The sequence below is a fragment of the Pseudomonas sp. Mb7 genome (assembly GCF_054790525.1).
Window position 1 is genome coordinate 5,203,187 of record NZ_CP186501.1, and the last position, 113,080, is coordinate 5,316,266.

The 113,080-nt window shown below is 60.4% G+C and carries 109 protein-coding genes (2 of these 109 cut by a window edge); 50 read left to right on the forward strand and 59 right to left on the reverse strand.

All coding sequences use genetic code 11. The features are described from left to right. The 5 genes from ACOYXH_RS23500 to pilG form a co-directional block, all read right to left on the reverse strand. Positions 1-5,829, reverse strand: partial view of a hybrid sensor histidine kinase/response regulator gene (locus ACOYXH_RS23500; RefSeq protein ID WP_460409973.1) — the 5' portion only. 69 nt of this gene lie to the left of the window's left edge; 5,829 of the gene's 5,898 nt are visible here — the first part of the coding sequence; the start codon lies at positions 5,827-5,829; its stop codon lies beyond the left edge, outside the window. 11 nt (positions 5,830-5,840) lie between these two features. Then, positions 5,841-7,889, reverse strand: a complete 2,049-nt coding sequence (locus ACOYXH_RS23505; protein ID WP_007913676.1) for a methyl-accepting chemotaxis protein — start codon at positions 7,887-7,889, stop codon at positions 5,841-5,843. A 154-nt stretch (positions 7,890-8,043) separates the two neighbouring features. Beyond that, the gene (locus ACOYXH_RS23510) at positions 8,044-8,583 is read right to left on the reverse strand and encodes a chemotaxis protein CheW (RefSeq protein ID WP_007913675.1); all 540 of its coding nucleotides are present in this window, start codon (positions 8,581-8,583) and stop codon (positions 8,044-8,046) included. A gap of 10 nt (positions 8,584-8,593) precedes the next feature. Continuing rightward, complete coding sequence (pilH, locus tag ACOYXH_RS23515) at positions 8,594-8,959, reverse strand: twitching motility response regulator PilH (protein WP_095125845.1); 366 nt, start codon at positions 8,957-8,959, stop codon at positions 8,594-8,596. A gap of 59 nt (positions 8,960-9,018) precedes the next feature. Beyond that, entirely contained in the window at positions 9,019-9,423 is a 405-nt protein-coding gene (gene pilG / locus ACOYXH_RS23520; protein ID WP_007913673.1) for a twitching motility response regulator PilG, read from the reverse strand. 225 nt (positions 9,424-9,648) lie between these two features. Between pilG and gshB the strand changes: the two genes are divergently transcribed. The 7 genes from gshB to ACOYXH_RS23555 all read left to right on the forward strand — a co-directional run bounded on the left by gshB (position 9,649) and on the right by ACOYXH_RS23555 (position 15,695). Then, positions 9,649-10,620, forward strand: a complete 972-nt coding sequence (gene gshB / locus ACOYXH_RS23525; RefSeq protein ID WP_007913671.1) for a glutathione synthase — start codon at positions 9,649-9,651, stop codon at positions 10,618-10,620. Positions 10,621-10,727: 107 nt separating this feature from the next. Further along, a complete protein-coding gene (locus ACOYXH_RS23530) occupies positions 10,728-11,627 on the forward strand; it encodes an energy transducer TonB (protein ID WP_093429840.1) in 900 nt (299 codons plus the stop codon). A 171-nt stretch (positions 11,628-11,798) separates the two neighbouring features. After that, positions 11,799-12,371, forward strand: a complete 573-nt coding sequence (locus ACOYXH_RS23535; RefSeq protein ID WP_095049468.1) for a YqgE/AlgH family protein — start codon at positions 11,799-11,801, stop codon at positions 12,369-12,371. Then, positions 12,371-12,808: a Holliday junction resolvase RuvX gene (ruvX, locus tag ACOYXH_RS23540; RefSeq protein ID WP_064589634.1), complete on the forward strand. Its 438-nt coding sequence runs from the start codon at positions 12,371-12,373 to the stop codon at positions 12,806-12,808. Before ACOYXH_RS23535 ends, ruvX begins: the two co-directional genes overlap by 1 nt. A gap of 80 nt (positions 12,809-12,888) precedes the next feature. Beyond that, entirely contained in the window at positions 12,889-13,395 is a 507-nt protein-coding gene (pyrR, locus tag ACOYXH_RS23545) for a bifunctional pyr operon transcriptional regulator/uracil phosphoribosyltransferase PyrR (protein ID WP_034153653.1), read from the forward strand. 27 nt (positions 13,396-13,422) lie between these two features. Then, entirely contained in the window at positions 13,423-14,427 is a 1,005-nt protein-coding gene (locus tag ACOYXH_RS23550) for an aspartate carbamoyltransferase catalytic subunit (protein ID WP_007913665.1), read from the forward strand. Then, complete coding sequence (locus ACOYXH_RS23555) at positions 14,424-15,695, forward strand: dihydroorotase (RefSeq protein ID WP_116028402.1); 1,272 nt, start codon at positions 14,424-14,426, stop codon at positions 15,693-15,695. The genes ACOYXH_RS23550 and ACOYXH_RS23555 overlap by 4 nt, the downstream gene beginning before the upstream one ends. 102 nt (positions 15,696-15,797) lie before the next feature. Here ACOYXH_RS23555 and ACOYXH_RS23560 read toward each other — a convergent pair whose 3' ends face one another. Next, a complete protein-coding gene (locus ACOYXH_RS23560; RefSeq protein WP_007913651.1) occupies positions 15,798-16,229 on the reverse strand; it encodes an NINE protein in 432 nt (143 codons plus the stop codon). A 248-nt stretch (positions 16,230-16,477) separates the two neighbouring features. On the opposite strand from ACOYXH_RS23560, the gene ACOYXH_RS23565 reads away from it, so the two are divergent. Continuing rightward, positions 16,478-17,095 (forward strand): C40 family peptidase, encoded by a 618-nt coding sequence (locus ACOYXH_RS23565; protein WP_095049466.1) that lies wholly within the window; start codon positions 16,478-16,480, stop codon positions 17,093-17,095. A 125-nt stretch (positions 17,096-17,220) separates the two neighbouring features. Here the strand turns inward: ACOYXH_RS23565 and ACOYXH_RS23570 are convergent, their stop codons facing one another. Next, a complete protein-coding gene (locus ACOYXH_RS23570) occupies positions 17,221-18,255 on the reverse strand; it encodes a type IV pilus twitching motility protein PilT (RefSeq protein ID WP_095049465.1) in 1,035 nt (344 codons plus the stop codon). Positions 18,256-18,311: 56 nt separating this feature from the next. Here ACOYXH_RS23570 and ACOYXH_RS23575 point away from each other — a divergent pair, with 56 nt between their 5' ends. From ACOYXH_RS23575 to ACOYXH_RS23620, 10 genes are all read left to right on the forward strand, one after another. Then, entirely contained in the window at positions 18,312-18,998 is a 687-nt protein-coding gene (locus tag ACOYXH_RS23575; RefSeq protein ID WP_095125843.1) for a YggS family pyridoxal phosphate-dependent enzyme, read from the forward strand. Positions 18,999-19,021: 23 nt separating this feature from the next. Next, positions 19,022-19,840, forward strand: coding sequence for a pyrroline-5-carboxylate reductase (proC, locus tag ACOYXH_RS23580; RefSeq protein ID WP_095125842.1), 819 nt, complete (start codon positions 19,022-19,024; stop codon positions 19,838-19,840). 10 nt (positions 19,841-19,850) lie between these two features. Further along, entirely contained in the window at positions 19,851-20,441 is a 591-nt protein-coding gene (locus tag ACOYXH_RS23585; protein ID WP_095049462.1) for a YggT family protein, read from the forward strand. Beyond that, complete coding sequence (locus ACOYXH_RS23590; RefSeq protein WP_095049461.1) at positions 20,438-20,725, forward strand: DUF167 domain-containing protein; 288 nt, start codon at positions 20,438-20,440, stop codon at positions 20,723-20,725. Before ACOYXH_RS23585 ends, ACOYXH_RS23590 begins: the two co-directional genes overlap by 4 nt. Positions 20,726-20,904: 179 nt before the next feature. Beyond that, entirely contained in the window at positions 20,905-22,044 is a 1,140-nt protein-coding gene (gene metX, locus ACOYXH_RS23595) for a homoserine O-succinyltransferase MetX (RefSeq protein WP_095049460.1), read from the forward strand. Between the two features lie 7 nt (positions 22,045-22,051). Further along, a complete protein-coding gene (metW, locus tag ACOYXH_RS23600; protein WP_007913638.1) occupies positions 22,052-22,672 on the forward strand; it encodes a methionine biosynthesis protein MetW in 621 nt (206 codons plus the stop codon). Positions 22,673-22,698: 26 nt separating this feature from the next. Next, on the forward strand, positions 22,699-23,133 hold the full coding sequence (locus ACOYXH_RS23605) for a DUF4426 domain-containing protein (protein ID WP_095049459.1): 435 nt from the start codon (positions 22,699-22,701) through the stop codon (positions 23,131-23,133). Then, on the forward strand, positions 23,130-23,726 hold the full coding sequence (rdgB, locus tag ACOYXH_RS23610; protein WP_095125841.1) for an RdgB/HAM1 family non-canonical purine NTP pyrophosphatase: 597 nt from the start codon (positions 23,130-23,132) through the stop codon (positions 23,724-23,726). The genes ACOYXH_RS23605 and rdgB overlap by 4 nt, the downstream gene beginning before the upstream one ends. After that, positions 23,723-24,928 (forward strand): radical SAM family heme chaperone HemW, encoded by a 1,206-nt coding sequence (hemW, locus tag ACOYXH_RS23615; RefSeq protein WP_095049457.1) that lies wholly within the window; start codon positions 23,723-23,725, stop codon positions 24,926-24,928. The genes rdgB and hemW overlap by 4 nt, the downstream gene beginning before the upstream one ends. Before the next feature lie 22 nt (positions 24,929-24,950). Beyond that, complete coding sequence (locus ACOYXH_RS23620; protein ID WP_007913629.1) at positions 24,951-25,274, forward strand: DUF3392 domain-containing protein; 324 nt, start codon at positions 24,951-24,953, stop codon at positions 25,272-25,274. Between the two features lie 126 nt (positions 25,275-25,400). Here the strand turns inward: ACOYXH_RS23620 and ACOYXH_RS23625 are convergent, their stop codons facing one another. The 5 genes from ACOYXH_RS23625 to ACOYXH_RS23645 form a co-directional block, all read right to left on the reverse strand. Continuing rightward, a complete protein-coding gene (locus ACOYXH_RS23625) occupies positions 25,401-26,189 on the reverse strand; it encodes a hypothetical protein (RefSeq protein WP_095049456.1) in 789 nt (262 codons plus the stop codon). 168 nt (positions 26,190-26,357) lie between these two features. After that, positions 26,358-27,083, reverse strand: coding sequence for a tRNA (guanosine(46)-N7)-methyltransferase TrmB (trmB, locus tag ACOYXH_RS23630; RefSeq protein ID WP_095049455.1), 726 nt, complete (start codon positions 27,081-27,083; stop codon positions 26,358-26,360). A 9-nt stretch (positions 27,084-27,092) separates the two neighbouring features. After that, positions 27,093-27,887, reverse strand: a complete 795-nt coding sequence (locus ACOYXH_RS23635; protein WP_460409974.1) for a thiazole synthase — start codon at positions 27,885-27,887, stop codon at positions 27,093-27,095. 60 nt (positions 27,888-27,947) lie between these two features. Continuing rightward, entirely contained in the window at positions 27,948-28,148 is a 201-nt protein-coding gene (gene thiS, locus ACOYXH_RS23640) for a sulfur carrier protein ThiS (RefSeq protein WP_167359915.1), read from the reverse strand. A 71-nt stretch (positions 28,149-28,219) separates the two neighbouring features. Next, positions 28,220-28,600, reverse strand: a complete 381-nt coding sequence (locus ACOYXH_RS23645; protein WP_095049454.1) for a DUF423 domain-containing protein — start codon at positions 28,598-28,600, stop codon at positions 28,220-28,222. Positions 28,601-28,674: 74 nt separating this feature from the next. Here ACOYXH_RS23645 and mtgA point away from each other — a divergent pair, with 74 nt between their 5' ends. Further along, entirely contained in the window at positions 28,675-29,397 is a 723-nt protein-coding gene (gene mtgA, locus ACOYXH_RS23650) for a monofunctional biosynthetic peptidoglycan transglycosylase (RefSeq protein WP_095049453.1), read from the forward strand. A gap of 181 nt (positions 29,398-29,578) precedes the next feature. Here the strand turns inward: mtgA and rpoH are convergent, their stop codons facing one another. The 4 genes from rpoH to ftsY all read right to left on the reverse strand — a co-directional run bounded on the left by rpoH (position 29,579) and on the right by ftsY (position 33,737). After that, positions 29,579-30,433: an RNA polymerase sigma factor RpoH gene (gene rpoH, locus ACOYXH_RS23655; RefSeq protein ID WP_003229146.1), complete on the reverse strand. Its 855-nt coding sequence runs from the start codon at positions 30,431-30,433 to the stop codon at positions 29,579-29,581. 114 nt (positions 30,434-30,547) lie between these two features. Further along, positions 30,548-31,573, reverse strand: coding sequence for a permease-like cell division protein FtsX (gene ftsX, locus ACOYXH_RS23660; protein WP_460066342.1), 1,026 nt, complete (start codon positions 31,571-31,573; stop codon positions 30,548-30,550). Next, positions 31,570-32,241: a cell division ATP-binding protein FtsE gene (gene ftsE, locus ACOYXH_RS23665; protein ID WP_008065082.1), complete on the reverse strand. Its 672-nt coding sequence runs from the start codon at positions 32,239-32,241 to the stop codon at positions 31,570-31,572. The genes ftsX and ftsE overlap by 4 nt, the downstream gene beginning before the upstream one ends. Beyond that, positions 32,238-33,737, reverse strand: coding sequence for a signal recognition particle-docking protein FtsY (ftsY, locus tag ACOYXH_RS23670; protein WP_095049451.1), 1,500 nt, complete (start codon positions 33,735-33,737; stop codon positions 32,238-32,240). The genes ftsE and ftsY overlap by 4 nt, the downstream gene beginning before the upstream one ends. A gap of 344 nt (positions 33,738-34,081) precedes the next feature. On the opposite strand from ftsY, the gene ACOYXH_RS23675 reads away from it, so the two are divergent. The 5 genes from ACOYXH_RS23675 to ACOYXH_RS23695 all read left to right on the forward strand — a co-directional run bounded on the left by ACOYXH_RS23675 (position 34,082) and on the right by ACOYXH_RS23695 (position 39,417). Next, complete coding sequence (locus tag ACOYXH_RS23675; RefSeq protein WP_095049450.1) at positions 34,082-35,437, forward strand: M16 family metallopeptidase; 1,356 nt, start codon at positions 34,082-34,084, stop codon at positions 35,435-35,437. Beyond that, positions 35,430-36,917, forward strand: coding sequence for a M16 family metallopeptidase (locus ACOYXH_RS23680; protein ID WP_320413612.1), 1,488 nt, complete (start codon positions 35,430-35,432; stop codon positions 36,915-36,917). Before ACOYXH_RS23675 ends, ACOYXH_RS23680 begins: the two co-directional genes overlap by 8 nt. After that, positions 36,917-37,531: a 16S rRNA (guanine(966)-N(2))-methyltransferase RsmD gene (rsmD, locus tag ACOYXH_RS23685; protein WP_038358861.1), complete on the forward strand. Its 615-nt coding sequence runs from the start codon at positions 36,917-36,919 to the stop codon at positions 37,529-37,531. Before ACOYXH_RS23680 ends, rsmD begins: the two co-directional genes overlap by 1 nt. Before the next feature lie 63 nt (positions 37,532-37,594). Then, complete coding sequence (locus tag ACOYXH_RS23690; RefSeq protein ID WP_460409975.1) at positions 37,595-38,590, forward strand: hydrolase; 996 nt, start codon at positions 37,595-37,597, stop codon at positions 38,588-38,590. Further along, positions 38,587-39,417, forward strand: a complete 831-nt coding sequence (locus ACOYXH_RS23695) for an AraC family transcriptional regulator (protein WP_095049503.1) — start codon at positions 38,587-38,589, stop codon at positions 39,415-39,417. The genes ACOYXH_RS23690 and ACOYXH_RS23695 overlap by 4 nt, the downstream gene beginning before the upstream one ends. A gap of 78 nt (positions 39,418-39,495) precedes the next feature. Here the strand turns inward: ACOYXH_RS23695 and ACOYXH_RS23700 are convergent, their stop codons facing one another. Together ACOYXH_RS23700 and ACOYXH_RS23705 are read right to left on the reverse strand one after the other, a co-directional pair. Further along, positions 39,496-40,350: a sulfurtransferase gene (locus ACOYXH_RS23700; RefSeq protein ID WP_460409976.1), complete on the reverse strand. Its 855-nt coding sequence runs from the start codon at positions 40,348-40,350 to the stop codon at positions 39,496-39,498. A gap of 32 nt (positions 40,351-40,382) precedes the next feature. Continuing rightward, positions 40,383-41,054: a TetR/AcrR family transcriptional regulator gene (locus ACOYXH_RS23705; RefSeq protein WP_007913599.1), complete on the reverse strand. Its 672-nt coding sequence runs from the start codon at positions 41,052-41,054 to the stop codon at positions 40,383-40,385. Between the two features lie 146 nt (positions 41,055-41,200). Here ACOYXH_RS23705 and ACOYXH_RS23710 point away from each other — a divergent pair, with 146 nt between their 5' ends. The 5 genes from ACOYXH_RS23710 to ACOYXH_RS23730 all read left to right on the forward strand — a co-directional run bounded on the left by ACOYXH_RS23710 (position 41,201) and on the right by ACOYXH_RS23730 (position 45,886). Further along, positions 41,201-42,631 (forward strand): coniferyl aldehyde dehydrogenase, encoded by a 1,431-nt coding sequence (locus ACOYXH_RS23710; protein ID WP_095125837.1) that lies wholly within the window; start codon positions 41,201-41,203, stop codon positions 42,629-42,631. Between the two features lie 29 nt (positions 42,632-42,660). Then, on the forward strand, positions 42,661-43,206 hold the full coding sequence (locus ACOYXH_RS23715) for a twin-arginine translocation pathway signal protein (protein WP_460409977.1): 546 nt from the start codon (positions 42,661-42,663) through the stop codon (positions 43,204-43,206). A 90-nt stretch (positions 43,207-43,296) separates the two neighbouring features. Beyond that, positions 43,297-44,892: a GMC family oxidoreductase gene (locus ACOYXH_RS23720; protein ID WP_460409978.1), complete on the forward strand. Its 1,596-nt coding sequence runs from the start codon at positions 43,297-43,299 to the stop codon at positions 44,890-44,892. Positions 44,893-45,007: 115 nt separating this feature from the next. After that, positions 45,008-45,487: a pantetheine-phosphate adenylyltransferase gene (gene coaD, locus ACOYXH_RS23725; RefSeq protein WP_003229157.1), complete on the forward strand. Its 480-nt coding sequence runs from the start codon at positions 45,008-45,010 to the stop codon at positions 45,485-45,487. Between the two features lie 147 nt (positions 45,488-45,634). Continuing rightward, entirely contained in the window at positions 45,635-45,886 is a 252-nt protein-coding gene (locus ACOYXH_RS23730) for a YfhL family 4Fe-4S dicluster ferredoxin (protein WP_003195146.1), read from the forward strand. A gap of 135 nt (positions 45,887-46,021) precedes the next feature. On the opposite strand, the gene ACOYXH_RS23735 is transcribed toward ACOYXH_RS23730, so the two are convergent. The 3 genes from ACOYXH_RS23735 to ACOYXH_RS23745 all read right to left on the reverse strand — a co-directional run bounded on the left by ACOYXH_RS23735 (position 46,022) and on the right by ACOYXH_RS23745 (position 48,052). Continuing rightward, on the reverse strand, positions 46,022-46,345 hold the full coding sequence (locus ACOYXH_RS23735) for a multidrug transporter (protein ID WP_460409979.1): 324 nt from the start codon (positions 46,343-46,345) through the stop codon (positions 46,022-46,024). 69 nt (positions 46,346-46,414) lie between these two features. Beyond that, complete coding sequence (mutM, locus tag ACOYXH_RS23740; RefSeq protein WP_095125836.1) at positions 46,415-47,227, reverse strand: bifunctional DNA-formamidopyrimidine glycosylase/DNA-(apurinic or apyrimidinic site) lyase; 813 nt, start codon at positions 47,225-47,227, stop codon at positions 46,415-46,417. Positions 47,228-47,239: 12 nt separating this feature from the next. After that, entirely contained in the window at positions 47,240-48,052 is an 813-nt protein-coding gene (locus tag ACOYXH_RS23745) for an HDOD domain-containing protein (protein WP_220558898.1), read from the reverse strand. Positions 48,053-48,280: 228 nt separating this feature from the next. Between ACOYXH_RS23745 and ACOYXH_RS23750 the strand changes: the two genes are divergently transcribed. The 6 genes from ACOYXH_RS23750 (at position 48,281) to ilvD (ending at position 56,009) form a co-directional block, all read left to right on the forward strand. Further along, positions 48,281-48,820: a type 1 glutamine amidotransferase domain-containing protein gene (locus tag ACOYXH_RS23750; protein WP_095049442.1), complete on the forward strand. Its 540-nt coding sequence runs from the start codon at positions 48,281-48,283 to the stop codon at positions 48,818-48,820. A 180-nt stretch (positions 48,821-49,000) separates the two neighbouring features. After that, positions 49,001-50,197, forward strand: a complete 1,197-nt coding sequence (locus ACOYXH_RS23755; protein WP_093429813.1) for a class I SAM-dependent rRNA methyltransferase — start codon at positions 49,001-49,003, stop codon at positions 50,195-50,197. Positions 50,198-50,637: 440 nt separating this feature from the next. After that, positions 50,638-51,711, forward strand: a complete 1,074-nt coding sequence (locus tag ACOYXH_RS23760) for a SagB family peptide dehydrogenase (RefSeq protein WP_460067306.1) — start codon at positions 50,638-50,640, stop codon at positions 51,709-51,711. Next, positions 51,708-52,685 (forward strand): diiron oxygenase, encoded by a 978-nt coding sequence (locus ACOYXH_RS23765; protein ID WP_095049440.1) that lies wholly within the window; start codon positions 51,708-51,710, stop codon positions 52,683-52,685. The genes ACOYXH_RS23760 and ACOYXH_RS23765 overlap by 4 nt, the downstream gene beginning before the upstream one ends. Then, entirely contained in the window at positions 52,678-53,910 is a 1,233-nt protein-coding gene (locus ACOYXH_RS23770; RefSeq protein WP_093429810.1) for a multidrug effflux MFS transporter, read from the forward strand. The genes ACOYXH_RS23765 and ACOYXH_RS23770 overlap by 8 nt, the downstream gene beginning before the upstream one ends. Positions 53,911-54,167: 257 nt before the next feature. Then, positions 54,168-56,009, forward strand: coding sequence for a dihydroxy-acid dehydratase (gene ilvD / locus ACOYXH_RS23775; RefSeq protein WP_095049439.1), 1,842 nt, complete (start codon positions 54,168-54,170; stop codon positions 56,007-56,009). Between the two features lie 206 nt (positions 56,010-56,215). Here ilvD and ACOYXH_RS23780 read toward each other — a convergent pair whose 3' ends face one another. Then, positions 56,216-57,277 carry an HAD family hydrolase gene (locus tag ACOYXH_RS23780; protein WP_093429808.1) on the reverse strand — a complete coding sequence of 354 codons (1,062 nt, stop codon included), beginning with the start codon at positions 57,275-57,277 and terminating at the stop codon, positions 56,216-56,218. 242 nt (positions 57,278-57,519) lie between these two features. Between ACOYXH_RS23780 and ACOYXH_RS23785 the strand changes: the two genes are divergently transcribed. After that, positions 57,520-58,911: an L-cystine transporter gene (locus ACOYXH_RS23785; RefSeq protein ID WP_095049438.1), complete on the forward strand. Its 1,392-nt coding sequence runs from the start codon at positions 57,520-57,522 to the stop codon at positions 58,909-58,911. 114 nt (positions 58,912-59,025) lie between these two features. Here the strand turns inward: ACOYXH_RS23785 and ACOYXH_RS23790 are convergent, their stop codons facing one another. Continuing rightward, the gene (locus tag ACOYXH_RS23790; RefSeq protein ID WP_095049502.1) at positions 59,026-59,538 is read right to left on the reverse strand and encodes a dihydrofolate reductase; all 513 of its coding nucleotides are present in this window, start codon (positions 59,536-59,538) and stop codon (positions 59,026-59,028) included. 85 nt (positions 59,539-59,623) lie between these two features. Here ACOYXH_RS23790 and ACOYXH_RS23795 point away from each other — a divergent pair, with 85 nt between their 5' ends. Next, positions 59,624-61,003 carry a DUF2868 domain-containing protein gene (locus ACOYXH_RS23795; protein WP_258708948.1) on the forward strand — a complete coding sequence of 460 codons (1,380 nt, stop codon included), beginning with the start codon at positions 59,624-59,626 and terminating at the stop codon, positions 61,001-61,003. Beyond that, positions 60,996-62,381: a GTPase/DUF3482 domain-containing protein gene (locus ACOYXH_RS23800; protein WP_095049436.1), complete on the forward strand. Its 1,386-nt coding sequence runs from the start codon at positions 60,996-60,998 to the stop codon at positions 62,379-62,381. Before ACOYXH_RS23795 ends, ACOYXH_RS23800 begins: the two co-directional genes overlap by 8 nt. A gap of 160 nt (positions 62,382-62,541) precedes the next feature. Here the strand turns inward: ACOYXH_RS23800 and ACOYXH_RS23805 are convergent, their stop codons facing one another. The 7 genes from ACOYXH_RS23805 to ACOYXH_RS23835 form a co-directional block, all read right to left on the reverse strand. Then, a complete protein-coding gene (locus ACOYXH_RS23805; protein WP_095049435.1) occupies positions 62,542-63,102 on the reverse strand; it encodes a phosphonate degradation HD-domain oxygenase in 561 nt (186 codons plus the stop codon). Next, complete coding sequence (locus ACOYXH_RS23810; RefSeq protein ID WP_258708949.1) at positions 63,102-64,235, reverse strand: TIGR03364 family FAD-dependent oxidoreductase; 1,134 nt, start codon at positions 64,233-64,235, stop codon at positions 63,102-63,104. Before ACOYXH_RS23810 ends, ACOYXH_RS23805 begins: the two co-directional genes overlap by 1 nt. 126 nt (positions 64,236-64,361) lie before the next feature. After that, positions 64,362-65,387 (reverse strand): putative 2-aminoethylphosphonate ABC transporter substrate-binding protein, encoded by a 1,026-nt coding sequence (locus ACOYXH_RS23815; RefSeq protein ID WP_034153698.1) that lies wholly within the window; start codon positions 65,385-65,387, stop codon positions 64,362-64,364. A 26-nt stretch (positions 65,388-65,413) separates the two neighbouring features. Then, the gene (locus ACOYXH_RS23820) at positions 65,414-67,138 is read right to left on the reverse strand and encodes a putative 2-aminoethylphosphonate ABC transporter permease subunit (RefSeq protein ID WP_460409980.1); all 1,725 of its coding nucleotides are present in this window, start codon (positions 67,136-67,138) and stop codon (positions 65,414-65,416) included. Beyond that, positions 67,138-68,214 (reverse strand): putative 2-aminoethylphosphonate ABC transporter ATP-binding protein, encoded by a 1,077-nt coding sequence (locus ACOYXH_RS23825; protein WP_095049431.1) that lies wholly within the window; start codon positions 68,212-68,214, stop codon positions 67,138-67,140. The genes ACOYXH_RS23820 and ACOYXH_RS23825 overlap by 1 nt, the downstream gene beginning before the upstream one ends. Positions 68,215-68,435: 221 nt before the next feature. Next, positions 68,436-69,299, reverse strand: coding sequence for a LysR family transcriptional regulator (locus ACOYXH_RS23830; RefSeq protein ID WP_064116303.1), 864 nt, complete (start codon positions 69,297-69,299; stop codon positions 68,436-68,438). A 13-nt stretch (positions 69,300-69,312) separates the two neighbouring features. After that, positions 69,313-71,622 (reverse strand): heavy metal translocating P-type ATPase, encoded by a 2,310-nt coding sequence (locus ACOYXH_RS23835; RefSeq protein ID WP_460066374.1) that lies wholly within the window; start codon positions 71,620-71,622, stop codon positions 69,313-69,315. A gap of 84 nt (positions 71,623-71,706) precedes the next feature. Between ACOYXH_RS23835 and cadR the strand changes: the two genes are divergently transcribed. Then, positions 71,707-72,156, forward strand: a complete 450-nt coding sequence (cadR, locus tag ACOYXH_RS23840; RefSeq protein WP_007912999.1) for a Cd(II)/Pb(II)-responsive transcriptional regulator — start codon at positions 71,707-71,709, stop codon at positions 72,154-72,156. 118 nt (positions 72,157-72,274) lie between these two features. On the opposite strand, the gene ACOYXH_RS23845 is transcribed toward cadR, so the two are convergent. From ACOYXH_RS23845 to ACOYXH_RS23855, 3 genes are all read right to left on the reverse strand, one after another. Further along, a complete protein-coding gene (locus ACOYXH_RS23845) occupies positions 72,275-73,246 on the reverse strand; it encodes a thymidylate synthase (RefSeq protein WP_258708952.1) in 972 nt (323 codons plus the stop codon). A gap of 50 nt (positions 73,247-73,296) precedes the next feature. Next, positions 73,297-74,112, reverse strand: coding sequence for a prolipoprotein diacylglyceryl transferase (lgt, locus tag ACOYXH_RS23850; RefSeq protein ID WP_007913003.1), 816 nt, complete (start codon positions 74,110-74,112; stop codon positions 73,297-73,299). A 79-nt stretch (positions 74,113-74,191) separates the two neighbouring features. Next, the gene (locus ACOYXH_RS23855; protein WP_016983201.1) at positions 74,192-74,974 is read right to left on the reverse strand and encodes a sulfite exporter TauE/SafE family protein; all 783 of its coding nucleotides are present in this window, start codon (positions 74,972-74,974) and stop codon (positions 74,192-74,194) included. Positions 74,975-75,106: 132 nt separating this feature from the next. Between ACOYXH_RS23855 and ACOYXH_RS23860 the strand changes: the two genes are divergently transcribed. Further along, positions 75,107-75,853 (forward strand): NRDE family protein, encoded by a 747-nt coding sequence (locus tag ACOYXH_RS23860; protein WP_095049429.1) that lies wholly within the window; start codon positions 75,107-75,109, stop codon positions 75,851-75,853. A 315-nt stretch (positions 75,854-76,168) separates the two neighbouring features. Here ACOYXH_RS23860 and ptsP read toward each other — a convergent pair whose 3' ends face one another. Both ptsP and ACOYXH_RS23870 read right to left on the reverse strand, forming a co-directional pair. Next, positions 76,169-78,448: a phosphoenolpyruvate--protein phosphotransferase gene (gene ptsP, locus ACOYXH_RS23865; RefSeq protein WP_007913900.1), complete on the reverse strand. Its 2,280-nt coding sequence runs from the start codon at positions 78,446-78,448 to the stop codon at positions 76,169-76,171. 22 nt (positions 78,449-78,470) lie between these two features. Further along, complete coding sequence (locus ACOYXH_RS23870) at positions 78,471-78,950, reverse strand: RNA pyrophosphohydrolase (RefSeq protein ID WP_003229203.1); 480 nt, start codon at positions 78,948-78,950, stop codon at positions 78,471-78,473. A 143-nt stretch (positions 78,951-79,093) separates the two neighbouring features. On the opposite strand from ACOYXH_RS23870, the gene ACOYXH_RS23875 reads away from it, so the two are divergent. Continuing rightward, positions 79,094-79,750, forward strand: a complete 657-nt coding sequence (locus ACOYXH_RS23875; protein WP_095049428.1) for a histidinol-phosphatase — start codon at positions 79,094-79,096, stop codon at positions 79,748-79,750. 93 nt (positions 79,751-79,843) lie between these two features. On the opposite strand, the gene ACOYXH_RS23880 is transcribed toward ACOYXH_RS23875, so the two are convergent. After that, positions 79,844-80,257: a DUF2269 family protein gene (locus ACOYXH_RS23880; protein ID WP_220557138.1), complete on the reverse strand. Its 414-nt coding sequence runs from the start codon at positions 80,255-80,257 to the stop codon at positions 79,844-79,846. A 40-nt stretch (positions 80,258-80,297) separates the two neighbouring features. Next, a complete protein-coding gene (gene ilvA, locus ACOYXH_RS23885; protein WP_041072159.1) occupies positions 80,298-81,812 on the reverse strand; it encodes a threonine ammonia-lyase, biosynthetic in 1,515 nt (504 codons plus the stop codon). A gap of 146 nt (positions 81,813-81,958) precedes the next feature. Between ilvA and rpiA the strand changes: the two genes are divergently transcribed. Continuing rightward, on the forward strand, positions 81,959-82,633 hold the full coding sequence (rpiA, locus tag ACOYXH_RS23890; protein WP_007913886.1) for a ribose-5-phosphate isomerase RpiA: 675 nt from the start codon (positions 81,959-81,961) through the stop codon (positions 82,631-82,633). An 84-nt stretch (positions 82,634-82,717) separates the two neighbouring features. On the opposite strand, the gene ACOYXH_RS23895 is transcribed toward rpiA, so the two are convergent. The 4 genes from ACOYXH_RS23895 to ACOYXH_RS23910 all read right to left on the reverse strand — a co-directional run bounded on the left by ACOYXH_RS23895 (position 82,718) and on the right by ACOYXH_RS23910 (position 87,154). Then, positions 82,718-83,635: an SdiA-regulated domain-containing protein gene (locus ACOYXH_RS23895; RefSeq protein WP_460409981.1), complete on the reverse strand. Its 918-nt coding sequence runs from the start codon at positions 83,633-83,635 to the stop codon at positions 82,718-82,720. A 237-nt stretch (positions 83,636-83,872) separates the two neighbouring features. After that, a complete protein-coding gene (locus tag ACOYXH_RS23900) occupies positions 83,873-84,796 on the reverse strand; it encodes an SdiA-regulated domain-containing protein (protein WP_460409982.1) in 924 nt (307 codons plus the stop codon). Positions 84,797-85,054: 258 nt separating this feature from the next. Continuing rightward, the gene (locus ACOYXH_RS23905; RefSeq protein WP_093429791.1) at positions 85,055-85,720 is read right to left on the reverse strand and encodes a fumarylacetoacetate hydrolase family protein; all 666 of its coding nucleotides are present in this window, start codon (positions 85,718-85,720) and stop codon (positions 85,055-85,057) included. A 39-nt stretch (positions 85,721-85,759) separates the two neighbouring features. Further along, positions 85,760-87,154 carry an FAD-binding oxidoreductase gene (locus tag ACOYXH_RS23910; RefSeq protein ID WP_026000500.1) on the reverse strand — a complete coding sequence of 465 codons (1,395 nt, stop codon included), beginning with the start codon at positions 87,152-87,154 and terminating at the stop codon, positions 85,760-85,762. Between the two features lie 206 nt (positions 87,155-87,360). Between ACOYXH_RS23910 and serA the strand changes: the two genes are divergently transcribed. Then, a complete protein-coding gene (serA, locus tag ACOYXH_RS23915) occupies positions 87,361-88,590 on the forward strand; it encodes a phosphoglycerate dehydrogenase (RefSeq protein WP_008085296.1) in 1,230 nt (409 codons plus the stop codon). 62 nt (positions 88,591-88,652) lie between these two features. On the opposite strand, the gene ACOYXH_RS23920 is transcribed toward serA, so the two are convergent. Then, positions 88,653-89,078, reverse strand: a complete 426-nt coding sequence (locus ACOYXH_RS23920; RefSeq protein WP_095049424.1) for a DUF4399 domain-containing protein — start codon at positions 89,076-89,078, stop codon at positions 88,653-88,655. A 135-nt stretch (positions 89,079-89,213) separates the two neighbouring features. Between ACOYXH_RS23920 and ACOYXH_RS23925 the strand changes: the two genes are divergently transcribed. Next, entirely contained in the window at positions 89,214-89,777 is a 564-nt protein-coding gene (locus ACOYXH_RS23925) for a transporter substrate-binding domain-containing protein (protein ID WP_095049423.1), read from the forward strand. A gap of 256 nt (positions 89,778-90,033) precedes the next feature. Here the strand turns inward: ACOYXH_RS23925 and ACOYXH_RS23930 are convergent, their stop codons facing one another. Further along, a complete protein-coding gene (locus tag ACOYXH_RS23930; protein WP_095049422.1) occupies positions 90,034-90,519 on the reverse strand; it encodes a 2-thiouracil desulfurase family protein in 486 nt (161 codons plus the stop codon). Position 90,520: 1 nt separating this feature from the next. Beyond that, entirely contained in the window at positions 90,521-91,153 is a 633-nt protein-coding gene (locus ACOYXH_RS23935; RefSeq protein ID WP_095049421.1) for a 2OG-Fe(II) oxygenase, read from the reverse strand. 108 nt (positions 91,154-91,261) lie between these two features. On the opposite strand from ACOYXH_RS23935, the gene ACOYXH_RS23940 reads away from it, so the two are divergent. Beyond that, entirely contained in the window at positions 91,262-91,993 is a 732-nt protein-coding gene (locus tag ACOYXH_RS23940; protein ID WP_095049420.1) for a DUF2059 domain-containing protein, read from the forward strand. A 73-nt stretch (positions 91,994-92,066) separates the two neighbouring features. Here the strand turns inward: ACOYXH_RS23940 and bipL are convergent, their stop codons facing one another. Further along, complete coding sequence (bipL, locus tag ACOYXH_RS23945; protein WP_220557142.1) at positions 92,067-93,014, reverse strand: phospholipase BipL; 948 nt, start codon at positions 93,012-93,014, stop codon at positions 92,067-92,069. 99 nt (positions 93,015-93,113) lie between these two features. Here bipL and ACOYXH_RS23950 point away from each other — a divergent pair, with 99 nt between their 5' ends. Both ACOYXH_RS23950 and ACOYXH_RS23955 read left to right on the forward strand, forming a co-directional pair. Next, entirely contained in the window at positions 93,114-93,692 is a 579-nt protein-coding gene (locus ACOYXH_RS23950) for a DUF6436 domain-containing protein (protein WP_095049418.1), read from the forward strand. 102 nt (positions 93,693-93,794) lie between these two features. Beyond that, positions 93,795-96,203 carry a penicillin acylase family protein gene (locus ACOYXH_RS23955; RefSeq protein ID WP_460409983.1) on the forward strand — a complete coding sequence of 803 codons (2,409 nt, stop codon included), beginning with the start codon at positions 93,795-93,797 and terminating at the stop codon, positions 96,201-96,203. A 216-nt stretch (positions 96,204-96,419) separates the two neighbouring features. Here the strand turns inward: ACOYXH_RS23955 and ACOYXH_RS23960 are convergent, their stop codons facing one another. Next, on the reverse strand, positions 96,420-97,385 hold the full coding sequence (locus ACOYXH_RS23960) for a GlxA family transcriptional regulator (RefSeq protein ID WP_460409984.1): 966 nt from the start codon (positions 97,383-97,385) through the stop codon (positions 96,420-96,422). A gap of 158 nt (positions 97,386-97,543) precedes the next feature. On the opposite strand from ACOYXH_RS23960, the gene ACOYXH_RS23965 reads away from it, so the two are divergent. Continuing rightward, entirely contained in the window at positions 97,544-98,185 is a 642-nt protein-coding gene (locus ACOYXH_RS23965) for an HD domain-containing protein (RefSeq protein WP_460066387.1), read from the forward strand. Positions 98,186-98,326: 141 nt separating this feature from the next. On the opposite strand, the gene ACOYXH_RS23970 is transcribed toward ACOYXH_RS23965, so the two are convergent. The 8 genes from ACOYXH_RS23970 to ACOYXH_RS24005 form a co-directional block, all read right to left on the reverse strand. Next, complete coding sequence (locus ACOYXH_RS23970) at positions 98,327-99,217, reverse strand: ABC transporter permease subunit (protein ID WP_093429780.1); 891 nt, start codon at positions 99,215-99,217, stop codon at positions 98,327-98,329. Continuing rightward, positions 99,214-100,095 (reverse strand): ABC transporter permease subunit, encoded by an 882-nt coding sequence (locus tag ACOYXH_RS23975; protein WP_176471306.1) that lies wholly within the window; start codon positions 100,093-100,095, stop codon positions 99,214-99,216. Before ACOYXH_RS23975 ends, ACOYXH_RS23970 begins: the two co-directional genes overlap by 4 nt. Positions 100,096-100,130: 35 nt before the next feature. Next, on the reverse strand, positions 100,131-101,273 hold the full coding sequence (locus tag ACOYXH_RS23980; protein ID WP_095049413.1) for an ABC transporter ATP-binding protein: 1,143 nt from the start codon (positions 101,271-101,273) through the stop codon (positions 100,131-100,133). 66 nt (positions 101,274-101,339) lie between these two features. After that, positions 101,340-102,437, reverse strand: a complete 1,098-nt coding sequence (locus ACOYXH_RS23985) for a polyamine ABC transporter substrate-binding protein (protein ID WP_095125825.1) — start codon at positions 102,435-102,437, stop codon at positions 101,340-101,342. Between the two features lie 187 nt (positions 102,438-102,624). After that, positions 102,625-103,737 (reverse strand): polyamine ABC transporter substrate-binding protein, encoded by a 1,113-nt coding sequence (locus ACOYXH_RS23990; RefSeq protein ID WP_007913851.1) that lies wholly within the window; start codon positions 103,735-103,737, stop codon positions 102,625-102,627. Positions 103,738-103,909: 172 nt separating this feature from the next. Beyond that, positions 103,910-105,274, reverse strand: a complete 1,365-nt coding sequence (locus ACOYXH_RS23995) for an aspartate aminotransferase family protein (RefSeq protein ID WP_095049411.1) — start codon at positions 105,272-105,274, stop codon at positions 103,910-103,912. Positions 105,275-105,330: 56 nt separating this feature from the next. Further along, positions 105,331-106,689 (reverse strand): glutamine synthetase family protein, encoded by a 1,359-nt coding sequence (locus tag ACOYXH_RS24000; RefSeq protein WP_034151968.1) that lies wholly within the window; start codon positions 106,687-106,689, stop codon positions 105,331-105,333. Positions 106,690-106,784: 95 nt separating this feature from the next. Beyond that, positions 106,785-107,141 (reverse strand): gamma-glutamyl-gamma-aminobutyrate hydrolase family protein, encoded by a 357-nt coding sequence (locus ACOYXH_RS24005; RefSeq protein WP_460409985.1) that lies wholly within the window; start codon positions 107,139-107,141, stop codon positions 106,785-106,787. Between the two features lie 278 nt (positions 107,142-107,419). On the opposite strand from ACOYXH_RS24005, the gene ACOYXH_RS24010 reads away from it, so the two are divergent. Continuing rightward, positions 107,420-108,796, forward strand: coding sequence for a glutamine synthetase family protein (locus ACOYXH_RS24010; RefSeq protein ID WP_007913842.1), 1,377 nt, complete (start codon positions 107,420-107,422; stop codon positions 108,794-108,796). Between the two features lie 243 nt (positions 108,797-109,039). Next, positions 109,040-109,666 carry a TetR/AcrR family transcriptional regulator gene (locus ACOYXH_RS24015; RefSeq protein WP_034151970.1) on the forward strand — a complete coding sequence of 209 codons (627 nt, stop codon included), beginning with the start codon at positions 109,040-109,042 and terminating at the stop codon, positions 109,664-109,666. A 167-nt stretch (positions 109,667-109,833) separates the two neighbouring features. Here the strand turns inward: ACOYXH_RS24015 and ACOYXH_RS24020 are convergent, their stop codons facing one another. The 5 genes in view from ACOYXH_RS24020 to ACOYXH_RS24040 are tightly spaced (at most 27 nt apart) and all read right to left on the reverse strand, a layout consistent with a single transcriptional unit that may run on beyond the window. Next, positions 109,834-110,049: a TOBE domain-containing protein gene (locus tag ACOYXH_RS24020; RefSeq protein WP_003229256.1), complete on the reverse strand. Its 216-nt coding sequence runs from the start codon at positions 110,047-110,049 to the stop codon at positions 109,834-109,836. Positions 110,050-110,076: 27 nt separating this feature from the next. Beyond that, positions 110,077-110,883, reverse strand: a complete 807-nt coding sequence (gene ssuB / locus ACOYXH_RS24025; RefSeq protein WP_095049409.1) for an aliphatic sulfonates ABC transporter ATP-binding protein — start codon at positions 110,881-110,883, stop codon at positions 110,077-110,079. Then, the gene (gene ssuC, locus ACOYXH_RS24030) at positions 110,880-111,662 is read right to left on the reverse strand and encodes an aliphatic sulfonate ABC transporter permease SsuC (protein WP_095049408.1); all 783 of its coding nucleotides are present in this window, start codon (positions 111,660-111,662) and stop codon (positions 110,880-110,882) included. The genes ssuB and ssuC overlap by 4 nt, the downstream gene beginning before the upstream one ends. Before the next feature lie 8 nt (positions 111,663-111,670). After that, the gene (gene ssuD, locus ACOYXH_RS24035; RefSeq protein ID WP_007939251.1) at positions 111,671-112,819 is read right to left on the reverse strand and encodes an FMNH2-dependent alkanesulfonate monooxygenase; all 1,149 of its coding nucleotides are present in this window, start codon (positions 112,817-112,819) and stop codon (positions 111,671-111,673) included. A gap of 25 nt (positions 112,820-112,844) precedes the next feature. Next, on the reverse strand, positions 112,845-113,080 hold the 3' portion of the coding sequence (locus ACOYXH_RS24040; RefSeq protein ID WP_038358995.1) for a sulfonate ABC transporter substrate-binding protein. 730 nt of this gene lie beyond the right edge of the window; 236 of the gene's 966 nt are visible here — the last part of the coding sequence; its start codon lies off the right edge, out of view; its stop codon occupies positions 112,845-112,847.

Sequence of the window (113,080 nt, forward strand, 5' to 3'; positions counted from 1 at the left end):
GTAGTCGTTGACGCCAATCGCCATGGCGCGGTCGCGGTGTTTCTGCCCGGTACGTGAGGTGATCATGATGATCGGCAGGTGTTGCAGGCGTTCGTCGTTGCGCACTTGGGTGGCGACTTCGAAGCCGTCCATGCGCGGCATTTCGATGTCGAGCAGCATCAGGTCGGGCATGTGTTCTTCGAGCAGCAGCATGGCGTCGACACCGTCCTTGGCCGTGAGCACGTTCATGCCGTGACGTTCGAGCAAACGGCTGGTGACCTTGCGTACGGTGACCGAGTCGTCGACCACCATCACCAGCAGCGGTTTCTGCGGTTCGCTGTCGATCTCCGGCACCGTCGGTGTCTGCGCAACCCGCGCTTGCATCGCCCGAATCGGTGCGAGCAAATCGAGAATCAGCACCACCCGGCCATCGCCCAGAATCGTCGCCCCGGACACGCCCTGCACCGCCGCGAATTGCGCGCCAAGACTCTTGACCACAATCTCGCGGGTGCCGGCCATGGTATCGACCAGCACCGCGATGCGCCGGTCGTTGTAGTGCACCAGCAGCACCGGCAATGGCAGATTCTGGCCGAGCAGTTTCGGCCGTGGCGTGGTTTTCAGCAGTTCGCCGAGATAGCACAGTTCGTAGGTCTGGCCGCCGTACTGATAGCGCGGCGGATCAACCCGGAAGTGAGCTTCCAGATCATTCGGCAACACGCGGACGATGCCTTCGATGGTGTTCAGCGGAATCGCGTATTGATCCTCGCCACACTGCACCATCAACGCGCGGTTGACCGACACGGTGAACGGCAGCCGAATGCGGAAATGCACGCCCTGCCCCGGCACCGAGTCGATGCTCATGCTGCCGCCGAGTTGCCGCACTTCTTCATGCACCACGTCCATGCCGACGCCACGTCCGGAAATCTGCGTGATCTTTTCCGCTGTGGAAAACCCCGGCTGAAGGATGAACTGCAACACGTCGCGGTCGCTGATCTCGGCATCCGGCGCGAGCATGCCGCGCTTGATCGCCTTGCGCCGCACCGCTTCCAGTGGCACCCCGGCGCCGTCATCGCGAATGTCGAAAACGATGTCGCCGCCCTCGCGGGACAGGTCCAGGCTTATCGTGCCCTGCGCCGGTTTGCCCGCCGCCAGCCGCACCTCGGCGGACTCCAGACCATGATCGACGGCATTGCGCAGCATGTGTTCCAGCGGCGCAGCCATGCGCTCCAGCACATTGCGATCCATCTCGCCTTCGGCGTTGCCGACGACAAACGCGACGTCTTTGTTCAGCTCTTCAGCGACCTGGCGGACGATGCGTTTCAGGCGCGGCAACATGCGCTCGAACGGCACCATGCGCGTACGCATCAGGCCTTCCTGCAATTCGGTGTTGATGCGGCCCTGTTGCTGCAACAGGTTCTCGGCGTCGTGATTACGGCGGTCGAGGGTTTCCTTGAGGTCGAGCAAGTCAGAGGCGGATTCGAACAGCGCCCGCGACAGTTGCTGCAACTGCGAATGGCGGTCCATTTCCAGCGGATCGAATTCTTCATAGCCGAGACGTTCGGCATCGACTTGCTGGCGGCTGAGAATCCGCCCCTGAGTTTCAGTGTCGAGGCGGCGCAACTGATCGCGCATCCGTTCGATGGTGGTTTCCATCTCGTTCAGCGCGATCTGCGCGTCGTTGACCTGCTGTTCGATACGGCCACGGAAGATCGAGGTTTCCCCGGCCAGATTGACCAACTCATCGAGCAGTTCGGCGGAGACTTTGACCATGTCCGCGCCAGCGTCGGCAGCTGGCGGCGCAACGTCAGTCTTGACCGGCACAGGTAGCACTGGCGGCGTTTCTACCGTCACCGGATGGCTGAAATTCTGGATCGCATTGATCAGCCGATCAGCCGGCGGACACGGTTGCCCGGCGCGCACGCCATCGAGCATTTGCGCCAAGCGATCATGCCCGCGCTGCACCAGCGCAAACAGCTCCGCCGACGGCTGCAAAGCGCCGCTGGAAAGACTTTCGTAAAGGTATTCCAGCTCATGCGCGAGGTCGCCGATCGGGCCGATCTCGACCATCCGCGCGCCACCCTTGAGGGTGTGCAGATCGCGCAGCAGGGTTTCCACTTCCTGACGATTGCCCGGCTCGGCCTGCCAGCGCAGCAGCGCGGCGCCGGAGTTTTCGATGATGTCGAAACCTTCTTCGAGGAAGATTTCCAGCAACTCGGGATCGTGGCCAGCGCTGTCGTGCCCGGCTGTTGCTGGCGGAGTTTCGGCAACATTCTGGCCTTGGCGGACCTGACGGATAATGTCGATCAGATCCTGTGCCGGGGTCAGTGGCTGATGCTGTTGCAGTTGTTCAAGCAGCAGCGCCAAACGCTCATGACTCTTGAGCAACAAGCGCCCCAAGCTTTCGCTGTAGTGGTAGCGACGATCCACCAAGCCTTCGTAAAAGCTTTCCAGCTCCTGAGCCAGATCGCCAATGGCCTCGACTTCGGCCATCCGCGCGCCGCCCTTGAGGGTGTGCAAATCGCGCTGCAACGAGGACAGCGGCGCGGCATTGTCCGGGTCGCTCAACCAGCGCTGCAAGGCCTGGCCTGAGCTGTCGAGAATATCGACCGCTTCTTCAAGGAAGATCCCGACAATCTCGTCATCGTGTTCAAGCGCCGTTGCCTTTTGCTGCAACTCAGCGGTGGCGCTGCCCAGTTCACGGATGCTCAGGGTGCGGCTGCCATCGCTGCGAATCAGGCCCATGGAAGAAGGATCGAGGCTCTGATCGAGCAGATCATGCAACGCCCGAATCCGCTCTGGCTGCGGCGTGACTTCCTGCCCGGCGGCCAGTTCGTCGAGCATGTTGATCAGCGCTTCGTGGGCGTTCTGCGCTTCCTGGAAAAACTGCTCGCTGACCGCCAGGCTGCTTTCTTCCACGGCGCCGTAGAGATCGAGCAAGGCTTCGCACAACACATCCACCGGCAGCAAATCCGCCAAATGCGCGCCTTCGCCAAGGGTAGTCAGTTCATCCAGCAAGGCGCTGAGTTCCTGACGCTCGCCGGGGTGTTGCTGCCAGCGCTGTAGCAGGCTCTCAGCATCCAGCAGGATGTCCATGCCTTGAGCGAGGAAGTTATTGATCAGTTGCGGATCGCGCTTGATCCGCAGGCCGGTATTGGGCGCATCGAGGATCGAGGCCAGACGCTCGGCGAGCAGGGTTTCCGAGCGCTTGATCAGCGACTGCGCACCGACAATCGGCGCCAGCGGATCATGCTTGAGCTGACGCAGGCCGACACGGAACAGGCCCTCGGCTTCAAGTAGCAACTCCACTTCGTCGAGGTCCAGCGGCAACTGGTGCGCCTTGAACTCGCGGGCCAGTTGATCGAGCGGTGCAGCGAGTTCGGCAATCGGCAATACGCCGGCCATCGAGGCGCTGCCCTTGAGCGTGTGCAAAGCGCGCTGCAGTTCGTCGCTGGCCTGCAGCGGCACATGCTCGGCGGCCTGGTCGAGGAAACGGTTGAGGCTGGCAAGGTGCGTCTCGGCTTCTTTGCGGAAGATTTCCAGCAACAGCGGATCGAGCGCCGCGACATCGTCCACGTCTTCGGCGGCCAATGGCTCGTCACCTTTGGCCAAGGCGTGAGCACGGGCCGCGAGCTGATCGACATCGCCGCGCTGGCGCTGGTTACTAGTGGCGAATTCGCTGATCAACTCGGGCAGCAACAGCACGGTGTCGGTCAGCACTTGCTGCACCACTGAGCCCGGTTCGACACTTTGTTCGAGCACACGGTTGAGCAGGTTTTCCACCGCCCAGGCCAGTTCACCGAGGATCAGCGCGCGGACCATGCGCCCGCTGCCTTTCAAGGTGTGGAAGGCGCGGCGCAGTTCGGTCAGCGCATCACGATCCTGCGGATTGGCCGACCAGCGCGGCAGGTATTCGTGGAGAACTTCGAGGACCTCGTCGGTCTCTTCGAGGAACACCTCGCGCAGCTCATCGTCGACCGGTTCTTCATCGGCCGGCGGCGGCATCAGGCTGCCGGGGGTGATCAGCGCTGGCGGGTTGAGCGCCGAAACCGGGCTGGCCAGAACATCGGCCAGCGACTGCACGGTTTCCGGGTCATCGAGCGCTTGCATGTCCTGCATCAACAGCGCTTCGCTGGGGCTGAGCACGTCTTCGAGCACGGGCACATGCGGCTCATTTGGAATGAAACCCAGACTCGCAAGGGACTTCTGCGCGACATCCAGCAACTGCTCGCTCGATGCCTGCGGATCGTCGCTCAGACGTTCGAGGTAATACTCGAGGCTGCTGATGACATCGGCCAGATGATCCAGCTCTTCCCAACCCGGTTCGTGCGGATCAAGCAACAGATGCTCACGGATAAACCCGTTGCACGCCTCGACCAGACTTGCCGCGCGGTTCAACGGAATCATCGCCAGCGCACCGCGCACCTGAGTCAGCAGCGCCGGCAACGGTTGCAGGTGCTGGCGATCCCAATCGGCGTCGATGTAGTCGACGATCATGTCCTTGGCCTGTTGCAGGCAGATGCGCGCTTCCTTGATCACGATCTGATGGATCTGCGTCAGGTCGGTGGTCGGCAGGCGCGAATCTTCCGGGCTTTCCGGCTCGACGGTGCCGACCATCCCGGCCAGCGTCGCTTCGACGTAAAGCAGCGCACCGGCAACGTCCATGAGGATCGCGTCATTCGGTTCGCGCTGGCCCTGGGCGAGGCTGAGCACGACAGCTAATTGATCGATGATCACTTTGCGCGGCTGGCCGAAACCGAGCACCGCGAGGGTGTCGGCAATCTGTCGCAGCGGTGCGAGCAGGCTTTCCAGATCCGAGGTGTGCTGACGGTCGCTACGCACGAACAGGTCGAGGCGCTCCTTGACCCGCACCAGTTCTTCACACAACGCCGACAGCACCGAGCGCATCGCATCGCGGTCGGGGCCGGCCAGGCGCGCGCGTTCTTCGTCGACCATCGCGCTGTCGGGCAACGCGTCGTCCAGGGAGTAGCGATCTTTCATGGTCAGCATCTGCCCGGTGGGATGTTCGGCTTTGGCAATATAGAACAACAGGCTTTTCAGCAGCTCGGCAGGCGCCGGCTGATTGAGGCCAGCCATGCCCTGATCGAGCAGGCGTTTGAGTTCTTTGTCGGCGTCCTTGAACAGGCTGCGCAGCGCCGGGCTGTTGGCGATCACGCCCTCGCGCATGCCTTCGACCAGCGCCGAGGCGACTTGCCACAGCGGGCTCAGCGGCGAATCACCGCTCAGCGCTTCGAGGCGGGTGAAGACTTTGGCCAGATAACCGAGGTGGGTCTGGTCATCCTGTTCACGCAGCAAACCGACCAAAGCCATTTGCAGCATCTGGCGTAATTTGCGCAGTACGTTCGGCAGTTCTGCCGGCTCCAGCAGTGCCAACGCTTCTGCGTTTAGCGGTGCCAGTTCGGGCAATTGCGGGCTGAACAGGCTGGTTTCCGAGAGCAGGCTTTCGCCACGGGCGCTGCGCAGATCGTTGATCAGCGGCAGCACCACCAACGGCAAATCTCTCCGGGCGCTCTGCACGCGGTCGAGGTAAATCGGCAATTGCCCAAGGGCTTGCAGCAACAGGTGCAGGGCTTCGTCGCGATGGCTGACGCGCTCGTGCTGCAAGGCTTCGACCAGATGTTCCATTTCTTCGGCGAGCAAGGCTGCGCCGTAGAACTCGACCATCTGCAAACTGCCGTGGACCTGATGGATGTAATCCAGGCACTCGTCCAGCCCGGGAAAGGCTTGCGGGTCGTCGAGCACGGCTTCAATTGCTTGATGCGCCTGTTTCAGCGTTTCGGCAATTTCGCCTTTGACCCATTCGAGGGCCACATAGTCGTGCCGATCACCCATAACCACTCCACTCACGCTTTATCTGTCGCCGCCGGCAAGGTGAAACCGGACACCGAACGCCGTAGCTGACTGGCCATTTTCGTCAGGTTGCCGATGCTCTCGGCGGTGGCCGTGGAGCCGGACGAGGTCTGCGAGGTGATCTGCTGGATCACGTTCATCGTCAGCGAGATCTGCCCGGCCGAAGTCGTCTGCTGCTGCGCTGCGTTGGAGATGCTTTGAATCAGCGCCGCGAGGGTCTTCGACACGCCTTCGATTTCTTCCAGGGCCACACCGGCATCCTGCGCCAGTCGCGCGCCACGCACCACCTCGGTAGTGGTTTGTTCCATCGAGATGACCGCTTCGTTGGTGTCGGTCTGAATCGCCCGCACCAGGGTTTCGATCTGCCGTGTGGCGGCGGACGAGCGTTCGGCCAGCCGCTGCACTTCATCGGCGACCACGGCGAAACCGCGCCCGGCATCACCGGCCATCGACGCCTGAATCGCCGCGTTGAGGGCGAGGATGTTGGTCTGGTCGGCGATGTCGTCGATCAGGCTGACGATGTCACCGATTTCCTGCGACGACTCGCCGAGACGCTTGATCCGTTTGGCGGTGTCCTGAATCTGTTCGCGAATGTTGTCCATGCCGTGGATGGTGTTGTGCACCACCTCGTTGCCCTTGTTGGCGATTTCCACCGAACGCTCCGCTACCGCAGAAGACTCGGCGGCGTTGGCCGAGACCTGATCGATGGATTCGGCCATGTCGCTGATCGCGGTCGAGGCTTCGGAAATCTGCTGGGCCTGATGCTCCGAAGCCTGGGCCAGATGCATGGCGGTGGCCTGGGTTTCCTGCACCGCTGCGGCGACCTGGCCGGCGGTAAGGTTGATGGTGGCGACCAGATCGCGCAACTGATCGACGGAATAGTTGATCGAGTCGGCGATGGTGCCGGTGAAGTCTTCCGTCACCGAAGCGGTCACGGTGAGGTCGCCGTCGGCGAGGTCTTCGATTTCATCGAGCAGACGCATGATCGCGTTCTGGTTGCGCTCGTTCTTCTCGGCGGTTTCGCGCAACTGGCGATTTGTTTCGCGAACCATGACCAGACCGATGAGGATGATTGAGGCCAGCGCCAGCAAACCGAGGACGTAACCGCCGATGGTGTCAGTGTTGCGCCCACCGGCAAGGTTCTCGAAGCGAGTGGCCAAGTGCGAGGCTTCGTCGAGCAGGGTTTGCGAGAGGCTGAAGATATTGCTCGCCGATTCACGAACCTTGAACAGCTCCGGCGATGTTTCGAGGATTTCATCCACCGAGCCGGAAACGAATTGGAACAGCTCGGAGATTTCGCTCAAACGCGCACGGGCGTCGCGGTCTTCGACCTGGCTGATTTTCAACGCCGGGTTGCCTTGCAGCATGCCGTTGAGCACTTGGCCGAAACGGGTGGCGTCGCGGCCGAAGGCATCGGCGGCTTGCTGGGAGTTTTCGTCGCCGGCGAGCACGGTGTTGACCGCGCCGAGGATACGTTCGGCGAGCAGCGATTGACGCTGGGCCATCGCCACTTGCGCGGCCGGGGCACCGCGCTGGAGGAGGATTTCGACGACTTTTTCGTATTCGATCTGCAACTGCGGCACGGTTTCGGCCAGGGTCGCGGCGACCTGATGCAGCGACAGCACGGTCTGCTCGCTGGAAAGAATCGCGTCGGTGTTTTTCAGCAGGCGCTCCCAGTCGAGCTGCACGGCGCGCATTTCCGGGCGCACGGTGGCCGGGGCGGGAGGCAGGCCGGTGGCCGGGTCGCCCTTTTTCAGGTAACCCCAGCGCTGGGCGAAATCGTTGCGCGCATCGCTGAGCAACTTGAACGCGGCAGCCTTGCCAGCGGCGGCTTCGGTGGCGTTCTTGGCAATGCGTTGCGAGAGCACGCGCAGCTCACCGGCGTGGCCGATGTACTGTTTGTCGTAGTTCGCTTGGGTGTTGAGGTACGCGAAGTTGGCGAACAGCAGCATGATGAACACGATCAGTGCGATGAACAGCACGATGATCTGCGAGCGACTGCGCGATCCTTCCGCCGGCTTGCCTGTTTTTGCTTTTGTCATCGGTCCTCGCCCTTAACCCACACCTTTGAGGCCTGCTGCAATCCCTGTGGGAGCGAGCCTGCTCGCGAAAGCGCTGGGTCAGCCAATATTTATCTTGCCTGACACGCCCTCTTCGCGAGCAGGCTCGCTCCCACAGGGGACGGTGTTGAATCTGTTATATCGCAACGCTCATGAACACCGGGGATTTGGCCAGCGCAAACAGGCTGAACACCCGCCAGTTCTGTTCGCGGCGGAAATAGCCTTTGACGAACTCGGCCTTGGAGCCCTGGCGCTTGCTGATCGAGATCGGTTCGAAGCTGTCCTGTTCGAAATGCTGCAGACCAATCACCTCATCGACCATCAGCCCGGCAAACACATCGCCATGCTCGACCACCAATACCCGCCGCTGTTTACGCAACGGCGACAGTTCATGGCCGAAGAAACCGCACAGATCCATGATCGGCAGCAACCGCCCGCGCAGGTTAGCCACGCCTTTGACCCACGGCTTGACCCCGGGTAACTGGGTAAATCGCGGTTCATGCAGCACTTCGCTGACTTCGCCCATCGGCGCCACATACCAATGCTCGCCGAGGCGAAAGCCGATGCCGCTCCAGCGATCCTGGCGCGCCGGTTGCGACGGCAGGTCCGCCGCCAGCAAGCGGCAGCGCTGGTCAATCTGCCAGAGCAGTTCGAACGCGGTCAGCGATTCGCTCATGGTTGCGCGATCAGCCTTCGAGCACGTTGTTCAGGGTCTTGATCAGGGTGTCTTCGTCGACCGGTTTGGTCAGGTAATCCTTGGCGCCCTGGCGGGTGCCCCAGACCTTGTCGGTTTCCTGATCCTTGGTGGTAATGATGATCACCGGGATATGTCCGGTTTCCGGGTCTTTGGTCAGCTGACGGGTCGCCTGGAAACCATTGAGGCCGGGCATGACGATGTCCATCAGTACCGCGTCGGGTTTTTCCTGCCGAGCCAGAGCCACGCCGTCGGCGCCGTTTTCGGCCTTCAACACTTCATGGCCGTGCTTTTCGAGCATGCCGGTGAGTTTGTACATTTCAGTCGGCGAATCATCGACGATCAGGATACGTGCCATGGTTTTCCCCATTTTCTTGTCGACGCGCGGCCCGCTGGCCGCGTATCTCTGTACGTGTCTTACTGCGGCAAAACGGCGGCGAAGCCCGGAACATGGGCCTGAATCGCGTTGAGCAGTTCTTCCTTGCTGAAAGGCTTGGTCAAAAATTGATCAGAACCGACAATCCGCCCCTTGGCCTTGTCGAACAGCCCGTCACGCGATGACAGCATGATCACCGGTGTGGCCTTGAACGCGCTGTTGTTCTTGATTAAAGCGCAGGTCTGATAACCATCCAGACGCGGCATCATGATGTCGACAAAAATGATCCCGGGATGGTTGTCGGCGATCTTCGCCAGAGCGTCGAAACCGTCGATCGCCGTGATCACTTCGCAACCGACATTCTTCAACAATGTTTCGGCGGTGCGACGAATCGTTTTCGAGTCGTCGATCACCATGACCTTCAAGGCGCTGGACTGCTGTTCCATAAGAGGGCTCTACCGTCGCCTTTGCGAATCAATTTGTCCGTTTTGCGGTTATCAATGGCTCGAAACCCTTGATGCTCAAGGGCCAGCACGCTACGCCAGCCTTTTTAGCACAGTCTCCAGATGCAATCTATCGACGGGTTTTTCCTTGACCGAAAACCCGCCCGGCGCCACTCTGGCGGCACTTTTTCAATACCGATCCGGTAGCCAATTTTCGAGGAAAACCCAATGAGCGTTCGCGTCGGGATTGTCATGGACCCTATCGCCAGCATCTCCTATAAAAAGGATAGCTCGCTGGCCATGCTGCTGGCCGCGCAGAAGCGTGGCTGGGAACTGTTCTATATGGAGCAGCGCGACCTGTATCAGGGCGAAGGTCAGGCCCGGGCGCGCATGAAGCCGCTGAAAGTCTTTGCCAACCCGGAAAAATGGTTCGAACTGGACGCCGAACAGGACAACCTGCTGAGCGATCTGGACGTGATCCTGATGCGCAAGGATCCGCCGTTCGACATGGAGTTCGTCTACTCCACCTACCTGCTCGAACAGGCCGAAACCGCTGGCGTGCTGGTGGTGAACAAACCGCAGAGCCTGCGCGACTGCAATGAAAAACTGTTCGCCACGCTGTTCCCGCAGTGCACGCCGCCAACCATCGTCAGCCGCCGCGCTGACGTGTTGCGTGAATTCGCCGCGAAACACGGTGACGTGATCCTCAAGCCGCTGGACGGCATGGGCGGTACTTCGATTTTCCGTCACCGTGCCGGTGACCCGAACCTGTCGGTGATTCTGGAAACCCTGACCGCCCTCGGTGGCCAGCAGATCATGGGCCAGGCCTACCTGCCGGCGATCAAGGACGGTGACAAACGCATCCTGATGATCGACGGCGAGCCGGTGGATTACTGCCTGGCACGGATTCCGGCGCAGGGCGAAACCCGTGGCAACCTGGCTGCCGGTGGCCGTGGTGAAGCGCGCCCGCTGACCGACAAGGATCGCTGGATCGCCGCGCAGGTCGGCCCGACGTTGCGTGAGAAAGGCCTGCTGTTCGTTGGCCTCGATGTGATCGGCGAAAGCCTCACAGAAATCAACGTCACCAGCCCGACCTGCATCCGTGAAATCGACAATGCGTTTGGCACTGATATCGGCGGCATGCTGATGGACGCCATCGCCAAGAAGCTGCAAGCCGCCGGCAAAAAGCCACAAGCTTGATGCACGTCACATGCAGTCTGTCGCTTGAAGCGTGAAGCCCAAGGCGTGAAACCAACATTGCGTTATCATGCGCAGCCTCTGAAAAACGCGATGTTGGTTTTCTTGTCATGACCCTCCCGTCCGATCTGCCCGCAGAACTCGCCCACCGTGGCGTGCGCCCGGCCGATCGCCTCGGTTTTACCCTGTTTCTCGCGGCGCTGATCCATTTGGCGCTGCTGCTCGGCGTCGGCTTCACGATGGTCGAGCCCAAGCAAATCAGCAAAACCCTGGAAATCACCCTCGCCACCTTCAAGAGCGAAAAGAAGCCGGAGAAGGCTGACTTTCTCGCTCAACAGCATCAGGAAGGCAGCGGCACGCTGGACAAGAAGGCGATTCCGAAGACCACTGAGGTGGCGCCGTTCCAGGACAATCAGGTCAAAAAAGTCACCCCGCCACCGGCCGCCAAACCGCAAGTACAGGAAGCCGCACCCAAAGCTGCGGTGACCACCGTCGCGCCGAAACCTAAAAAAGCGCCGACCAAGAAAGAAGAAGCCAAAACCGAAGTCAAACCGACAGTCGACGCGCCGGAGTTCGACAGCTCACAGCTGTCCAGCGACATCGCCAGTCTTGAAGCCGAACTGGCCAAGGAACAACAGCTGTACGCCAAGCGCCCGCGCATCCACCGTTTGAGCGCGGCGTCGACCATGCGCGACAAGGGTGCCTGGTACAAGGATGACTGGCGCAAGAAGGTCGAGCGCATCGGCAACCTCAATTACCCCGAAGAAGCACGGCGCAAGCAGATCTACGGCAATTTGCGCCTGATGGTCTCGATCAACCGCGACGGTTCGCTGTATGAAGTGCTGGTGCTGGAATCCTCCGGCCAGCCGCTGCTGGATCAGGCGGCGCAGCGCATTGTCCGACTGGCGGCACCGTTTGCGCCGTTTACCGGGGACTTGTCGGACATCGACCGCCTGGAAATCATTCGTACCTGGAAATTTGCCCGGGGCGACAAGCTCTCAAGCAACTGACACACCGCAACCCCTTGTAGGAGTGAGCCTGCTCGCGATAGCGGTGTATCAGTCAACAATTTCGATTCTGGCACACCGCTATCGCGAGCAGGCTCACTCCTACAATGGATCTGTGTTGCTGTCAGCATCTCCAGCTTGTCAGTTTGCCCCCCGAACGCCACACTAGCGCACATGAAAAACGTCAGCCCCAGCTACCTCAAGCATCAATTCCTGATCGCCATGCCACACATGGCCGACCCGAACTTTGCCCACACCTTGACCTACATCGTCGAGCACACGGCCAATGGCGCTATGGGGATTGTGGTCAACCGGCCGCAAGAGCTGAATCTGGCCGACATCCTTGAGCAATTACGTCCGGACATTGACCCGCCAGCACTCTGCCAGCATGTGCCGATCTTCATTGGCGGCCCGGTGCAGACCGATCGCGGTTTTGTTCTGCACCCGGCGGGCAAGACCTTTCTGGCCACCGCGCAATTGGAGGGTGATCTGGCCCTCTCGACCTCGCAGGACGTGCTGTTCGCCATCGCTGACGGCGTCGGCCCAGCAAAAAGCCTGATTGCCCTCGGTTACGCCGGTTGGGAAGCCGGGCAACTGGAAGCGGAACTCGCCGACAACGCCTGGCTGAACTGCCCGTACGACGCCGACATCCTGTTCAATACCAGCAGCGAATTGCGTCTGGAAGCGGCGGCCCGGCACCTGGGGATCAACCTCAGCCTGCTGACCAGCCAGGCAGGTCACGCCTGATGGCCCTGCGCCTGATTCTCGGCTTCGACTACGGCACCAAACAGATCGGCGTCGCGGTCGGCCAGGTGATTACCGGCCAGGCTCGTGAGCTGTGCACCTTGAAGGCACAGAACGGCGTGCCGGACTGGAACCAGGTCGAAGCCCTTATAAAAGAATGGAAACCCGATGCCGTTGTTGTCGGACTGCCGCTGAACATGGACGGCACCCCGAGCGACATGTGCGTACGCGCGGAAAAGTTTGCCCGCCGCCTCAATGGCCGCTTCAATCTGCCCTTCTATACCCACGACGAACGCCTGACCACGTTTGAAGCCAAAGGCGAGCGACTGGCCCGTGGCGGTCAGAAAGGCAGTTACCGCGACAACCCGGTGGACGCCATCGCCGCCGCTCTGCTGTTGCAGGGCTGGCTCGATGAAAACACTGCATTGTTTGAATCCTGACAAGCGCTTCGGCGCTTTTCTTTTGAGTGAAAAACCGAGTCGTGTCCAAGGATCCGACTCGCCCCCAACAAGGAGCAACCATGAGCCTGCCAAATCCCGCCGATCTGATCAGCCAGATGGCGACCCGCCTCAAGGCGCACCTTGCCCAGCGTGAAATCACTGAACCGCGTTACATCGGCATTCGCACCGGCGGCATCTGGGTCGCGCAGGCCTTGCTTAAGGAATTGGGCAGCGATGCGCCACTGGGCACGCTGGATGTGTCCTTTTACCGCGACGACTTCAGCCAGAACGGCCTGCACCCGCAAGTGCGCCCGTCCGCCCTGCCCTTCGAGATCGAAGGCCAGCATCTGGTGCTGATCGACGACGTATTGATGAGCGGCCGCACCATCCGCGCCGCCATGAACGAATTGTTCGACTACGGCCGCCCGGCCAGCGTGACCCTGGTCTGCCTGCTGGACCTCGACGCCGGCGAGCTGCCGATCCGCCCGAACGTGGTTGGCGCGACGCTGTCGCTGGCCGCACATGAACGGGTGAAGCTGTCCGGCCCCGAGCCGCTGACGCTCGAACTGCAAGACTTCAACCTTTAATCCGCCCTATTGAGAGTCCCCTTCGCGATGACGCCTCTAGATACCAAGCGCCCGCTGCAGCTCAATGATCAGGGCCAGCTGCGCCACTTCCTCTCGCTCGACGGCCTGCGCCGCGAGTTGCTGACGGAAATCCTCGACACTGCCGACTCGTTCCTCGAAGTCGGTGCCCGGGCGGTGAAGAAAGTCCCGTTGCTGCGCGGCAAAACCGTGTGCAACGTGTTCTTCGAAAACTCCACGCGCACCCGCACCACCTTCGAACTGGCGGCCCAGCGGCTGTCGGCAGACGTAATTACCCTGAACGTGTCGACCTCGTCGGCGAGTAAAGGTGAAACCCTACTCGACACCCTGCGCAACCTCGAAGCCATGGCCGCCGACATGTTCGTCGTACGCCACGGTGATTCCGGCGCCGCGCACTTCATCGCCGAACATGTATGCCCGCAAGTGGCAATCATCAACGGCGGCGACGGCCGTCACGCCCACCCGACGCAGGGCATGCTCGACATGCTCACCATCCGTCGGCACAAGGGCGGTTTCGAAAACCTCTCGGTGGCCATCGTTGGCGACATCCTGCACTCGCGGGTTGCGCGCTCGAACATGCTCGCGCTGAAGACCCTCGGCTGCCCGGACATCCGCGTGATTGCGCCGAAGACCCTGCTGCCGATCGGCATCGAGCAATACGGCGTGAAGGTCTACACCGACATGACCGAAGGCCTGAAAGACGTCGACGTGGTGATCATGTTGCGCCTGCAGCGTGAACGCATGACCGGCGGCCTGTTGCCGAGCGAAGGTGAGTTCTACCGACTGTTCGGCCTGACCACCGCGCGTCTGGCCGGGGCCAAACCCGATTGCATCGTCATGCACCCGGGGCCGATCAACCGGGGGGTGGAAATCGAGTCCGCAGTGGCCGACGGCCCGCACTCGGTGATCCTCAATCAGGTGACCTACGGCATCGCAATTCGTATGGCTGTGTTGTCCATGGCCATGAGCGGGCAAACCGCGCAGCGTCAATTCGAGCAGGAGAACGCCCAGTGAAGCTCAGCATTCTCGGCGCACGCGTCATCGATCCAAGCAGCGGCCTGGATCAAATCACCGACATTCACGTTGAAGCCTGCAAGATCGTCGCCCTCGGCGCCGCTCCAGCGGGTTTCACGGCAGTAGAAACCATTGATGCCCAAGGCCTCGTTGCCGCTCCGGGCCTGGTCGATCTGAACGTGGCCCTGCGCGAGCCGGGTTACAGCCGCAAAGGCTCGATCATCAGCGAAACCCGCGCTGCGGCGGCCGGCGGCGTGACCAGCCTGTGCTGCCCGCCGAAAACCAAGCCGGTGCTCGACACCTCGGCCGTGGCCGAACTGATCCTCGATCGCGCTCGCGAGGCCGGCAACACCAAGGTGTTCCCGATCGGCGCGCTGAGCAAAGGTCTGGACGGCGAGCAACTGGCCGAACTGGTGGCGCTGCGCGACGCTGGTTGCGTGGCGTTCGGCAACGGTCTGGAGAGCTTCCGCAACACCCGCACTCTGTGCCGGGCACTGGAATACGCGGCGACCTTCGACCTGACGGTGATCTTCAATTCGCAGGATCACGACTTGGCTGAAGGTGGCTTGGCTCACGAAGGCGCTGTCGCCAGTTTCCTCGGCTTACCGGGGATTCCAGAAACCGCTGAAACCGTGGCCCTTGCCCGTGACCTGCTGCTGGTTGAGCAGACCGGCGTACGTGCGCATTTCAGTCAGTTGACCAGTGCTCGCGGTGTTGCCCTGATTGCTCAGGCTCAGGCCCGTGGTTTGAAGGTGACGGCGGATGTCGCGCTGTATCAGTTGATTCTGACTGATGAAGCGCTGATCGACTTCAGCAGCCTGTACCACGTGCAACCGCCGCTGCGTACGCGTGCTGACCGTGATGGCCTGCGTGCAGCGGTGAAGTCCGGTGTGGTCTCGGCGATTTCCAGCCATCACCAGCCGCACGAACGCGACGCCAAACTGGCGCCGTTCGGCGCGACCGAGCCGGGCATCAGCAGTGTTGAACTGTTGCTGCCGCTGGCGATGACGCTGGTTGAGGATGGGTTGCTGGATCTGCCGACCTTGCTGGCGCGTCTGAGTGCAGGCCCGGCTGAAGCGTTGCGTCTGCCGGCCGGCAAACTGGCGGTAGGTGGTGCGGCGGATATCGTGTTGTTCGATCCGCAGGCTTCGACGGTGGCCGGTGAGAACTGGTTGTCGAAGGGTGAGAACTGCCCGTTCATTGGGCACACTTTGCCGGGTGTGGTTCGTTACACCTTGGTGGATGGGCGGATCAGCCACCAGGCTTGATACCGGGTTGCCCCCAATCGCTGGCAAGCCAGCTCCCACAGGTTTTTGCGCTATCTTTGGGTTAGCGCAAAAACCTGTGGGAGCTGGCTTGCCAGCGATGGCTTACTGGAAGGCGCCTCTGCCTTCGGCGTTGCGTACGGATACCTGATCATTCAGCGTCCAGAAGTCATACAGCACCCCCAGAAAGAACAACCCGCCTGTCAGCAGATAGATCAGTCCACTGATCCACTTGCCCTGATACATCCGGTGCACGCCCAGCGCGCCAAGGAACGTCAGCAGAATCCACGCCACGTTGTACTCGATCGGCCCTGCGGTAAAACGCAGATCCGCCTCGCGATCCATTGCCGGGATCAAGAACAGATCGATCAGCCAGCCAATACCCAGCAAACCGAAGGTGAAAAACCAGATCGTCCCGGTCACCGGCTTGCCGTAATAGAAGCGGTGAGCACCGGTAAAACCGAAAATCCACAGCAGATAACCGATGATTTTGCTGTGCGTATCTTGCTGCTGAACAAATTGTTGATAGGGGTTCATGAAGACCTCGATTCACACGATAGATAAATATTCTTGAATTCTTTGTGACTTTTTTACAGGTAGCCGACGTACGGCAAATGTTACGGTTGCTACCGTCAAAGCCTTATAGCACCTGACTTCTGTCCGACAATTGCGTCCATTTGCCGCTTATTTGGTTCCGTTGGCCTCCAACTGAATCGACCAACGGACTCGGAATGAAAAAAAACTCTGTTATAAAGTTGCGCGCTATCACTAAAGAGCCACGCCTAATGCGACCATTTTTCAAGACATGGCTAACCATCTGCCTATTAATGCCACTGGCCGCCCACGCCACCAATCGTGAGCAACGTCTTCCCAACGTTAACGGCTTTACCCCTAAATCCCATGCTTCGGCTCCATCGAGCAAAAGCAGCAAAAGCAAAACCACCACGCTGAGCAGCAAGAGCCACAGCAAGCTGGTGCCACCGATGGCGAGCAAGGAAAGCAGCAATGTGCTGAGCCGTGCGGTGAACGTCCTCGGTACCCCTTATCGTTGGGGCGGCAGCAGCCCAAGTAAAGGTTTTGATTGCAGCGGTCTGGTGAAATACGCGTTCAACGACGCTACGTTCGACCTGCCACGCACCTCCAACGCCATGGCCAGCGGTCACGGCGAGAAAGTCGAGCGCAAGGATCTGAAGCCGGGCGACCTGATTTTCTTCAACATCAAGAGCCGTCGGGTCAACCATGTAGCCATCTACTTGGGCAACGACCGCTTTATCCACGCGCCACGTCGTGGCAAAGCGGTGAGCATCGATACGCTGAACAAGCCGTACTGGCAGCAGCATTACGTGGTTGCCAAGCGTGTGTTGCCGAAAGAGCAAAACCAGATGCGCGTGGTTCAGCGCTAACACCATACCGATCGTTCCCATGCTCCGCATGGGAATGCCTCAATGGACGCTCCGCGTCCGCTTCGGCAGGGACGCAGAGCGTCCCGGGCTGCATTCCCACGCAGAGCGTGGGAACGATCACTCCCTCAGAAATTATCCGGCGTCCGCGCCTTCTCCCGCGCATGCTCGCGGCTGATCAAGCCCTTGGTCAGCAGATCCTTCAGGCACATGTCCAGTGTCTGCATGCCCAACGACCCACCCGTCTGAATCGCCGAATACATCTGCGCCACCTTGTCCTCACGGATCAGGTTACGGATCGCCGACGTGCCCAGCATGATCTCGTGCGCCGCCACCCGCCCGCCGCCGATCTTCTTGATCAACGTCTGCGAGACCACCGCCAGCAACGACTCGGACAGCATCGAACGCACCATCGACTTCTCGTCACCGGGGAACACGTCGACCACGCGGTCGATGGTTTTCGCCGCCGAGGTGGTGTGCAGCGTGCCGAATACCAAGTGCCCGGTTTCGGCAGCGGTCAGCGCCAGGCGAATGGTTTCCAGGTCACGCATCTCGCCGACCAGAATCACGTCCGGGTCTTCACGCAGTGCCGAGCGCAACGCAGTGGCGAAACTGCGGGTATCACGGTGGACTTCACGCTGATTGATCAGGCATTTGCGCGATTCGTGAACAAACTCGATCGGATCTTCGATAGTCAGGATGTGGTGATGCCGGTGGGTATTGAGGTAATCGATCATCGCCGCCAGCGTGGTTGATTTGCCGGAACCGGTCGGCCCGGTGACCAGCACCAGACCGCGCGGCGCATCGGTAATCTTGCGGAAGACGTCGCCCATGGCGAGGTCTTCCATGCTCAGCACTTTCGACGGAATGGTACGGAATACGGCGCCTGCGCCACGGTTCTGGTTGAAAGCGTTGACGCGGAAACGCGCCACACCCGGCACTTCGAAGGAAAAGTCGGTTTCCAGATGTTTCTCGAAGTCGACCCGCTGGGTGTCGTTCATGATGTCGTAGATCAGTTCGTGCACTTGCTTGTGATCCAGCGCCGGCAGATTGATCCGCCGCACATCGCCATCGACACGGATCATCGGCGGCAGACCGGCCGACAGGTGCAGGTCGGAAGCGCCTTGTTTGGCGCTGAAGGCCAGCAGTTCAGTGATATCCATAGCGCTCCTCAATTCCAGTAGAATGCCGCGAACCTTCCGACCGCTGGCGCCTCTTGATGTCCACGATAGCAGACAACATCCAACTGGTTAGTTCGCGCATCCAGGCAGCGGTAACAGCTGCAAACCGCGCTGAAAACAGCGTCCAGTTGCTCGCGGTCAGCAAGACCAAACCCGCCCAGGCCCTGCGCGAAGCATATGCCGCCGGCCTGCGTGACTTTGGCGAGAACTACCTGCAGGAAGCCTTGGGCAAACAGCTCGAACTGGCTGACCTGCCCTTGATCTGGCACTTCATCGGCCCCATTCAATCGAACAAGACTCGCGCCATCGCCGAGCATTTCGACTGGGTGCATTCCGTGGATCGCCTGAAAATCGCTCAACGCTTGTCCGAACAGCGCCCGGCTGAACTGCCGCCGCTGAACATCTGCGTTCAGGTCAATGTCAGCGGCGAAGCCAGTAAATCCGGCTGCACTCCGGCTGACCTTCCGGCATTGGCCGCCGCGATCAGCGCACTGCCGCGCCTGAAACTGCGCGGCCTGATGGCGATTCCCGAGCCGACCGACGACCGCGCCGAGCAAGACGCGGCCTTCGCCGCCGTGCAGAAATTGCAGGCGAGCCTTGATCTGCCGCTCGACACACTTTCCATGGGCATGAGCCACGACCTTGAGTCGGCCATCGCCCAAGGCGCCACCTGGGTTCGTATCGGTACGGCCCTGTTTGGCGCCCGCGACTATTCCCAATCTTGAACGTTTCCAGATAAGGACCACACATGAGCAACACACGTATTGCGTTTATCGGTGCGGGCAACATGGCGGCCAGTCTGATTGGCGGCCTGCGCGCCAAGGGGCTGGAAGCCGGGCAGATCCGTGCCAGCGACCCGGGTGAAGAAACCCGCGCCAAGGTCAGTGCCGAACACGGCATCGAAACCTTCGCCGATAACGCTCAGGCCATCGACGGCGTCGATGTGATCGTGCTGGCGGTCAAGCCGCAGGCAATGAAAACCGTGTGCGAAGCGATTCGCCCAAGCCTGAAACCCAATCAATTGGTGGTTTCGATTGCTGCCGGTATCACCTGCGCCAGCATGACTGCGTGGCTCGGCGAGCAGCCGATCGTGCGCTGCATGCCCAACACCCCGGCGCTGCTGCGTCAGGGCGTCAGCGGCTTGTACGCCACCAGCGAAGTGACCGCCGAGCAACGCCAGCAAGCCGAAGAGCTGCTGTCCGCCGTCGGCATCGCCTTGTGGCTGAAGGAAGAACAGCAACTGGACGCCGTGACCGCTGTGTCAGGTTCCGGCCCTGCCTATTTCTTCCTGCTGATCGAAGCCATGACCGCCGCCGGCGTCAAACTCGGCCTGCCGAAAGACATCGCAGAACAACTGACCCTGCAGACCGCACTGGGCGCCGCGCATATGGCCGTCTCCAGCGACGTTGACGCCGCCGAACTGCGCCGCCGCGTGACTTCGCCAAACGGCACCACGGAAGCTGCAATCAAATCATTCCAGGCCAATGGCTTTGAAGCACTGGTCGAAACCGCACTCGGCGCCGCCGCGCACCGCTCGGCCGAAATGGCCGAACAACTGGGCAAATAAGGAGCCTTACATGATTGGATTGAATACCGCAGCGGTTTACGTGCTGCAAACCCTCGGCAGTCTGTACCTGCTGATCGTGCTGCTGCGTTTCGTACTGCAACTGGTGCGGGCGAACTTCTACAACCCGCTGTGCCAGTTCATCGTCAAAGCGACCCAGCCACTGCTCAAACCACTGCGCCGGATCATTCCGAGCCTGTTTGGTCTGGACATGTCGTCGCTGGTGCTGGCGATTCTGGTGCAACTGGCGCTGATGGCGTTGACCCTGCTGCTGACTTACGGCACCACCGGTAACCCGCTGCAACTGTTTATCTGGTCGCTGATCGGCGTGACCGCGCTGTTCCTGAAGATCTTCTTCTTCGCCCTGATCATCAGCGTGATTCTGTCGTGGGTTGCACCGGGCAGCCACAATCCGGGTGCTGAGCTGGTCAACCAGATCTGCGAGCCGGCGCTGGCGCCGTTCCGCAAAATCCTGCCAAACCTTGGCGGTCTGGATCTGTCGCCGATCTTCGCCTTCCTCGCGCTGAAACTGATCGACATGCTGGTGATCAACAATCTGGCGGCGATGACGATGATGCCGGAAATCCTCCGTCTGCTGATGTGAGCTGGTTTCGATGGGACGGTGACGACTTGATCCTCGAGTGTCACCTGCAACCGGCAGCCCGCAGCGATGACTTCGCCGGGCTGCATGGGGATCGCCTGAAGATTCGTCTGACTGCACCGCCGGTTGAGGGCAAGGCCAATGCTTATCTGATGGGCTTTCTGGCCAAGGCGTTTGGGGTGTCCAAAAGCCAGGTCAGTTTGCTCAGTGGCGAGTTGAACCGGCAGAAGCGAGTGAAGATCTGCTCGCCGAAGAAGTTGCCGGATTTGCCTGACCTAATGCGCTGATCGTTCCCACGCTCCGCGTGGGAATGCATCCCGGGACGCTCCGCGTCCCCTGCCGAAGCGGACGCCGAGCGTCCAATGAGGCATTCCCACGCAGAGCGTGGGAACGAGCGCAGGTAGTTGCTTGCCGCTAACCCCCCCGGTCTTTAGACTTACGCCTCATTTCAACGAGAGCAGGGTCGATGCCAGCTGCCTTTCCCCCCGATTCTGTTGGTCTGGTGACGCCGCAAACGGCGCACTTCAGCGAACCTCTGGCCTTGGCCTGCGGCCGTTCGCTGCCCGCTTATGACCTGATCTACGAAACCTACGGCACGCTCAACGCACAGGCGAGCAACGCCGTGCTGATCTGCCACGCCTTGTCCGGCCATCACCACGCCGCCGGCTACCATAGCCCCGACGACCGCAAACCCGGTTGGTGGGACAGCTGCATCGGCCCCGGCAAACCGATCGACACCAGCAAGTTCTTCGTGGTTAGTCTGAATAATCTGGGCGGCTGCAACGGCTCCACCGGCCCCAGCAGCATTAACCCGGAGACCGGCAAGCCATTCGGTGCCGACTTCCCGGTGCTGACCGTGGAGGACTGGGTACACAGCCAGGCGCGCCTGGCCGACCTGCTCGGCATCGGCCAGTGGGCGGCCGTCATCGGCGGTAGCCTCGGCGGCATGCAGGCATTGCAATGGACCATCACTTACCCGGACCGCGTGCGCCATTGTCTGGCTATCGCCTCGGCGCCAAAACTGTCGGCGCAGAACATCGCCTTCAACGAAGTTGCGCGTCAGGCGATCCTCACCGACCCGGAATTCCACGGCGGTTCGTTCCAGGAAGCCGGCGTGATCCCCAAACGCGGCTTGATGCTGGCGCGCATGGTCGGGCACATCACTTATCTGTCCGACGATTCCATGGGCGAGAAATTCGGCCGTGGCCTCAAGAGCGAGAAGCTCAACTACGACTTCCACAGCGTCGAGTTCCAGGTCGAAAGCTACCTGCGTTATCAGGGCGAAGAGTTCTCCGGACGCTTCGACGCCAACACCTATCTGTTGATGACCAAGGCGCTGGATTACTTCGATCCGGCAGCGAACTTCGACGATAACCTGGCGAAAACCTTTGAAAACGCCACGGCCAAGTTCTGCGTGATGTCGTTCACCACCGACTGGCGCTTCTCCCCTGCCCGCTCGCGGGAACTGGTGGATGCACTGATGGCGGCGCGCAAAGACGTCAGCTATCTGGAAATCGACGCACCGCAGGGCCACGACGCCTTCCTGATTCCGATCCCGCGCTATTTGCAGGCGTTCGGCAATTACATGAACCGCATCACGCTGTGAGAAAGCCATGAGAGCAGATCTGGAAATCATCCAGGAATGGATCCCCGCCGGCAGCCGCGTCCTCGACCTCGGTTGCGGTGACGGCGAGCTGCTGACCTGGCTGCGCGACAACAAGAACGTCACCGGTTATGGCCTGGAAAACGACGCCGACAACATCGCCCAGTGCGTGGCCAAAGGCGTCAACGTCATCGAACAGGATCTGGACAAGGGGCTGGGCAACTTCGCCAGCAACAGTTTCGACATCGTCGTCATGACCCAGGCCCTGCAAGCTGTGCATTACCCGGACAAGATCCTCGACGAAATGCTCCGGGTCGGCCGTCAGTGCATCATCACCTTCCCGAACTTCGGGCACTGGCGCTGCCGCTGGTACCTGGCAAGCAAAGGCCGCATGCCGGTGTCCGAGTTTCTGCCGTACACCTGGTACAACACACCGAACATTCACTTCTGCACCTTCGAAGACTTTGAAGAACTTTGCCGCGAACGTGATGCGAAGGTCATTGATCGGCTTGCCGTGGATCAACAGCACCGCCACGGGTGGGCCAGTAAGCTATGGCCTAATCTGTTAGGTGAGATCGGTATCTACCGCGTCAGCAGCCCGCAGCTTGCAGACCACAAAGTCGCGGTCTGAATCCCGTCATTTCGAGGAGCACGATCATGGGTCGTTTAGCGTTGTTGTTATTGACTGCCTGCCTGAGCGCCAGCGCCATGGCGGCCGACGTCATCAAGGGCGAACGCAAGGAAACCTTCGGCGATGTCACGGTGCACTACAACACTTTCAACTCGACGTTTCTGACGCCGGACATCGCCAAGGCGGCTGAACTGATTCGCAGCAAAAATCAGGGCGTGATCAATGTCTCGGTGATCAAGGATGGCAAACCGCTGGTCGCCAATGTCACCGGCACGGTCAAAGACCTGACCAGCCAGAGCGTGCCGCTGAATTTCAAGCAAGTCACCGAGCAGGGTGCGATCTACTACATCGCCCAGTACCCGGTGCCTCAGCAGGAAACCCGCACCTTTGAAATCAAGGTGCAGAACGGCGACAAGATCAACACCATCAATTTCAACCAAGAACTCTTTCCCGGCGAATGATGAACATCAAGCAGCTCGTACTGGCCAGCCATAACGCCGGCAAACTCAAAGAACTCCAGGCCATGCTCGGCGAATCGGTGCAACTGCGCTCGATTGGCGAGTGGAGCAAGGTCGAGCCGGAAGAAACCGGTCTGTCGTTCGTCGAGAACGCGATCCTCAAGGCACGCAACGCCGCACGCATTTCCGGGTTGCCGGCGCTGGCCGACGATTCCGGTCTGGCGGTGGATTTCCTTGGCGGTGCGCCAGGCATCTATTCGGCGCGCTATGCCGACGGCAAGGGCGATGCGGCGAACAATGCCAAATTGCTCGATGCACTGAAAGATGTGCCGGAAGCCGAGCGCGGTGCGCAGTTCGTTTGCGTGCTGGCGCTGGTGCGTCACGCCGATGATCCGTTGCCGATCCTCTGCGAAGGCTTGTGGCACGGACGGATACTGAGCGCTGCCAGCGGCGAGCACGGTTTCGGTTATGACCCGCTGTTCTGGGTGCCGGAGCGTGATGTGTCCAGCGCCGAACTGAGTCCGGCCGACAAGAACCAGATCAGCCACCGCGCCCGTGCAATGGATCTGCTGCGCCAGCGTCTGGGCCTGAAATGACCGGTGATTCTTCTGCGTCGTCGCTGATTGTCGGCGGCGCCGCCTCTTCGCCTCGGGCGCCGTTGCCGACGCTGCCGCCCCTGGCGCTGTACATCCACATCCCGTGGTGTGTGCGCAAATGTCCGTATTGCGATTTCAACTCACACACCGCCAGCCCGGTTTTGCCGGAGCAGGAATACGTTGATGCGCTGTTGGCCGATCTCGATCAGGACCTGCACGCCGTGTACGGTCGTGAAATCAGTTCGATCTTCTTTGGTGGCGGCACGCCGAGCCTGTTCAGCGCCGAAGCCCTCGGGCGGCTGCTGGAAGGCGTCGAACAGCGCATTCCGTTTGCCCACGACATCGAAATCACTCTGGAAGCCAACCCCGGGACCTTCGAGCAAGAGAAGTTCGTCGCCTACCGCAAGCTGGGGATCAATCGCCTGTCGATCGGCATCCAGAGCTTCCAGCAAGAAAAGCTCAAGGCGCTGGGGCGGATTCACAACGGTGACGAAGCGGTGCGTGCGGCCGGCATGGCACGTCAGGCCGGGTTCGATAACTTCAATCTCGACTTGATGCACGGTTTGCCCGACCAGTCGCTGGACGATGCCTTGAGCGACCTGCGCCAGGCCATCGCACTGAATCCGACGCACATTTCCTGGTATCAACTGACGCTGGAACCGAACACCGTGTTCTGGAACCAGCCGCCGGTGCTGCCGGAAGATGACACGCTGTGGGACATTCAAGAGGCCGGGCAAGCGCTGCTGGCGGAACACGGTTATGCGCAATACGAAGTGTCGGCTTATGCCCAGGCGGGCCGGCCGGCGCGGCACAACCTCAATTACTGGAGTTTTGGCGACTTCATCGGCATTGGTGCGGGTGCGCATGGCAAGCTCAGCCACCCGGACGGACGCATCGTTCGCACCTGGAAAACCCGTTTGCCGAAGGACTATCTCAACCCGGCAAAAAGCTTTCAAGCCGGCGAGAAAGCGCTGACCAACGACGAGATGCCGTTCGAGTTTCTGATGAACGCTTTGCGCCTGACCGCAGGCGTCGAATCGCACCTGTATCCTGAGCGCACCGGGCTGTCGCTGGAAAGCCTCGCTGAAGGCCGGGCCGCGGCAGAACAAAGCGGTCTGTTGCAGGTCGAACCGTCACGTCTGGCGGCCACCGAGCGCGGACAGTTGTTCCTCAACGACTTGCTGCAACAATTTCTGAACTGACTTCAGTGCTAAGGGAAAACGCATGGATTTGATACTCGACCTGCTCGCCACCGTCTCCCGCTGGAGCCGCAGCAACCTATCGGAAATCGCTCTGGCCCTGGTGGGCTGCCTGCTGGTGCTGTTCGGCGCCGACTTCAAAGGGTGGGTCGAGCAACGCTTGGGCAGCATCGCCGGCGCCCTGCGCGTGCCACTGATGGCCCTACTCTGCGTGATCGGCAGCGGCGCCGCGCTGATCTACGCCACGCCGTGGGTGATCAAGGGTTTGAGCCAGTTCAACAACTACAGCCTGGCGCCTGTGTTGCTGGTAGTCCTCGTCCTCATCGGCGTAGTCGCCGACCGCCGCTGACTCCGCAAACGCCCCAAAACAACTGTGGGAGCGAGCCTGCTCGCGAAGGCGTCTTAACATCCAACAACATCGTTGATTGTCAGACCGCTTTCGCGAGCAGGCTCGCTCCCACTATTGGGCCTTGGTTCAATGATTCTTCGATAAGCGGCTCTGCGCCTGAAGGATCGCCTTGAGGCCAACGGAATCCTTGCAGCCCAGCGCTATCGCTTTATCGAAGTGTTCGATATTGCCGCTGTCGCGCATATCGCTGCCGTTCACACGAGTCAACGCGAGTATGTAGTAGGCCTCAGCCCGAAACTGGTCTTCGGACAATACCAAGCCAGCTGCGCGGGCTCGCATGGCGGCCATCGGCCCGACCTTGCCGGCAGGCGCCCCGTTTTCTTCGAAACACAGCGAACGTTTGGCCTGCAACGGATAGTCGTCAGCATGCGCATCAGGCTTGAGCAGCAACTGCTCGAGAGACTGCAAGAATTTCAAATGATCAGGATTTTGCGCATCAAATCGTTCATACGCTTTGTCGCACAAATGGTAATAGCCCACCGCAGCCGCTAACACCCCATCATCCATGGCCTGCTGATAAAGACCACAGGTCTGTAAGCGCGTCTGCTCGGAAAACATCGGGTTGTCCTGCAGGCTGGCCAAAAAATAGGTGGCCAGCGTGTGCCCGCCGTCCGACGCATGCTTGAGGTTGTCCACAAGAGCCTCGAGATCACCTTCGGCAACGCGCAACTGTTCAGGGGTGTATTGCACGCTTTCCCCGGCGGCCTCACGCTTGATCCGGTCATTGGCGTCGCGCTCGATCTTTGCCGCCGTTCTCTGCGCACTCGCGAAGTATTCCTCGGGACTGACTACCCGTTCGCACGCTGCGCAACAAATGAGACCCAGAACCAGCGTGCAGGCAAAAATGGCTTTCAAGATTTGTCTTCCTTTACAAATGGGGGCCTCGAGCTTTCGGCGGATCATAGCCAAACTTGAGCAAACTCCAGAAACAACTGAGCTGCGGCACGCTGCGATCTTTGATCTTCAAAATCAAGATCAAAGATCGCAGCGTGCCGCAGCTCCTACAGGGGTGTTGCGTGATGCTTAAGCGAGTTTTTCGAACTTCAGGTCCCACACGCCATGGCCCAGTCGTTCGCCGCGGCGTTCGAACTTGGTGATCGGGCGTTCGGCCGGGCGTGGTACGCACTTGCCGTCTTCGGCGAGGTTGCGGTAGCCCGGGGCGACGTTCATCACTTCCAGCATGTACTCGGCGTACGGTTCCCAGTCGGTGGCCATGTGCAGAATGCCGCCAACCTTCAACTTGCTGCGCACTAGCTCAGCGAACGAGGCCTGAACGATACGGCGCTTGTGGTGACGGCTCTTGTGCCACGGATCCGGGAAGAACAGCATCAGGCGATCGAGACTGTTGTCGGCGATGCAGCGGTTGAGCACTTCGATCGCGTCGCAATCATAGACCCGCAGGTTGGTCAGGCCCTGAGTCAGCACGCCATTGAGCAGCGCGCCAACACCCGGACGGTGAACCTCAACGCCGATGAAGTCCTGATCCGGCGCGGCCGCAGCCATTTCCAGCAACGAGTGGCCCATGCCGAAACCGATCTCCAGCGAGCGCGGTGCCGAACGGCCGAACACTTGATCGTAATCCACCGGGGTGTCGGCCAGCGGCAGCACGTAAAGCGGCGCGCCCTGATCCAGGCCGCGTTGCTGGCCTTCGGTCATGCGCCCGGCGCGCATCACGAAGCTCTTGATGCGGCGGTGTTGGCGCTCGTCGCCCTCTTCCGTCTGGACAGGCGTGTCGTTCGATTCAGTCATCAATGGCTCTTACTTGATCAGACCATCCAGCGGCGAAGAGGCGCTGGCATAGAGTTTTTTCGGCATACGGCCAGCGAGGTAGGCCAGACGGCCTGCAACGATGGCGTGTTTCATGGCTTCAGCCATCATCACCGGCTGCTGGGCGTGGGCGATGGCCGAGTTCATCAGCACCGCATCGCAACCCAGTTCCATGGCGATGGTCGCATCGGACGCAGTGCCGACACCGGCATCGACCAGCACAGGGATTTTGGCTTCTTCGAGGATGATCTGCAGGTTGTACGGGTTGCAGATCCCCAGACCGGAACCGATCAGACCGGCCAGCGGCATGACCGCGATGCAGCCGATTTCCGCCAGTTGGCGGGCGATGATCGGGTCATCGCTGGTGTACACCATCACGTCGAAGCCTTCCTTGAACAGCGTTTCCGCGGCCTTGAGGGTTTCGATGACGTTAGGGAACAGGGTCTTCTGGTCGGCCAGTACTTCCAGCTTCACCAGGTTGTGGCCATCGAGCAGCTCACGGGCCAGGCGGCAGGTGCGCACAGCTTCGATGGCGTCGTAACAACCGGCGGTGTTCGGCAGGAAGGTGTAGCGCTCCGGCGACAGCACGTCGAGCAGGTTCGGTTCGCCTTCGATCTGGCCCAGGTTGGTGCGGCGCACGGCGAAGGTGACGATCTCGGCACCCGAGGCTTCGATGGCCTGACGGGTTTCTTCCATGTCACGGTACTTGCCGGTACCGACCAGCAAACGCGACTGGTAAGTACGACCGGCCAGCACAAAAGGCTTGTCGCTACGAACGATGCTCATGGGGAATCCTCTTTAGGAGTGAGGGTCTTGCAGAATTCTGTGCCCTTGCGGGGCGGGCGATCAGCCGCCGCCGATGGCGTGCACCACTTCAACGTTGTCGCCGTCGTTGAGCGTGGTGTCGGCATGCTGGCTGCGCGGGACGATATCCAGATTGAGTTCGACTGCCACCCGGCGTCCGGTCAATTCCAGACGGGTGATCAGGCCCGCAACGGTTTCACCGTCGGGCAGTTCAAGGGATTCACCGTTCAACTGAATGCGCATGCGTAACGCCGCCATCATTTTTAGGGGCTGGCATTCTAGCCCGATCATGACCTAAAGGTCAGCACCAAGCGTCAAGCGGTTGGTTGCAAGCGCCAGGCGGCGAGGCCCAGGCATAGCCAGCCAATCAGGAACGCCAGGCCACCAAACGGGGTGATGATGCCGAGCTTGCTGATGCCGGTGGTGGTCAGCACGTACAGGCTGCCGGAGAACAGCAGGATGCCAATGGTGAATGACACGCCGGCCCAAGTGACCAGTCGGCCCTGAATCTGTGTGGCCAGCAGCGCCACACCAAACAGCGCCAAGGTGTGCACCAATTGATAGGTGACGCCGGTATGGAAGATCGCCAGATACTCGGGTGTCAGACGGTTTTTCAGGCCATGGGCGGCGAATGCACCCAAGGCGACCCCGGTGAAACCGAAAAAAGCGGCCAGCATCAAAAAGCCACGCAGCATTGGGAACTCCAGTCAGACGTGATCGGCAGGGTCTGTATAATGGCCCGCTCCACCGGTTCGGCCAAGCCATCTCTATGCTGCGTACTATTTTCCGTCGTCTCACGAAGGCCCTGCTCTGGTTCGCCGGCGGCAGCGTCTTGCTGGTGCTGGTGTTTCGCTTCGTGCCGCCGCCGGGTACGGCGTTGATGGTCGAACGCAAGATCGAGTCCTGGGTCGACGGTGAGCCAATTGACCTGCAACGCACGTGGAAGCCGTGGGACGAGATCTCCGACGACCTCAAAGTCGCGGTCATGGCCGGTGAGGATCAGAAGTTTCCCGAGCATTGGGGTTTTGATTTCAGTGCGATCCAGGCTGCATTGGCCCACAACGAGCTTGGCGGCTCGATTCGCGGCGCCAGCACTTTGAGCCAGCAGGTGTCGAAAAACCTGTTTCTGTGGGCCGGTCGCAGCTATCTGCGTAAAGGCCTGGAGGCGTGGTTTACTGCGCTGATCGAGGTGTTCTGGCCCAAGCAGCGGATTCTTGAGGTGTATCTCAACAGCGTCGAGTGGGATGACGGGGTGTTTGGCGCCGAAGCAGCAGCCCGCCATCACTTTGGTGTGAGCGCGAAGTCGTTGTCACGGCAGCAGGCGAGTTATCTGGCGGCTGTTCTGCCCAATCCGCGTGTCTGGAGTGCCAGCCATCCGACCGCTTATGTCTCGCGGCGGGCCGGGTGGATTCGGCAGCAGATGAGTCAGTTGGGTGGGGATAGTTATCTGTTGGGGCTCAACGATTCGCGCCGGGCACCGTGGTCGCGATAACACCGAGGATCTAAATGTAGGAGTGAGCCTGCTCGCGATAGCGGTACATCAGTGACGGCAATGCTGACTGTCACACCGCTATCGCGAGCAGGCTCACTCCTACATTGGTTTTGTGTGAAGCCAGAAATGAAAACGCCCCGATCATCGCTGATCGGGGCGTTTTTTATTGCCTGCTCGCCGGTTATGCGGCGATCGACAACTTGAGCTTGTTCATCGCGCTCTTCTCGAGTTGACGGATCCGCTCGGCCGACACGTTGTACTTCTGCGCCAGATCATGCAGCGTGGCTTTCTCTTCTGCCAGCCAGCGCTGGTAGAGGATGTCGCGGCTACGTTCGTCCAGCACTTCCAGCGCTTCGTGCAGGTTGTGGTTGGAGTTGTCGCTCCAATCGGCATCTTCCAGTTGACGCGCCGGGTCGTACCGGTGGTCTTCCAAGTAGTTGGCCGGCGATTGAAAAGCGCTGTCATCGTCGGCTTCAGCAGCCGGGTCGAAGGCCATGTCGTGGCCGGTCAGGCGACTTTCCATCTCGCGCACTTCACGCGGTTCAACGCCGAGGCTTTCCGCCACACGGTGGACTTCCTCGTTGTTCAGCCACGCCAGACGTTTCTTCTGGCTGCGCAGGTTGAAGAACAGCTTGCGCTGGGCCTTGGTGGTCGCGACTTTCACAATGCGCCAGTTGCGCAGGATGAACTCGTGAATTTCCGCCTTGATCCAGTGCACAGCGAACGACACCAGACGCACACCCATTTCCGGGTTGAAGCGCTTCACGGCCTTCATCAGGCCGACGTTACCTTCCTGGATCAGGTCAGCCTGAGCCAGACCGTAGCCGGAATAACTACGGGCGATATGTACAACAAAACGCAGGTGGGCGAGCACCATCTGCCGAGCCGCCCCCAAATCCTGCTCATAGTAGAGACTCTCGGCCAGTTCACGCTCCTGCTCCGGCGTCAGCAATGGAATGCTGTTGACGGTGTGCACGTAGGCTTCCAGGTTCGCACCCGGAACCAACGCATACGCAGGTTGCAAAGAATTGGTCATGCGAAAAAACCTCCCACTTACATACTCGTGCTTCTCAGCACTGCGAAAAATTGACCGGGAACTCAAATACAAGTTCCCAAAAAACCGCGAGGTCAATCACGCGCAAAAAAGATTCTACTTCGGCGCCAGCTCCCTGAGATGGCGTGCGACTGCAATCCATGCACCGATATAACCCAACAGCACCGCGCCAAGCAAGAGCGACAGACCGTCGGCAACTGGCACTCCGGCCAGAGCGAAATCACTGCCGTACAAACCGGCCAGCCCAACCACCGCATCGTTCAGCCAGTTCAGGCCGAACGCCAAGACGCCCCAGGACAATAGCCCCGCACCGAAGCCATACAACGCCCCCATATAAAGGAAAGGGCGACGCACATAACTGTCAGTGCCGCCGACGAGTTTAATCACTTCTATCTCGGTGCGGCGGTTTTCAATATGAAGACGAATGGTATTGCCTATCACCAAAAGTAATGCAGAAACCAAAAGCACCGTCAGACCGAAGACAAAACGATCGCCAAGCTTGAGGATGGCGGCCAGACGCTCGACCCAGACTAGATCAAGTTGCGCCTGTTGTACCTTGGGCAATTCGGAAAGTTTTTGTCTTAATGCTTCCAGCGTCGGCTTGTCGACCTCGTTCGGGGTGACCAGCACCACGCCCGGCAACGGGTTCTCCGGCAGCTCGCGTAGGGCTTCACCCAACCCGGATTGCTGCTGAAACTCTTCCAGCGCCTGATCGCGGCCGACATATTCAGCATCCGCTACGCCGGGCATGCCTTTGATCTGCTCGCGCAACGACTCGCCCTGCTGCGGACTGGCGTCGAGTTGCAGATACAGCGAAATCTGCGCTGCACGCTGCCACGAACCGCCAAGACGCTCGACGTTGTTGAGCAACAGGGACAAGCCCATTGGCAGACTCAGCGCGACCGCCATCACCATGCAGGTGAAGAAGCTGCCGATCGGCTGCTTGGCGAGACGACGCAGGCTGTCGAGCAGACTGGCGCGATGGCTTTCGACCCAGGCACGGAACAGCGTGGCGAAGTCCGGGCCATCGTCTTCGTCGTGTTTTTTCTTCTTCGGTGGTTGCGGATCGGCGGCTTTCGGCGCCACACGTTCGGAAACCTTCGGACTGCGTGTCGCACTCATTCTCCGGCCTCCCCGTCGCCGATCAATCGGCCGCGTTGCAGGGTCAGCATGCGGTGACGCATGCGCGCGATCAGCGCCAGGTCGTGACTGGCGATCAGCACGCTGGTGCCCAGACGATTAATGTCTTCGAACACGCCCATGATTTCAGCCGCCAGACGCGGGTCGAGGTTACCGGTGGGTTCGTCCGCCAGCAGCAAGGCCGGACGGTGCACGATGGCGCGAGCAATGCCGACACGCTGTTGCTGACCGGTGGACAGGTCGCCCGGATACAGATCGGTTTTATCCGACAGCGCCACGCGCTCCAGCGCCGAATCGACACGCTTGGCGATTTCGGCCTTGGACAAGCCAAGAATCTGCAGCGGCAAGGCGACGTTGTTGAACACCGTGCGATCAAACAGCAACTGGTGATTCTGGAACACCACGCCGATCTGCCGACGCAGGAACGGAATCTGCGCGTTGCTGATGGTGCTCAGGTCTTGCCCAGCCAGCAGCAGTTTGCCGCTGGTCGGACGCTCCATCGCCAGCAACAGGCGCAACAACGTGGATTTACCGGCGCCGGAGTGACCGGTGACAAACAAGAACTCGCCACGACGGACTCGAAAGCTCAGCTCATGCAAGCCGACGTGACCGTTCGGGTAGCGTTTACCGACCTGTTCGAAACGAATCATGAACGCTCCCGCTCGGCAAACAGTGCCTGGACAAAGGGTTCGGCTTCAAAAGTGCGCAAGTCGTCGATGCCTTCACCGACGCCGATGTAGCGGATCGGCAAGCCGAACTGCTTGGCCAGGGCGAAAATCACGCCGCCCTTGGCAGTGCCGTCGAGCTTGGTCAGCGCCAGACCGGTCAGTTCGACGGTCTGGTTGAATTGCTTGGCCTGGTTGATCGCGTTCTGGCCAGTACCGGCGTCGAGCACCAGCAGCACTTCGTGCGGCGCGTCGGCGTCGAGCTTGCCGATGACGCGGCGAACCTTTTTCAGTTCTTCCATCAGGTTGTCTTTGGTGTGCAGACGACCGGCGGTGTCGGCGATCAATACGTCAATGCCACGGGCCTTGGCAGCCTGCACGGCGTCGAAAATCACCGAGGCCGAGTCGGCGCCGGTGTGCTGGGCGATGACCGGAATCTTGTTGCGCTCGCCCCAGACCTGCAATTGCTCCACGGCAGCGGCGCGGAAGGTGTCACCGGCGGCGAGCATGACTTTCTTGCCTTCCAGTTGCAGCTTCTTCGCCAGTTTGCCGATGGTGGTGGTCTTGCCGGCGCCGTTGACGCCAACCACCAGAATCACGAACGGCTTGTTCTGCGAAACGATTTTCAGCGGTTGTTCGACCGGCTTGAGCATCGCTGCCAGTTCGGCCTGCAGGGATTTGTACAGCGCGTCGGCGTCGGCCAGCTCTTTGCGGGCGACCTTCTGGGTCAGGCGCTGGATGATCTGCGTGGTAGCTTCGACGCCGACGTCAGCGGTGAGCAGACGGGTTTCGAGGTCATCGAGCAGGTCGTCATCAATGGTTTTGCGGCCGAGGAACAAGCTGGCCATGCCCTCGCCGATGCTGGCGCTGGTTTTCGACAGGCCTTGTTTGAGACGGGCGAAGAAACCGGCTTTGGTTTCTTCGGTGCGCGGGGCTTCGACTGGGGACTCGGTAACCACTTCAACCGGCACAACTGGCGCAGCGACGACCGGTGCAGGTGCAGGCTGTTGAACGACCGGAGCAACAAACGCCGGCGCAACAGGCTCAGCAACAACCGGCGCAGGCTCGACAACCGGCTCAACCACAGGCGCCCGAGCCACCTCGGGCACCAACGCAGCAGGCGCTGGAATTTCCGGGGTGATGTGTGGCGCAGCTTCTTCAACCAACGCCACCGGCTCTTCCGCCACCGGCAAGGTCAGCCACGGTTCAGCCGCAGGAGTCAGCGGTAGTTCAGCCGCCACAGGCGCTTCAGGCTCTGGCTCAGGCTCAACCGGTTGCAACACCGGCTCGGCAATCGGCAGCACAATCGGTGCCGGCTCTTCTTCTATGACTGGAGCCGGCGCCGGCGCAGGCGCTGGCTCAGGAATCACCGGCGGCTGTTCGACGACGGGTTCCTGCGGTTTCTTACGCAGCCATCCGAACAGGCTTTTCTTCTCGCCAGCCGCAGCTGGGGTCTTCTTGTCGTCGTTGGAACCAAACATGGAGGACGGCTATCTCACGGTAGCGACGCGCCATAAGGGCGCCCCGGCAAATAAATATTCGATGCAGAACAGACTGTGTTTCATCCAGCTTGTTCACGCGCAACATTTTGTCGAGGCGCCAGCGGCACCTCAAAGAATCGTATAAACGAAGGACTAAACCGGCAAATTCGGCGAAAAAGCGAAGTTTAGTCGATAAACTGTAGCTTTCTGCCGCAAACCCATTCAGCCAGATCAGGTCTGAAAACCTGATAGGCGTGGTCGCCGGTAAAACGGATCAGTATCCTAGCACCCTCTCGCCCGCCGACGCTAAGACCAAGCGGGCAGCCCAACAGGTTAAAAAACGAATGAATGCTCTAGCCCGCCGCGCTGCAGGCCTGCTGCTCAGCACAGTCTGCCTGCCCCTTTCGGCCCTGGCGGCCGACCCGCAACCGACCCACGAATTCACCCTCGACAACGGCCTCAAGGTCGTCGTGCGCGAAGACCATCGCGCACCGGTGGTGGTGTCGCAGGTCTGGTACAAGGTCGGCTCCAGCTACGAAACCCCGGGCCAGACCGGTCTGTCCCACGCGCTTGAGCACATGATGTTCAAGGGCAGTGAAAAAGTCGGTCCCGGCGAAGCCTCGCTGATCCTGCGTGACCTCGGCGCCGAAGAGAACGCCTTCACCAGCGACGATTTCACCGCTTATTACCAGGTACTGGCCCGCGACCGTCTGGGCGTCGCCTTCGAACTGGAAGCCGACCGCATGGCCAATCTGCGCCTGCCGGCCGACGAGTTCGCCAAGGAGATCGAAGTCATCAAGGAAGAGCGCCGCTTGCGCACCGATGACAAGCCGATGTCCAAGGCCTACGAGCGCTACAAGGCCATGGCTTACCCGGCCAGCGGCTACCACACGCCAACCATTGGCTGGATGGCCGACCTCGACCGCATGAAAGTCGAAGAACTGCGCCACTGGTACCAATCCTGGTACGTGCCGAACAACGCCACGCTGGTGGTGGTCGGCGACGTGACCCCGGACGAGGTGAAAAACCTCGCTCAACGCTATTTCGGCCCGATCGCCAAACGCGACGTGCCACCGGCGAAAAAGCCGCTGGAACTGGCCGAACCCGGCGAACGCCAGATCACCCTGCACGTGCAGACGCAATTGCCTAGCCTGATGCTCGGTTTCAACGTACCAAGCATTGCCACGGCTGAAGACAAACGCTCGGTCAACGCCTTGCGCCTGATCTCGGCGTTGCTCGACGGCGGTTACAGCGGGCGCATCCCGACGCAACTGGAGCGCGGCGAAGAGCTGGTCTCCGGCGGTTCGTCGAGCTACGACGCCTATACCCGTGGCGACAGTCTGTTCACCCTGTCGGCAACCCCGAACACCCAGAAGAAAAAGACTATCGCGCAAGCCGAGGCCGGTCTGTGGAAACTGCTGGAACAGCTGAAAACCACCGCGCCGTCCGCTGAAGAACTGGAGCGCGTGCGAGCACAAGTGATTGCCGGTCTGGTCTTCGAACGTGACTCGATCACCAGTCAGGCCACCGCCATCGGTCAACTCGAGACCGTCGGTCTGTCGTGGAAACTGATGGACACCGAACTGGCCGATCTGGAAAGCGTGACCCCGCAAGACATCCAGAACGCCGCCAAGCTGTATTTCACCCGCGAACGTCTCAGCGTCGCCCACGTCCTGCCACTGGAGACGACTCATGAGTAAGCGCAAATCCCCACGCCTGCTACTCGGCCTGATTGCCGTGGCGGTGATCGGCTCTGCCGCGCTCTACCTGTCGCCTGGCGCTGACAGCAATGCCAGCGAAGCCCTCGACAACGCCAAGACCAGCCAGAAGCTGCAATCACTGACCGAACTCGACGGCAAGGCCCCGGCCAGCCGCAAACTCGACGTGCAAACCTGGAACACCGCCGAAGGCGCCAAAGTATTGTTCGTCGAAGCCCATGAGCTGCCGATGTTCGACATGCGCCTGATCTTCGCCGCTGGCAGCAGCCAGGACGGCAGCGCTTCGGGCTTGGCAGTGCTGACCAACGCCATGCTCAACGAAGGTGTCGCCGGCAAAGACGTCGGCGCCATCGCGCAAGGCTTCGAAGGCCTCGGTGCGGATTTCGGCAACGGTGCTTTCAAGGACATGGCGCTGGCTTCTCTACGCAGCTTGAGTGCCACCGACAAGCGTGAACCGGCGCTGAAGCTGTTTTCGGAAGTGGTTGGCAAACCGACCTTCCCGGCCGATTCGTTCGCACGCATCAAGAACCAGCTGCTCGCCGGTTTCGAATACCAGAAACAGAACCCCGGCAAACTCGCCAGCCTTGAGCTGATGAAGCGCTTGTACGGCGATCACCCGTACGCGCATTCGAGTGACGGTAACCCGCAGAGCGTGCCGAAGATCACCCTCGCGCAGTTGCGTGAGTTCCACGCCAAGGCCTACGCCGCTGGCAACGTGGTGATCGCGCTGGTCGGCGACCTGTCGCGGGCGGATGCCGAGGCGATTGCCAATCAGGTCTCTTCTGCCCTGCCCAAAGGCCCGGCGCTGGCGAAAATCGCTCAGCCGCAGGAACCGAAGGCCAGCATCAACCACATCGAGTTCCCGTCGAAGCAGACCAACCTGATGCTCGCGCAACTGGGCATCGACCGTGACGACCCCGATTACGCGGCGCTGTCGATGGGCAACCAGATCCTCGGTGGTGGCGGTTTCGGCACGCGCCTGATGAGCGAAGTGCGTGAGAAACGTGGCCTGACCTACGGCGTGTACTCGGCCTTCAGCCCGATGCAGGCACGCGGCCCGTTCATGATCAACCTGCAGACCCGCGCGGAAATGAGCGAAGGCACCCTGAAACTGGTGCAGGACGTGCTTGCCGATTACCTGAAAACCGGGCCGACGCAGAAGGAACTCGACGACGCCAAACGCGAACTGGCCGGCAGTTTCCCGCTGTCCACCGCGAGCAACGCCGATATCGTCGGCCAACTCGGCGCGATGGGCTTCTATAATCTGCCGCTGAGCTATCTGGACGACTTCATGCGTCAGTCGCAAAGCCTGACCGTGGAACAAGTCCGCGACGCCCTGAACAAACACCTGAGCACGGACAAAATGGTCATCGTCACCGCTGGCCCGACCGTGCCGCAAAAGCCGTTACCGGCCCCATCTGATAAACCTGCCGAGCAACCGCTCGGGGTTCCGGAGCACTAATGGCTACCCGATCGCCTAAAAAACCTGCGCAAAACGTCCATAACGGTGTGAACCAGTTGCGCATCATTGGCGGCCAATGGCGCAGCCGCAAGCTGAGCTTCCCCGACGCACCGGGCCTGCGCCCGACGCCGGATCGCGTGCGTGAAACCTTGTTCAACTGGCTCGCACCGTACGTTGAAGGGGCCAAGGTGCTTGATCCGTTCGCCGGCAGTGGCGCGCTGTTTCTCGAAGCGCTGTCCCGTGGCGCGGCCATGGGTCAGGCGCTGGATGCCAGCAACATTGCCGTGTCCAGCCTGAAAGAACACCTTGGCACCCTGCGCTGCACCAACGGCCAGGTGCAGACCGCCGACGCCCTGCGTTATCTGGAAACCCAGACCGCAACTCCGTTCGACCTGGTATTCCTCGACCCGCCGTTCAACCAGAACCTGCTGCCTGCCGTCTGCACCTTGCTCGAAGAGCGCCAGTGGCTGGCGCCGGACTCGTGGATCTACACTGAAAGCGAAACGGCGCCATCGACGCTGGGCCTGCCGGGCAACTGGCGCCTGCATCGCGAGCAGAAATCCGGCCGGGTTTACTACGCGCTGTGGCAACGTACGGCAGAGATCGCCGGTTAACCGACCGGTCTGAATAAGCGGCGCCCCTTCCAACAGGGTCGCCGCTCTGCATCGAGAACCATCGTGTCCACCTCTTCAGAACGCTTCAACCCCGCCTTCGGCCTCGGCAATCCGCACCTGCAAACCTTGTGGGGGCCGCTGTGGCGCAAAACCGTACATATCGAGCGTGAACGCGAACGCCTGTGGCTTGAGGATGGCGACTTTCTCGATCTCGACTGGCACGGCCCGCACACCGCCGATGCACCACTGGTGCTGGTATTGCACGGTCTGACCGGGTCCTCCAATTCGCCTTATGTAGCGGGCATCCAGCAGTCACTGGCTGATCAAGGCTGGGCCAGTGTTGCGTTGAACTGGCGCGGCTGCTCTGGCGAACCGAATTTGCTGCCGCGCAGCTATCACTCCGGCGCCAGCGAAGACCTCGCCGAAACCATCAGACATCTGCGCGCCAAACGACCGCTGGCACCGCTGTATGCCGTCGGCTACTCCCTGGGCGGCAACGTGCTGCTCAAACACCTCGGGGAAACCGGCAGCGCCAGCGGCGTGCTCGGCGCCGTAGCGGTATCAGTGCCGTTTCGCCTCGATCAATGCGCCGACCGCATCGGCCAGGGATTTTCCAAGGTCTATCAGGCGCACTTCATGCGCGAGATGGTCGCCTACATCAAGAACAAGCAGCGGCAGTTTCAACACGACGGACGTGAAGAAGGACTCGCCGCGCTGGCCGCCCTCGGTTCGCTGGAAAACATGCGCACCTTCTGGGATTTCGATGGCCGGATAACCGCGCCGTTGCACGGGTTCGAGGATGCCGAGGATTACTATCGCCGCGCTTCAAGCCGCTATTTCCTCGGCGAGATTCGCACGCCGACCCTGATCATTCAGGCGGCGGACGATCCGTTCGTGTTCCCCCACAGTTTGCCGCAGGTCAATGAGCTGTCGCCGTCGACCGCTTTCGAACTGCAGGCGCGCGGTGGGCATGTCGGCTTTGTCGAAGGCTCGCTGCGTCAGCCCGGTTACTACCTGGAACGACGCATCCCGCAGTGGCTGGCTCGCGTGTCCGCATGAGCGATCAGGGCGAGTCGATCCGCTTCTGGCAAACCGCGCCGCTGGCCGGGGTCGAGTTGCTGTCGGCGCGCTACATCGAGCATCGCTTCGCCCCGCATGTGCATGACGGCTATGTGATCGGCATGATCATGGCCGGCGCCCAGCGTTATCGCTATCGCGGCGCCGAGCACCTGGCGGGCAGCGGCACGCTGGTACTGATCAATCCGGACGAGCTGCACACCGGGCACAAGGGCACCGAGGACGGCTGGCTGTACCGGGCGTTTTATCCCGATACCGCGCAAATCGTTTCGCTGCTGGATGAGCTGGAGCTGTCCACCAGCAACCTGCCGGCGTTCGGCGCCACGTTGTATCGCGATGCGGATCTGGTCAACGGCTTTGCGCAGTTGCACCGCTTGCTCGAAAGCCCGACCACCGCGTTGCAACAGCAGACGGTGTGGCGCGAGATGATGTTGCGGCTGTTGCAGCGCCATGCGGCAGTGCCGGTGCCCGGTCGAGCGGGTAAAGAACACCGCGCGGTGCGGTTGGGCAAAGAACTGCTGCACGCGCAACTGGCGGCGCCGCCATCGCTGGAAGAGCTCGCAGCGGCGGTGAATCTGTCGCCCTTCCATTTCGCCCGAGTATTCCGTCGCGCCACCGGCATGCCGCCGCACACATGGCTGATGCAGCAACGCATCGCCCAGGCTCGCGCACTTCTGCAACACGGCTGCTTGCCGGTGGAAGTCGCCACGCAACTGGGATTTGCCGATCAGAGCCATTTGAGCCGGCAGTTCAAGCAGGCTTATGGTGTCGGGCCCGCCGCTTACCGTAGCGCCCGGATGGAAAGCTAAAAGATCGCAGCCTTCGGCAGCTCCTACAGGGAAATGCATTCCAATGTAGGAGCTGCCGAAGGCTGCGATCTTTTGATCTTATTCGCCGGTGGCGATGCCGCGAGCCGGTTCGTTGATCCACTCACTCCACGACCCGGCGTACAACACCGCCAACGGATAACCCGCCAGACACAACGCAAACAGGTTGTGACACGCCGTCACGCCGGATCCGCAATACGCAACCAGATCCGCTGGCGAACGCTCACCGATCTTGGCGGCAAAACGCTGCTTGAGTTGATCCGCCGGCAGGAATCGCCCATCGCTGCCGAGGTTGTCGGTGAACACCGCGCATTGCGCACCGGGAATATGCCCGGCAACCGGATCAATCGGCTCGACCTCACCTTTGAAACGCGGCAAAGCCCGGGCATCGATCAACGTCAGCGCCGGTTGACCAAGCCGCTGTTGCAGTTGCTCGGCGCTGAGCAGCAGGCGGGTGTCCGGCTGGCCAATGAAATTGCCACGGGTATCCGTCGGCGCATCCAGGCTCAGCGGCAGCCCCGCCGCATGCCACGCCTTGAGCCCACCATCGAGAATGAACACGCCATCGCGCTTACCCAGCCACGCCAGCAACCACCAGGCCCGCGCCGCGTAGGCACCGGGACCGTCGTCGTACAAAACCACGTCGCTGTCGTTGTTGATGCCCCAAGCCTGCAGCCGCTCAATAAACGCCGCCGGCTCGGGCAACGGGTGACGGCCAGTCACGCCTTTGACCACTTTACCGCTGAGGTCACGCTCAAGATCGGCAAAGCTCGCCCCGGCAATGTGCCCCTCGGCATAGCTGCGCTGACCGTAGACCGAGTCTTCGAGGGCAAAACGACAATCGAGAATCACCAGCCCTGGCTGCCCCTTGCGGGCATCCAGTGCTTCGGGGCTGATCAGTTGCGCAATCGGCATAACAGGCTCCTGGGGGATTTCAACAGAACGGTTTATTTCACGTCTTCGAGGGCCTGGGCCAGCGGCACGTAGAACTCCTCGAACAACGCATTGACCTCGTCACGCGCCTGCTCGGTGACAAACCCGGCTTCCAGCACCAGCACCTGATACACGCCACGTTTAATGGCTTGCTCACTGAGGTGGTTGGAGTTTTCGCGGGTGGTGCACAGGAAGCGCACCCAGGACGTCAGGATGATCCAGGCATTGAGGGTCAGGGATTCGATCTGCACGCGATCCATATCAAGGATCCCGGCGGCAACAAAACCTTCGTAAATCGCCGCGCCTTGAATCACGCAGCGCTGGGAAAAGCGCCGATAGCGGGCGGCCAGTTCCGGATCGCTGTCGAGCAGATGCTCCAGATCGCGGTGCAGAAAGCGGTAGCGCCACATCGCCGAGAGCAATTCCTTGAGATAGAAACGCTTGTCCTCGACCGTCGCCGCGCGCCCCTGCGGCGGGCGCAGAAAGCTGTCCACGAGGCTTTCGTACTCACTGAACAACACGGCGATGATCGCCTGCTTGTTGGGGAAGTGGTAGTACAGGTTGCCCGGAGAAATCTCCATGTGGGCGGCAATATGATTGGTGCTGATGCTGCGCTCGCCCTGCTGATTGAACAGTTCAAGGCTGTTCAGCACGATACGCTCGCTGGTTTTTATTCGTGGGGCCATGGCTTGAGCTTTAATTCAGAGTGCGTTGGGGAGCATCTTACGACCTAACCGGAAATGGATAAAACACTGCCGTGCAAGGAAGTCATTTGACTTTCTAGAGCATAGACTCTAAAAAGTTCATTACTACAATAAATCCGGAGCAGACCATGACTGCCGACGTTGCTTACCTGCAAACGCTGCAACAACCGCTGGCCGAACTGGACCGGTTGTTCGAGGCGCAGCGGGCTGCGTATGCCGCCACTCCGATGCCGCCCGCCGCCCAGCGCCAGCAATGGCTCAAGGCCCTGAGTGATTTGCTCAGCAACGAGCGTAAGGCCTTGATCGAGGCGATCAGCTCCGATTTCAGCCATCGCAGTGCCGACGAAACCTTACTCGCCGAACTGATGCCGAGCCTGCACGGCATTCATTACGCCAGCCGCCACCTCAAGGGCTGGATGAAAGCCTCGCGGCGCAAGGTTGGTGTGGCGTTCCAGCCGGCCTCGGCGAAAGTGGTCTATCAACCATTGGGCGTGGTCGGCGTCATCGTGCCGTGGAACTACCCGTTGTATCTGGCCGTCGGCCCACTGGTCGGCGCCTTGGCGGCGGGTAACCGGGTGATGCTCAAACTCAGTGAATCAACCCCCGCCACCGGCTTGCTGATGAAAGAGTTGCTGGCGCGAATTTTCCCCGAAGACCTGGTCTGCGTGGTGCTCGGTGAAGCCGACATCGGCGTGGCGTTTTCCCGTTTGCGCTTCGATCACTTGCTGTTCACCGGCGCCACCAGCATCGGCAAACACGTGATGCGCGCCGCCGCCGAAAACCTCACCCCGGTGACACTGGAACTGGGCGGCAAATCGCCGGCCATCGTCTCCCGCGACGTACCGCTCAAGGATGCCGCCGAGCGCATCGCCTTCGGCAAAACCCTCAACGCCGGCCAGACCTGCGTTGCCCCGGATTACGTGCTGGTGCCGGAAGACCGGGTCGGTGCTTTTGTCGAAGCCTATCGCCAGGCGGTGCAGGGTTTTTACCCGACACTCACCGACAATCCGGACTACACGGCGATCATCAACGAACGCCAACTGGCGCGGCTCAACGGCTATGTAAGCGACGCCACCAGCAAGGGCGCGCTGTTGATTCCGCTGTTCGAGCAGGGCCAGGGCCGACGCATGCCGCACAGTGTGCTGCTGAATGTCAGCGATGAGATGACGGTGATGCAGGACGAAATCTTCGGCCCGCTGCTGCCGATCGTGCCGTATCAGGACCTGGAGCAGGCATTTGCTTACATCAATCAGCGGCCACGTCCTCTGGCTCTTTACTACTTTGGCTACGACAAACGCGAACAGAACCGGGTGCTGCACGAAACCCATTCCGGCGGCGTGTGCCTGAACGACACGTTGCTGCATGTGGCTCAGGACGATATGCCGTTCGGTGGCATCGGCGCTTCGGGCATGGGCCACTACCACGGTCACGAAGGCTTCCTGACCTTCAGCAAAGCCAAAGGCGTGTTGATTAAACAGCGCTTCAACGCGGCCAGGCTAATTTATCCGCCCTACGGCAAATCGATTCAGAAACTGATCCAGAAGCTGTTCATTCGCTAAACCTTCGTCACCGCCGGGTAATAAAAACAATGCACCCAAGCCTGACCGAAACACCTGCACTGTCGCGCCGTAGCCTGCTGAAATTCAGCCTCGGCGCCACGGCGTTTCTCGCCACCGCCGGACTCGGCGCCAGCCTCAGTGGCTGTTCATCGAGCGTCGCGGCGAACGGTTTTGTGTCGTTGCGTGACGGCGACCTGCTGTTTCTGCGCGCGCTGATTCCGGTGATGCTCGACGGCGCCGTGGCAGCCGAGAGGATGCCGAGCGCGGTTGATGGCACGCTCAAGTCGCTGGACTACAGCCTCGATCACCTGTCGCCAGAAATGCTCAAGCTCACCCGGCAACTGTTCGACGTCCTCGGCATGGCGGTGACGCGCGGGCCACTCACCGGGATCTGGGGCAGTTGGGAAAATGCCAGTCCCGAAGCGATGCGGCATTTTCTTGATCGTTGGGAGAACAGCTCGTTAAGCCTGCTGCGCATGGGGCATAGCTCGTTGCAGCAGATGGTGATGATGGCCTGGTATACCCGCGCGGAGTCGTGGGCGCATTGCGGTTATCCAGGGCCGCCTAGCGTCTGAAACCGTGTCCTCCCTTCGCGAGCAGGCTCGCTCCCACAGGGGGCGGCCGCCACACCGCCGCATCCAAAAATAATAAAGAGAACCTGATCGATGCCCGTACCCGACCCGTTCCGCGAAGGCCTCGCCCGAGGCTGGAAAACCTACAACGGCGCACAACTGACCGACGACCTCACCCTTGAAGCCGACGTCGCTATCATCGGCAGCGGCGCCGGTGGCGGCACCACGGCAGAAATCCTCAGCGCCGCCGGCTACAAAGTGCTGCTGATCGAAGAAGGCCCGCTGAAAACCAGCTCCGACTTCAAAATGCTCGAAGACAAGGCCTACAGCAGCCTTTATCAGGAAGGCATCGGGCGCATGAGCAAGGACGGCGCGATCACCATTCTTCAGGGCCGCGCTGTCGGCGGCACAACGCTGATCAACTGGACCTCGAGCTTTCGCACCCCGGAGCCGACCCTCGAGCACTGGGCCAAGGAACACAACGTCAAAGGTCACAGCCCTGCCGAGATGGCGCCGTGGTTCGAGAAAATGGAGCAGCGCCTCGGCGTCGCCCCGTGGATGGTGCCACCCAACGCCAACAACGACGTGATCCGTAAAGGCTGCGAGCAACTGGGCTATAGCTGGCACGTGATCCCACGTAACGTGCGCGGCTGCTGGAACCTCGGCTATTGCGGCATGGGCTGTCCAACCAATGCCAAACAATCGATGATGGTCACGACCATTCCGGCGACATTGGAAATGGGCGGCGAACTGCTTTATCTGGCCCGCGCGGAGAAGCTGCTGATCAACGGCGACAAGGTCACTGGCCTGCAATGCGTGGCGATGGACGAACGTTGCGTCGCGCCGACCGGACGCAAAATCACGGTCAAGGCGCGGCATTACGTGCTGGCCGGCGGCGGCATCAACAGCCCGGCGCTGCTGCTGCGTTCGGATGCTGCGGACCCACATAAAACCCTGGGAAAACGTACCTTCCTGCACCCGGTGAACATGTCCGCAGCGCGCTTCGACGAAGTCATCAACCCGTTTTACGGGGCACCGCAGTCGATCTACTCCGACCATTTCCAGTGGAAGGACGGCACCAGCGGGCCGATGGCCTTCAAACTCGAAGTGCCGCCGTTGCACCCGGCCTTGGCTGCCACCTTGCTCGGCGGTTTTGGCGCAGAGAGCGCGCAACATATGGCAGACCTGCCGCACACCCACGCCATGCTGGCCTTGCTGCGTGACGGTTTTCACCCGGACAGCACGGGCGGCACCGTCGCGTTGCGTGGCGATGGTTCGCCGGTGCTCGACTATCAGGTTTCACCTTACGCCTGGGAAGGCCTGCGCCGGGCCTTTCACGTCATGGCCGAAATCCAGTTTGCCGGCGGTGCAAATGCGGTGATGCCGATGCACGCCGACGCCCGTTACGTGAAAACCCTGGCCGAGGCCCGCACGCTGATCGATGGTTTGAGCCTTGAGCTGTACCGCACGCGTCTGGGCAGCGCGCATGTCATGGGCGGTTGCGCGATGGGCGAAGAGCCGAAAAGCGCAGTCACCGACAGTCTCGGCCGGCATCATCAACTGGCTAATCTGTCGATTCACGACGGCTCGCTGTTCCCTACCAGCATCGGCGCCAACCCGCAGCTATCGGTGTATGGCCTGACCGCGCAACTGGCGACTTCCCTCGCCGATCGGCTGAGAAATCCGTGAAAAAACCAATTAATTGCCTCGTCTATAGTGCTTTCTTACCCAACAGGCGACTTGGCCGACCGGGACGGCTGCGATACCATCCGACTCCCCAACGGACTCCCGCCAGGACGACGCGATGAACCGAGTGTTGTACCCAGGTACCTTCGACCCTATTACCAAGGGCCATGGCGATCTGGTCGAACGCGCCTCGCGCCTGTTCGACCACGTGATTATTGCAGTCGCTGCCAGCCCGAAGAAAAACCCGCTGTTCCCGCTGGAACAACGGGTAGAACTGGCTCGCGAAGTCACCAAACACCTGCCGAACGTGGAAGTGGTCGGTTTCTCGACACTGCTGGCGCATTTCGCCAAAGAGCAGAACGCCAACGTGTTCCTGCGCGGTCTGCGTGCGGTGTCGGACTTCGAATACGAATTCCAGCTGGCCAACATGAACCGTCAGTTGGCCCCGGATGTGGAGAGCCTGTTTCTCACGCCGTCCGAGCGTTATTCGTTCATTTCCTCGACGCTCGTGCGGGAAATTGCCGCGCTGGGCGGCGATATCAGCAAGTTCGTCCACCCGGCCGTGGCTGATGCGTTGACCCTACGCTTCAAGAAGTAGGAGCTGCCGAAGGCTGTGATCTTTTGCTTTTAAAAGATTGCAGTCTCGTGCCCTTGATCGCAGCCGCGTGCACTGCGCTCGCCAATGCGGCACAATTGCGCGCATTGATTTATAGCGCCCGGGCCTGCCGCCCCGGCTGGAGTTAGCATGTCCCTGATCATCACCGACGATTGCATCAACTGCGACGTCTGCGAACCCGAGTGCCCGAACGCCGCCATCTCCCAAGGCGAAGAGATCTACGTGATCGACCCGAACCTGTGCACCCAGTGCGTCGGCCACTACGACGAACCACAATGCCAGCAGGTCTGCCCGGTGGATTGCATTCCGCTGGACGAGGCGCATCCGGAGACTGAAGAACAGTTGATGGAGAAATACCGCAAGATTACCGGCAAGGCCTGATCCGCCGGATTTGTAGCGCTCTCTCAGGCCTCTTCGCGAGCAGGCTCGCTCCCACATTGGAATGCATTTCAAATTGTGGGAGCGAGCCTGCTCGCGAAAGGGTCATCAGCCACACAGCTGAATCCTGCTCAAAGCTCACTCGCGCTGCTCAAACCCCTCCCCGATACACCCCAGGCACCGCACAAAAGCGGCCTTCGCCGGATCGACCACCAACGCCTGCCCGGCATCGCCAATCCCGCCACCCAGCGCGGTAAACGGCAACGACACGACGAACGCCCCCGCACCGATCACCGTCGCCACCACCAATAAAGGTCGGGCAATCAGCAAGTCGCCGATCATCGCGTAGGCCGGTGGATTCTGGATGGTGTAACGCGGATCGCCGCTGCCGTTTTCCGTGGCCTGAACCGCCAGACTGGAACACAGCAGCAGCGTAATAACGAGGGTTTGCAAGGATTTCATGGCACGATCCTTCGGGCTAAACAGTGAGACCACTCACTATAGACCGTAGGACTTTTTCAGCCTGTTGCCTCAGGTCTGGCAGCGCGGGCAGAACACACTGGCACGCTGGCCGAGCTTCACCTCACGCAAACCGGTACCGCAGACCTTGCAGTGTTCACCGCCACGGCCGTAGACAAACAGTTCCTGCTGGAAATACCCCGGTTGGCCGTCGCCGCCAATGAAATCGCGCAGCGTCGTACCTCCGCGCTCGATGGCAGCGGCCAGAATGCGTTTGATCTCGATCGCCAGCTTCAGATAGCGCCCCCGGGAAATGCCTCCGGCCTCGCGGCGCGGATCGATCCCGGCGGCGAACAGCGCTTCGGTCGCGTAGATATTGCCGACCCCGACCACCACTGCGTTGTCCATGATGAACGGCTTGACCGCCATCGACCGCCCGCGTGATAGCTGAAACAAGCGCTCGCCATCGAACAGATCGGTCAGTGGCTCAGGCCCCAAGCGAATCAGCAGTTCATGATTGAGCGGGTCGTTGCTCCACAACATCGCGCCGAACCGGCGCGGATCGGTGTAGCGCAGCGCCAGCCCCGACTCCAGCTCGATATCGACGTGTTCGTGCTTAAGCGCCGGCAATCCGGCTTCAACCAGACGCAAATTACCCGACATGCCCAAGTGGCTGATCAGCGTGCCGACTTCGGCGTTGATCAGCAGATACTTGGCGCGACGCTCGACCAGCACAATGCGCTGCCCCGACAGGCGCACATCGAGGTCTTCGGGGATCGGCCAGCGCAACCGCCGGTCACGCACGATCACCCGACTGACACGTTGGCCTTCCAGGTGCGGGGCAATCCCGCGACGGGTGGTTTCGACTTCTGGCAGTTCAGGCATGGCGTTCTCGGATCAATGCGCGCCGAGGTCGCGGATTGTTTGTTTGAGAGTTTCGAAGTCGTAATCCGACAGTCCTACATAATCGAGTACCAGCGGGCCGACGGCGTTCCATTCGGAATCTTCGGTCTGGTTGCCCAGCACGCGGTATGACGCACAAATATGCTCGGCCATCTTCAGGATCGCCAGGAGGTTTTTCAGCTGACTGTTGCGCGACGATTCATCGCTGAAGATCGCCAGGGCGTTGTGGTGATTGGCGATGGCCGCACTGACGTGTTCCGGCAGGCGCCACGACTTGGCGGTGTAGTAACCGACCACGGCGTGGTTGGTGTTGAACTCGCTGTTCTCGGTGTCGACGACACGACATTCGGCGCTGGCATTGGCGTAGGCCGTTTCCAGCACCGACATGTAGTTAGGAAAGCGCTGCAGCATCAGCGGCACGCCACAGTCGTGGAACAGACCCAAGGCATACGCCTCATCGCCGGCCTGAGTGCCGATACGCTTGGCCAGCGTCAGGCAGGTCATGGCCACATCCTGGGCAGTGTCCCAGAAACGGTTGAGGGTGACGATGGTGTCGTCGTTCATCTCGCCCTTGATCGACTGCGCGTTGATCAGGTTGATGATCGAGCGGCTGCCCAACAGATTCACCGCGCGTTGAATCGAGGTGATCTTGTTGCTCAGACCGTAATACGGCGAGTTGACGATTTTCAGCAGCGAGCCGGACAGACCGGGATCCTGAGCGATCAGCTTGGCGATCACCTCCAGGTCCGGGTCGGGCATGTACTGCTCCATTTGCAGATCCACCATGATCTGCGGTTGCGCCGGCACGCTGATGCCTTGCAGCGATTGTTGAATCTGTTCGGTGGTCAGCTCTTGGGACATAAGTACACACTCTGGGACAGGCGGCGATTCTAACCTCTAAAAACCGCGAGACGACACACCAGTGGGCAATTGTCAGGAACTTTCATTAACGCCCAGGCTTCGGAATCTGTAATGCCCAACGGGTCACACCGGCCCATTGCGGCGGCAAACTCCCACAGACTCAGGAGCTTATCGATGGCCACTTCCCTCAACGGCAAACGCGTCGCCATTTTGGTAACAGACGGTTTCGAACAGGTCGAACTGACCGGTCCCAAGCAGGCACTGGAGCAAGCCGGCGCGCAAGTCGACATCCTTTCCGCCGAGGCCGGCAAGGTCAGAGGCTGGAACCACGATAAACCGGCGGATGACTTCAAGGTCGACCAGACCTTCCAGGGCGCCAGCAGCGAGCAGTACGACGCGATCGTCCTGCCGGGCGGCGTGCAGAACTCCGATACCATCCGCATCGATCAGGATGCCCAGCATCTGGTCAAGACCGGCGCCTCTGCCGGCAAACCGATTGCGGTGATCTGCCATGGCGGATGGCTGCTGATTTCCGCCGGGCTGGTCAACGGCAAGACCATGACCAGCTACAAGACACTCAAGGATGACCTGGTGAATGCCGGGGCCAACTGGGTCGATAAAGAAGTGGTCAAGGATGGTCACCTGATCAGCAGCCGTCAGCCGGATGATATTCCGGCGTTCAGCAAGGAGTTGATCAACGCACTGTCTGCGTAGCATTCACAACTGCCTTCGCAAGCAAGTCGAATCGTCGCTCCCACATTGATCTTGTGTCAGTCACAAATCCCCTGTGGGAGCGGGCCTGCTCGCGAAGAGGCCATCAGCGTTTCATCGCTCATCAAACCCGGCACAAGTCGCAACACGCTATACTCCCGCTCTTTTTTCCGGAGCGACGTCATGTCCCTGCCTAGCTTGCGCCTCAAAGCCAACGCCGACCGTCGCCTGCGCGCCGGTCACCTGTGGGTCTACAGCAACGAAATCGATGTAGCCGCCACCCCGCTGCACGGCTTCAATGCCGGCGACCAGGCCATCCTCGAAGCCGCTGGCGGCAAGCCGTTGGGCATCGTGGCGATGAGCCCGAACAACCTGATCTGCGCCCGCCTGCTGTCGCGCGATATTAAAGTTGCGCTGGACAAATCGCTGCTGGTGCACCGTCTGAACGTGGCCCTGTCACTGCGCGAGCGCCTGTTCGACAAACCGTTCTACCGTCTGGTCTACGGCGACTCCGACCTGTTGCCAGGCCTGGTCGTTGACCGTTTCGGTGACATTCTTGTGGTGCAGATCGCCTCGGCGACCATGGAAGCGCACAAAGATGACGTGATCGCGGCCCTGACCCAAGTGCTCAAGCCAAGCGGCATCCTGTTCAAGAACGACTCCGCAGCCCGTGATGCCGAAGGCCTCAACCGCTACGTCGAAACCGTGTTCGGCCTGGTGCCGGAGTGGGTGGCGCTGGAAGAGAACGGCGTGAAGTTCGAAGCCCCGGTCATTCAGGGTCAGAAAACCGGCTGGTTCTACGACCACCGCATGAACCGTGCACGCCTGGCCCCTTACGCCAAAGGCAAACGCGTCCTCGACCTCTATAGCTACATCGGTGGCTGGGGCGTGCAGGCTGCTGCGTTCGGCGCCAGCGAAGTGTTCTGCGTCGACGCCTCGGCTTTCGCCCTCGACGGCGTTGAGCGCAATGCCGCGCTGAACGGTTTCGCCGACAAGATGACCTGCATCGAAGGCGACGTCTTCGAAGCCTTGAAAGAGCTGAAAGCCAGCGAAGAGCGCTTCGACGTGATCGTGGCCGACCCGCCAGCGTTCATCAAACGCAAGAAAGACATGAAAAACGGCGAAGGCGCCTACCGTCGCCTGAACGAGCAAGCCATGCGCCTGCTCAACAAGGACGGCATCCTGGTCAGCGCGTCGTGCTCGATGCACCTGCCGGAAGATGACCTGCAGAACATCCTGCTGACCAGCGCCCGTCACCTGGATCGCAACATCCAGTTGCTCGAGCGGGGCGGCCAGGGTCCGGATCACCCGGTGCACCCTGCCATCGCCGAAACGCGCTACATCAAGAGCATCACCTGCCGCCTGCTGCCCAACAGCTGATTTTTTGCGGATAACGGGGAGCCAGCAGGCTCCCCGTTTTGGTTTCTGGCATCGCCCTTCCCTTCGCTATCTCCCTGGACTTCCTACAATTATATTCCCGCAGACATGCAGGACATTTCCTTACGCCTTTTAATTACTGAAACTTACCCTACAAGTTTATTTCCAGCTAAAGATTGCTCCGACAAAATTACTGGAAATTTCCTACCTAATATCCCCTTGCCAATCATCCATTACAAACTATTATGAAGTTGTCACCACGAGGTGACTTCAACTATCAATGAACAAGGAGTTCACATCATGAAAAGTATTTCTCTGGAAAGTAAAAAAATCGCAAACCTGGCTTTTCTGGTTGCCCCTAAAGCCCGCTAAGTAAGTCAGGACGCTGGGGAGTGCCGGCAACCCAGCGTCCTTTTGACTTCTTCCAGAGTGAAACGATTAATATGCACATCAATCCTTACTTTTTTATATTGCCGCGCCCGACCGGACAAGTTGTATGGAATTACAAAAACCATACACAACACGAGCTTGACCTGAACTATGCAACTCGCCTTGCGCAACTAATCAACAACCCTCAACTGTTCGACGCGCACAACATAATAGACACACAACTATTGAGCGCAGACATTCTTACCGTTTCAAAAATAGACAATCCGCCATGGGGCTGGGATGAGCTGTCGAAGATTTATCACATCGGCACACAAAATATTCCCTGCGAACATACCCCACAGAATATTCACGAGTGGTCCAGGCAATATCTGGCGCACTGCAACGAAGTACTGGCCACCCCACAGCCTGCTACAGACCGCCCGACGCCAGCACCCGAACAGCGTATCGCCCTGCCTGCGCCGTGCGCTTTGAACAACGACAGTTTGGGAAATGTTCTGCTCCAGCGCAAAACCTGCCGTTCCTATACAGGTGCAGCGATAACGCTGAAGGACGTCGGCACCCTGCTTTACCTTTCCCTCGGTTATCTCCATGAACGAGACAATGATCGCGACGACAGCATCGCCCAAGGACTAAGCGCACGGCGAAGCAGTCCTTCCGCGGGGGGCCTGAACGCTTGCGAAGGCTTCCTCCTGGTGCAGAACGTCGATGGCCTGGAACCGGGCATCTATGCCTATCATCCGGCCGACCACACCCTGAGCCGGATCAATCCGCTGCCTCAACCAGCGCTGGGCCAATTGCTCGGCGGTCAGCACTTCATCAACAACCTGCCGCTGGGATTGTTCATCACCGCCCGTTTTGACCGGCTCTGGTGGAAGTACGAACACTCGCGGGCCTATCGCATGGCCTTCGTTGAAGCGGGCCACTTGTCGCAAACCTTTCAACTGGTCGCCACGGCACTGGGTCTCAACACCTGGCTGACCGGCGCATTTGCCGACCAGCAGGTCGAAGCACTGCTCAATCTCGAGGGCAGCGCTGAACAACCGCTGTTCTTTGTTGGCTGTGGACAAAGCGACGGGCAAGTGATGTGCCACGAAATGCGCGAGCTGTTGCGCGAGGGACAGGCATGACCCTGTCGATGGCCGACCCTGATCAAGCGCCGGTGTCCTGGGCGCTCAAATTTACCTTGGGAGACTGGGAAAGCCGGGCCTCGGTGCGCAGCAGTACCCATGACTATCAATTGCCCGACGATGTGCCGCTGCAACTGCAAACCCGCCACTGGTTCCCGCCGGCATTTCTGCCTTATCTGGCACATCCGGCCATCCAAGCGGCGGGGTGCGACGTACAGCATCGACTGGCAGCCAACCATCTGGTGCATTTTCTCGATTACACCACCTTGCTTGAACACCGCATCGTCAATCGTGCAGTGGAAGTCATCGTGCACCGGGAACTGCCCCTTTACGTGCCTCTGCCGATGAAGCACGCCGCGCTGCAGCTCTACACCGACGAGGGTTATCACGCGCTGTTCTCCAATCGTCTCGCCGAACAGATCGCCGCGTTCTACGGGTTCACCGGACGTCCGACGATTCCGAAGCGTATCAGCCGCCTCAACGCACTGATCGCCCGCACCCCGGAAAACAATCGGCCACTGGCATGGTTTCTGCTCGGCTTCGTCTCGGAAACCATCATTGCCCGCGAGCTGCTGGACGTCTGCCGCGACAGCCTGGTGTCCAGCGTCAACGACATGCTGCGCGACCACCTGACTGACGAAGCCCGCCACAGCCGCTACTTCAGCGAGGTGTTCCATTATTTCTGGCTGTCGATGAACAGCCGCCAGCGTGCGTTTGTGAGCCGGACACTGCTGGAGATCATCGGGATTTTTTTCGAGGCCGACGAACGTTGGCTGCAACAGAGCCTGCGAGGGGCAGGCATCGCCGACAGTGACGTGAAACAAATCGTCGGCGGCATGGCAACGGTGCAAGCCAACCGGGCCCGTGCACGATCAGGCGCCATCGCAACGCTGGACGCACTACGCAAGGCCGGTTTTTTCGCACTTCCCCATAACCAGAAACTTTTCGCCAAGGCAGGACTGATCGATGGATAAAGGACAATCCGTGGCAACCACAAGGCAGCGCCGCGCCGCTGTCAGCCTGTTGCTGGCCATGGTGCTGCTGGGTGTGTTTCCACTGGACGTGCTGCTGCCCTCCTTCCCGGCAATGGCGACGCACTTTCTCCGTTCACCGGCAGACATCGCACTGTCCATCAGCCTGTTCGCCGTGGGGATCGCGTTTGCCCAGCTCTTGATCGGCCCCCTCTCGGACGTGATCGGGCGCAAGGGCCTGTTACTCGCCGGCATGAGCGTATCGATGCTGGGTGCGTTCGGTTGCGTGATGACCTCCGATTACACGCTATTCCTGGTATTTCGGGTGATGCAGGCCTTGGGCTGTGGATGTTTCGTGCTGTCGCAGGCACTGGTGCAGGATCTGTTCGAAGGTGAAGAGCGCGACCGGTTACGGATCCTGATGGTCACGGCGACCGGGATATTCATTTCGGTATCGCCGCTGGCCGGGACTTTTCTCCAGGCGACACTTGGTTGGCGCGGCAGCTTCTGGGTCTTTTGCGCACTGTCCGCCATGGTGCTGATCAAGGCCTGGCTGTTTTTACCGAGCAGCCGTCCGGCCTCAGGTGGTTCGCCGACCGGCTTCTTTCAATCCTACCGACGCGTGTTGGGCGACTTCGAGTTTGTCGGCTACTGGCTGATTTCGGCGTTTGCCTTCGCCTGCCACTTCTCGTTCATCGTGATTTCGCCGCTGATTTTCATGGACCAACTGCAACTCGCGCCTTACGACTTTTCGCTGATCCTGCTGGTTTACGGTGCGGCGTATGTTGTCGGCGGGATCATCGCCGCGGTACTCAATCGACGCATCACGCCGGTTCAGCAAATCTTCACCGGGCTGAGCCTGATACTGCTGTCGGGACTGGCAATGCTGTACCTGGCAGCCAATCATGTGTTGGCGCCGGCCACGGTGTTGATCCCGATGCTGATCTGCACCGCTGGCACCACCATTGCCCGCCCCGCCGCTACCTCTCGGGCCATGGGCCTGTTTCCTGAAAACGCCGGCACATCGGCCTCGGCGGGCAGTACGATCATCTTTATTTGTGGCGGCCTGATCAGCGCATTGATCAGCCTCAGTCCGGCCAATCTGCAATTGACGCTGGGCTACAGCTTTGTCCTGCTGAGCGCGATCGCGCTGGTGCTCAACAACCGGCTCAGCCGTCGCGCGAAAAACCTTGAAGGCAACGTCATGGCGCAGACCGGCGGTGATTAAACCCGCCAGTCGTCATCCCATACACGCCGTCTGCACTGGAACAACGCTTTGCGCCATTCCCTCCAGACGCCAGCGGTGTAGAATCGGCTGATTCATCGCCATTCATCCCCCGGCGGGTTTATGAGCTCAGGCTGAGACCAGCGGCGATCCCGCAACGTCATCGGCAACTTCACGGACACACGGCCATTTCTGAGTGTTCCAGACGTCAATAGAAGCTCACTCCCCTTTGATACCTGATTAGCCGCCCGGAGTGCTCCATGCCAGATTACCGCTCGAAAACATCCACCCACGGCCGCAACATGGCCGGTGCCCGCGCACTGTGGCGCGCCACGGGGATGAAAGATGACGACTTCAAAAAGCCGATCATCGCCATTGCCAACTCATTTACCCAGTTCGTACCGGGCCACGTGCACCTGAAGGACCTCGGTCAACTGGTCGCCCGTGAAATCGAACGCGCCGGTGGCGTGGCCAAGGAATTCAACACCATCGCCGTGGATGACGGCATCGCCATGGGCCACGACGGCATGCTGTATTCGCTGCCGAGTCGCGAAATCATCGCCGACTCCGTCGAGTACATGGTCAACGCCCACTGCGCCGACGCCATCGTCTGCATCTCCAACTGCGACAAGATCACCCCGGGCATGCTGATGGCTGCCTTGCGCCTGAACATTCCGGTGATCTTCGTTTCCGGCGGCCCGATGGAAGCCGGCAAGACCAAACTCGCTTCCCACGGCCTCGACCTTGTCGATGCCATGGTGATCGCCGCCGACGCCAGCGCTTCTGACGAGAAAGTCGCTGAGTACGAGCGCAGCGCCTGTCCGACCTGCGGTTCGTGCTCCGGCATGTTCACCGCCAACTCGATGAACTGCCTGACCGAAGCACTGGGTCTGGCATTGCCCGGCAACGGTTCGACCCTCGCCACCCACAGCGACCGCGAACAACTGTTCCTGCAGGCCGGCCGCACCATCGTCGAGCTGTGCAAACGCTACTACGGCGAGAACGATGAGTCGGTATTGCCGCGCAACATCGCCAACTTCAAGGCGTTCGAGAACGCGATGATGCTCGACATCGCCATGGGCGGTTCGACCAATACCATCCTGCACTTGCTCGCTGCCGCTCAGGAAGCCGAGATCGATTTCGACCTGCGCGACATCGACCGTCTCTCGCGCAGCGTTCCGCAACTGTGCAAAGTGGCGCCGAACATCCAGAAGTACCACATGGAAGACGTGCACCGCGCTGGCGGTATCTTCAGCATCCTCGGTTCGCTGGCCCGTGGTGGTCTGCTGCACACCGACCTGCCGACTGTGCACAGCCGCAGCATGGAAGAAGCCATCGCCAAGTGGGACATCACCCAGACCGACGATGAAGCCGTGCACCACTTCTTCAAGGCCGGCCCTGCCGGTATTCCGACACAGACGGCGTTCAGCCAGTCGACCCGTTGGGAAACCCTCGATGACGACCGTGAGAACGGCTGCATCCGCAGCTTCGAGCACGCCTATTCGCAAGAAGGTGGCCTGGCCGTGCTGTACGGCAACATCGCCCTCGACGGCTGTGTGGTGAAAACTGCCGGTGTCGATGAGTCGATCCACGTCTTCGAAGGCAACGCGAAGATCTTTGAAAGCCAGGACAGCGCCGTACGCGGCATCCTCGCTGACGAAGTGAAGGCTGGCGACATCGTCATCATTCGCTACGAAGGCCCGAAAGGCGGCCCGGGCATGCAGGAAATGCTCTACCCGACGTCGTACCTGAAATCCAAAGGCCTGGGCAAAGCCTGCGCACTGCTCACCGACGGTCGTTTCTCCGGCGGCACGTCGGGTCTGTCCATCGGCCACGCTTCGCCAGAAGCAGCAGCCGGCGGCGCGATCGGCCTGGTACAGGACGGCGACAAGGTGCTGATCGACATTCCGAACCGCTCGATCAACCTGTTGGTCAGCGACGAAGAACTGGCTGCACGCCGCGCCGAGCAGGACAAGAAAGGCTGGAAACCGGTCGAGATCCGTCCACGCAAAGTGACCACCGCTCTCAAGGCCTACGCCCTGCTGGCGACCAGTGCCGACAAGGGTGCTGTGCGTAACAAAGCGATGCTCGACGGGCTGTAAGCGTCAAATCGCGGCAACAAAAATGCCCCGCCAAGTGCGGGGCATTTTTTGATCGTTCCCACGCTCTGCGTGGGAATGTCTCAAGGGACGCGGAGCGTCCAGTGACGCGGAGCGTCACGGGCTGCATTCCCACGCAGAGCATGGGAACGATCAACTAACACTACGCTTTCGCGAGCAGGCTCGCTCCCACATTGGATCGGTGTGGCTTACTGAATCTCTTCTGGCTTAACGATCACCCAGTTCTTGTCCGCCGTCACCGGCAACCCTTCTTTCGCCTGCGCCGCCGCATGCTTGGCCATCATGCCGTTGATTTGCGTCATGTACTTGTCCTTGCGGTTGACCCACAAGTGAATCCCGCCCTTGGCCACATCGACATCGTGAAACAGCATGTAACCGTCGCTGGTCGGCGTATCGCCACCGACCAATACCGGTTTTTTCCACTCGTCGATGTAAGTGAGGATCGCCGCGTGCTTGCCGGCCATCCACGTTGCCGGGGTCCACAGATACGGGGTCAGTTCGAGGCCAAGGTTGGCCTTCTCGTCATATTTGCCGGCGGTGATCTGCTTGCGTGCAGTGGTCAGTTCGTTGGTCTCGCGGTTCTTCAGCAGGGTGGTCACGCCGATGACGTTTTGCGGTTTGACGTTGTAGCCATACTTCGGATCCGCCGCGACCATGCGCACCAGCTCTTCAGAGGCGGCGGTCATCACGTAGACCTCAATGCCGTTCTCCATCAGCTTGTTGTACAGCTCTTGCTGGCCGGTGAAGATCTTCGGCGGATTGACATCGAGTTTCTTGACCACATCGCCTTCGTAATAAGTCGCTGGCACCGGCTTGCCCGAAGCCATCAGCTCATCGACGTAGCCTTTGAGTTCCTTGAGGGTGAAACCGGAGAACACCTGCGCCACCCACGGGTAGCAGACCATGTCGTCGACTTCGCAGAGGCGGTAGTAGTAACTGAACAGGCTTTCCTTGTGGTCGGCGGTGTCCTTGAACGGCATCAGTTTCAGGGAAGGGTCGAGTTTGTCGCGGGTGATCAGGCCCTTGTTTTCCATGAACGGCAGCAACGACTCTTCGAGATCGTAGCGGTAACTGGTGTTGTCCATGTCGAACACCGCGTAGTTACCTTTGTTGGCATTGGCGGCGATCATCGCATCCAGCGCTTTGGCCTGATCGGCCGGCCAGTGTTTCAGGTCGGTGGCGAACGCCTGAGTGGCCAGACCCATGCCCACAGCCAGTGCGACCGCCAGAAATTTCGGTGCGAACTTCATAAGCCTCTTCTCCCTGATTCAAAGAAATCGACGCTAACAAATATGTGTGACAGTACTCGTCTGTCAGCGACCGCCCGCGTCCCTGTTTGCGCCAGATGCATTGCCGAGAGCGACACGGGCTTATTCCAAAAACGACGGACGCCCTAAGATTTCGGTATTAAATCATTGCAAATCAAGCTGTTAGGCTTGCCGGTTCGCAGCAGCCCCGGAAGGCTGTTGGCACAGTCTTTCCTGGAGATCTCATGAATCTACCGTTGATTCTCAACCTGCTGGTGTTCCTCGCCCTGCTCTTCGGTCTGGCGCAAACCCGCCACACCACGTGGAGTCTGGCGAAAAAAGTCCTGCTCGCACTGGTGCTCGGCGTGGCGTTCGGCGTAGCTCTGCACACCGTTTACGGTGCCGGTAACCCGGTGCTGAAAGCCTCGATCGGCTGGTTCGATCTGGTCGGCAACGGCTACGTGCAGTTGCTGCAAATGATCGTCATCCCGCTGGTGTTCGCCTCGATCCTCAGCGCCGTGGCGCGTCTGCACAACGCCTCGTCGCTGGGCAAGATCAGCTTCCTGACCATCGGTACCCTGCTGTTCACCACCGCGATTGCGGCGCTGATCGGCATCGGCCTGACCAACCTGTTCGGCCTTACCGCTGAAGGTCTGGTCGCTGGCACTCAGGAAATGGCCCGTCTGCAAACCATTCAGACCGACTACGCCGGCAAGGTCGCCGACCTGAATGTGCCGCAACTGCTGCTGTCGTTCATCCCGCAAAACCCGTTTGCCGACCTGGCGCGGGCCAAGCCGACCTCGATCATCAGCGTGGTGATTTTCGCCGCGTTCCTCGGGGTCGCAGCGCTGCAACTGCTCAAGGATGACGTCGAGAAAGGTCAGAAAGTGATCAATGCCATCGACACCCTGCAAGCCTGGGTGATGCGTCTGGTGCGTCTGGTGATGAAACTGACCCCGTACGGCGTGCTGGCGCTGATGACCAAAGTGGTCGCCGGTTCCAACCTGCAAGACATCATCAAACTCGGCAGTTTCGTCGTAGTCTCGTACCTCGGTCTGGGCCTGATGTTTGTCGTGCACGGTTTGCTGGTATCGGCGGCCGGGATCAACCCGCTGCGTTTCTTCCGCAAGATCTGGCCGGTGCTGACGTTCGCGTTCACCAGCCGCTCCAGCGCGGCGAGCATTCCGCTGAGCATTGAAGCGCAGACCCGGCGTCTGGGGATTCCGCAATCGGTGGCGAGTTTTGCCGCATCGTTCGGTGCGACCATCGGCCAGAACGGTTGCGCGGGCTTGTACCCGGCGATGTTGGCGGTGATGGTTGCGCCGACCGTTGGCATCAACCCGCTGGATCCGCTGTGGATCGCGACGCTGGTGGCGATTGTAACGTTGAGTTCGGCGGGTGTGGCCGGTGTGGGTGGCGGCGCGACGTTCGCGGCGCTGATCGTGCTGCCGGCGATGGGCTTGCCGGTTTCGCTGGTGGCGTTGCTGATTTCGGTTGAGCCACTGATCGATATGGGGCGCACGGCGCTGAACGTGAGTGGTTCGATTACCGCTGGGGCGATTACCAGTCAGGTGATGCAGCAGACCGATAAAGAACTGCTGGATGCTGATGAGCATGCGGAGCTAGCTCAGGCCTGATTAGCGCCTGAAGGACCGCTATCGCTGGCAAGCCAGCTCCCACAATGTTTTGTGGTGAACACAGATTTTGTGAACACCTCAAGACCTGTGGGAGCTGGCTTGCCAGCGATGCTTTTAAGCCTTTTCCCAGACTTCGAAGTTGTATGCGGGTTTATCTTCAACCGCCGGGTTTTCAACGTTCGACACCAGTTTCCACTGGTTCAAATCAAACTCCGGAAACCACGCATCACCCTCCGGGCTCAACGCCACGCGAGTCAGATACAGACGATCCGCCTGCGCCAGCCCTTGCGCATACAACTGCGCACCACCGATCAGCATCAGCTCATCGACGCCCTGCTCCTTCGCCCATTCTTCGGCGCGAACCACGGCCGCTTCCAGCGACGGATAAACTTCCGCACCTTCGAGCACCAGATTGGCCTGACGGCTGACCACGATGTTCAAGCGTCCAGGCAATGGTCGGCCGAGCGAATCCCAGGTCTTGCGACCCATGATGATCGGCTTGCCCAAGGTCGTAGCCTTGAAGTATTTGAAGTCCCCCGGCAGGTGCCAGGGCATGCTGTTGTCGACGCCGATCACGCGGTTTTCACCGAGGGCTGCGATCAGGCTGAGGGGGAGTGATTTAGTCATGCCGGCGAGGATACCAGAGCCGCGCTTACCCAGATAAGCGCCACAGCGGTTATGCTCAGCGCTCATTTAAGCGACGGGACGCCGCGTGACTGAACTGACTCCACTGCAAAACCTCTGGCTGACCGAGACCGTGCGCCTGCGCGAAGAACACGCAGGCCCCTTGGAAGATCTGGAAGCCAACCGACTGGCGCGCACGGCCGGCGGCGATCTGCCGAGCCGCATTCAACGCCGGGCTTTATGGCTGGCCGAGCGTGACGGGCTGACGGCAGCCCTCAAACACTGGCTGCAAGGCGCGCGTCTGGCGCTGGTGCTAATGGCGCTACTGGCCTGCGTCACTGGCGCAGGCATGGCATTTTCTGCGCTCGGCGACGGCACACGAGCGGTCAATATTTTCTGGGCGCTGGGCACCTTGCTCGGGGTCAATCTGATCCTCCTGCTGAGCTGGGCGCTGGGTCTGCTTTTCGCTGGCGAACACGGAGCAGCGCTCGGCCGCCTGTGGCTGTGGCTCAGCGAAAAATTTGCCCGGGACGCCAAGGCCGCGCAGTTACCCCCCGCATTACTGGTCTTGCTGCAACGCCACAAACTCAATCGCTGGGCGATTGGCACGCTGGTCAATGGCCTGTGGCTGCTGATCATGTTCAGCGCGCTAAGCATGCTGATATTGATGATGGCCACTCGGCAATATGACTTCATCTGGGAAAGCACGCTGCTGGGCGCAGACTTCTTCGCGGCACTGACTGATGCGTTGACGGTCATTCCCCATGCGCTGGGCTGGAGTGCGCCGAGCGTGGACATGATTCGCGTGACGCTGGACACCGATTACAACCGCGTCCTGGTTCGCCAGATGTGGGCGATATGGCTGGTCGGCGCGGTGCTGATCTATGGCGTGCTACCCCGTCTGCTGCTGATGCTGTTCTGCCGTTGGCGCTGGAAGCGTGGTCGGGATCGCTTGCGTCTGGACTTGAACCTGCCCGGCTACGCGCAACTGCGCGAACGTCTGATGCCAACCAGCGAACGCCTCGGCGTCAACGATCCGGAGCCGGCACAATTGCACCGCGTCGAAAGCGCCGTCGGCGAATTCGCCAGTGAAGGCGCATTGCTGGTGGCCATCGAACTTGACGAACAACGCCCATGGCCGCCCGCGCTGCCAAAGAATGTCAGCAACGCCGGCATCCTCGACAGCCGCGAATCACGCCACAAACTCCTCGATCAACTCAGCCGTTTTCCACCGGCACGTCTGGCGATTGCCTGCGACCCACGGCGCTCGCCGGATCGCGGCAGCCTCGCCTTGATCGCTGAACTAGCGCGCAGCGCGGGCGAGACTCGCGTGTGGCTGCTGCAAGCGCCGCCGGGCGAAGCACTGGATGCCGAGCGCCTCGGCGACTGGCACACCGCGCTGCAACAGCTGGATCTGCCGTTTGCCGATTGCGCGCCGTTGAACTGGCTGGAGAGTGGCCATGACTGATGCCTGGAAAGCGCCGCTGAAACTCGCGGTGGTCGGCCACACCAACGTCGGCAAAACCTCGCTGCTACGCACGCTGACCCGCGATGTCGGCTTCGGCGAAGTCTCCCATCGCCCGAGCACCACGCGGCATGTCGAAGGTGCGCGGTTGTCGGTGGACGGCGAGCCGTTACTCGACCTCTACGACACGCCTGGCCTGGAAGATGCGATCGCTCTGCTGGATTTTCTCGAACGACTGGAGCGGCCCGGCGAACGCCTCGATGGCCCGGCGCGGCTGGCGCGGTTTCTCGACGGCAGCGAAGCGCGCCAGCGTTTCGAGCAGGAGGCGAAAGTGCTACGGCAACTGCTTGCTTCCGACGCCGGTTTGTATGTGATCGACGCCCGCGAACCGGTGTTGGCCAAGTATCGCGATGAGCTGGAAGTACTCGCCAGTTGCGGCAAACCGCTGCTGCCGGTACTGAATTTTGTCAGCAGCGCCAACCATCGCGAGCCGGATTGGCGTGAGGCTTTGGCGCGGCTCGGACTGCATGCGCTTGTGCGTTTCGACAGTGTGGCGCCGCCGGAGGATGGCGAGCGACGGCTGTACGAAAGTCTCGCGTTGTTGCTGGAGAATGCTCGGCCACAATTGGAGCGGTTGATTGCCGATCAGCAGGCTCAGCGCCTTGCCCGTCAGCAAAGTGCGGCGCGATTGATTGCTGAATTGTTGATCGACTGCGCCGCGTGTCGGCGCAGTGTGGTCAGTGAAGCCGAGCAGGAACAGCAGGCGATCAGTGAACTGCGCAAAGCTGTGCGCCAGCGTGAGCAGAAGTGTGTTGAGGCGCTGCTCAAGCTGTATGCGTTCCGCCCGCAAGATGCGGCGGCGAGTGATTTGCCGCTGCTGGATGGACGTTGGGGCGATGATTTGTTCAACCCTGAGACCTTAAAGCAACTCGGCGTGCGCGTGGGTGGCGGCATTGCTGCCGGTGCGGCGGCGGGGGCTGGCGTGGATTTGCTGGTTGGCGGGATTACCCTCGGCGCTGCGGCGTTGGCTGGGGCGATTGCCGGTGGTGCGCTGCAGACGGCGCGTAGTTATGGCAGTCGCTTGCTGGGCAAGATCAAAGGGCAGCGTGAGCTGACGGTGGATGACGGGGTGTTGCGGCTGCTGGCGTTGCGTCAGCGGCAGTTGGTGTTGGCGCTGGATCAGCGTGGGCATGCGGCGATGGACAGCATTCAGGTGGCAACACCGCAGGACAAGACCTGGCGCGAGGGCAAGTTGCCGGAGGCATTGAGCAAGGCGCGGGCGCATCCGCAGTGGTCGTCGCTCAATCCGCAGGCGAAATTGAATCAAGCGGAAAGGCAGGAGCAGATTGAGGCGTTGGTGGGGAAGGTGCTTGAGCTGTAGACGCCGACCCTCACCCCAGCCCTCTCCCAGAGGGAAAGGGAGCTGACCGTGTTGTTCTTCCGTCATACGTCGACCTGAGATATCCAGTCGAACTCAGGTTTGAAAGGCATGAAAATCGGCTCCCTCTCCCTCCGGGAGAGGGCTGGGGTGAGGGCGACAATCACACAGTAGACAACAATCTCGCAGCCTTACGCTTCAAAACCCCAAGATCCATCACCGGCACCGCCATCTCCTTGGCCAGCTCATCCCACTGGCGCATCCGCAGACTGACCGCACACAACGGATCCCGCGCAAACTCATCAGCCTCAGCCTCCGTCATCACCCCGCCCTGATACGCCAGCGTCCGCCGACTCGCCTCACTCAGCCGATCAAAATACCCCGGCTCACGCAACGTCAGATACCGCTTGGCCTGCACGTGATATTCCACCAGCCGCGCCATGCGCTCGCTGAACCCGGCCTCACGCAAATAGTCCGCACCCAGCCGTTCATGACTGACCACGCCATACCCGCCCATGTTTTCCGCGCCCTCGGCACACAGGTGGCCGATGTCATGGAAGAACGCCGCCAGCACCACTTCGTCATCGAAGCCTTCGGCCATCGCCAACTCAGCGGCCTGGGACATGTGCTCGATCTGCGACACCGGCTCGCCGATGTAATCGCTAGTGCCATAGCGTTCATACAAGCCGAACACCCGGGCGACGACTTGCTCGTGACCTGTCATCAATCTTCCTCCAGCAACTGCGCGATATTGCGCTCCGCCAACGCCGGGCCGACGCTCATGCCGACGCCGGTGTGCATCAGCGCCACACTCAACCCGGGTGCCGGGCGCAGGAACGAGAACGGCCCCGGCCCCCGGGAACCATAGACGCCCTGCCAGCGCTCGACCACTTGCACCTTGCAGCCCAGCGTCTGCTCGGCCAGTTCGAGCATCCAGTTGTCCACTTGCTCGGCGTTGAACGGGGAAGGATCGCTGCCGTAATGGTGCGAGTCGCCGATGATCAGCTCGCCGTACGGCGTCGGGCTGATCAGCAGGTGAATACCGTTGTCGTGCAGGTGCGGTTGCTCATGGAGGATTTGCGCCTGCACCGCCGCCGCTTCCGGCAGATCGGCGAAGGCGCCGTAATGCACGCAGCTGAGGCCGGTGAGCAAGGCGTGTTGCAGATTCAGTTCGGTCTGCGGTTTGGCGCGGAGCATTTGCAGGCGGCAGATTTGCGGGTCGAGTGCGGCAATCGGCTCGGCCAGCAAAGTCTGATAATCGTGGCCGGAGCAGACGATAATCTGCTTCGCCGTGAAGCTGCCGACGGTGCTGTGCAGACGCCCCGGTTCGACGTCGCGCACCAGCGTGGAGAAATGAAACTCCACACCAAGGTCGCGGCGCAGATAATCGATCAGTGCCGGAATCGCTTCGCGCGAATACAGCTGTTGATCGTCCATGCCGTGCAAAGCGGCACGGTGGTGGCTGAACTGACCGTGATACAGATCGCGCAAGGCAGCGCCGCGCAGCAACTGAATGTTGTAACCGTGTTCCACGGCGCGACCGTTGCAGAAGGCTTCGAGCAGATGTTCTTCGGCTTCAGTGCGGGCGAGCAGATAGGAACCGTTGCGCTTGATTTGCAAACCGGCGAGCTGCGCCCAGCCACCCCATATTTCGCGACTGGCTTTGGCCAGCTCGAGCATTGGGCCCGGCGGTTGGCCGGTGACCAAGGCTTGGCCGAAGTTGCGCACCGAGGCGCCCAGCGGCGTGGCGGTGCGTTCGAAGACGGCGACCTTGAGACCGCGTTTGGCGGCGGCGTAGGCGTGGGACAGGCCCAGAATGCCGGCGCCGACGATCAGCAAGTCTTGTTGTTGTGTCATGAAGCTACCTCAATGATCGTTCCCACGCTCTGCGTGGGAATGCAGCCAAGGACGCTCTGCGTCCATAGTGACGCGGAGCGTCACGGGATTCATTCCCACGCGGAGCGTGGGAACGATCGGCAACGGTTACTTGGCGGCGACTTTCTCGGACTTGCCGTCATAGCGCTTGCGCCATTCAGTGAGGATCTCGTCGCGATTCTTCGACGCCCAGGCAAAGTCGTTCTTGATCAGGCGCTGCTCGTAATCCGCCGGCAATTCGGTCTGCGGCTTGGCGATCCCTGGCTGCGCGAGGACAGCGAAGTTCTCCTTGTACAGATCCATCGCCTCAGCACTCGCCGAGAAGTCAGCCAGCTTCTTGGCTGCCTCTTCATGCGGCGTACCTTTGATCACCGCCGTCGCTTCGATCTCCCAACCCAGGCCTTCCTTCGGCAGGATGATGTCCAGCGGTGCGCCCTGACGCTTGAGCTGTACCGCCGGGTATTCAAAGGAAATACCAATCGGGAATTCCCCCGCCGCTGCCAGTTTGCAAGGCTTGGAACCGGAGTGAACGTACTGGCCGATGTTCTGGTGCAGACCGTCCATATAGGCCCAGCCCTGCTTCTCGCCGAAGGTTTGCAGCCAGGCGCTGACGTCGAGGAAACCGGTGCCGGACGACGCCGGGTTGGGCATGACGATCTTGCCCTTGTACTCAGGCTTGGTCAGATCCTGCCAGCTCACGGGCTTGCTCAGGCCCTGCTTCTCGGCCTCGACGGTGTTGAAGCAAATGGTCGCGGCCCAGACGTCCATGCCGACCCAGGCTGGCGGGTTAGCGGCGTCACGGTAGTTCGCGCCGATCTTGCCGAGGTCCTTTGGCGCGTAGCTCTGCAGCATGCCTTGCTGATCGAGGATCGCCAGACTGGAAGCCGCCAGGCCCCAAACCGCGTCAGCCTGCGGACGGGCCTTTTCGGCGAGCAGTTTGGCGGTGATGATCCCGGTGGAATCACGCACCCATTTGATCTCGACGTCCGGGTTGGCCTTTTCGAAGGCTTCTTTGTAGGACTTCAGTTGCTCGGCCTCGAGGGCGGTGTACACCGTCAACTCGGTTTTTGCCGCGAAGGCATTCAGGCTAAAAGTAGCGAGCACAGCAGCGGCCAGGGCCATAGGCTTGAACATGATCGTTTTCCTGTAAGTGAGTTGAATCAGTGACCGGGCGCGGTTTGCCGCCAGGCTTGAGAACGGCGCAGCAAGCCGCGCGAAGCCCACGCCAGCAGCAAGGACACGCCCGCCGAGGTGAACAGAATCAGGGTCGACATCGCCGCCGCACCGCCAACGTTGCCGGCGTCATCCATGTTCAGCACCGCGACCGCCGCGAGGATGGTGTCGGGGCTGTAAAGGAAGATCGCCGCCGACACGGTGGTCATCGCCGAGACGAACAGGTAGCGCACAATGTCCAGCAGCGCCGGCAGGCAGATCGGCAGGGTGACGCGCAGGTAGTGGCGATACAGCGGCGCCTTCAGCGACAGCGCTGCCGCCTCGAACTCGGCATCGAGTTGGCGCAGCGCGGTGGTCGCGGTCATTTGTGCGGTGGTCAGGTAGTGCGCAATCGTGCAGACGATCAGCAGCGTCATCGTCCCGTAGAGCACATGCAGAGGGTTACCCGTGAGGTTGAAGAAGAAGACGTAACCCAGACCGAGCACCAGCCCTGGCACCGCCATCGGCACGAAACTGAGCATGCGCAAGGTCAGATTGAGGCCTCGCTGAGTGCGGGTTTTCTCCATCAGGTAAGCGCCGGTGAAAATCAGCACGCTGCCGATCAACGCCGTGCCCAAAGCCATCTTCAAACTGTTGCTGTAGGCCAGCCAGCCACCGCCAGCGGTTTCGTTGAACTGGTAATGGTTGAGTGACAGCGACAGGTTGTACGGCCAGAACTTCACCAGCGAGGAAAACACCGCCATGCCGAACACCAGAATCAACGCGGCGCTGATCAGCAAAACAATCGCCAGATAGCAGCCATCGCGCACTTTCGACGGTGCCGGTTTGAACACCTGTGCACGCCCGCTCATGGAATCGCCGTGTCGCCGACGCAACCACGCATCGACGCCGAAGCTGAACAGCGCCGGCAGCAACAGCACCATGCCAATCAACGCGCCGCGACCGAACTGCTGTTGGCCGACCACGGCTTTGTAAGCTTCCAGCGCCAGCACTTGATAGTCGCCACCGACCACCACCGGCACGCCGAAATCGGTGATGGTCAGGGTGAACACCAGACAGAACGCGGCAAACACCGCTTGGCGAGTGGCCGGCCAGGTGATGCTGCGGAAAGCCTTGGCGGGACTGGCGCCCATGCTCGACGCCGCATCGAACAAGCGCGCATCGGCCAGCGACAATGCCGAGAGCAGAATCATCAGCGCATGCGGGAAGGTGTAAATCACCTCACCCAGCACAATCCCCCAGAATCCATAGATGTTGTCCGAGAGCAGCCCGCGCAACATGCCTTGGTTGCCGAACAGATAGACCAGCGCAATCCCCGGCAGCATCGACGGCGCCATCAGCGGCAGCAGGGAAATCCCGCGCCAGATGCCTTTCGCCGGAATCAGCGTGCGTTGCAGCGCGTAGGCAAACAGGTAGGCCAGCGGTACGACGATGGCCGCGACGCTGAGGGAAACTTTCAGGCTGTTGCCGAGCAGCCAGTGGAAATTCTCGCTGCTCACCAACTCCTTCGCCGCGAGCCAGCCACCACCCTGCCCGGCTACACTGCTGAAGCCGCGCCAGAAGATCGCCAGCAACGGCAGCAACACCGCGACGCCGAGCAACAGCAACAAGACAACTTTGCCGCCGACGACAAAAATGCGGTCGCCGATCTCGGCTTTCGAAGTCTGGCGCACCTGCTTGTGCGGTAGCGGCAGCGCGAGATTGCTGTTCATCAGGCAAACACCTGCAGGCTGCGCGGCGGCAAGGCGACCATGATTTGCTGGGCGCCGAGGCGCGGCATGGCTTCCGGGGCGAGTTCGGCGAGCAAGGCGTGGCCGGGCAACTGATCGAGTTCGAAGCTCATGCGGCAGCGGTTGCCGAGGAAGGTGATCTCGCGGACTTTGGCCGGGAACAGGTTTTCCTCATGCACCAGCGGATTGACGTTGATCGCTTCCGGGCGGCAGAACAGTCGGCCCGAGGCGCCGCTCACACTGCCATCCGCCAGACGCACATCCATCCCGCCAACCCTGGCGTGGCTGGCGCTGCTGCGCTGGAACGGCAGCCAGTTACCCTGGCCGACAAACTCGGCCACGAACGGCGTGGCCGGGCGGTTGTAGATTTCCTGCGGCGTGGCGTACTGCTCGACGCGGCCGTTGTTCATCACGGCGATGCGGTCGGCCATCAGCATGGCTTCGTCCTGATTGTGCGTGACCATCAGCGTGGTGATGCCGAGGTTGCGTTGCAGTTGGCGCAGCTCGGTGCACAGATGCTCGCGGACGCGGGCGTCGAGGGCGGACATCGGTTCGTCGAGCAACAGCAGCGACGGTGCCGGCGCCAGAGCGCGGGCCAGCGCGACGCGTTGCTGCTGGCCGCCGGACAATTGGCCGGGGTACTTTTTCTCGCTGCCGGTGAGGCCGACCAGTTCGAGCATCTGGCCGACGCGCTGGCGCACTTCGTCGCGCCCGCTGCCAGCAAGGCCGTAGGCAATATTCGCCTCGACGGTCAGATTGGGGAACAGTGCGTAGGACTGGAACAGAATCCCGTAGTCGCGGGCTTGCGGGGCGAGGTGCGAGACATCGCGATCGCCGAGGTACAACTCGCCGCTGTCCTGCTTTTCCAGACCGGCGATGCAACGCAGCAACGTGGTCTTGCCGCAGCCCGACGGGCCGAGCAGGCACACCAACTCACCGGCGGCGACGTCGAGGGACACATTATCCAGCGCGGTGAAAGCGCCGAAGCGTTTCTGTACGCCGCGCACTTTCATCGGCGCACCGGGGTTGGTCAGGGCAGTTGCGATGGCAGGATTCATGGACAGACCTCATCAAGCAGATGAGGCCAATCCTAGAGTTGTAATGCGTCCGTCATGTGGCAGTGAGGCAAAAACTGGTGATAGTGGTATTCGGGGATTTTGGTTCACTACCGATCGTTCCCACGCTCTGCGTGGGAATGCCTCATCGGACGCTCCGCGTTCGGCTCTTGGGACGCAGAGCGTCCCGGGCTGCATTCCCACGCTGAGCGTTGGAACGATCATTACGCAGGGGACATTTCCTGCGCCAACCCAAGAAACGCCGCCGGCAACCGCGCGCCCTTGCGCTCTTTCAGGCAATAGAGATATTCGGGAATTTGCGGCGCATTTTCGATCGTCAGCACGCGCAACTGCGGGTCATGCGGCACTTCCTGGCGGGCAATGATGCTGATGCCGATATTGCGCAACACCGCCTCACGGATCGACTCACGGCTACCAATCTCCAGCAACGGCCCGAAGCTCACCCCGGCACTCGCGAGCAACTCTTCCGTCAGCCGCCGTGTGGTTGAACCGGATTCACGCATCAACAACGTATGCCCGGCCAGCGCACTCAACGCCACATGCTCCTGCGCCGCCAGCGGATGATTGCGATGCACCGCCAGCACCAGCGGATCAGTGCCCAACACCCGACGAATCAACCGCGCGTCATCAAGCAATTGCGACGACGCGGCGATGTCCACGCGGTAATCCTCCAGCGCTTCCAGCACCTGCTGCGAGTTACCGATTTCCACCGACACTTCCACCTGCGGCAAGCGCTCGCGGAAGGTCTTCACCAGATCGAGGATGTAATACGGCGCCGTCGCCGCGATGCGCAAAGTGCCCTGCACCTGACCGCTGTTGCGCAGGAAGAACTCGATGTCGGCCTCCTGCTGCAACAGTGTTTTGACCATCGGCAGCAACCGCGCGCCTTCATCACTGACACTCAGGCGTCGACCGCCGCGATAGAACAACTCCACCGAATACTGACTTTCCAGATTGCGGATCTGCGTGGTCACGGTCGGTTGGCTGAGGCCGAGTTTTTTCGCCGCCAGCGTGATGCTGCCCAGGCGAGCGACCATGTAAAACGCTTTCAGCTCGGCACTCAGCACAACCCTTCCTCATCTATTTGCGCAGCAGGCGCAAACCGTTGAACACCACCAACAGGCTCACACCCATGTCGGCGAACACCGCCATCCACATGGTGGCGACTCCGGCGAAGGTTACCCCAAGAAAGATAGCTTTGATCACCAGTGCCAACGCGATGTTCTGTTTCAGGATGCTCGCGGTATTGCGCGACAGGCTGATGAACGCCGGGATTTTGCGCAGATCGTCGTCCATCAGGGCGACATCGGCGGTTTCGATAGCAGTGTCGGTACCAGCAGCGGCCATGGCGAAACCGATCTCGGCGCGGGCCAGTGCCGGCGCGTCATTGATGCCGTCGCCGACCATGCCGACTCGGCGGCCCTGTGCATAAAGCTCTTCGATGGCTTGCAGTTTGTCGGTCGGCAGCAAGTCGCCACGGGCCTCGTCGATGCCGACCTGCGCGGCAATCGCCTGGGCGGTGTGGACATTGTCGCCGGTGAGCATCAGGGTTTTCACCCCGAGTTCGTGGAGCTGACGGATTGCTTCGCGACTGGTTTCCTTGACGGTATCCGCCACCGCGAACAGTGCCAGCGGGCCGGAATTGTCGAGCAGCAGCACCACGGATTTGCCCTGTTTCTCCAGCGCGAAGAGTTTTTCTTCCAGTGCCGGCGAGCACAGGCCCAACTCTTCGACCAAGCGATGGTTGCCCAAGTGGTAGGTCTGGCCGTTGATCTCGCCTTTGACGCCACGCCCGCCCAACGCTTCGAAGTTATCCACAATCAGCGCTGCGAAGTTTTTATCCACAGCGGCATTGGCGATGGCCAGCGACACCGGGTGATCGGAGCGACCGGCCAACGCCGCGGCGATGGCCGGCGCCGTGGCATCGGCAGTTGGATCGAGGGACAGGTAATCGGTCTGCACCGGTTTGCCGTGGGTAATCGTCCCGGTTTTATCCAGCGCCAGATAGTCGAGCTTGAAACCGCCCTCCAGGTACACGCCGCCCTTGACCAGAATGCCTTTGCGCGCCGCTGCCGCGAGGCCGCTGACGATGGTCACCGGGGTCGAAATCACCAGTGCACATGGGCACGCGACCACCAGCAACACCAGCGCACGGTAGATCCAGTCAAACCACACAGCGCCCATGAACAGCGGCGGAATGATCGCCACGGCCAAGGCAAACACGAACACCACCGGCGTGTAGATTTTCGAGAACTGATCGACGAAGCGCTGGGTCGGGGCGCGCGCACCTTGGGCCTGTTCCACGGCGTGAATGATGCGCGCCAGGGTCGAGTTGTTCGCCGCTGCGGTCACCGCGTATTCCAGCGAACCGGCCTGATTGATGGTGCCGGCGAAAACTTTGTCGCCGACGGTCTTCTCCACCGGCAGGCTTTCCCCGGTGATCGGTGCCTGGTCGATGGTCGAACTGCCGCTGACCACTTCGCCGTCCAGCGCGATGCGCTCGCCGGGTTTCACCCGCACGCGGGCGCCGAGTTCGACGCTTTTCACGTCCTGCTCAATCCAGCTGCCGTCAGCCTGCAACACCGTGGCTTGCTCCGGCGTCATCTGCATCAAACCGCTGATCGCATTGCGCGCACGGTCCAGCGAGCGCGCTTCGATCAACTCGGCGACGGTGAACAGGAACATCACCATCGCCGCTTCCGGCCACTGGCCGATGAGGATCGCACCGGTCACGGCGATGCTCATCAGTGCGTTGATGTTGAGGTTGCGGTTTTTCAGGGCGATCCAGCCCTTTTTATAGGTGGTCAGGCCACCGCTGAGGATCGACACCAGCGCGATGATCGCCACCACCCAGGTTGGTGCGGCGTTGGTGAAGTGGATGACTTCGGCGGCAAGCGCGCCGACACCGGACAACGCCAGCGGCCACCAGTGTTTTTTCACTGGCGCCGGGGCTGGCGCTTCGACGCCCGCCTCCAACGGCTCGGCGTGCATGCCGAGGGATTTGATCGCCTCGGTGATGGGCTCGGTGCCCGGCAGATTGTGAGTCACGCCGAGCACACGGTTGATCAGGTTGAATTCCAGTTGCTGCACACCGGCGAGTTTGCCGAGCTTGTTCTGAATCAGCGTCTGCTCGGTCGGGCAGTCCATCGCCTCGATGCGGAAACTGCTCAGTCGCGCATCGGCGCTGGTTTTCTCGCTCAGTTGCACCAACGCAGGCGCGGCAGCTGTCGACGAGCAGCAGGAATCTTCGTGCGCATGAACCGGTGCCGGGGCTGCAACTTTCGACCCGCAGCAAGAATCGCCGCCCTGTGAATGCTTATGCACAGGCTGCAATTTATGACTGTGATCGTGACCGTCGCCGGGCTTGTGGGTGTGCTGGGAATCGCTCATTGGTCGCGTCCATGAAGGTGCCTGTTGCCAAGTAAAGACCCTGTAGCCACTATAGGGTCAAGCACCCTTTTGGAGATTGCCGTCATGAAGATCGGAGAACTGGCCAAACTCACCGACTGCGCCGTGGAAACCATCCGCTACTACGAGCGCGAAAACCTGCTGCCGGAACCGGCTCGCAGCGACGGCAACTACCGCGTCTACACCCAGGCCCACGCCGAACGCCTGACCTTCATCCGCAACTGCCGCACCCTCGACATGACCCTCGAAGAAATCCGCAGCCTGCTCGCCTTGCGCGACAGTCCGCAAGACCAGTGCGAAAGCGTCAATGCGCTGATCGACGAGCATATCCAGCATGTGAAGGCGCGGATTGATGGGTTGCTGGCGTTGCAGACGCAACTGCTCGACCTGCGCCAACGTTGTGGAGAAGGGCCGATGGCCGATCAATGCGGGATTTTGCAGCGGCTGGAAGTGAGTGGCGGGGTTGTCGCGACGGAAGTTGAACACTCCCACGTAGGCCGCAGCCACGGCCACTGACGTTGGCGCTCGTTCCCATGCTCCGCGTGGGAATGCCGCCATGGACGCTCCGCGTCCTAAGTGACGCGGAGCGTCACGGGATTCATTCCCACGCAGAGCGTGGGAACGATCCTGCTGACTAGACCGCCATTGGCGCGGTCATCGGCGCGTGATGCTCATAGCCTTCCAGCGAGAAATCGCTCGGCTCGACCATCTCCAGCCATTCCGGCTGATACACGCCAGTCTTGGCAAACTCCGGCACACGATCCGAGATCTTCAGCTTAGGCATGGCGAACGGCTCGCGCTTGAGCTGTTCGTTGAGCATGTCCAGGTGATTCTCGTAGACGTGCGCATCACCGATGAAATAGGTGAACCAGCGCGGCGTGTAGCCGGTCAGGCGACCGATCAGGCTCAGCAACGCAGCGCCTTCGGTGAGGTTGAACGGCGTGCCCAGACCCAGGTCGTTGGAGCGGATATACAGGGTCAGGGAGATCTCTTTGGTCTCGACGTTCGGGTGGAACTGGTACAGCAGGTGGCACGGCGGCAGGGCCATTTCATCCAGCTGAGCAACGTTCCAGCCGTGGAACAGAATACGGCGGCTACCCGGATCGTTGATGATCGTATCGACGCACTGGCGCACCTGGTCGATGGCTTTGTACAGCACCACGTAGGCCTGGCCGTCTTCTTCGCCCTGAGCAATCTGCTTGTAGCCGTTGCTCAGCGTTTGTTCGATGGCGGCGGTGTTGCTCAGCGGGATCTGCTTGTACGCCGGCCACTTGCGCCATTGCACGCCGTAGATTTCGCCGAGGTCGTCGTCGCCCTGGCGGAACGGGTTGGCCAGCCACTGCGCGTTTTCGTTGGCGTTCTGGTCCCAGACCTTGCAGCCCAGCGCCCGGAATTCAGCGGCGTTGTTCACGCCACGCAAAAATCCGCACATCTCGCCGATGGCCGATTTGAAGGCCATTTTGCGCGTGGTGATCGCCGGAAAACCTTCCTGCAGATCGAAACGCAGCATCGCACCCGGGAAGCTGATGGTGTTGATACCGGTGCGGTTGGCCTGTTTGGTGCCGTTCTGAATGACGTGCGAGACCAGTTCGAGATATTGCTTCATGAGTTACCTGTGTCCTTTGAGCCCCGGCGTCGCGCGCCGGGGTTCGTAGTTTAAGCCGTCGGTGCGAGCGGTGCTGCCGGCGCGCGACGATAGGCCAGCCAGATCAGGAACAGCCCGCCAACGATCATCGGCACGCAGAGCACCTGGCCCATGGTCAGCCAGTTCCAGGCCAAGTAGCCCAGTTGCGCATCCGGCACGCGGACGAACTCGACGATGAAACGGAAGATGCCGTAGAACAGCGCGAACATGCCGGAAACGGCCATGGTCGGACGCGGTTTGCGCGAGAAAATCCACAGGATCAGGAACAGCGCCACGCCTTCCAGCGCGAACTGATACAGCTGCGACGGGTGACGCGGCAGTTGCGCCGGATCGCTGAACGGCGGGAAGACCATCGCCCACGGCACGTCGGTGGCTTTACCCCACAACTCGGCGTTGATGAAGTTACCGATGCGCCCAGCACCCAGGCCGATCGGCACCATTGGTGCGACGAAGTCCATCAACTGGAAGAACGACTTGCCGTTACGCTTGCCGAACCACAAGGCTGCGAGCATTACGCCAATGAACCCGCCGTGGAACGACATGCCGCCCTTCCACACTTCGAAAATCAGCGTCGGGTTGGCCAGGTAGGCACTCAGATCGTAGAACAGCACGTAACCCAGACGTCCGCCGACGATCACGCCCATCGACATCCAGAAGACCATGTCGGAGAGTTTCTCCTTGGTCCAGGTCGGGTCGAAACGGTTGAGCCGGCGCGACGCCAGCAGCCACGCACCGCCGATGCCGATCAGGTACATCAGACCGTACCAGTGGATTTTCAGCGGACCGATGGCCAGGGCCACCGGGTCGATCTGCGGGTAAGGCAGCATTGCGACTCCTCGTTAGAGTTGAAACCAAAATTCCCGGGCGACGCTGCCACCTCAGGATTAAGCCAGGATTGCGACGCGGTTAAAGCAGGAAGCTCAGACCCACGCTGAACAGCAAAGCGGCGAACAGCCGTTTCAGCAAGCGCGGCGACAATCTGTGCGCCAAACGCGCGCCGATGCGGGCGAAGACCATGCTGGTCAGGGCGATGCCCAGCAGCGCCGGTAAATAAACAAAACCGAGACTATGCGGTGGCAACAACGGATCGTGCCACCCCAGAATCATGAAACTTAATGCACTGACAAGGGCGATCGGCAGACCGCAGGCCGATGAGGTTGCCACGGCTTGCTGCATCGGCACGCTGCGCCAGGTCAGGAACGGCACGGTCAGCGAACCGCCGCCCACGCCAAAAATCGCCGAGGCCCAACCGATCACACTGCCGGCCACGGTCAGACCGAGTTTACCCGGCACCGTTCGGCTGGCCTTGGGTTTAATGTCCAGCGCCAGTTGCACCGAGATGATCAAGGCAAACACGCCGATGATCTTTTGCAGGTGCGGCCCGGAAATCGCTTCCGCAGTCAGCGCGCCGAAACCTGCACCGAGCAGAATGCCGACGGCCATCCACATGAAGATCGGCCAGCGCACTGCGCCTCGACGGTGATGCTCACGCACGGCGTTGACCGAGGTGAAGATGATCGTCGCCAGCGACGTCCCGACCGCCAGATGGGTGAGGATCGACTGATCAAAGCCCTGCAAGGTGAAACTGAACACCAGCACCGGCACGATGATGATCCCGCCGCCAACCCCGAACAGCCCGGCCAGCACGCCCGCACAGGCGCCCAGCGCCAGATAGAGCAGAAATTCCATGACCGTCTCCCCAGACCGCATCCGCAAAACCGGAGCGGCATGGTAACGGATGCACACCCTTTGGCTCCACTGGCGATGGATGCACGGACGCCGGATGCGTAGAGTGAGCAAAACACACACAAGGACCACCTTATGTGCCTGATTGTTTTCGCCTGGCGCCCGGGCCATGCCCAGCCGCTGATCGTCGCGGCCAACCGTGACGAGTTCTACGCCCGGCCAAGCCTGCCACTGGCGCCATGGCCAGAAGCGCCGCATGTGCATGCCGGACGTGATCTTGAGGCCGGCGGGAGTTGGCTGGGGATTGGCGCCAACGGACGCTTTGCCGCGCTGACCAATATCCGCGATCCGCATCAACCGCCAGCGCGCAAGTCACGGGGTGAGTTGGTGGCGCGATTTCTCACCGACGATGCGTCGATTGATGATTATTTGAGCGATGTGGTCGGACGTGCGCCGGAATATGCCGGGTTTAATCTGCTGCTCGGCAACAGCCATGAGCTGTGGCACTTCAATGCGCGGATGTCGGAACCAGTAATGCTGGAGCCAGGTGTTTACGGACTGTCGAATGCCGGGCTGGATACGCCGTGGCCGAAGTTGCTCAAGGCCAAGGCTGCGTTGAGTGCAGTGCTGGATGATCCGCAGCCTGAGCGCTTGATGGAGCTGCTGGGCGATGCGCAGACCGCGCCGTTTGCCGAGTTGCCGGATACTGGGGTGGGTCTGGCGACGGAGTCATTGTTATCGAGCGTGTTTATCGCCAGCCAGAGTTACGGGACGCGGGCGAGTACGGCGTTGATTGTGCAGGCGGATGGGGCGCGGCGGATGGTGGAGCGGAGTTTTGGGCCGTATGGCGGGCATTTGGGTGAAGTGGAAATAACAGCTTAAAAGCCAACCCTCACCCCAGCCCTCTCCCAAAGGGAGAGGGGGCCGACCGAGGTGTCTTGAGCCATGCATCGACCTGAAAGACCGAGTTGATTATGGATTCAACACGCACTTTCAAGTCGGTGTGAATCGATTATGGATTCAACACAGCACTTCCAGCCCGGTGCGGTTCGATTATGGATTCAGCACAACACCTCAAGTCGGTTTGAATCGATTATGGATCCAGCAAAGCACTTTCAGGTCGGCGGAGTTCTGCAGCATCCCCCAATCAGTCCCCTCTCCCCCCGGGAGAGGGTTAGGGTGAGGGGCTTTTGATCTTCAGAGGGCCTTGACCACCGCCGGCGGATGCATCTTCGACAACCCAAGGTTCTTCAGCGCCAATTGCAGCGAGCTGTGGATAACTTGCGGATTGTCGATGGTCATCAGCTCCGCCAGCAATTCCTGAGCCTTGCTCAGATTGACCTGACGCAGCATCCACTTCACCTTCGGCAAGTTGGTGGCGTTCATCGACAAACTGTCAAAACCCATCGCCATCAACAGCACTGCCGCCGCCGGATCACCGGCCATTTCGCCGCAGATACTCACCGGTTTACCTTCGGCATGGGCATCGCGTACCACGGTTTGCAGGGCTTGCAGCACCGCCGGATGCAGGTAGTCGTAGAGATCGGCCACACGCGGGTTGTTACGGTCGACCGCCAGCAAATACTGGGTCAAGTCGTTGGAACCGACGGACAGGAAGTCGACCATCCGCGCCAGCTCCTTGGTCTGGTACACCGCTGCCGGGATCTCGATCATCACGCCGATCGGCGGCATCGGCACGTCGGTGCCTTCGTCGCGCACTTCACCCCAGGCCCGGTGGATCAGGTGCAGGGCTTCTTCGAGTTCGTGGGTGCCGGAGATCATCGGCAGCAGAATCCGCAGGTTGTTCAGGCCTTCGCTGGCCTTGAGCATCGCGCGGGTCTGCACCAGGAAGATTTCAGGGTGGTCGAGAGTCACACGAATGCCGCGCCAGCCGAGGAACGGGTTGTCTTCCTTGATCGGGAAGTACGACAGCGACTTGTCACCGCCGATGTCGAGGCTGCGCATGGTCACCGGTTGCGGGTGGAACGCGGCGAGTTGCTCGCGGTAGATCGCCAGTTGTTCCTTCTCGCTCGGGAAGCGCTGGTTGATCATGAACGGCACTTCGGTGCGGTACAGGCCGACACCTTCGGCGCCACGCTTCTGCGCCCGCGCCACATCGGCCAGCAGGCCGGTGTTGACCCACAGCGGCATGCGGTGGCCATCGAGGGTCACGCACGGTAGGTCGCGCAGGGTGTCGAGGCCCAGCGCCAGTTGTTTCTCTTCTTCGACGACTTCGGCGAACTGCTTGCGCAGCACTTCGCTCGGGTTGGTGTAGACCTCGCCGCGTGTGCCATCGACGATCATTTCGATGCCGTCGACCTTGGCGTACGGCAGGTCGACCAGACCCATCACCGTCGGAATGCCCATGGCCCGGGCGAGAATCGCGACGTGCGAGTTACCCGAGCCGAGTACCGAAACCAGACCGACCAGCGTGCCTTCCGGCACCTCGCCGAGCATCGCCGGCGTCAGCTCTTCGCTGACCAGAATGGTTTTTTCCGGATAGACCAGGTTCTGCTGTCGCTCTTCCTGCAAGTAGGCGAGCAGGCGGCGACCGAGGTCTTTGACGTCCGACGCACGCTCACGCAGGTAGGCGTCGTCCATCAGTTCGAAACGGTTGACGTGCTCAGTGACCACCTGACGCAGCGCGCCCTGCGCCCACTGGCCAGTCTTGATCACGGTGGTGATTTCGCTGCCCAGCGAGGCATCGTCGAGCATCATCAGGTAGACGTCGAACAGTGCGCGCTCTTCCGGACGCAGTTGGGTCGCGAGTTTGGCGGACAACGCGCGCATGTCGGCGCGCACGCCTTCGATGGCGGTCTTGAACAGCGCCAGTTCGGCATTGATGTCGGTGATGGTCTTGTCCGGCACCACGTCGAGATCGGCCGGCGGCAGCATGACCACCGCAGTACCGACGGCGGCCCCCGGCGAACCCGGCACGCCGACGAACTTGGCTTCCTGAATGCCTTTGCCCTGACGGCCCAGACCACGGATCGAACCGGTGGCTTCGGCGTGGGCGATAACGCCTGCAAGCTGTGCGCTCATGGTCACGAGGAAGGCTTCTTCACCTTCGTCGAACTGGCGGCGTTCTTTTTGTTGGATAACCAACACGCCGACGACGCGGCGGTGGTGAATGATCGGTGCACCGAGGAACGAGGCGTAACGTTCTTCACCGGTTTCGGCGAAGTAACGGTAGCGCGGGTGATCCGCAGCGTTTTCGAGGTTCAGGGGTTCTTCACGCGTGCCGACCAGACCGACCAGACCTTCGTTGGGTGCCATGCTGACCTTGCCGATCGAGCGCTTGTTCAAGCCCTCGGTGGCCATCAGGACGAAGCGGTTGGTCTCGGGATCAAGCAGGTAGACCGAGCAGACCTGGCTGCCCATGGCCTCTTTGACGCGCAACACAATAATCCCCAACGCCGCCTTGAGATCCTTGGCGGAGTTAACTTCCTGGACGATCTTGCGCAGCGTATTGAGCATGGCTCGGGGTCGAACTCCGTCGTCAGTCGCGCGCTAAAAGGCGCGGGGCAAGCTCTTTGAGGGCGCGGCGATACACCTCGCGCTTGAATGTCACCACCTGGCCCAACGGATACCAATAGCTGACCCAGCGCCAGCCATCGAACTCCGGTTTACCGGTCAAATCCATCCGCACCCGCTGCTCGTTGGAGATCAGGCGCAGGAGAAACCATTTCTGTTTCTGGCCGATGCACAGCGGTTGGCTGTGCGTACGCACCAGACGTTGCGGCAAACGATAGCGCAACCAGCCCCGGGTACAGGCCAGTATTTCAACATCTTCACGTTCCAGGCCAACTTCTTCGTTCAGCTCGCGGTACAAGGCGTCTTCCGGCGTCTCTTCAGGGTTGATTCCCCCTTGCGGAAACTGCCAGGCATCTTGATTGATACGGCGAGCCCATAGCACCTGGCCGGCGTCATTCGTCAGAATGATCCCGACATTGGGGCGGAAACCATCGGGGTCGATCACGGCAACAACCTCGCAAACGCATGTCGCCGCATTGTTCCACAAAGGTTGATAAGGCGGCAACGAGGCTTCCTACCTTATGTGCACTCTTGTGAAAAGACCGTATTCTTGTCGCCTTTTTACTGACTTTTCAGCGGGTAACTGCAATGCGCCTGGCTCTATTCGATTTGGACAACACCCTTCTGGGCGGCGACAGCGATCACGCCTGGGGCGACTATCTGTGTGAACGCGGCTTCCTCGACCCGATTGCGTACAAGGCTCGCAACGACGAGTTTTATCAGGATTACCTGGCCGGCAAACTGGATAACGCCGCGTACCTGAACTTCTGCCTGGAGATCCTCGGCCGCACCGAAATGGCCGTGCTTGAGCAATGGCACAACGATTACATGCGCGACTGCATTGAGCCGATCGTATTGCCGAAGGCGCTGGAACTGCTGAAAAAACACCGGGACGCCGGCGACAAACTGGTGATCATCACCGCGACCAACCGCTTCGTCACCGCGCCGATTGCTGTGCGCCTGGGCGTTGAAACCCTGATCGCAACCGAGTGTGAAATGGTTGATGGCCGTTATAGCGGGCGCAGCACCGACATTCCGTGCTTTCGCGAGGGCAAGGTGACGCGGCTGAATCGTTGGCTGGAAGAGACCGGGTATTCGCTGGAAGGCAGCTATTTCTATAGCGATTCGATGAATGATTTGCCGTTGCTGGAGCAGGTGGCGAATCCGGTGGCTGTCGATCCGGATCCGAATCTGCGGGCCGAGGCGGAAAAGCGTGGCTGGCCGGTCATTACTCTGCGCGACTGAAATCGCTATCGCGAGCAGGCTCACTCCTACAGGGGAACGCATCCCCATGTAGGAGTGAGCCTGCTCGCGATTGGGTCTACGCGGTCTCAAGCCTTAAACAGGCTTAGCCCCCATCAACCCCGCAATGGCGAGAAACCCGACGCCGCTGACAATCGCCAGCGCCAACGTGAATTTCCAGTTACCAACCCCGCTAGTCCACAGCCGATTAAGCCGCACCAACAGCCACACTGCACTCAACGTGGCCACGGCATAGATCACGCTGGACCCCAGAATCCAGAACTGCCCCAGTGGCCAGCCGATCAGATGTACCAACCACCAGCCGGTGAAAGGCATGCTGAACATACCGATCAGCATCAAACACCAGATAAACAGCCAGGGACGCTGCATCGTGCTGGCCGGCCCTTCGCTGCGATTACGCCAGGTCAGGGCGGCAAGCCCCAGCCCGCTCGCGAGTATGACCACGGTCGCCGCGACGTGAAGGACTTTCAGGGTGGTCAGGGTTTCCATGTATTTCTCTTCCTTGGGCCATGCCCATCAGCGTAGCCGCTCAGCCAAGAAACAGCTGATAGGCCGGGTTTTCGCTTTCATCCCAGTACGGGTAACCGATTTCCTCAAGCGCCGCCGGCACCAGATGACGCTCGTCGTGCGGTACTTGCAGACCGGCGACCACGCGACCATCGGCAGCGCCGTGGTTGCGGTAGTGGAACATCGAGATGTTCCAGCGCCCACCGAGCTTATTGAGGAAATTGAACAGCGCGCCCGGACGCTCCGGGAACTCGAAGCGGAACACCACTTCATCAATCACGTGCGCCGCGTGGCCGCCGACCATGTGGCGGATGTGCAGCTTGGCCAGTTCGTTGTCGGTCAGGTCGAGTACCGGGAAACCCTGTTCGGTCAGGCTCGCCAGCAATGCACTGCGCGGGTCGTTTTCCGGATGGGTCTGCACGCCAACGAAAATGTGCGCTTCGCTGCCGGTGTTGTAGCGGTAGTTGAATTCGGTGATCTGGCGCTTGCCGATCGCTTCGCAGAACGCCTTGAAGCTGCCGGCCTTCTCGGGGATGGTCACGGCGATTATCGCTTCGCGGCCTTCACCCAGCTCGGCGCGTTCGGCGACGTGGCGCAAGCGATCGAAGTTGACGTTGGCGCCGGAGTCGATGGCCACGAAGGTCTGGCCGCTGACGCCACGCAACTCGACGTATTTCTTGATCCCGGCCACGCCCAATGCGCCGGCAGGTTCGGTGATCGAGCGGGTATCGTCGTAGATATCCTTGATAGCCGCACAGATCTCGTCAGTGCTGACGGTGATCACTTCATCGACGTAGTCTTTGCAGATGTCGAAGGTGTGCTGGCCGATCTGCGCCACCGCCACGCCGTCGGCGAAGATGCCCACGGTCGGCAGCACCACACGCTCACCGGCGGCCATCGCCGCTTGCAGGCAGTTGGAGTCGTCCGGCTCGACACCGATGACTTTGATGTCCGGGCGCAGGTATTTCACGTAGGCAGCGATGCCGGCGATCAGGCCGCCGCCGCCGACCGGAACGAAAATCGCGTCCAGTGGCTGCGGGTGCTGGCGCAGAATTTCCATCGCCACGGTGCCCTGCCCGGCAATGGTGTGCGGATCATCGTACGGGTGGATGTAGACGTAGCCTTTTTCATCGACCAGTTTCAGCGAGTACGCCAGAGCTTCCGGGAACGAGTCACCGTGCAGCACTACTTTGCCGCCACGCGAGCGCACGCCTTCGACTTTGATCTCGGGGGTGGTCTTGGGCATGACGATGGTGGCTTTGACGCCCAGCACTTTCGCCGCCAGGGCCAGACCTTGCGCATGGTTGCCCGCCGACGCAGTGACCACGCCACGGGCACGCTCTTCGTCAGTCAGCTGGGTGAGTTTGTTGTAGGCGCCGCGAATCTTGAACGAGAACACTGGCTGCAAGTCTTCGCGCTTGAGCCAGATGTCATTGCCCAGCCGCTCGGAGAGCTGGCGAGCGTTCTGCAACGGGGTTTCTACGGCAACGTCATAAACGCGCGAGGTGAGGATCTTTTTGACGTACTGTTCGAGCATCGGAAAGCATCACTGGCGATTGGGCGGGACCAACGAGTCTAACCCGGCTTTCAGCCGGACGACCACACGAATCCAGAGGTTTTAGCCTCGCTTGCGGCTATAATGCCGGCCTTTCCGTTCTCACCTTGCCCGCTTCCGGAGCCCGCATGACCCAGGATCAACTCAAACAGGCAGTGGCTCAGGCCGCCGTCGACTTCATCCTTCCGAAACTCGACGACAAGAGCATCGTCGGGGTCGGCACCGGCTCCACCGCCAACTGCTTCATCGACGCCCTGGCCCAGCACAAGGGCGCCTTCGATGGCGCGGTGGCCAGTTCCGAAGCCACTGCCGCGCGCCTCAAGGGTCACGGGATTCCGGTGTATGAGCTGAACACCGTCAGCGACCTGGAGTTCTACGTCGACGGCGCCGATGAAAGCGACGCGCACCTGAACCTGATCAAGGGCGGCGGCGCAGCGCTGACCCGCGAGAAGATCGTTGCAGCCGTGGCCAAGACCTTCATCTGCATCGCCGACGCCAGCAAACTGGTGCCGGTGCTGGGCGAGTTCCCGCTGCCGGTCGAAGTGATCCCGATGGCCCGCAGCCACGTCGCACGCCAACTGGTGAAACTGGGCGGCGACCCGGTGTACCGCGAAGGCGTTTTGACCGATAACGGCAACATCATTCTGGATGTGTTCAACCTGCAGATCACCAACCCGGTGGAGCTGGAAGCGCAGATCAATGCGATTGTCGGTGTGGTCACCAACGGCTTGTTCGCGGCGCGTCCGGCGGACCTGTTGCTGCTGGGTACTAGCGAAGGCGTGAAAACCCTGAAGGCTGAGTAATCCCAGACTGCCCGCAATTAATGGGCAGACGAATAAACCTGTGGGAGCGAGCAGGCTCGCTCCCACAGTGTTTTGTAGTGTTGGTTAGTTCGGGGTTGGCTTTTTGAAGACGTAAAACAGGTTCGGCTCGCTCACCAGATACAACGTACCGTCATCATCCATCGCAATGCCTTCCGCCTGCGGCACGGTTTTCTTCAAACCCTGCCGGCCGCCACTGATGGACATCGTACTCAACGGGCGCCCGCCGACATCGAGCTCCAGAATCAGCCGCGACTCATCCGACAGTGCCAGCAAATGCCCGCTGCGCTCGTCGTACTGCAAACTCGACAGATCGCGCACAAACATCCCGGCGTCACGCTTGGGATCGTTGATCACATGCACCGCGTAGGACTTCTCCAGATTGAAGTGCGGAAAGCCGTGCACTTCGTAGATCAGCATCGGATTGCGCTCTTTCGCGACAAACAGGCGCTTGCCCACCGAGTCATACGCCAGGCCTTCAAAACCTTTGTTGCTGGCCATATGCACACCGAGGGTCATCTGCTCGGCGTCCGCCGCGTCGAGGAATGTGGTGCCTGCCTCCAAGTGAATCTTGATCAGCCGCTGCTGACGCTCATCAGTGATCACGTAGGTGTCGGCGCTGATGTACTCGACGGCTTCGGGATCGCCAAAACCAATCAGGGCAATGCGCCGCAGGATCTTGCCTTCAAGCGACAGTTCGACCAGCTCGGAATTCTTGTTGGTCACAGTGAACAGGCTTTTGCGCACTGGATCGAAGGTCAGCGCCGAAACATCGTCGTCCAGCCCGTCAATCACCCGTGCCTCAATCTCGACGCGATACTGATCCAGCCCAATCGACTCGCTACTCTGCGGTTGCCACAGAGTGTGCAAGTTGAACCAGGCGCGCTCGAACAGCCGCATGTATTGGCCGATCGCGAGCAACGCGATCAGGGCAATCACCGACAGGATGATAATCAGGGGTTTGGGACGGGCAAGTCGACGCATTCGGATGAGCTCGGGATCAAAACAGGCGGATGAAATATCACGCCCGTCTGAACTGAAGCTTAATGGCCACTTGCCTCAAACCACAAGCCAACCCGTGTAGGAGCTGCCGAAGGTTCGGGCTGCGATCTGATCATTCCCACGCTCTGCGTGGGAGTGCAGCCGGGGACGCTCTGCGTCCCACAGTCAAAAGATCGTCCGAACGCGGCCCGAACCTTCGGCAGCTCCTACACAGACGCACTACCTCTGTTTTTCGAAGCGATAGAACAGGTTGGGCTCGCTGACCATGTACAGCGTGCCTGCCTCGTCCATGGTCACGCCTTCGGCTCGGGGAATGGTGTTTTTCAGACCGTTGAAGCCGCCAAGCAGGGTCATGAAGCTGACCTGCTCGCCCTTCTCGTCCAGCTCCAGCAGCAGATGCGAGTCGGCGGACAGCACGAGTGTGTGTTGAGTGCGCGGGTCAATCGCCAAAGCCGAGAGGTTGCGAATATCCAGTTCATCACTGACGAGTTTTTGCTTGTCGCCCTTGAGGGTCTGGCTGCCATCGCTTTTCCAGGTGAACAGCGCTGGTGGCCGCTCCTCGCCCAGCAACAGCTGCTGATTGCGAGCGTCCCAAGTGATGGCTTCGAAGGCTTTGTTCTGGTCTTTCGACGGACCTAGATCGTATTTCGGGAAATCTGCGATGTTCAATTCGCGGGTATCGGCGTCGACCTTGACGATCGACAGCATGTGCTGACGCTCATCGACGATGGCCATCAGGCCGTTTTCCATCATCGTCAGGCCTTCCGGATTGCTCCAGCCCACCAGCGGCATCTTGCGCAGCACATCACCTTGCAAGGTCAGTTCGGCGAGAAACGGGTTTTTACCCATCACCGAAAACAGCGTTTTGGTCTGCGGGTTGTACGCCAGATCCGAAGCCTCGTCCTTCTCCATCCCTTTTAGCGGTTTGGCATCGATGACCACCCGATAGTCCGGCAGCCAGATACTTTCCTTCTGCCCGGCCTGGCTTTCGAAACGCTCTTGCAGCCAGAGCACACCGCGATCATCCCAATGCATGGCAAACGCCACGGCATAAGCGGCGGCAATCACCAGCAACAGCCAGACATACCAACGCAAGGCAAAACGTGAACGGCGGGTGGGTTTGAGCTGAGTTTGAGATGACATCGAGGGACGCGTTCCGAAAATTCAGGCTATGGGTAATAGCACAAAGAGGCCGGCTCAGACGCCAGAATGAGAGGAATTATCCGTACAGGATGTGAAAAAAACGGCAAATGGCGGGATTGCCCTGCGCCATTGTGGGAGAGATCACAAAACCCTGTAGGAGTGAGCCTGCTCGCGATGGCGTCAGGTCAGTCGAAACAATCGCTGACTGACAGACCGCTATCGCGAGCAGGCTCACTCCTACAAGGGGACCGCGTTAAATCAGCGCACGCTGCTGTTGAAGCTGCTCGCGCCGACCAGTTCGAGGACGATGTCATCGCCAACGTTCAGCGGGCCGACGCCCACTGGCGTGCCGGTGAGGATCACGTCACCGGCCTGCAGCGAGAAGCAGCCGGCCATGTGCTGGATCATCGGCACGATCGGGTTGAGCATCGCGCTGCTGTTGCCGTCCTGACGCACTTCGCCGTTGATGGTCAGGCGAATGCCGATGTCGGTCAGGTCAGCAAAGGTGCTGCCGACCACGAACGGGGCGATCACCGCCGCACCGTCGAACGATTTGGCGATTTCCCACGGCAAACCCTTGGCTTTCAGCTCGGCCTGTTTGTCGCGCAGGGTCAGATCGAGCGCCGGGGCGAAACCGGAAATGGCATCGAGCACTTCTTCACGGCTCGGTTTGGTCGACAACGGTTTGCCGATCAACACGGCGATTTCCGCTTCGTAGTGCACCGAACCGCGTTCGGTCGGAATGCTGAAACCGCCTTCCAGCGGCACCACACAACTGCCCGGCTTGATGAACAGCAACGGCTCGGTAGGCACCGGATTGTCCAGTTCCTTGGCGTGTTCGGCGTAATTGCGGCCAATGCACACGACTTTCCCGATCGGGAAGTGAATGCGCGTACCGTCGACGTACTGGTGCTGATAGCTCATTTACCGACTCCTGCCTTCATTGATTCAAGGGATTGCCAATCAAACCGCGAAGATCTTGCCCGGGTTCATGATGCCGTTCGGGTCGAACACCGCTTTCACCGCTTTCATGTACTCGATCTCGACCGGAGAGCGGCTGTAGGTCAAGTAATCGCGCTTTGTCATGCCCACGCCGTGCTCGGCGGAGATCGAACCGTTGTACTTCTCGACGGTTTCGAACACCCACTTGTTGACGGTCGCGCATTTGGCGAAGAACTCGTCCTTGCTCAGGTTATCCGGCTTGAGAATGTTCAAGTGCAGGTTGCCGTCGCCGATGTGGCCGAACCAGACGATTTCGAAGTCCGGATAGTGTTCGCCGACGATCGCGTCGATTTCCTTCAGGAACGCTGGCACTTTCGACACGGTGACCGAGATGTCGTTCTTGTACGGCGTCCAGTGCGAGATGGTTTCGGAGATGTACTCGCGCAGCTTCCACAGATTCTGCAGCTGGGTTTCACTCTGGCTCATCACACCGTCCAGCACCCAGCCCTGTTCGACGCAGTGTTCGAAGGTTTCCAGTGCGCTGTTGGCCACTTCTTCGGTGGTAGCTTCGAATTCCAGCAATGCATAGAACGGGCAGTCGGTCTCGAACGGCGCCGGCACGTCGCCACGGCCCATGACTTTGGCCAGGGCCTTGTCGGAGAAGAATTCGAACGCGGTCAGGTCGAGCTTGCCCTGGAAAGCGTGTAGCACCGGCATGATCGAGTCGAAATCGGCGGTGCCGAGGACCATCGCGGTGAGGTTTTTCGGCGCACGATCCAGACGCATGGTCGCTTCGACGACGAAACCGAGGGTGCCTTCAGCGCCGATGAACAGCTGACGCAGGTCGTAACCGGTGGCGTTCTTGATCAGGTCTTTGTTCAGTTCCAGCACATCGCCCTTGCCGGTGACGACTTTCATGCCGGCCACCCAGTTGCGTGTCATGCCGTAGCGAATCACCTTGATTCCGCCGGCATTGGTGCCGATATTGCCGCCAATCTGACTGGAACCTGCCGAGGCGAAGTCGACCGGGTAGTACAAGCCTTTTTCTTCGGCAACGTTCTGCAAATGCTCGGTGACCACGCCCGGCTGACACACGGCAGTGCGATCGGTGAGGTTCACGTCGAGAATCTGATTCATGTAGTCGAAGGAGACGACCACTTCGCCGTTGGCCGCCACCGCAGCGGCGGAAAGCCCGGTGCGCCCGCCCGACGGCACCAGCGCAATCTTGTGGGTGTTGGCCCAACGCACCACGGCCTGCACTTGCTCGATGGTCTTGGGAAACACGATGGCGCTTGGCGCCGGGGCGAAGTGCTTGGTCCAATCCTTGCCGTACGCATTCAGGGAGTCGGCGTCGGTCAGGACCTTGCCAGGCTCGACCAGGGTCTTCAGTTCATCAATCAGGGCAGGATTGGTCATCGACAGAACTCTCGAACAATTCATGGTCATCCTGAGAACGCTTCACGTCGCAGGAATGAGTGTTTAGCGGGGAGGCTATGCTAGCATACCGACCCCGCAGGCCAGTGCCCAAGGCCAGTTCTGCGGTAACGGCTTTCCTGCCGTTTGGGTCAGCTCCAGGCTGCTCCCCTCCCTGCCATTTTTCTCCGGGATACAGGTTTACGCAGATGAGCAAGACTTCTCTCGATAAGAGCAAGATCAAGTTCCTTCTTCTCGAAGGCGTCCACCAATCGGCTGTCGACGTCCTCAAGGCGGCGGGCTACACCAGCATCGAATACCTGACAGGTTCCTTGCCGGAAGCCCAGCTCAAGGAAAAGATCGCTGACGCTCACTTCATCGGCATTCGTTCGCGCACCCAACTGACCGAAGAGATCTTCGATCACGCGAAGAAGCTGGTAGCGGTCGGCTGTTTCTGCATCGGCACCAACCAGGTTGACCTGAGTGCTGCCCGCGAGCGCGGTATCGCCGTGTTCAACGCGCCATACTCCAACACCCGCTCCGTTGCCGAGCTGGTGCTGGCCGAAGCGATCCTGCTGCTGCGCGGCATCCCTGAGAAAAACGCTTCCTGCCACCGTGGCGGCTGGATCAAGTCCGCAGCCAACTCCTTCGAGATCCGTGGCAAGAAACTCGGCATCGTCGGCTACGGCTCGATCGGTACGCAGCTGTCGGTTCTGGCTGAAGGTCTGGGCATGCAGGTGTATTTCTACGACACCGTGACCAAGCTGCCGCTGGGCAACGCGACTCAGATCGGTAGCCTGACCGAGCTGCTGGGCATGTCCGACATCGTCACCCTGCACGTTCCGGAAACCGCTGCGACCCAGTGGATGATCGGCGAGAAGGAAATCCGCGCCATCAAGAAGGGCGGCATCCTGATCAACGCGGCGCGCGGCACCGTGGTCGAACTGGACGCCCTGGCGGACGCGATCAAGGACAAGCACCTGATCGGCGCGGCCATCGACGTGTTCCCGGTGGAGCCACGCTCCAACGACGAAGAGTTCGAAAGCCCGCTGCGTGGCCTCGACAACGTGATCCTGACCCCGCACATCGGTGGTTCGACCGCCGAAGCGCAAGCCAACATCGGTCTGGAAGTGGCAGAGAAACTGGTCAAGTACAGCGACAACGGTACCTCCGTTTCGTCGGTGAACTTCCCGGAAGTGGCCCTGCCGGCTCACCCTGGCAAGCACCGCCTGCTGCACATCCACGAGAACATCCCGGGTGTGATGAGCGAGATCAACAAGGTCTTCGCCGAAAACGGCATCAACATTTCCGGTCAGTTCCTGCAGACCAACGAGAAGGTTGGCTACGTGGTGATCGACGTCGACGCCGAGTACTCGGATCTGGCGCAAGAGAAGCTGCAGCACATCAACGGCACTATCCGTAGCCGCGTGTTGTTCTGATCAAGCGTTGAGCGACAAAAAAAGGGAGCCTTCGGGCTCCCTTTTTCATGCACGCCGAAACGTTATTCGACGTTGACGGTGATTTTCTTCGAGACGATTGGCGGATCGAATGCCATGTGGCCGCTGTCGCCAAGTTCCAACTGCAAGGTGTGTTTGCCCGGGGCGAGCTTGATGTCAGCCTGGGTCTGCGCCTTGCCGAAGTGCATATGGTTGGCATCGGTAGGGACGACCGAACCGGCAGGAACAATTTCCTTGGCATCGATCAGCAGGTGATGGTGACCGGTGTTCTTGGTGACGTCACCGGCCGGCGCCAGTGCGATGCCCTTGGTACCGAATTTGACGGTGAAGGTCTGCGAAACCGTGGCCCCGTCTTCGGGAGAAACGATGAACACTTCGGCGCCCTTCGGGGCCGGAGTAGCCGCACTGGCCAGCACCGAAACACCCATCAGCACACCCGCCAGCGCTGCACGTGACATAAAGCTTTTCATTTTCTTCTCCAGTTTTTCCGTAAAATCCGCAGGGTCATGACAACTTCATGACCATTCGTTGTCGAAGGCACTCGACAACCATAGCAAAGCGAGCCTCACTCAGAGCGTCGCGATAATGATTTCAAAGGAGTGACCATGCGCTTTCTGCCTGGCCTGATCTGCCTGCTACCCCTTCTGAGCCCTTTGGCTCACGCCGAACTGATTGATGACGTTAACGACCGTGGCGAGCTGCGCATTGCCCTTGAGGCTAATACACCGCCCTTCAATTTCAAGGAAGGCGACACACTCACGGGGTTCGAGGTCGAGCTTGGGCAACTGCTGGCCCGGGAGTTGGATGTACGCGCCGATTTCATCGTCACCGACGAGGCTGACCTGCTCCAGGGTGTTGAAAGCGGCAAGTACGACGTTGCGCTCAACCACATAGCACTGACACCCGAACTCAAGGATCGTTTCGACTTCAGCGAGCCTTACGGCAACGTCGATTCACAGTTGCTGGCGAAGAAGGATGAGCAGCCACGGCCGATGGTGCTGGTGCAGGCGTTGACGGAAGAGAAGCCGATAGCGGCAGCGCCGGTGGATTTGGCGATTCCGTTCCAGAAGGGTAATCCGGCGTTTCAGGCCAGTCTTGCGAGCGCGATGCAGCGGATCAAGGCGGATGGACGTTTGGCGGCGCTGACTGAGAAGTGGTTGAAACCTTAAAAGCCCCTCACCCTGGCCCTCTCCCAGAAAGAGAGGGGACTGATTGGGGGGATGCTTTAGAGGTACGCCGACCTGGGATTGCTATACCGAATCCGAAATCGACTGGTCATGGCTTTGTCGAAGCCATAATCGATCAGTCATGGCTGTGTCGAATCCATAGTCGATAAGGTCTTTCAGGTCGATGAATAACGCCAGACACTTCGGTCGGCCCCCTCTCCCTCGGGGAGAGGGCTGGGGTGAGGGCAACGATTCAGGATCAATCCAAAGCAGCCAGAGCCACCGCCGCTAGCGGCAGTTCAACTTCACTGAAGACCTGCACACCATGACGCTTGAGCAATGCTGCCGTCACGCCTTCGCCACTGACCTTCACGCCACTGAACGTCCCGTCGTAAGTCAGCAAATTCCCGCAAGAAGGACTATTGGCCTTGAGCACCGCCACCCGAATGCCATGCTTCTGAACTAACGCCAGCGCCTGCCACGCGCCATCCAGAAACTGCGCACTGACATCCTCGCCTTCGGTGGTCATGACCGAGGCAATGCCATCCAGCACTTCACCACCCTGCCCCCCCGGAATCTCCGCCGCCGCCCGTGGCGTCGGCAAACCGCCCGCAACCTCAGGACACAACGGCACCACACGCCCTTCAACAATCCACTGCTCGAGCAAATCAAACGGCCCGCTCGCGCCACCGTCGTAACGCACACGATGGCCCAACAGGCAGCGGCTGACCAGAATCTTTTCCATCTCAGAACGGCTCGTTGCCACGGCGGCGGAACCAGCCGGTCAGCGACAAGCGCTCGCGGTGAGCTGGCAGCACTTCATGAGGTACCTCACCAGAGAGAAACACCACCAGACACCCGCCAGTAGGCTGCACGTCGTGCACGCGCTCATCATTCAGGTACATGCGCAACTGACCGCCATCCTCCGGCAGCCACGCGTCATTGAGGTAGACCACCACCGAGACCATGCGCTTGTCATCGTCGCGAAAACGGTCGACATGCCTGCGATAAAAAGCGCCAGGCGGATACAAGGCAAAGTGGCACTCAAAGTCCTCAAGACCAAGAAACAGGCCTCGGTTGAGCGCCTCGCGCAGGCTCTCCATCAGGTTCAGATAACGGTCGCTGGCATCGGCCTGCCCCGGATCGATCCACTGGATGTGGTCACCACGAATCCCCTCGCGGATCTCCGAAAACGGCCCACGCCCCACCGCCGCCGGCGCCAGTTCACCCTCGGCCTCACGTTTGCGGCACTCGGCCGCCAGCTCGCGGGTCAAACCGGCGGGCAGGAATATGTTCTGCTGCGACCAGCCGTGTTCGGCCAGGTCATCGACAATGCGTAACAGCAGTGGGTGTTCAGAGGATATTTGCATGGCGCGCATAGTATGTCGGCGGCAAGAAATCCGACAGAGCCACGCGGCGGCTTGCTACGAATTCTCGACAAGTACCGGCACCGCACGGAGAATAGTCCGCTGCTGACAGGAGTCCCTATGCGCCGTTTGCTTTTTTCACTGTTGATGTTCTGCGTTTTGCCCGCCTGGGCGGACGGCCACGATCAGTTGTACAAGGTCGCCGGCTGGCCAGATCAACGTGCGCATTTCAACGATGCCCTGACGGCCGCACAGCAGCGCTATCAGAACAGCCTGCCGCCCGCGGTGTTCCAGGCCTTGGTCAACAACAGCAACCAGCGCTTTGCTCCGCAGGCCGTGGATCAACGTGCCGAAGCGCAGTTACGGCAGAAACTCGCCGACCCTAAACCGGCCCTGACCTTCTTCCAATCACCACTGGGCAAGAAAATCGTCGCTGCCGAACTGCTCGCGACCCGCCGCGATCAATTGGCGAAAAATGCCAAGGGTCTGCCAAAGATGCAGGCCAGCGACAGCCGCCTGCTGATCATCGGTCACCTCGCGCAAGCCTTGCCGGCGCGAGAAGCCGGCGCCGAAGTCAGCCTGGCGATTGCTGGTGTGGCGGCGGACAGCTTGAGTTCGATGATCCCGGGGCTGCTCGGTGGTGGTCAGGCGCAAGGCATGCTCAATGGTCAGCGCCAGCGCTTGATGGATCAGATTGGCGCGGACATCAACAACACGTTGCTCTACGTCTATCGCGACTTATCGGATGAAGAACTGGAAGAGTTTGCGACGTTTGCTGAATCGGCTGAGGGCAAGGCGTATTACCAGGCGGCGCTGGCGGCGATTCGGGCAGGACTTGCGGTCGGGCAATGATCTTTAGCGCCTGACCGGCCGCCTTCGTCGGAACGCCGCCCGGAGCCGGCTCGCGAAGAGGCCCTCACAGGCGCTAAAGATTCCGGCCTCTGATCCGCTTGCTCAAGAACTCGAAATACTCCTCACGCATCTCCGCCGTTTCATTCGCCAGATGATGCCGCGCCTCGGCCAATAGCAGAATCTGCGGTCGATCAAACTTCCACTTCATCACCTGCAAATTGTGTTGCCAGTCCACCGTCATATCCGCCTGCCCCTGAATGATCAGCGGCCGTCGCGGACTTTTTTTCGCGTGCTCGACGCGGATGATCCAGCGTGACAGCGCGCCCACCCATTTGGTCGGCAAGCGCCGTGGCTGCAACGGATCGGCCTGGAGAAACGGCAGGAAATCCGGGTCATTGGAATTTTCGCTGAAGCGTCGCGTGACGCCTCTGACAAACGGCCTGAGCAGGTAATAACTCAGCTGCGACCAACCCCACGCCCGAGGCCGCACCAGTGGCGCCATCAAAATCACCTGGCCTTGCGCCGGGCTGTTTTCGCCATGGTTGAGCAAGTGATCGACGACAATTGCCCCGCCGGTGCTCTGCCCAAACAAATGCCACGGCTGCGGCAACGCGATCGACTGCGCCTCGGCGAACAACGCTTGCAGGACATCCTGGTACTCAGAGAAATCGCGAATGCTCGCGCGCGGCCCGCTCGACAAGCCATGACCCGGCAAGTCGCAGGCGATCACGGCGAAATCCTGGTCCAGCGCCCACTCGATTACATGCCGGTACAGCCCGACGTGATCGTAGTAACCGTGCAGCAGAAACAGCGTCGCCTTGACCTTTTCCGGCCACCAGCAATGGCTGACCACTTCATAGCCATCGACCTCGAAACGGCCCATGCCACGCCAGACATCACGATGGGGAAAGTCGGTCTGGTAGAAGCGCTGGTAGGCCTTGCCCTCGTCCGACAACGGCTGCCACTCGGCCAAAGGCTTGAGGCTGGCGCGGATTTGATCGGGGTCGAAAGTGGCAGGCATGCGGGAATTCCAAAGCGGTAAACAGACTTTATCGGCCTGCGATATTCATCTGTCGGAGCAAGCATGGCAAGCTAGCCCACCTCTTCTGGAACGAAAACCATGCGTTCGCCCTACCGCACCGCACTGTTTGCCAGCCTGCTCGCGCTGATTTGCGCCGGGGTGCTGTGGGCGGCGTATGACTGGTTTCAGGGGCGTTATCTGCGTGCGTTCAGCGAACACACGGCGGTGTTTTCCGGTGATCCGCTGCGCCTGCCGGACAACCTCGCCGGTCCCGGCAAGATTCGCCTGGTACATTTCTGGGACCCGGCCTGCCCGTGCAACGTCGGCAATCAACAGCACCTGACCGAGATGGTCGAGCGGTTTGGCGCTAAAGGCGTGGAGTTCTTCGCCGTGCAGAAAACCGGCAGTCACGGTCAGTTGCCCGCGACCCTCAGCAGTCTGAAAACCATCACGATATTGCCCGGCTCCGAACAGGTTCCGGCCAGCCCGGCCGTGGCGATCTGGGATCGCAGCGGCAAACTGGCGTACTTCGGCCCGTACAGTGAAGGCCTGACCTGCAATTCCAGCAACAGCTTTATCGAACCGATTTTGAATGCCCTGACGGAGGATCGCCCGGTCAATGCCACGCACACCCTGGCGGTCGGTTGTTATTGCCCGTGGCCGGTGGAAACGCCGTAAGGCATTCCGGACTTTTCAAGGACAGCGCTGCACGGCACAGAAGGTCTGTGCTAATTGTTTGCAGCCCGACGGGCGGCATTCCCGCATGCACAAGGAGTCACCATGAAGCGCGTGTTCACCGTACTTGGCTTGCTCATCGTTGTTCTGCTTGCCGGCGTCGGCTGGTATGTCTACAGCAAACAACCCACACGCCAGGGCCAGGTTGAACTGCGCAACCTGCAAGGTTCGGTGATCGTGCGCTATGACGAGCGGGGCGTGCCACACCTGCGCGCCGAGAACGAAACCGACCTCTACCGCGCCCTCGGCTATGTGCATGCCCAGGATCGCCTGTTCCAGATGGAAGCCATGCGCCGCCTCGCCCGTGGCGAACTGGCCGAAGTGCTCGGGCCGAAACTGCTCGACACCGACAAACTCTTCCGCAGCCTGCGCATCCGCGAACGCGCGGCCAGTTACGTCGCCAGTCTCGATAAACAGTCACCGGCGTGGAAGGGCCTGCAAGCCTATCTGGATGGCATTAACCAATATCAGGACACCCACGCCGCACCGATCGAGTTTGACGTGCTGGGCATCCCCAAACGACCGTTCACGGCAGAAGACAGCATCAGCGTCGCCGGCTATATGGCCTACAGCTTTGCGGCGGCGTTTCGCACCGAGCCGTTGCTGACCTATGTGCGCGATCAACTCGGCGCTGATTACCTCAAGGTCTTCGATCTCGACTGGCAACCCAACGGTGTGCTGGCCAACGGTCACGCCAAACCTGCGCCGGTCCTCGCCGCCGGCGACTGGAAAGACCTCAACGCCCTCGCCCGCCTCAGCGAACAGGCGCTGATCGACCAAGGCCTGCCGCAGTTCGAAGGCAGCAACGCCTGGGTCATCGCCGGCAGCCGCAGCCAGAGTGGCAAGCCACTGCTGGCGGGTGATCCGCACATTCGCTTTTCGGTGCCGTCGGTGTGGTACGAGGCGCATTTGTCGGCGCCGGGCTTCGAGCTTTACGGCCATCATCAGGCGCTGGTGCCGTTCGCGTTTCTGGGACACAACCTGGATTTCGGCTGGAGCCTGACCATGTTCCAGAACGACGATCTGGACCTGATCGCCGAGAAGGTCAATCCGGATAACCCGAATCAGGTCTGGTATCGCGGCCAGTGGACCGACATGGTCGTCACCCAACAGCAGATCAATGTAAAGGGCCAGCCGCCGGTCACCCTCACCCTGCGCCAATCGCCCCACGGCCCGATCGTCAATGATGCCCTCGGCACCGCTGCCGGCAAAACGCCGATCGCCATGTGGTGGGCCTTCCTCGAAACGCCGAACCCGATCCTCGAAGGCTTCTACCAGCTCAACCGCGCCGACACCCTGGCCAAGGCCCGCACCGCTGCCGCGAAAGTGCAGGCACCGGGGCTGAACCTGGTTTACGCCAACGCCAAGGGCGATATCGCCTGGTGGGCCTCGGCACTGCTGCCCAAGCGCCCCGCTGGGGTGAGGCCGGAATTCATTCTCGACGGCAGCAGCAATCAGGCGGACAAGGACGGGTTCTACCCGTTCAGCGCCAACCCGCAGGAAGAGAACCCGGCACGCGGCTACATCGTCTCGGCCAACTTCCAGCCGCTGTCGCCGACCGGCATGGAGATTCCCGGTTACTACAACCTTGCCGATCGCGGGCAGCAACTCAATCGCCAGCTCAGCGACAAGAGCGTGAAGTGGACCAACGAGGCCAATCAGAAACTGCAATTGGGCACGGTGACCGGTTATGGCCCGCGCTTGCTCGCTCCGTTGCTGCCAGTATTGCGTGAAGTCGTCAGCGATCCGGCGCAGTTGAAACTGGTCGAGCAACTGGCGCAGTGGCCGGGCGACTATCCGCTGGATTCGGTCAGTGCGACGGTGTTCAACCAGTTCCTCTACGACCTGGCCGATGCGGCGATGCGTGATGAGTTGGGCAATGATTTTTTCGACACGCTGCTGGCGACGCGAGTGATCGATGCGGCGCTGCCGAAGCTGGCGGCGAACGCCGATTCACCGTGGTGGGATAACCGCAACACGCCGAACAAGGAGACCCGCGCCGATGTCGTGCGCGCGGCGTGGCAGGCGAGCATGCAGCACCTGAAGCTGACCCTCGGCGATAACTCTGCCGAGTGGAAATGGGGCACTGCGCACACGCTGACTCACGGCCATCCGTTGGGACAGCAGAAGCCGTTGGAGCGGATTTTCAATGTCGGGCCGTTTGCGGCGCCGGGCAGTCATGAAGTGCCGAACAACCTGTCGGCGAAGATCGGGCCTGCGCCTTGGCCGGTGACTTATGGGCCGTCGACGCGGCGCTTGGTGGATTTTGCCGATCCTGCACACGGCCTGACGATCAACCCGGTCGGGCAGAGCGGTGTGCCGTTCGACAGCCACTATGACGATCAGGCTGAGGCGTATGTCGACGGGATTTATGTGCAGGCGCATTTCAATGCCGAAGAGGTGACGGCGAATACGCGCAGTACGTTGAAGCTGTTGCCGATGCGGGCACCTTAAAAGCCCATCACCCTAGCCCTCCCGAAACGTCGGACCGCCCAGAGGTAGAGGGGACTGATTGGGGGATGCTCAAGGCTTGCAGCGACCTGACACTGCTTTACCGAATCCATAATCGCTAAGGTCTTTCAGGTCGATGTATCACGCCAGACACTGCGGTCGGCCCCCTCTCCCTATGGGCGGTCCGACGTTTCGGGAGGGCTGGGGTGAGGGTGAGGGTCAAACCATCACCGCAAAATTCAGCCGAAACTGCTGCGGCGTAACCCCCAGCCGGCGATTGAACACACTGCGCATGTGCTGCGCATCGCGAAACCCGCACTGATACGCCACAGTCTTCAACGGTGCCGCCGTGCTTTCCAGCATCACCCGCGCCGCATCCACTCGCGCCCGTTCGACAAACTCCGCCGGGGTGACCTTGGCTTCCCGGGCAAACACCCGCGAGAAATTGCGCGCACTCATGTTCGCCGCATTGGCCAGATCGGCAATCGTCAGATCGCCCGTGAGATTGGCCAGAACATACAACTGCACCAGCGCCACCGCCGAGGTCGGCTCCGCGTGCGGTGTGAGGAACGGGCTGAACTGCGATTGCCCACCGGAACGCTGGGTGAACACCACCAGACGCTTGGCCACGCTCAGCGCCACTTCAGCGCCATGATCCCGCGCCAGCAGGTACAGCGACAGATCAATCCCCGCCGTGACCCCGGCCGAGGTGTAGAGCGTGCCGTCCTCGACATACAAGCGATCCGCTTCGACCTGCGTCGTCGGACACAACTGCGCCAACGCGACGGCGTCGTTCCAGTGCGTGGTGACGGTGCGCCCGTCCAGCAAACCGGCCCGGGCCAGCATGAACGCGCCGTTGCAGATCGAACCGAAGCGCTGCGCCCGTGCACAGGCCTCACGCAGCCAACCGTCGAACGTCGCGCCGAAATCCATGAAGGGTAATTGCGGCCCACCGGCGACCAGCAGCAGATCGTAGGCGTCGAGTGCTTCGCTGAAATGCCGATGGGCATTCAGGGTCAAACCGTTGGAACAGGCCATCGGCCCTTGCTCGATGCCGATTACTTCGAGCCGATAGTGATTCTCGGGCGCCAGGAAGCGATTGGCCTCGGCGAACACATCCATCGGGCCGCTGACGTCCAGCGACTGCACGCCGGGAAACACGACGATGGCGACGGATTTAGTCATGACTGTGGATTCCCTTTCAAGGCTGCGATCTTTTAGCTTGGCACGATTTGCAGGTGGATTGGCAAGGATCGCAGCCATGCGTCGATTGTCCGCTTTCAGCGTCAGGAACAGACTTCCCCCATCAGCGCCACGACGGCGTTCCAATGAGGAAACTTGCCATGACCACAACCATCGCCGGCATCAAAATCCCTGACAGCGCCCTCGCCCGGGCCACCACCGAATACATCCGCGACATCGAATCCGACCTGCTCTACCACCACTCGCGCCGGGTCTTTCTGTTCGGTGCGTTGAGCGGCGAGCGCCAGCAACTGGCCTACAACCCGGAGTTGTTGTACGTCGGCGCGATGTTCCATGACCTCGCTCTGGTCGAAGGTCATCGCAGTGATGACGAGCGTTTTGAGGTGGACGGCGCCAACGCCGCGGCGGCGTTTCTCAAACCGTACGGGTTGAGCGATGACGACATCGAACAGGTGTGGCTGTCGATTGCCCTGCACACCACGCCGGGCGTGCCGAAGCATCTGCGCCCGACCGTAGCGCTGGTCACCGCTGGTGTGGAAATGGATGTACTGGGGATGGATTACGCAGCGTTCAGCACTGTGCAGCGCGAAGCGGTGGTGCATGCGCACCCGCGTGGGGACGGTTTCAAGGAGTGCATTATCTGCGCGTTTGCCGATGGCTTGCGGCATCGTCCGCAGACGACGTTTGGCAATGTGAAGACTGATGTGCTGAAGGATCAGCAGCCGGGGTTCAAGCCGATGAACTTTGTTGAAGTCATCCGCCAATCTCCCTGGACGGCATAAATCCCATTGTAGGAGTGAGCCTGCTCGCGATAGCGGTGTGTCAGCTGAAAACTTCCTGGCCGATACACCGCTATCGCGAGCACGCTCACTCCTACATTTGAATTTGGGTTGGCCTCTAGGTTAAGGCCAACCCGATATTGCTTACGCCGCTTCCGGCGCCGGGGCGCGACGCACGTCCGGCTGCTTCCACGAATCGGCTGCGCTTTCTTCGATGGCTTGCTGGATGGCTTTCTTGCGCGCTTCTTCGGCACGGCGGCTGAAGAACCAGACCATGAAGGTCACGATCGATACCGCGAGCAAAATCAGGCTCGCCACGGCGTTGATCTCAGGCTTCACACCCAGACGCACTGCCGAGAACACTTCCATCGGCAAGGTCGTCGAACCAGGACCCGAGACGAAGCTCGCCAGTACCAGGTCATCCAGCGACAGCGCGAACGACATCATGCCGCCCGCCGCCAGCGATGGCGCGATCATCGGGATGGTGATCAGGAAGAACACCTTCCACGGTCGTGCACCGAGGTCCATGGCCGCTTCTTCGATCGACAGGTCCAGCTCACGCAGACGCGCCGACACCACCACCGCCACATACGCCGCACAGAACGTGGTGTGAGCGATCCAGATGGTGACGATGCCACGTTCCTGCGGCCAGCCGATCATCTGCGCCATGGCCACGAACAGCAGCAACAGCGACAGACCGGTGATCACTTCCGGCATCACCAACGGCGCTGTGACCAGACCGCCGAACAGCGTGCGGCCCTTGAAGCGGGTGATACGGGTCAGCACGAACGCTGCCAGCGTACCCAGCGCCACCGCGGCGACCGCGGTGTAGCAGGCGATTTCCAGCGAGCGCAGCACCGAGCCCATCAGTTGCGTGTTGTCGAGCAGGCCGACGTACCACTTGATCGACCAGCCGCCCCACACCGTCACCAGTTTCGAGGCGTTGAACGAGTAGATCACCAGGATCAGCATCGGCAGGTAGATAAACAACAAACCCAGAACCAGCATCAGGCTGGAGAAACGGAAGCGCTTCATTCTTTACCCTCCATTTCCTTGGCCTGACTGCGGTTGAACAGGATGATCGGCACAATCAGGATCGCCAGCATCACCACCGCCAGCGCGGACGCCACCGGCCAGTCACGGTTGTTGAAGAACTCTTGCCACAGCACCTTGCCGATCATCAGGGTTTCCGGACCGCCAAGCAGTTCCGGGATCACGAACTCACCGACCACGGGGATAAACACCAGCATGCAGCCGGCAATGATGCCGTTCTTGGACAGCGGAATAGTGATCTTCCAGAAGCTGTTGAAAGTACTCGAGCCGAGGTCCGAAGCCGCTTCGAGCAGACTGTTGTCGTGCTTCACCAGATTGGCGTACAGCGGCAGGATCATGAACGGCAGGTACGAATAAACGACGCCGATGTACACCGCGAGGTTGGTGTTGAGGATCTGCAGCGGCTCGTCGATCAAGCCCATGCTCATCAGGAAACCGTTGAGCAGACCGTTGTTGCTGAGGATGCCCATCCACGCGTAAACGCGGATCAGGATTGCGGTCCAGGTCGGCATCATGATCAGCAATACCAACACCGTTTGCAGCTCTTTACGGGCGGTGGCGATGGCGTAGGCCATCGGGTAGCCGATCAGCAAACAGAGGACGGTGCTGATGAACGCCATCTTCAACGAGCCGAGGTAAGCGGCGATGTACAACTCGTCGCCCGCCAGCATCGCGTAGTTGCCCAGGTTCAGCAGCAGTTGCAGCTTCTGCTCGGCGTAGGTGTAAATCTCGGTGTACGGCGGAATGGCCACGTCGGCTTCGGCGAAACTGATCTTCAGGACGATGAAGAACGGCAGCATGAAGAACAGAAAAAGCCAGATGAACGGAACCCCGATGACCAGTTGCCGGCCATTGGGGATTATTCGGTTGATGCGGCGTTTGAATTTGCGCATGTTCATGAGCGGAGTACCACGCCGCTGTCGTCTTCCCACCACACGTAGACCTGATCGCCCCAGGTCGGACGCGCGCCGCGACGTTCGGCGTTGGCGACGAACGACTGCACCAGTTTGCCGCTCGGCAATTCGACGTAGAACACCGAGTGCCCGCCGAGGTAGGCGATGTCGTGCACCTTGCCGCTGGACCAGTTGTACTCGCAGGTCGGCTGGTCGGCGGTGACCAGCAGCTTCTCCGGACGGATCGCGTAGGTCACGGACTTGTCTTGCACCGAGGTGCTGATGCCATGGCCAACGTAGATCTGCCGATCGAGATCCTTACAGGTGATGGTCGCGTGGCCTTCGGCGTCGTCGATCACTTCACCTTCGAAGATGTTGACGTTACCGATGAATTCGCAGACCAGACGGCTGGTCGGGGTTTCGTAGATGTCGATCGGGCTGCCGATCTGGGCGATCCAGCCCAGGTGCATGATCGCGATGCGCTCGGCCATGGTCATGGCCTCTTCCTGGTCGTGGGTCACCATCACGCAAGTCACGCCGACGCGCTCGATGATTTCCACCAGTTCCAGCTGCATCTGCGAACGCAGTTTCTTGTCCAGTGCGCCCATCGGCTCATCGAGCAGCAGCAACTTCGGCCGCTTGGCCAGCGAACGTGCCAGCGCCACACGCTGACGCTGACCGCCCGACAATTGATGCGGCTTGCGCTTGGCGTACTGGCTCATCTGCACCAGCTTGAGCATCTCGGCTACACGGTCGTCGACCTCGGTCTTGTGAATCTTGTCCTGCTGCAGGCCGAAGGCGATGTTCTGCGCCACGGTCATGTGCGGGAACAAGGCGTACGACTGGAACATCATGTTGATCGGACGTTCGTACGGTGGCATGTCGGTGATGTCGACGCCGTCGAGGAAAATCCGCCCCTCCGTGGGCCGTTCGAACCCTGCCAGCATCCGCAGCAGAGTGGATTTGCCCGATCCCGAACCGCCGAGCAAGGCGAAGATCTCGCCCTTCTTGATTTCCAGGGACACATCGTCCACGGCAATCGTCTCGTCGAACTTCTTCGTGACCCGGTCGATTTTGACCAACACCTGTTTCGGTGTCTGGTCGCCCTCGAGGGCTTTCTTATAGGCGCCGGAGGCAACTGCCATTTACGAAACTCCCAGAAAAAAACAATGCAGTTCGCCCCGCAAGGCGAACCCAGGATAGTGTGTGCCTTACATCCCCGACTTGACCTTGGTCCAGCTGCGGGTCATCAGACGCTGAATGTTCGGTGGCAACTCGGTCGATACGTAGGCCTTGTCGATAACGGCCTGCGGTGGATACACCGACGCATCGGTGCGGATGGATTGCTCCATCAACTTGTCCGAACCCGGGTTGGGGTTGGCGTAACCGACGTAATCACTGACCTGAGCGATCACCTCAGGTTTCAGCAGATAGTTGATGAAGGCATGGGCCTGCTTCACGTTCGACGAATCCTTGGGGATTGCCAGCATGTCGAACCACAATGCGCCACCCTCTTTCGGCACCGTGTAGGCGATGTTCACGCCCTTCTTGGCTTCGGCTGCGCGGTTCTTCGCCTGGAAGATATCGCCGGAGAAACCGATGGCCACACAGATGTCGCCGTTGGCCAGATCACCGATGTATTTCGACGAGTGGAAGTAGGTCACGTAAGGACGCACCGCGAGCAATTTGTCGGTGGCTTTTTCGTAGTCCTTCGGATTGGTGCTGTTGGCATTCAGGCCCAGATAGTTGAGCACGGTCGGCATCATTTCATCCGCCGAATCGAGGAATGCCACGCCGCAGCTTTGCAGCTTCTTGATGTTCTCAGGCTCGAACAAAACGCCCCACGAATCGATCTTGTCGACACCCAGTACAGCCTTCACTTTATCGACGTTGTAACCAATGCCGTTGGTGCCCCACAGGTACGGCACGGCGTACAGGTTGCCCGGATCGTTCTGCTCCAGACGCTTGAGCAGCGCCGGGTCGAGATTGGCGTAGTTCGGCAGTTGCGCACGGTCAAGCTTCTGGAACGCCCCCGCCTTGATCTGCTTGCCGAGGAAGTGGTTCGACGGCACGACCACGTCGTAACCGGTACGCCCGGCCAGTAGCTTGCCTTCCAGGGTTTCGTTGGAATCGAAGACGTCGTAGACCGGTTTGATCCCGGTTTCTTTCTGGAAATCGGCCAGCGTGGTCTCGCCGATGTAATCGGACCAGTTATAAATATGCACCGTACCGGCGGCCTGGGCTCCGACAGCGATCGTCAGGCCGGCAGTGGCCAGCAGGGCTTTGCGCAAAGAAGAAAAAATAGGCAAGTGGAGGTCCTCTAAATTAGTTGGGCCCAAGTTGCCCCGCGCTGCATGACAGCCATGGCTGCCCGGCAACAAAACCGGCGCGCAACTTACCCTCGAAAAACCGTTCCTGCAAAACTTCCTGTCATTTAATTAATCCGCTGGCCGCCCTCGCGGGGACGACGGCCAGCGGTTGTTGCGTCAAACCGGCTTATTTACCGGATTTGATCTTGGTCCAGCTGCGAGTGATCAGGCGCAGGGTCGCTGCGTCCAGATCGCTGATCGCGTAGAGCTGTTTCTTCACTTCAGCCGACGGGTAGATGCTCGGATCGCTGGTGATGTCCTTGTCCACCAGTGGCGTGGCAGCTTTGTTGCCGTTCGGGAAACGCACGGCGTTGGTGATGCCGGCCATCACTTGTGGCTCAAGCAGGTAGTTCATGAACTTGTAGGCGGCTTCGACGTTTTCGGCATCCTTGGGAATGGCGACCATGTCGTAGAACGTGCCAGCACCTTCTTTTGGAATGGTGTAGGCCAGCTTGACCTTGTCTCCGGCTTCCTGGGCGCGGGTCTTGGATTGTTCCAGGTCACCCGAGTAACCGACGGCGACGCAGATGTTGCCGTTGGCCAGGTCGGAGATGTACTTGGAGGAATGGAAGTAGGCAACCGAAGGACGAATCTTCAGGAACAAGTCTTCGGCGGCTTTCAGGTCAGCCTTGTCCTTGCTGTTGGTCGGCTTGCCCAGATAGTGCAACGCCGCCGGAATCATTTCGGTCGGTGCGTCGAGGAAGCTTACGCCGCAGCTTTTGAGCTTCTCGATGTTTTCAGGCTTGAACACCACGTCCCAGGAATCGATTTTGTCGATGCCCAGCGCTGCCTTGACCTTGGCCGGGTTGTAGCCGATGCCGATCGAGCCCCACATGTACGGGAACGCGTGCTTGTTGCCTTGGTCGCTGGCATCGCCAACAGCCTTGAGCAGGTCTTCGTCGAGGTTCTTCCAGTTTGGCAGCTTGGACTTGTCCAGCTCCTGGTAAACACCGGCCTTGATCTGCTTGGCGAGGAAGTTATTGGAAGGCACCACAATGTCGTAACCGGACTTGCCGGCCAGCAGCTTGGCTTCCAGGGTTTCGTTGCTGTCGAAGACGTCATAGACGACTTTGATCCCGGTGGCTTTTTCGAAGTTGGCCACAGTGTCCGGGGCGATGTAGTCGGACCAGTTGTAGACGTGCAACACCTTGTCGTCCGCCTGAGCCGCAGCCGCCATGACTCCCATCAGGGACATGGCGAGCAGAGTCTTGCCAGCGAGCTTTTTGCCTAATGCCTTCATGCGTTAATGCTCCAAATTTTTCTTTTTTGAACCACTTTGTTCAGCGGCCGAACCCGGACAACTGGAACCGCGGCTAGTCTGGCAAGATCCGAGGCGGTCTTTCAAGAAAAGACCAGCCTTTCTGACAGCTTTGAGCGCGAGCGCCACGGCTCCCCCGCTCAAAGCCTAGCACTTAGCCCTGCAACGCACTGAGGGTCAGGTCCAGACACTTGCGTGCCTTTGTAACCAGCTCATCGATCTCGGCTTTGCTGATCACCAGCGGCGGCGCGATGATCATGGTGTCGCCCACAGCGCGCATGATCAGGCCGTTGTCGAAGCAGAACTGGCGGCAGATCATGCCGACGCCCTTGCCTTCATAACGCTTGCGCGTGGCCTTGTCCTGCACCAGCTCGATCGCGCCCAACAGACCGACTCCGCGAACTTCACCCACCAACGGGTGATCGTTCAGTTCCCGCAGACGTTTCTGCAAATACGGTGCCGTTTCGTTGTGCGCGTTCTCGATAATTTTTTCGTCGCGCAGGATGCGGATGTTTTCCAGGCCCACTGCTGCTGCCACCGGGTGACCGGAGTAGGTGAAGCCGTGGTTGAAATCGCCACCTTCGTTGAGCACCGCAACAACGGAGTCACGGACAATCAGGCCGCCCATCGGGATATAACCGGAGGTCAGGCCTTTGGCGATGGTCATCATGTCGGGCGCAAGGTCGTAGAAATCGCTACCGAACCACTCACCGGTACGGCCGAAACCGCAAATCACTTCGTCTGCCACGAACAGGATGTCGTACTTGGCGAGGATTTCCTTGATGCGCGGCCAGTAGCTGTCTGGCGGAATGATCACGCCGCCGGCGCCCTGGATCGGCTCGGCAATAAAGGCACCGACGTTGTCGACGCCGACTTCGAGAATCTTCTCTTCCAGCTGGTTGGCCGCCCAGATACCGAACTCTTCCGGGGACATGTCGCCCCCTTCAGCGAACCAGTAAGGCTGCGCGATATGGACGATGCCCGGGATCGGCAAGTCGCCTTGTTCGTGCATATAAGTCATGCCACCGAGACTCGCGCCGGCCACGGTCGAACCGTGATAACCGTTCTTGCGGCTGATGATGACTTTCTTGTTTGGCTGGCCTTTGATCGCCCAGTAGTGGCGGACCATGCGCAGCATGGTGTCGTTGCCTTCGGAGCCGGAACCGGTGAAGAACACATGGTTCATGCCTTCCGGCGCCACGTCGGCGATTGCCTTGGCCAGTTCCAGCGCTGGCGGGTGCGCGGTCTGGAAGAACAGGTTGTAGTACGGCAGTTCGCGCATCTGTTTGGCGGCCGCGTCGGCCAGCTCATCGCGACCATAACCGATAGCCACGCACCACAGACCGGCCATGCCGTCGAGAATCTTGTTGCCTTCGCTGTCCCACAGGTAAACGCCCTTGGCGTTGGTGATGATCCGCGGGCCTTTCTCTTTCAGCTGCTTGAAGTCGCTGAACGGGGCCAGGTGGTGATCATTGCTGAGTGCTTGCCACTCGCGGGTTTGCGGGTTGTTGCTGGTCATGCCAATTCTCCTTGTTATCGGTGAAGGCGCGGCTGCTGCCAGCCGCGCCTGGCGTATCAGACGGCGAAGAGCAGGTACTCACGCTCCCAGGAACTGATCACGCGCTTGAAGTTTTCATGCTCGGCCCGTTTTACCGCGACGTAGCCAGTGATGAAGGTTTTGCCCAGGTACTTCTCGATGGTCGCGCTGTTTTCCATACGTTCCAGCGCGTCTTCGATGGTCAGTGGCAGGCGCAGGTTGCGGCGCTCATAACCACGGCCCACCACCGGCGCGCTCGGGTTGAGGCCTTCGACCATGCCGATGTAGCCGCAGAGCAGGCTCGCGGCAATCGCCAGGTACGGGTTGGCGTCCGCGCCCGGCAAGCGGTTTTCCACACGGCGGTTCTGCGGGCCGGCATCCGGTACGCGCAGGCCAACGGTGCGGTTCTCTTCGCCCCACTCCACGTTCACCGGTGCCGAGGTATCCGGCAGAAAGCGGCGGAACGAGTTGACGTTCGGCGCGAACAGCGGCAGCAATTCCGGGATCAATTTCTGCAAACCACCGATGTGGTGCAGGAACAACTGGCTCATGGTCCCGTCTTCATTAGAGAAGACGTTTTTGCCGGTCTCGATGTCAATGATGCTCTGGTGCAAGTGCATCGCACTGCCCGGCTCGCCGGTCATCGGCTTGGCCATAAAGGTTGCGGCCACGTCGTGCTTGAGCGCGGCTTCGCGCATGGTGCGCTTGAACACCAGGATCTGGTCGGCCAGCGACAGTGCGTCACCGTGACGGAAGTTGATTTCCATCTGCGCCGTGCCGTCTTCGTGGATCAGCGTGTCGAGGTCCAGCTCCTGCAGTTCGCACCAGTCGTAGACGTCTTCGAACAGCGGATCGAATTCGTTCGCCGCTTCAATGGAGAACGACTGACGACCGATTTCCGGACGGCCCGAACGGCCAATCGGCGGCTGCAACGGATAATCAGGGTCGTCGCTGCGCTTGGTCAGGTAGAACTCCATTTCCGGCGCCACGATCGGCTGCCAGCCCTTGTCGGCATAGAGCTTCAGAACTTTCTTGAGGACGTTGCGCGGCGACAGCTCGATCGGGTTGCCTTGCTTGTCGTAGGTGTCGTGGATCACTTGAGCAGTTGGCTCGATGGCCCACGGCACCAGGTACACGGCGTTCTGGTCGGGACGGCAGATCATGTCGATGTCGGCCGGGTCGAGCAGTTCGTAATAGATGTCGTCTTCGACGTAGTCGCCGGTCACTGTCTGCAACAGCACGCTCTCGGGCAGGCGCATGCCTTTTTCGGCGATGAACTTGTTGGTCGGCGAGATCTTGCCCCGGGTGATACCGGTCAAGTCGGCGATCATGCATTCGACTTCTGTGATCTTGTGGTCTTTCAACCAATCGGTGAGCTGGTCGAGGTTGTTACTCATAAATGCCTCTGGGCTGAGTCTCCTGACAGGATGTCAGGCAAAGTTTGACGCTTTGAGCGTCGCGTTAAAGGGGGGCTTGCTCGCGCAGTGCCGGCTTACGCCTGGCACCGCGCATAGACAATGAAAGAGGAGCTTACCTGCCCTTCACGCTGGCGTTGCATTTCCTGTGCACACTCAAGGCGTGCAGAATCACGAGCACGGCTGGGGAAGCCGCACAGGCTTTGGAAGTGAAAGCGATCTATATTGAAAGGAGACGCCATAAACAGGATGCTTTCCCATACGTCCAGAATATCGGACGCTGGCACTTGAACGGCCATGGACGGGAACATCGTCGCTAACGGGCGAACCATGCTGGCTGCGCTACCGACGGATTGGTCGCCACTGATGTGATGAGCATGCAGACCGGACTGTTGCGAGCAGTCGGTGATGCCGATTAACGGCAGGCGAGACATGAAGCACCCCGGTATTATTGCTGTTATGGGTTTGATCGGAGCTTAGCCTTGTTCATTTTTTTACACAACACCCCCGTAAAAAATACAACACGGCCTGCTCAAGCCCGCGGGTGCCAAGCGCCACAAGGACTAAAAACCGCCCAAAAGTGCCCCATAAATGCCCTTGCAGCGCTTTTTTAGGGCAAAAAAGGCCTCGCTTGACTTCGGCAGGCCGTTCGGGTTGACTGAAACCAGAAAAGATCAATGATTGATATTTTTAACAACAAAGGTGTTGCATCATGTCGGTACCCCCGCGTGCCGTTCAGCTTAACGAAGCGAACGCGTTCCTTAAGGAACATCCTGAGGTTCTGTACGTTGACCTTCTGATTGCGGATATGAATGGTGTGGTGCGCGGCAAGCGCATTGAACGCACCAGCCTCCACAAGGTTTACGAGAAAGGCATCAACCTGCCGGCCTCTCTATTTGCTCTGGATATCAACGGTTCGACGGTGGAAAGCACCGGCCTGGGCCTGGACATCGGCGACGCCGATCGCATCTGCTATCCAATCCCCGATACCCTGTGCAACGAGCCATGGCAAAAGCGCCCGACCGCGCAACTGTTGATGACCATGCACGAACTCGAAGGCGACCCGTTCTTCGCCGATCCGCGCGAAGTGCTCCGTCAAGTTGTTGCAAAGTTTGACGAACTGGGCCTGACCATTTGCGCCGCATTTGAACTCGAGTTCTACCTGATCGACCAGGAAAACGTGAACGGCCGTCCTCAGCCGCCACGCTCGCCGATCTCCGGCAAACGCCCGCACTCGACCCAGGTCTACCTGATCGACGACCTCGACGAATACGTCGACTGCCTCCAGGACATTCTGGAAGGCGCCAAAGAGCAAGGCATTCCGGCCGACGCCATTGTCAAGGAAAGTGCCCCGGCGCAGTTCGAAGTGAACCTGCACCACGTAGCCGACCCGATCAAGGCCTGCGACTACGCGGTACTGCTCAAGCGCCTGATCAAGAACATCGCCTACGACCATGAAATGGACACCACCTTCATGGCCAAGCCGTACCCGGGCCAGGCAGGTAATGGTCTGCACGTACACATCTCGATTCTGGATAAAGAAGGCAAAAACATTTTTGCCAGCGAGGATCCCGAGCAGAACGCCGCGCTGCGTCACGCGATCGGCGGTGTGCTCGAGACCCTGCCCGCGCAGATGGCTTTCCTCTGCCCGAACGTCAACTCGTACCGTCGTTTCGGCGCACAGTTCTACGTGCCGAACTCGCCGTGCTGGGGTCTGGACAACCGCACCGTGGCGATTCGCGTACCGACCGGCTCGTCCGATGCCGTACGTATCGAGCACCGCGTCGCCGGTGCCGACGCCAACCCGTACCTGTTAATGGCTTCTGTATTGGCCGGTGTGCATCACGGTCTGACCAACAAGATCGAACCGGGCGCGCCTGTCGAAGGCAACAGCTACGAGCAGAACGAACAAAGCCTGCCGAACAACTTGCGCGATGCCCTGCGTGAGCTGGACGACAGCGAGGTGATGGCCAAGTACATCGATCCGAAATACATCGATATCTTCGTCGCCTGCAAGGAAAGCGAGCTGGAGGAGTTCGAACACTCCATCTCTGACCTTGAGTACAACTGGTATCTGCATACCGTTTAAGCGGTTGTAGCTTCAGGAAAAACGCCGTTGGCTGATTCAGTCAACGGCGTTTTTTTATGGCCGCCTGCGGCGTTTCGCGAGCAGGCTCGCTCCCACAGTTGATCTCCAGTGAACTTGAATGCTGTGTATACAAAGCTCCCCTGTGGGAGCGAGCTTGCTCCGGGCGGCGTTCCGACGAAAGCGGTCGACAAGACAACACACAAGCCGGCTCGTACAATGCCCGCTGCCCCGCAGGAGACTTCCATGACGCGACCCGCCCCCGTCCGCAAACCCCGTGCCCGCAGTCAGGCGCGCATCGATTCGATACTCGACGCCGCGCGCACGCTGCTGGCCGCCGAGGGTGTGGCGAGTCTGTCGATCTACAGCGTCGCCGAGCGCGCGCAGATTCCGCCCTCCTCCGTGTACCACTTCTTCGCCAGCGTCCCGGCATTGCTCGAAGCGCTGACGGCAGATGTCCACGCCGCGTTTCGCGCCTGCCTGCAAGCGCCGATCGATCACGAAGCTTTGCGTGACTGGCGTGATCTGTCGCGGTTGGTCGAGCAGCGGATGCTGGAGATCTACGACGAAGACGCCGCCGCACGGCAGTTGATCCTCGCGCAGCACGGCCTGACCGAAGTCACCCAGGCTGACCGTCAGCACGACATCGAACTGGGCGACCTGATGCACAAGCTGTTCGATCATCACTTCGAATTGCCGAGGCTGCCGGAAGATGTCGATGTGTTTGCTTTAGCGATGGAGTTGGGTGACCGGGTTTATGCGCGTTCGGTGCAGCAGCACGGGCAGATCACGCCGCGCATGGCCGAGGAAGGGATGCGCGTGTTTGATGCTTATATCGGCCTGTATCTGCCACCGTATCTTCCCAAGCGCTGAGCCATGATCGTTCCCACGCTCTGCGTGGGAATGCAGCCCGTGACGCTCCGCGTCACTGGACGCGGAGCGTCCCAAGAGGCATTCCCACGCGGAGCATGGGAACGATCGCCAGGCACAAAAAACCCCGAAGGGCTCACGCTCTCCGGGGTTGTTTTTTACTCACCGACTTACAGCTTGGCGATCGACACCTCGGTGGATTTCACAAAGGCGATCACTTCGCTACCGACCACCAGCTCCAGCTCTTTGACCGAACGGGTGGTAATCACCGAAGTGACGATGCCGGAAGCGGTCTGCACGTCGATTTCCGACAGCACGTCACCGAGGACGATTTCCTTGATCGAGCCTTTGAACTGGTTACGGACGTTGATGGCTTTGATAGTCATGGCAATGATTCCTGTCGTTTGCTTGAGTTATTGAGCCCAACGCAGTTGCGTAGGCAGTGGTGAAACAGGTTCCGGCGCCGGCGGTTCGCCGGGCAGGGAGAGAACACGGTTAAGCACTTCGGTTTCCAGCGCCGCCAGTCGGTGCGAACCACGCACTCGCGGCCGCGGCAGTTCGACATGCAGATCGAGGCCCACTTCGCCGTCCTCGATCAGAATCACCCGGTCGGCAATCGCCACCGCTTCACTGACGTCGTGGGTCACCAGCAGCACGGTGAAGCCGTGTTGCTGCCAGAGACGCTCGATCAGTTGCTGCATTTCAATGCGGGTCAGTGCGTCCAGTGCGCCGAGCGGTTCGTCGAGCAGCAGCAGACGCGGTTGATGGATCAGCGCCCGCGCCAGTGCAACGCGCTGCTTCTGTCCGCCAGATAACGCTGCCGGCCACTCATTGGCACGATCCGCCAGACCCACCGCTTCCAGCGCCTCTAACGCTTGCGGGCGCCAGTTGCCTTTAAGACCGAGACCAACGTTGTCGATGATCTTTTTCCACGGCAGCAGACGTGCTTCCTGGAACATCAATCGGGTGTCTTCCCGCGCATCGCTGAGCGGCGCAGAACCGGCCAGCAAGTCGCCGCCAGTCGGCTGATCAAGCCCAGCGAGCAAACGCAGCAAGGTACTTTTGCCACAGCCACTGCGCCCGACCACGGCGACAAACTGCCCAGCCGGAATATGCAGATCGATGTCACGCAACACCTTCCGCGCGCCGAAGGTTTTCTGCAGGTTGCGCACCGCCAGCGGAATCCCGCGCAGCAGGCGTGGAGGTTGTTGAGCGGTCATGCCGCACCTCCTTTGGCAACCTGATACGCCGGGTGCCAGCGCAACCACACACGCTCAAGTCCTCGGGCCGCAAGGTCAGCGAGTTTGCCGAGCACCGCGTAAAGCAGGATCGCCAGCACCACCACGTCGGTCTGCAGGAACTCGCGAGCGTTCATCGCCAGATAGCCGATGCCCGAGCTGGCCGAAATGGTTTCGGCGACGATCAGCGTCAGCCACATAAAGCCCAGGGCGAAGCGCACGCCGACCAGAATCGAAGGCAGCGCACCCGGCAGAATCACCTGCCAGAACAGGCTGAAACCGCTCAGGCCATAACTGTGCGCCATCTCCACCAGCGCCGGATCGACGTTGCGGATGCCGTGATAGGTATTCAGGTAAATCGGGAACAACGTGCCCAGCGCCACCAGAAAAATCTTCGCCGACTCGTCGATGCCGAACCAGAGGATCACCAGCGGAATCAGTGCCAGGTGCGGCACGTTGCGGATCATCTGCACCGAACTGTCGAGCAGGCGTTCGCCCCACTTCGACAGACCGGTGATGAAACCCAAGGCAAGACCGATGCTGCCGCCGATGGTGAAACCGAGGGCCGCGCGCCAGCCGCTGATGGCCAAGTGCGTCCAGATTTCACCGCTGCGCACCAGACTCACGCCGGCTTCGATCACCGCCACCGGTGCCGGCAGGATCCGTGTCGACAACCAACCAGCCGACACCGACAACTGCCACACCGCCAGCAACAACACCGGCAACGCCCAGGGCGCGAGGCTGTGGATGATTTTCTTCATGGCGCGCCTCAGCTCTGCGACGCGGCTTTGGGAAGAATGTCGTTGGCGACCATCTCGCCGAACGGGCTGACATAACCGGCGCTTTTCGGTAGTTCCGGACGCTCGATGTCGAGGTGCGGGAACAGCAGTTCGGCGACGCGATACGACTCTTCGAGGTGTGGATAACCGGAGAAGATGAAGGTATCGATACCCAGATCGGCGTATTCCTTCACGCGTGCGGCCACGGTCGGGCCATCGCCAACCAACGCGGTACCGGCACCGCCGCGCACCAGACCGACGCCGGCCCACAGGTTAGGGCTGACTTCGAGGTTGTCGCGACTGCCGCCGTGCAATGCGGCCATGCGTTGCTGGCCGACCGAATCAAATCGCGCCAGGGAAGCCTGGGCACGAGCAATGGTGTCGTCGTCCAGATGCGAGATCAGCCGATCCGCCGCTTGCCAGGCTTCAGCATTGGTTTCGCGAACGATCACATGCAGACGAATGCCGAAGCGCACGGTGCGTCCGAGCTTGGCGGCTTTGGCACGTACCTGTTCGATTTTCTCTGCCACTGCTGCGGGCGGCTCGCCCCACGTCAGAACCATTTCAACCTGTTCGGCAGCGAGATCCTGCGCCGCTTCCGAGGAGCCACCAAAGTACAGCGGCGGACGCGGTTGCTGGATCGGCGGATAGAGCAACTTCGCGCCTTTCACGCTGATGTGCTGACCGTCGTAATCCACGGTTTCGCCTTCCAGCACACGACGCCAGATGCGGGTGAATTCCACCGAAGCCTGATAGCGTTCTTCGTGGCTGAGGAACAGACCGTCGCCGGCCAATTCTTCCGGGTCACCACCAGTGACCAGATTGAACAGCGCACGCCCGCCGGACAGACGATCCAGCGTGGCTGCCTGTCGCGCCGCCACCGTCGGGGAAATGATCCCGGGGCGCAGAGCCACGAGGAACTTCAGACGCTGGGTCACCGGGATCAGCGACGCTGCCACCAGCCACGAGTCTTCGCAAGAGCGGCCGGTGGGGATCAGCACACCGCCAAAGCCCAGACGATCCGCCGCTTGCGCGACCTGTTGCAGATAACCGTGGTCGACGGCGCGAGCGCCTTCGGCGGTGCCAAGGTAATGGCCGTCGCCGTGGGTAGGCAGGAACCAGAAGATATTGAGGCTCATGGAGTGGTCTCCTTAGGAATTCGAATTACTGCGCTTTAGCCACAGCGGCCGGTGGTGTCCAGATCACATCCTTGATGCTCAGTGGCTTGGGAATCAGCTTGAGCTGGAAGAACGTGTCCGCGATTTTCTGCTGCGCGGCGACCACTTCCGGGGTCAGGAACAGCGCGCCGTAGCCCTGGCGCTTGACCGAGGTCAGGGTGATGTCCGCCGGCAGACCGAGCAGTGGCGCAACCTGTTGGGTCACGTCTTCAGGGTTGGCTT

Bases quoted from the DNA above. Each gene is read 5' to 3' on its own strand.
- ACOYXH_RS23990 (WP_007913851.1), bottom strand. From the start codon at position 103,737: ATGAAGGCATTAGGCAAAAAGCTCGCTGGCAAGACTCTGCTCGCCATG.
- ACOYXH_RS23620 (WP_007913629.1), top strand. From the start codon at position 24,951: ATGGATTTGATACTCGACCTGCTCGCCACCGTCTCCCGCTGGAGCCGC.
- serA (WP_008085296.1), top strand. From the start codon at position 87,361: ATGAGCAAGACTTCTCTCGATAAGAGCAAGATCAAGTTCCTTCTTCTC.
- ilvA (WP_041072159.1), bottom strand. From the start codon at position 81,812: ATGCTCGAACAGTACGTCAAAAAGATCCTCACCTCGCGCGTTTATGAC.
- ACOYXH_RS23940 (WP_095049420.1), top strand. From the start codon at position 91,262: ATGCGCCGTTTGCTTTTTTCACTGTTGATGTTCTGCGTTTTGCCCGCC.
- ACOYXH_RS23810 (WP_258708949.1), bottom strand. From the start codon at position 64,235: ATGACACAACAACAAGACTTGCTGATCGTCGGCGCCGGCATTCTGGGC.
- ACOYXH_RS23825 (WP_095049431.1), bottom strand. From the start codon at position 68,214: ATGAATCCTGCCATCGCAACTGCCCTGACCAACCCCGGTGCGCCGATG.
- metW (WP_007913638.1), top strand. From the start codon at position 22,052: ATGAGAGCAGATCTGGAAATCATCCAGGAATGGATCCCCGCCGGCAGC.
- ACOYXH_RS23995 (WP_095049411.1), bottom strand. From the start codon at position 105,274: ATGACCAGCAACAACCCGCAAACCCGCGAGTGGCAAGCACTCAGCAAT.
- ACOYXH_RS23965 (WP_460066387.1), top strand. From the start codon at position 97,544: ATGACCACAACCATCGCCGGCATCAAAATCCCTGACAGCGCCCTCGCC.
- ACOYXH_RS23755 (WP_093429813.1), top strand. From the start codon at position 49,001: ATGTCCCTGCCTAGCTTGCGCCTCAAAGCCAACGCCGACCGTCGCCTG.
- gshB (WP_007913671.1), top strand. From the start codon at position 9,649: ATGAGCGTTCGCGTCGGGATTGTCATGGACCCTATCGCCAGCATCTCC.
- ACOYXH_RS23760 (WP_460067306.1), top strand. From the start codon at position 50,638: ATGCACATCAATCCTTACTTTTTTATATTGCCGCGCCCGACCGGACAA.
- bipL (WP_220557142.1), bottom strand. From the start codon at position 93,014: ATGCCTGCCACTTTCGACCCCGATCAAATCCGCGCCAGCCTCAAGCCT.
- ssuC (WP_095049408.1), bottom strand. From the start codon at position 111,662: ATGAAGAAAATCATCCACAGCCTCGCGCCCTGGGCGTTGCCGGTGTTG.
- pilH (WP_095125845.1), bottom strand. From the start codon at position 8,959: ATGGCACGTATCCTGATCGTCGATGATTCGCCGACTGAAATGTACAAA.
- rdgB (WP_095125841.1), top strand. From the start codon at position 23,130: ATGATGAACATCAAGCAGCTCGTACTGGCCAGCCATAACGCCGGCAAA.
- lgt (WP_007913003.1), bottom strand. From the start codon at position 74,112: ATGCTGCCTTACCCGCAGATCGACCCGGTGGCCCTGGCCATCGGTCCG.
- ACOYXH_RS23820 (WP_460409980.1), bottom strand. From the start codon at position 67,138: ATGAACAGCAATCTCGCGCTGCCGCTACCGCACAAGCAGGTGCGCCAG.
- ACOYXH_RS23905 (WP_093429791.1), bottom strand. From the start codon at position 85,720: ATGAGCTATCAGCACCAGTACGTCGACGGTACGCGCATTCACTTCCCG.
- ACOYXH_RS24000 (WP_034151968.1), bottom strand. From the start codon at position 106,689: ATGAGTAACAACCTCGACCAGCTCACCGATTGGTTGAAAGACCACAAG.
- ACOYXH_RS23560 (WP_007913651.1), bottom strand. From the start codon at position 16,229: ATGAACCCCTATCAACAATTTGTTCAGCAGCAAGATACGCACAGCAAA.
- ACOYXH_RS24015 (WP_034151970.1), top strand. From the start codon at position 109,040: ATGACGCGACCCGCCCCCGTCCGCAAACCCCGTGCCCGCAGTCAGGCG.
- ACOYXH_RS23805 (WP_095049435.1), bottom strand. From the start codon at position 63,102: ATGACAGGTCACGAGCAAGTCGTCGCCCGGGTGTTCGGCTTGTATGAA.
- ilvD (WP_095049439.1), top strand. From the start codon at position 54,168: ATGCCAGATTACCGCTCGAAAACATCCACCCACGGCCGCAACATGGCC.
- rsmD (WP_038358861.1), top strand. From the start codon at position 36,917: ATGGCTACCCGATCGCCTAAAAAACCTGCGCAAAACGTCCATAACGGT.
- ACOYXH_RS23855 (WP_016983201.1), bottom strand. From the start codon at position 74,974: ATGGAATTTCTGCTCTATCTGGCGCTGGGCGCCTGTGCGGGCGTGCTG.
- ACOYXH_RS23770 (WP_093429810.1), top strand. From the start codon at position 52,678: ATGGATAAAGGACAATCCGTGGCAACCACAAGGCAGCGCCGCGCCGCT.
- ACOYXH_RS23785 (WP_095049438.1), top strand. From the start codon at position 57,520: ATGAATCTACCGTTGATTCTCAACCTGCTGGTGTTCCTCGCCCTGCTC.
- ACOYXH_RS23815 (WP_034153698.1), bottom strand. From the start codon at position 65,387: ATGTTCAAGCCTATGGCCCTGGCCGCTGCTGTGCTCGCTACTTTTAGC.
- ACOYXH_RS23715 (WP_460409977.1), top strand. From the start codon at position 42,661: ATGCACCCAAGCCTGACCGAAACACCTGCACTGTCGCGCCGTAGCCTG.
- ACOYXH_RS23575 (WP_095125843.1), top strand. From the start codon at position 18,312: ATGTCCACGATAGCAGACAACATCCAACTGGTTAGTTCGCGCATCCAG.
- ACOYXH_RS23530 (WP_093429840.1), top strand. From the start codon at position 10,728: ATGACCCTCCCGTCCGATCTGCCCGCAGAACTCGCCCACCGTGGCGTG.
- proC (WP_095125842.1), top strand. From the start codon at position 19,022: ATGAGCAACACACGTATTGCGTTTATCGGTGCGGGCAACATGGCGGCC.
- ACOYXH_RS23960 (WP_460409984.1), bottom strand. From the start codon at position 97,385: ATGACTAAATCCGTCGCCATCGTCGTGTTTCCCGGCGTGCAGTCGCTG.
- ftsX (WP_460066342.1), bottom strand. From the start codon at position 31,573: ATGAGTGCGACACGCAGTCCGAAGGTTTCCGAACGTGTGGCGCCGAAA.
- ACOYXH_RS23700 (WP_460409976.1), bottom strand. From the start codon at position 40,350: ATGCCGATTGCGCAACTGATCAGCCCCGAAGCACTGGATGCCCGCAAG.
- ACOYXH_RS23570 (WP_095049465.1), bottom strand. From the start codon at position 18,255: ATGGATATCACTGAACTGCTGGCCTTCAGCGCCAAACAAGGCGCTTCC.
- ACOYXH_RS23550 (WP_007913665.1), top strand. From the start codon at position 13,423: ATGACGCCTCTAGATACCAAGCGCCCGCTGCAGCTCAATGATCAGGGC.
- ruvX (WP_064589634.1), top strand. From the start codon at position 12,371: ATGGCCCTGCGCCTGATTCTCGGCTTCGACTACGGCACCAAACAGATC.
- ACOYXH_RS23935 (WP_095049421.1), bottom strand. From the start codon at position 91,153: ATGCGCGCCATGCAAATATCCTCTGAACACCCACTGCTGTTACGCATT.
- ACOYXH_RS23510 (WP_007913675.1), bottom strand. From the start codon at position 8,583: ATGAGCGAATCGCTGACCGCGTTCGAACTGCTCTGGCAGATTGACCAG.
- ACOYXH_RS23800 (WP_095049436.1), top strand. From the start codon at position 60,996: ATGACTGATGCCTGGAAAGCGCCGCTGAAACTCGCGGTGGTCGGCCAC.
- ACOYXH_RS24010 (WP_007913842.1), top strand. From the start codon at position 107,420: ATGTCGGTACCCCCGCGTGCCGTTCAGCTTAACGAAGCGAACGCGTTC.
- ACOYXH_RS23680 (WP_320413612.1), top strand. From the start codon at position 35,430: ATGAGTAAGCGCAAATCCCCACGCCTGCTACTCGGCCTGATTGCCGTG.
- ssuD (WP_007939251.1), bottom strand. From the start codon at position 112,819: ATGAGCCTCAATATCTTCTGGTTCCTGCCTACCCACGGCGACGGCCAT.
- ACOYXH_RS23585 (WP_095049462.1), top strand. From the start codon at position 19,851: ATGATTGGATTGAATACCGCAGCGGTTTACGTGCTGCAAACCCTCGGC.
- ACOYXH_RS23735 (WP_460409979.1), bottom strand. From the start codon at position 46,345: ATGAAATCCTTGCAAACCCTCGTTATTACGCTGCTGCTGTGTTCCAGT.
- ACOYXH_RS23730 (WP_003195146.1), top strand. From the start codon at position 45,635: ATGTCCCTGATCATCACCGACGATTGCATCAACTGCGACGTCTGCGAA.
- hemW (WP_095049457.1), top strand. From the start codon at position 23,723: ATGACCGGTGATTCTTCTGCGTCGTCGCTGATTGTCGGCGGCGCCGCC.
- rpiA (WP_007913886.1), top strand. From the start codon at position 81,959: ATGACCCAGGATCAACTCAAACAGGCAGTGGCTCAGGCCGCCGTCGAC.
- ACOYXH_RS23780 (WP_093429808.1), bottom strand. From the start codon at position 57,277: ATGAAGTTCGCACCGAAATTTCTGGCGGTCGCACTGGCTGTGGGCATG.
- ptsP (WP_007913900.1), bottom strand. From the start codon at position 78,448: ATGCTCAATACGCTGCGCAAGATCGTCCAGGAAGTTAACTCCGCCAAG.
- ACOYXH_RS23705 (WP_007913599.1), bottom strand. From the start codon at position 41,054: ATGGCCCCACGAATAAAAACCAGCGAGCGTATCGTGCTGAACAGCCTT.
- trmB (WP_095049455.1), bottom strand. From the start codon at position 27,083: ATGACTGAATCGAACGACACGCCTGTCCAGACGGAAGAGGGCGACGAG.
- coaD (WP_003229157.1), top strand. From the start codon at position 45,008: ATGAACCGAGTGTTGTACCCAGGTACCTTCGACCCTATTACCAAGGGC.
- ACOYXH_RS23955 (WP_460409983.1), top strand. From the start codon at position 93,795: ATGAAGCGCGTGTTCACCGTACTTGGCTTGCTCATCGTTGTTCTGCTT.
- ACOYXH_RS23835 (WP_460066374.1), bottom strand. From the start codon at position 71,622: ATGAGCGATTCCCAGCACACCCACAAGCCCGGCGACGGTCACGATCAC.
- ACOYXH_RS23910 (WP_026000500.1), bottom strand. From the start codon at position 87,154: ATGACCAATCCTGCCCTGATTGATGAACTGAAGACCCTGGTCGAGCCT.
- thiS (WP_167359915.1), bottom strand. From the start codon at position 28,148: ATGCGCATTCAGTTGAACGGTGAATCCCTTGAACTGCCCGACGGTGAA.
- ACOYXH_RS23675 (WP_095049450.1), top strand. From the start codon at position 34,082: ATGAATGCTCTAGCCCGCCGCGCTGCAGGCCTGCTGCTCAGCACAGTC.
- ACOYXH_RS23645 (WP_095049454.1), bottom strand. From the start codon at position 28,600: ATGCTGCGTGGCTTTTTGATGCTGGCCGCTTTTTTCGGTTTCACCGGG.
- ACOYXH_RS23635 (WP_460409974.1), bottom strand. From the start codon at position 27,887: ATGAGCATCGTTCGTAGCGACAAGCCTTTTGTGCTGGCCGGTCGTACT.
- ACOYXH_RS23565 (WP_095049466.1), top strand. From the start codon at position 16,478: ATGCGACCATTTTTCAAGACATGGCTAACCATCTGCCTATTAATGCCA.
- ACOYXH_RS23720 (WP_460409978.1), top strand. From the start codon at position 43,297: ATGCCCGTACCCGACCCGTTCCGCGAAGGCCTCGCCCGAGGCTGGAAA.
- ACOYXH_RS23900 (WP_460409982.1), bottom strand. From the start codon at position 84,796: ATGTCATCTCAAACTCAGCTCAAACCCACCCGCCGTTCACGTTTTGCC.
- cadR (WP_007912999.1), top strand. From the start codon at position 71,707: ATGAAGATCGGAGAACTGGCCAAACTCACCGACTGCGCCGTGGAAACC.
- ACOYXH_RS23695 (WP_095049503.1), top strand. From the start codon at position 38,587: ATGAGCGATCAGGGCGAGTCGATCCGCTTCTGGCAAACCGCGCCGCTG.
- ACOYXH_RS23920 (WP_095049424.1), bottom strand. From the start codon at position 89,078: ATGAAAAGCTTTATGTCACGTGCAGCGCTGGCGGGTGTGCTGATGGGT.
- ftsY (WP_095049451.1), bottom strand. From the start codon at position 33,737: ATGTTTGGTTCCAACGACGACAAGAAGACCCCAGCTGCGGCTGGCGAG.
- ACOYXH_RS23970 (WP_093429780.1), bottom strand. From the start codon at position 99,217: ATGAAGCGCTTCCGTTTCTCCAGCCTGATGCTGGTTCTGGGTTTGTTG.
- pyrR (WP_034153653.1), top strand. From the start codon at position 12,889: ATGAGCCTGCCAAATCCCGCCGATCTGATCAGCCAGATGGCGACCCGC.
- ACOYXH_RS23875 (WP_095049428.1), top strand. From the start codon at position 79,094: ATGCGCCTGGCTCTATTCGATTTGGACAACACCCTTCTGGGCGGCGAC.
- ACOYXH_RS23895 (WP_460409981.1), bottom strand. From the start codon at position 83,635: ATGCGTCGACTTGCCCGTCCCAAACCCCTGATTATCATCCTGTCGGTG.
- ACOYXH_RS23750 (WP_095049442.1), top strand. From the start codon at position 48,281: ATGGCCACTTCCCTCAACGGCAAACGCGTCGCCATTTTGGTAACAGAC.
- ftsE (WP_008065082.1), bottom strand. From the start codon at position 32,241: ATGATTCGTTTCGAACAGGTCGGTAAACGCTACCCGAACGGTCACGTC.
- ACOYXH_RS24020 (WP_003229256.1), bottom strand. From the start codon at position 110,049: ATGACTATCAAAGCCATCAACGTCCGTAACCAGTTCAAAGGCTCGATC.
- ACOYXH_RS23790 (WP_095049502.1), bottom strand. From the start codon at position 59,538: ATGACTAAATCACTCCCCCTCAGCCTGATCGCAGCCCTCGGTGAAAAC.
- ACOYXH_RS23950 (WP_095049418.1), top strand. From the start codon at position 93,114: ATGCGTTCGCCCTACCGCACCGCACTGTTTGCCAGCCTGCTCGCGCTG.
- ssuB (WP_095049409.1), bottom strand. From the start codon at position 110,883: ATGACCGCTCAACAACCTCCACGCCTGCTGCGCGGGATTCCGCTGGCG.
- rpoH (WP_003229146.1), bottom strand. From the start codon at position 30,433: ATGACCAATTCTTTGCAACCTGCGTATGCGTTGGTTCCGGGTGCGAAC.
- mutM (WP_095125836.1), bottom strand. From the start codon at position 47,227: ATGCCTGAACTGCCAGAAGTCGAAACCACCCGTCGCGGGATTGCCCCG.
- ACOYXH_RS23710 (WP_095125837.1), top strand. From the start codon at position 41,201: ATGACTGCCGACGTTGCTTACCTGCAAACGCTGCAACAACCGCTGGCC.
- ACOYXH_RS23605 (WP_095049459.1), top strand. From the start codon at position 22,699: ATGGGTCGTTTAGCGTTGTTGTTATTGACTGCCTGCCTGAGCGCCAGC.
- metX (WP_095049460.1), top strand. From the start codon at position 20,905: ATGCCAGCTGCCTTTCCCCCCGATTCTGTTGGTCTGGTGACGCCGCAA.
- ACOYXH_RS23925 (WP_095049423.1), top strand. From the start codon at position 89,214: ATGCGCTTTCTGCCTGGCCTGATCTGCCTGCTACCCCTTCTGAGCCCT.
- ACOYXH_RS23765 (WP_095049440.1), top strand. From the start codon at position 51,708: ATGACCCTGTCGATGGCCGACCCTGATCAAGCGCCGGTGTCCTGGGCG.
- ACOYXH_RS23860 (WP_095049429.1), top strand. From the start codon at position 75,107: ATGTGCCTGATTGTTTTCGCCTGGCGCCCGGGCCATGCCCAGCCGCTG.
- ACOYXH_RS23880 (WP_220557138.1), bottom strand. From the start codon at position 80,257: ATGGAAACCCTGACCACCCTGAAAGTCCTTCACGTCGCGGCGACCGTG.
- ACOYXH_RS23930 (WP_095049422.1), bottom strand. From the start codon at position 90,519: ATGGAAAAGATTCTGGTCAGCCGCTGCCTGTTGGGCCATCGTGTGCGT.
- ACOYXH_RS23980 (WP_095049413.1), bottom strand. From the start codon at position 101,273: ATGGCAGTTGCCTCCGGCGCCTATAAGAAAGCCCTCGAGGGCGACCAG.
- ACOYXH_RS23535 (WP_095049468.1), top strand. From the start codon at position 11,799: ATGAAAAACGTCAGCCCCAGCTACCTCAAGCATCAATTCCTGATCGCC.
- pilG (WP_007913673.1), bottom strand. From the start codon at position 9,423: ATGGAACAGCAGTCCAGCGCCTTGAAGGTCATGGTGATCGACGACTCG.
- ACOYXH_RS23845 (WP_258708952.1), bottom strand. From the start codon at position 73,246: ATGAAGCAATATCTCGAACTGGTCTCGCACGTCATTCAGAACGGCACC.
- ACOYXH_RS23505 (WP_007913676.1), bottom strand. From the start codon at position 7,889: ATGACAAAAGCAAAAACAGGCAAGCCGGCGGAAGGATCGCGCAGTCGC.
- mtgA (WP_095049453.1), top strand. From the start codon at position 28,675: ATGCTGCGTACTATTTTCCGTCGTCTCACGAAGGCCCTGCTCTGGTTC.
- ACOYXH_RS24005 (WP_460409985.1), bottom strand. From the start codon at position 107,141: ATGTCTCGCCTGCCGTTAATCGGCATCACCGACTGCTCGCAACAGTCC.